Below are 115343 nucleotides of genomic sequence, written 5' to 3' on the forward strand. Positions count from 1 at the left end.
AAACTTTCCCAAAACACCGCATAATTCCCTGAAACGCCGCATAACCGCGCCAAATGCCGCATAACGCCACTCCCTCTAACCAACCCCTTAATTAGTCAAAAGCATTCAGCGCGACCATCAATCCTGCCAACAGAACTCCACCCGCGGACAAAGAAAACCGCATAAAATGCCCAAACGCGGCATAACTTCCTCAAACTCCGCAAACTATCCCAAAACATCGCATAATTCCCTGTAACACCGCATAATCCCGCCAAACGCCGCATAACGCCCGCAAAAACACCACCAAACCCAACCACTAGTAGCATCCTCACAAATGCCACAAAATTCCTCCCACCAACGAACTACCAGCACACTAAAAAAACCAACACCTTCGAACGATTTTTCTGAAATATCGCATAGTGCAACAACAATCGCTATTTTCAATCTACTTTCGCTATGCTATGTTGTGAGAGAACACTACTAAACTCACAAGGGGGAAATGGTACTGTGAAGAAACAAAATTTCACGAAAATGCTAAGCGCACTACTAGCATTCATACTCGTGCTCTCACTCGCCACACCATTTGCAGCATCCGCCAACACGGACCTGCCAAGCGGCACACAAACGAGCGAAACAGCACACAACACCAAAGCTTTCAAAGACAAACTCTCTGACGAAAGCACACTGCAACAAAAAGCCGTCATCGCCGAACAACTCAACCTAATCGGCGGCGAAGCAACACTACACGAGCAACTCCAAAAACTTTCAGGGAACGAACAAATCCCAGTCATCATCCACTTCTCTGAACGCTCGGTAGCACTCGAAAAAGGCATCAAAAAACTCAACGGCAAACCATTTAGCGCCACGGAAGAAAAACAAACCAAACAAAAAGTCAAAAACCAACAAATCCGTGCCAAAAAAGAAATGGTCACCAAAGGCATAAAATTCAACGAAGGCTACACATACGACACAGTACTTAACGGCATGTCAGGCACTATCAAAGCCGACGACCTCGAAAAACTACTCGAAGTCTCAGGCGTCACGCTGATCGAACCCGACACAACCGTCACAGCATTTGAAACAAGCAAACCAGCCAAAACAAACTTGAAAAAACCAACTCCATCAGACAATAAACTTCAAGAGAAAGCACCAAATAAACAAGCAACACCAGCCATGGACACAAGCATCGGCTTCCTAGGCATCGAAGCACTATGGGCAGAAGGCTACGAAGGACAAGGCATCAAAGTCGCCGTCCTCGACACAGGCATCGACCCGGATCACCCTGAATTCCAAGGCATCTACAAAGGCGGCAAAAACTTCGTCCCACACACAGGAACGGACTACGCTCGCCCACGAGCAGCGGACGACGCATCCGAAACATCACCACTCGATCGACCGGATCACCGCCCTGAATTCAACGAACGCGGCAGCTCCTTCTACACATCACACGGCACACACGTAGCAGGAACCATCGCCGCAATCGGCAACAACGAATACGGCATCAAAGGAATCGCACCAAAAATCGACCTCTACGCATACCGCGTACTCGGCGCATACGGCAGCGGCTCCACATCCGGCATCATCAAAGCAATCGACACAGCCGTCATCGAAGGCATTGACGTCATCAACCTATCACTCGGCGGTGGCGCAAACTCCGAAACGGACGGCGCATCATTCGCCATTAACAACGCCATGCTCGCAGGCACAATCTCAGTAATCGCAACAGGAAACTCAGGCCCGAACCGCGGCACAATGGGCACACCCGCCACATCCCGCCTCGGCATCGCAGTCGGTAACACAACAAATCCGGAAGCACGCTATTTCGGTGACGCAGCCATCACAATCGGAGACTACAACCTCTCCAAAACACTGAACCTGATGGGCACAACATTTGGCCAAGACCTTGCCACACAACTGAACGGCGAATATAGCCTCATCGCAGTCCCAGGCGTAGGAAAATCATCCGACTACGCAGGACTCGACGTCAATGGAAAAGTCGCACTCGTCTCCCGCGGCGAAATCCCATTTGTCGACAAAATCGCAGCTGCAAAAGATAACGGAGCAGTCGCAGTCATCGTCCACAACTTTGCAGGCGGCTCAAACGCACCAGGCCCGTCCGGCACATTCCTCGGTGACGCATTCGAATTCATCCCGACATTCGACATGTCCCAAACCGACGGAGACGCAATCCGAGCGGCATTAACACAAGCAGAAGGCACCATCACATTCAGCAACTTTGACAACACACTCACAACCGGCGACGACGTCAACAACTCAAGTTCCCGTGGCCCATCCACACCGAACTTCGACATCAAACCCGACGTCACAGCACCCGGCACCAACATCATGTCAGCAATTCCGATGTACAAAGCAGACTTCCCGGAAGCAACCTACGAACACGCCTACACGCGCAAAACAGGTACTTCCATGGCTACACCTCACATTGCGGGAATCGCGGCATTAGTCAAGCAAGCGAATCCGACATGGAACGCCTTTGACGTCAAAGTTGCCCTGTCCAACACAGCAAAAGTCTTGGACACTAGCAAGTACGACGTATTCGCACAAGGAGCCGGCCGCGTACAAGCCTACCAAGCTGCACACCCGGAAATCCTTGCGTACAGCATGGACACGGCAAACAACGACGGTGAAACAGTCGAAAACCTAAAAGGGACCGTCACATTCGGCCCACAATCACTTAAACAAGCGATCTCTGTCAACAAGCAGATCCTCGTCAAAAACGAGAACGGCAATGGCGGCACATACAACGCAACCGTCGAAGTGACAAAAGGGTTCGCGGATGCAACCGTCACCATCGACAAACCGACGTTCACACTAGCAGGCGAACAACTGCTCAACGTCACGCTCACAGCATCCGCCAACACGAACGCAAAACCTGGCGATGAAATGCTCGGCTACATCCACATCACAGGTGGCAGCACCGTCGCATCGTTACCTTTCGCAGCTGATTTCGGCGGGGAAGCAGCAGCTGAAGTAAAAGACATGTCCATCACGGAAACAGACCTTAGCTTCAACGGTGACGGCGTGAAAGACGAAGCAATGCTTTATTTCACCATCACAGGTGACGTCGGTCTTAACTTCGTCGAAATCTGGGACATCATGAACCCGACAGGCGGTACGTATGAAGACGGCTACATCGGCTACTTGCATGCAGGTTCGAGCTTAGGTGCAGGTTCCTACCAGCTACCAATCCGCGGCCAATACAACCCGTGGGATGGAACAGGCGCAACAACAATTCCTGACGGCCTCTATACAATTGATTTCTCTGGCCAAACCGTATCCGGCAACCCACCAGTCATCGGTGACTACGTCGGGCCAGTCGTCGTCAAATCGACAGCAGGTACTGTCACAGGAACAATCGAAGGCACAACAGCAACAGGCGCAATCGATGACGCCTACATCATCTACCAACAAGAACTCGTCAACTACAACTTGGGCTACGACATTAACACGAAACTACACGCAACATACGAAGTGAAAAACGGAGAAGAAGTCGTTGCATCCGGTCCAGTTACGTTAGCACAAGACGGCACATACACATTCGAACTGCCGAATCTGGACAAAGCCAATCACACCGTCATCGTCATGTACGAAGACGCAGCTGGCAATAAAGCCGAAGCCGTCATCTACAACGCTGGCGACCAAGTGGACGACCAAATCACGTACACACTAAACGAACAAGCACTCGCCCTGCAAACTGGCGACACAGCACAACTGACACTAACAGAAACAACAACAAAACCGGACGGCACAACAACGGACAAAGACGTCACAGCAAACGCAACCTTCACATCAGCTGACGAAACGGTCGCAACCGTCCAAAACGGCACCGTCACTGCAGTCGCAGCCGGAACAACCGAAATCACTGTCACATACAACGATTTCACCGCTGCCGTAACGGTTGAAGTAACAGAACAACCAACCGGCGAAGAAACCGTCACGTATACAGTGAACAAAACGCAAATGGTCCTAGGCGTTGGCCAACAAGAACAACTTTACGTCACTGAAACAACTGTAAAACCGGACGGCACAGTAAGCGAAAAGGACGTCACAGGACACCTTCGCTACAACGTCGTCAACAACACGTACGCAACGGTCCACAAAGGACTCGTCACAGCAAAACAAGCAGGCAAAACCCAAGTGCGTATTTTGATTCCGAATCGCGACCCAATGTACGTCTATTTGGAAGTGAAAGACCTTCCGCAAAACACGGTCACATATTCTGTCAATAAAACACACCTCAACATCGGTGTCGGTCAACAAGAACAACTGTACGTGACAGAAACAACCGTCACACCTGAAGGGGACGTAACAGAAAAAGACATTACCGGCTTTGCGAGCTACAAAGTGATCGATAACACTGTCGCAACTGTCAAAAAAGGTCTCGTCACAGCAGTAGCACCTGGCCAATCACAAGTGCGCATCACAATTCCAGACAAAGAAACACTATACGTCTACTTGACAGTGGAGGACGTCCCACAAGATGTCGTCACATACACACTGAACAAAAAGGAATTGACAATGGAAGTCGGCCAGCAGGAGCAACTTCGCGTCACCGAAACAACGGTCACTCCTGAAGGTGAAACAACCGAAAGAGACGCAACTGCACAAACGCGTTTCAACGTCGTCAATAACACACTTGCAACGGTTCAAAAAGGACTAGTCACAGCACACGCACCAGGCAAAACCCAAGTTCGGGTTACACTCCCAAATGGCGACATAACACTCGTCTACTTGGAAGTGAAGCAACCTGCGCAAGAAACCGTAACCTATGCAATTAATAAAAACGAACTCACACTGGAAGTAGGGCAAGAGGACAACCTTACTGTCGTTGCGACAACAGAGCACATCGACGGCAGCACAACAATTACGGATGTCTCTGAACAAGCATCCTACACAGTAGCTGACCCGACAATCGCCTCCGTAACACGGGGCATCGTCACTGGCCAGCAACAAGGCACAACACAAATCACCGTCAAATACGCGGACTTCACCGCAACAGTCAACGTTACCGTCCAAGCACCAGCAGGGCCGGACACAATCACTGTCACAGAAGAAAGCATCGCGCAATACTTGAACAACAAAAAAGCAAAACAAATCATCATCGACATCACCGAATTTACCGATGAAAAACACATCGTCATCGAACAAGCACTACTGAAAAAAATCGAGAAATCCGAGAAAGACGTTGTCCTCCAAATCGCTGGTGCAACCTTCACATTTGAAGACGACGCAATCGAAGAACTACGCAAACAAACAAAAGGCGACCTCACCATCGTCATCAGCCAAGCAGACGGTAGTGAAATCAAAAACGCCATCTCCGACATCTTCACACTCGCCTTCTATAAAGGCACAGGAGATACGAAACAAGCTCTCAACAAACTTGACGAAGAAATCGAAATTACACTACCAATCGACACAACGAAAGTAAGTTCCAAAAAAGTAGCCGTACTGGATCTTTCAACGAACAAAAAACTAAAAGCCAAATACAAAAAAGGCAATCTCGAATTTGAAACAAAACAACCAGGCAGCTTCGTTGTTATTAACGACTAAACATTATTAAGAGCCGCGTGATGCACTGTACGGATAGTGCCTCACGCGGTTTCATTGATGACAAGCTAAAAAATCCCTTAATTATTTAAAAGGATAGCCATTCTCCTGTTGAACTTTTCACAAAACCTCTTGCATCGCCTAGTTTATAAAAGATAGAATCGTGTAATAGAGAAATAGATGAAAAATCATTGAATCGGAAAAGGATGTGCCTCGAAGATGAGCAAAAAAGCGTCCGAACTATTACAGCATAAGCAGAACATCCAAAACTGGAGCGCACGAAGAGCTACCCAACAAAGAAACTATAAAACAACGACGAAATCCGTTCGTAATTACGTCGTGCTCGATTTTGAAACGACTGGATTCCGAGCTGGTGCAGACCGAATCATTCAAATTGGAGCACTCAAGTACATCGATCACCAACAAACCGAAATCTTTAGCACGTTTATCAACCCGGAACGTCACATACCACACAAAATTACGCGACTTACCGGCATCTCAAATGAAATGGTTCAATGGGCACCAACAATTGAAAATAAAATACACGAACTCATCGAATTCATAGATCATTTACCCATCGTAGCGCATAACGCTCCCTTTGACATGGGTTTTCTATATGCCCTCAATAACCATGAAGGCATCTCAATCCCACAATACACAGTCATCGATACTGTCAAACTAGCACGCAAAACCATCACCGAAACACCCAATCATAAACTAGGCACACTTGCCAACTACCTACAACTCGAACACGACGCACACGACGCAATCGGCGACTGCCTAGCCACCGCCGCCATCTACCAATACTGCACAATAACCGCCTGAACAAAAATCAGGCGGTTATTCCCATCCCAATTCAAGTATCCACAAAAACCCATAAACACCGCATAACCTCAAAACTACAAATCCCCGCCAACCAACCCCTTAATTTGTCAAAAGCATTAAGCGCGACAAAATCCATCCCCCTCAAAAATCCACCCGCGGAAAAAGAAAACCTCATAAAAACAAAGAACGCCGCATAACTCCCTCAAACACGGCAAACTTCCTCCAAACACCGCATAACTCCGCCAAACGCAGCAAAACCGCCTCAAACAAGCATAACCTCAAAACTAAAAATCTCCGTCAATTAACCCCTTAATTTGTAAAAAGCATTCAGCGCGACAAAATCCATCCGCCCTCAAAAATCCACCCGCGGAAAAAGAAAACCTCATAAAAACAAAGACCGCCGCATAACTCCCTCAAACACGGCAAACTTTCTCCAAACACCGCATAACTCCACCAAACGGCGCAAAACCACCTCAAACACGGCAAACTCCTTCAAAACGCCGCAAAACTCCCTCAAACACCGCATAACCTCAAAACTACAAATCCCCGCCAACCAACCCCTGAATTTGTCAAAAGCATTAAGCGCGACAAAATCCATCCCCCAAAAAATCCACCCGCGAAAAAAGAAAACCTCATAAAAACTAAGAACGCCGCATAACTCCGTCAATCGCCGCATAAACGCCTCAAACGCGGCAAACTCCTTCAAAACGCCGCATAACTCCACCAAACACAGCAAAGCCGCCTCAAACGCAGCATACTTCTCAACAACGCCGCATATCACCCTCCACCCAACTCATTTTCCAAAATTGCTCCTCAAAAATCCCGCCAAAACAACGCATAAACACCCCGAAAAACGCATAACATCAACCAATCACATCAAATTGTGTCTTTTTACACCAAAATAAGAACTTGCACCAAACCATTCCCATCCCGAACAAAGCAAGCTACACTAAACAAGAGGTGAAAAAATGCTATACAAAAACCGAACAATGCCAAACGACTTACAAGGGTTAATCGCCTTGGACAAGCGACTTCCCAACCACCACGAAAAAAAGCATGCCGTACAAAAAGAACTATACAACTGCGAAGCAGGATACAAAGGGGAACTCGAATTTGACAAAGCCATGCTCGACTTCGAACCCGACTATCCATACGCACTGTTGCACGATCTCTACTTGCACACCAACGGAAACTATTTTCAAATCGACTCACTGCTAATCACACCGAGCGCCATCACCATCATTGAAGTGAAAAACTTCGCCAACAAAACAGTCATTACCGAAAATCCAACCCAATTCATCAAAGTCTATCGAAACGGTGACCGAAAAGTACTGAAAAACCCAATCGAAGAAGTCCAGCGAAAAACAAAATATTTGAAGAATTGGCTCGCCCAACACAACATCCAGATCCCCATCGAAAGCCTCATCATCTTCACACACACCAACGAACTCGCCTTCGAAAACTCGCAGCTCCCAGTGAAAATTTTATTTACTTACGAAGCCGCCGACTACCTAGCTGCACAACCGATCACCGAACACATCCTTGACAAACCCGCAATACAGCACTTGGCAATGAAATTCAATAACCAACACAAAACCTACAACCCATTCCCGCTACTGAAGATTTACAACATAAATCCTCAAGACATCTCAACGGGCGTCTTTTGTCCAGCATGCAATAAAATCGGAATGCGTTGGGAAAAGAGGAAGTGGAATTGCAAGCAGTGCGGCCACACAAGTAAAAGCGAACATGAGCAAACAATAAAAGAGTGGTTCATGCTCATCAACCCGCAAATCACGAATCGGCAACTTCGCTATTTCCTACAGCTACCAAGCCGCCACGTTGCTCAAACATTGCTCGCCAAATCCAATCTGCAGCTTCGAGGTGAAAAACGGGCGGCCCACTATATTTTACGAAAAGAAGGGAAGTCACCAATTCCCGTCGAATAAACAGCTTGAAGAGGGGGATGCAATTGAACATCACACTAGAAAAAGTCACACAACAAAACATTAGAGACTGCGTTCAGCTAAACGTAGGAGAATCCCAACAAGAATTCGTCGCAAAAAACGTCAACACCATCGCATGGGCATACGTCGATCCAAACTTTACACCGTATGCAATCTGTCACGACAGAACCGTCATCGGCCTACTCGCAATAGAGGACATTCCCGACAATGAACCATACGATCGCTATTGGATTCCACGCTTCATGATTGGCGAGCAATTCCAAGGAAAAGGCTACGGCAAACACGCAATGCAAGCAGCCATCGACATGCTTTCCGAGAAAGCCAACTGCGAACGCATCCGCCTATCCGTCTGGCCCGAAAACCCAGGAGCCATCGAATTCTACAAAAAAGTCGGCTTCATAGTCACGGACGAAATGCTCGAAGACGAAATCGTAATGGACTACTACCCAAAATAAACAACCAACTAGCAAAATCAACCATCCATGAAAAAGACCGCTTGAAAGCAAGTAGCAAACTCGCCCTCAAGCGGTCTTTCACTTCACAACCCCCGAATACCTCTCCAGAACTCAGCATAACTCTGCCAAACGCCGCATAATTTCGGAGAACGCGGCATACTCCAGCCAAACGCCGCATACTTCTCCAAAACACCGCATACTTCTCCAAAACACCGCATAATCCCACCAAACGCGGCATAACCACCCAAACTCCAGCAATCCGCCTCCAGCCAACCCCTTGATGGTTAAGTGCATCCATTCGCGACCACTACGCCAAAGCACAACAAACACCCCGCGAACCCAACAATCCCCGAATACCTCTCCAGAACTCAGCATAACTCTGCCAAACGCGGCAAAACTCCCTCAAACGCCGCATACTTCTCCCAAACTCCGCATAATCCCGCTAAACGCGGCATACTTCTTCCAAAAGCCGCATAACCACCCGAACTCCAGCAATCCACCTCAACCCAACCCCTTGATGATCAAGTGCATCCATTCGCGACCACTATTCCAAAGCACAACAAGCACCCCGCGAACCCAACAATCCCCGCATACCTCTCCAAAACTCAGCATAACTCTGCCAAACGCGGCAAAACTCCCTCAAAAACCGCATACTTCTTCCAAACACGGCATACTCCCGCAAAACGCCGCATAACTCCACGAACTACCGCATAACTCCAGCCAAACACCGCATAATCCCAAAAACCCCCGCATAACCAATAAAAATCCTGTATAATCAACCCAAGAAAACAAAATCACTCAACCAACAAAAAAAGAAAGGAGCATCTACCATGCAAGCCGACCAACAAAAAAACACCTACAAACCCGATCCGCGCTTCAAAATCGCTCACCACGAAGCAAAAATCGGCATTGCACTCGCCATCTTCAACTTCATCTGGTGGTTCGGATTCGCCTACGGACTCGGCAACCGCCCACCCGAAGAATACACATACACATTCGGCCTGCCCAACTGGTTTTTCTACAGCTGCGTCATCGGCTTCATCCTGATGTCCGCACTCGTCATCGTCATCACAAAATACTTTCTAAAAGAAATCCCGCTCGACGCAGAGCCTACCGAAACCCAGCCAAAGGAGGATTCACCGAAACTATGAATAGCCAAGTCATCATCCCGCTCATCATCTTCCTGATCGCGATCTTCGCCATCGGCTTCATCGCGTCCAAACAAATGAGCACAAATGGCGGATTCCTCCAAGAATACTTCCTTGGCGGACGCGAACTCGGCGGCTTCGTCCTCGCCATGACAATGGTCGCCACATACGGCAGCGCATCCAGCTTCCTCGGAGGCCCCGGAACCGCCTACACAGTCGGTTTCGGATGGATCCTGCTTGCTATGAGCCAAGTCGTCACCGGTTACTTCGTCTTGCTCATCCTAGGAAAAAAATTCGCTATCCTAGCACGAAAATACAACGCCGTCACGATGATCGACTTTCTAAAAGCCCGCTATAATAGCTCGGCCGTCGCGATTCTATCAGCCCTAGCCATCATCATCTTCCTATTTTCCGCCATGACCGCACAATGGGTCGGCGGCGCACGGCTCATCGAATCGCTAACCGGCCTCCAATACACATCGGCGCTCTTCATCTTCGCCATCTCCGTCCTCGTCTACGTGACCATCGGCGGATTTCGCGCAGTCGCACTCACAGACGCCGTCCAAGGAGCCATCATGGTCGTCGGAACACTCATTCTCCTCATCGGCGTCATCATTGCCGGCGGGGGAATCCCGGCCATCATGCAAGACTTACTCAACGAAAACCCGAGACTCGTCACACCATACGGAGCAGAAGGCACCCTCACACCCGCCTACATATCCTCATTCTGGATACTCGTCGGCGTCGGCGTCGTCGGACTCCCACAAATGGCCATCCGTGCCATGAGCTACAAAAGCTCACGCGCCATGCACCGGGCACTCGTCATCGGCACAATCGTCACCGGCTTCATCATGCTCAACATGCACCTCATCGGCGTCTTCGCCCGCCCCGTCATGCCGGGCATCGAGGTAGGGGATAAGGTCATTCCGTTAATCGCGTTGGAAGTATTGCCCCCGTGGCTAGCGGGCATAGTGCTCGCGGCACCTATGGCAGCAATCATGTCAACCGTGGACTCGCTTTTATTACTAGTAAGCTCAGCCATCGTCAAAGACGTATACCTGAACTTCATCAAACCTGAAGCACCCGAAAAACAAGTAAAACAACTGAGTATCGGAATCACAGGCCTCCTAGGAATCATCGTCTTCCTCCTAGCCCTGCAGCCACCCGACCTACTCATTTTCTTGAACCTATTCGCATTCGGAGGACTTGAAGCCGCCTTCATCTGGCCAATCGTCCTAGGCCTCTACTGGAAATACGGCAACAAATACGGCGCTATACTCAGCATGCTCACCGGCATCGCCAGCTACATCGCGATCCACTTCTACAACACAACAAACGGCAATTTACTCGGAGTACACACCGTAACCGTACCAATCGTACTCTCCCTAATCGCCTACATCATCGGCTCCCTCGCCATCCAGCGAAAAGCCTTCAAATTCTAAACCAAAAGCGGGGCCAACAGCCCCGCTTTTCTAATCAATATCAATGATCATCCAAACACCGCATTACTCCCAAAAACGCGGCATATTTCCTTCAAACACCGCATAACCTCTGCAAACGCAGCAAACTTCCTCCAAACACCGCATAACGCCAACCAATCCATCCATCTCAAACAAGCCCTTAATTTGTCAAAACCCATCAGGCGCGACACAAAACTTCAACACTCAGAAACCTTTCGCGGAACTTTGCGTACTCGTCCATAACTCAACACGGATGACTAAAAGGTAATAAAAATGAGATAACACTATAAATATGCTACACTTAACATATACTAAAAAAGACCGAGCGTCGGACAACGCTCAGTCAATTACAGCGAACATCCGCAAGAAGTGCGGTTGGCTAGTAGAGCATAAAGTAACCCCATCCCACTTTGGCCAGTGTATTGGATGGGGTTATTTGTTTCTAGTGGTAAACAATACAATAATTGCTACTACAGTTGTGACAGCAGTAGCAATAGCTACAAAAAACTGAATTAATACACTTATAGCCTAGTATGTCCCCATTTTATCACCCCCTTTCACGGGAGTGCCAACCTTCCATCCAACTATGTCGCTGTAAATTTTATTATACCATTCTATGTTAATTGTAGCGAACAAACATTCTTGTTAGTGGAGAATAAAATTTCATACATAATTCCCCCAATCCTATCGTACAACGTATATTTTATGCCGTTATAAGCCATTACCTGTTCTAGTTCAACAGAATATTTTATTCCAAATGACCATTAAACGAAGCCATTAATTTGTCAAAACCCATAAGGCGCGACAAGTAACCTCCATCACTCAGGAACCTCCACGAAACAGAAAAACTCTTTCCCGCACACCGCAAAAATTCCTCAAACGCAGCAACCTTCCTCCAAACTCCGCATAACCTCTCGAAACGCGGCATAAATTCCTCCAAACGCCGCATAACCTCGCGAAACGCGGCATAATTCCCGCAAACGCCGCATACTTTCACAGAACGCGGCATAACTCTGCCAAACGCCGCATAACCTCGCGAATCGCCGCATAACTCCACCAAACACCGCATAACCGCCTCAAATCCCAGCAAAACCCCCAAAAAACCAAAAATCTATGCTAAACTAAATCCCACAAACAACAGAAAGAAGGCGCACAATCCATGTGGAAACTATACGCACTCCTCACAACCACAATGCTCATCTGGGGACTCAACCTCCCCCTACTCAAATACATGCTCACCATCATGGACCCCGTCACAATGACCGCATTCCGCATCCTCACCGCAGGAATCGCCGTCTTCATCATCCTGAGCACATTCAAACTCGTACGCCTGCCAACCAAACAAGAATGGCCATACATCATCGGCGGCGCAGCACTCAACGTCGTCATGCACCACTACTTCCTCAACATGGGACTCTTTAGAACAACCGGCACAAACGCCGGACTCATACTCGGAACAGGCCCCGTCCTAACCGCCATATTCACAGCACTCATCCTGCGCAACTACCCAACCAAAATCCAATGGCTCGGCGCAATCGCAGGCTTCATCGGCATCGGCTCCGTCGTCCTCGCAGGCGGAGAAGGACTCAACGGCCTCAAACTCGGCGACACATTCGTATTCCTATCGATCCTTGCCCAAGTGCTCTCGTTTTTGGTAATCGCGAAGGCAGCAAGAACGCTTGACCCAAGGCTACTCACCGCGTACATGTTAACAACAGGCAGCCTCCTGCTCATCGTCATCAGCTTCATTCAGGAACCCGGTGAAATTGCAAAATTCGCTACTGTTCCGCCAACATTCTGGGCAGCATTCGCAGCAAGCGGCATCATCGGAACAGCCGTCGGACACATGCTCTACAACTACTCACTAGGAAAAGTCGGTCCAGCTAAAGCCGCCATCTTCATGAACCTAAACACGCTCTTTTCACTAACAGGCTCAGCCCTCTTCCTAGGCGAAATCATCACAGGACGCCATCTCATCGGCTTCCTACTCATCATCATCGGTGTCATCCTCGGCTCAGGAGCGGCGGAAGACCTATGGAAAAAACGAAAACTCAAAACAGCCCAAGTAAAATGACAACTATCGCCCTGTAAAAACAACTACAAAACTCTCCGATGTTTAGAAATAAGAGATCCATTTCTAACAAAGGAGAGTTTCTTTATGAATAAAACCATCGCAACAGCCATCCTTACCCTAATGTTATTTCTCACAGCAGTCATCCAACCCGTACAAGCTGCAACATTCAAAGACGTCCCGCAAAGCCACTGGGCATACGATGCAATCAATAAAATGTCCAATAAAGGCATCATCAACGGGTACGCGAACGGCAACTACGAACCGAATGAATTAATTACCCGCGCCCAATCAGCGAAAATCGTCGCGCTCGCCATCCAAGCAAAACCAACAGCCGACTTCACACCGTCCTTCAAAGACGTTGTCAAAACAAATACATTCTACAACCACATACAAGCACTTACACAACGAGAGATTTTCCATAATGGAACAGCCTTCAAACCAAATGACTCATTAACAAGGGGGCAAATGGCCAAAATCATCGCACGCGCATACAACATCACGCTCGATGACAACGACCTCATCCAATTCAAAGACGTCCCGAAATCATACGGCTTCCATCCCTACATCACAGCAATCGCGGAAGTAGGCATCACAAAAACAAAAGAGGGCACTTCATTTCTTCCAAATGAACCCGTCACTCGAGTGCAAATGGCTGCCTTCATCCAACGTGCAAACGAATTCCAAGCAAAGCTGCAAACCGGTGAAATCTACTATGATGCAACACAAAAGCGTTACATCGATAAAACCTACTCAATCCCAGCACCACCGAACACCGAGTCAGCACAAACAGTGAGCGACCAAACAATTAATTTGGTCAATAAAAACCGTCAACAACAAAATCTAGCAACATTACAGCACGACAAAAACCTATCTGCAATCGCCAAAAAGAAAGCCGAAGATATGGCAACCAAAAACTACTTTGCGCACGTTTCACCTACATACGGATCTGTAGGGAACATGCTCGACCACTTCAACTACAACTGGACATCATACGGCGAAAACATCGCAAAAGGCTACAAATCACCTGACACAGTCGTCGACGGATGGATGCAATCACCCGGACACCGCGCAAACATTCTCCAACCCAAATTCAAAAACATCGGATCCGGCTACGCAACCGACCCAACCGGCACCACCTACTGGGTCCACCTCTTCTCAACAAACTAAACAACAACCCGGACTCGCTCAAAGCAGCGAGTCCGACCCCTAAAAATTAAACACAGCATAAATTCCCCAAACACCACAAAAACGCCTCAAACGCGGCATAACCGCTCACACCACACAACCCCCTCTAAACCAACCCTATTATTTGTCAAAACCCATTCAGCGCGACAAAACTCATCGTCCACTCAAAATCCCCCGCGAAACAACCAACCCCCAATCCATTCGCCTCATAAATTCGTCAAACGCCGCATAAATCCCCCGAACACAGCATAATCTCCCCAAACACCGCATAATCGCCTCAAACGCGGCATAACTTCGCCAAACGCGGCATAACCGCCGCCAAATTCCGCATAACCTCCTACAATCCAAATCCCTCAAAATACCCCTATAATTTGTCAAAACCCATTCAGCGCGACACAGATCATCCGCCCCACAAAACTCCCCGCGAAACAACCAACCCCCAATCCATTTGCCGCATAAATTCGTCAAACGCCGCATAAATCCCCCAAACACCGCATAATCTCCCCAAACACCGCATAATCGCCTCAAACGCGGCATAACCTCAGCCAAACGCGGCATAACTCCGCCAAACGCCGCATAACCGCCGCACCCCCCAAAAAACCAAAACAAAACTGTTAAGATTTCGTATATTCCACTAAATCTCTTGGAAGCTCTCTCACTAAGATGGTAGAATAAGAATGACTCACCAAATCGATTCAAAGGGGGAAGAAATTTGTACAAGTTTAATCAAAGCAAAAAATTTCTTGCAACATCAGTAGTCGCTTCAGCTGTAGCGGCAGCAGTCATGGTGCCTGCAGCGTCTGCTGACACGGCAACGACGACAGGATTCAAGGACGTCTCCAAATCCTACGCAACAGCGGTTGATTTTCTTGTCCAACACGACATCACAAAGGGGTATAACAAAGATGTTTTCGGGACAACCGATTCCATTAAACGTGCTGACGCAGCGGTATTAATTGCCAACGCACTTGGATTCGATAAAAATAAAACATACAAAGACGCTGGATTCAAAGACGTGCCGGCACGTGCAAAATGGGCGGTTAACGCTCTCGTTGAAGCAGGCATCATCGACGGCTTGAACGCCACTGAATTCGGTTCAGATGAATTGTTAACACGTAACCAAATGGCGAAGGTGCTTGCAAACGCTGCAAACCTTGCCATCGACGACAAAGTGAAAACGACAAAATTCAAAGACGTCAACTCGAACTTCTCGAAATACGTCGAAGCACTCGTCAAAGCAGGCATTACACAAGGGAAGGATGACACGAAATTCGGTGCGTATGACCACGTAACACGCGGCGAAATCGCGCTATTCCTCTTCCGTTCACAAGAAAATCTTGGCTTCATCGACTTAATGGTCATGCATATGAACGACCATCACGGTTACCTGGAGCCATTCCCGTACATTTCGACAGTCGTTAAAGAACTACGTGCTCAACATAAAAACAACCTCCTTCTTCATGCAGGGGATGCGTTCTCTGGGGATCTGTACTTTAACGCATTCTACGGTAAAGCAGATGTGGCAATGATGAACGAATTGAAATTTGACGCAATGACATTCGGAAACCATGAATTTGACCTAGGCAGCTCTAAAGAAGGGCACCAGAAGCTACAAGAGTTCATTAAAGCGGCGAAATTCCCGATGCTCGGCGCAAACATTGACTTCTCGAAGGACGAGCTGTTCAAAGGCATGCAAACGCGCGGCGTTACTGAAAACCATAAAGACGGACATATTTATGACGGCGTCGTCATGGATGTCAACGGTCAAAAAGTCGGCGTCTTCGGCTTGACGACGGAAGAAACACCATCCATCGCGAGCACTGGAAAAGTTGAATTTGAGAAGTATATTGAGCGTGCGCAAGCGACGGTCAAAGCATTTGAAGACAAAGGCATTAACAAAATCATTGCCGTCACACATATCGGGTTCGACGATTCACTCGTCTGGGACAATGACAAAGAACTCGCGGAAAAAGTGAAAGGCATCGACATCATCGTCGGCGGCCATACACACTCGAAAATTAAAGCACCTGAAGTCATTAACGGCACAACAGCAGCGCCAACAATCATCGTTCAAGCACAAGAATACGGCAAAGTACTCGGCACATTGGACGTCAAGTTCAACTCCAAAGGTCAAATTTATGCACACGCAGGGGAGTTAATCGTCACAGATCCGACTTCAAAAGACTTCACAGTGAAAGCAGATCCTGCCGTAGCGAAAGTACTTGCACCATACACAGAAAAAGTGAACGAAATTAAAAATGCATCCATCGGCGTAAAAGCGACAGTCCTTCTTGACGGAAAACGTGACTCCGAAAACTCTGGTGTGTCCAGCGTGCGTCACAACGAAACAAACCTCGGTAACGTCATGACGGATGCAATGCTATGGAAAGCGAAATCTATTAACGCTAAAACGTCCATCGCAATTCAAAATGGTGGTGGAATCCGTACATCCATCGAAGAAGGAGACATTACGACAGGGGACGTTCTTAAAGTCATGCCTTTCGGAAATGCTTTAGCAATCATGGAATTGACTGGGGAAGAAATTAAGAAAACCCTTGAACACGGTGTAGCGGCTGACGCAATCGAAGGCGGTAAAGGTTTGAAAGAAAACGGCGGATTCTTACACGTTTCCGGCATGAAATTCACGTACGACAGCACGAAAGCAAAAGGTGAGCGTGTCCAATCCGTACAAGTACTTGAAGGCGACAAATACGTCGATCTTGATAACGCTAAAACGTATTTCGTAGCAACAAACACATTCACTGCTAAAGGCGGTGACGGTTTTGAAGCACTCGGCAATGCGTACAAAGCAGGTCGCGTATCAGAACCTGGTTTCGTAGACTATGAAAACTTCATCGAGTACGTAAAAACATTAAAAGCGGACTTGGCTCCAACAGTAGAAGGACGCATCATTGACGTCTCACTAGCAGTCCAACAAAACGGCTACAAAACAAAATAAGACGATTCGACAAAGACCTACACCAATTCGACAGGTGTAGGTCTTTCTTATTAATAAACCACCAATTCCCATTACCAATCACCTAAAAATGACCTAATCCCGCAAAAACCACTACCCACTTCCTACCGCGTTTAGACACGAAATCCCAAAAAAATTGAAATTAGTACGAATGAAACATATTAATATGTAAAGCGGTATGCTAGACTAAAAGAAACATTTTTCCACAAAGGAGTACAGTTATTCAATGAAAAAAAGTGTTTTATTTCTGTTGTCGTTCGTATTGATTTTTTCATTCGAACTTTTCACGGTCAAACCTGCCTCAGCTGCTTCCGGATTTGTGGACATAACATCTACACATAGAGCTTACAAAGAGATTACGTATTTAGAACAGGGTAATATTACAACCGCGGATATTTTCAACCGGTATGAACCAGATGCACCGATGACACGAGCACATGCAGCTGCTATGATTGGACGAGCAATTCAATTAACAGGTACGCCCGTTGAAACGCGCTTCTCTGATGTACACATGGATCACTTTGCATCCGGTTACATCGAAGAATCCGTCAATCGCGGCATCATCTTCGGTTACAAAGAAGCAGACGGCACGTATACATACAAGCCGGACAAGCAATTAAAACGTGGAGAAATGGCCTTACTCATCAGCCGTGCATTCGGATATAAATCCGATACGACACACGCCGCAGCACAAGAATTCCTCGCAAAAGGGATTTCCGCTGGGACAGGCAATGGGAACTTCGGAACAGAAGACCTCATGAAACGTGGAGACTTCGCAGTGTTCCTAGCAAGAGCAGTCAACGCGGAATTCAGAGTGAAAGCAAATGACTTAGCTTCATCCGAAATGTACGTTGAAGTAGGGGACGACGATGTACTCAACATGCGTACAGGCCCTTCAACAAACTACTCGGTCACTAAAAAGTTATTCAGAGGATACCCGATTGACGTTCAATACAAAGTCGGCGAATGGGTATACACAAAAATCGGTAACGACTACGGTTTCATTCACGGCAATTTCTTAACAACTGATCAGCCACACATTAGCAACATTAAAGACCCGATAGATGTCATTGAAGATGTTATCGTCGGCAAGAAGCCACTAAACGAAATCACAATTGTCCTTGACCCAGGCCATGGCGGAAAAGATCCAGGTGCAGCAGGCAATGGCATGCGTGAAAAAGATGTCGTATTAGATATTTCTAAACGCGCAAAAAAATATTTCCAAGGCACACCGATCAATATTAAACTAACAAGAGAAACAGACGTATTCCTTGAATTGCAGGAGCGCGTAAGCTTCGCAAAAAAACAGCAAGCAGACATGTTCATAAGTGTCCATGCCAATGCATTTAACGGAAAAGCATCCGGGCTTGAAACGTACTATTATTCTGCAGCAAGAAATGCGAACGTTACAGAATCGAGAGCACTTGCAACATACATCCAAAACAGAATGCTCGAAGCATGGAACTTACCAAACCGTAAAGTACAAAGCAAATCACTGCATGTTCTACGTGAAAACTCCATGCCAGCAACATTGATTGAAGTCGGCTTTATTGACAATAAAACAGACGCAGCATACATTAAATCTCCTTCACACCGTGAAACAATGGCAAAAGCCGTCTACCTTGGCTCACTTGACTACTTGTATCACTTCGAAGGACGCGATGACGTTATGCCTTACTACACAAAATACAATGCAAAACCTTCTAAAAAGTAATAGCCAAACAGCCCTACTGGAATCTCTTTTCTAGAGGGCTTCTTTTATAGGTAAATTGCAAACAGGACGGTGACCGCAATGAAAAAATTCATCGGAGCATTTGCGTTCGTAATGGCTTTCCTCATTACAATGCAGCTCCCAGCGCATGCAACAGCACAAACAGACAAGTACTTGCTCATCAGCGAAAACCAAACCGAACTCATTAAATTCATGCACGAAAACGGGATCTCCATCCAAAAAACGTACCCGGAATTCCAAATCATTTCGGCACAATTAACAGATGACGAACAACACCTTATCAAACAAACATTCAATAACACGATTATCCAACGAGATAGCGAATACAAAAAAGAAGGCGAAAAAGACATCCCTTCCAGTGCACTCATTAACACCGCACGGAACACGATATCCCCATATTCAGGGAAGGGCGTGAAAGTCGGCGTACTCGACTCAGGAATCGATGTCAAACACCGTGACATCAAAGTGAAAGACGGCTACTGTGCAATCGAAGTTGAATGCGCAATCGGCACACCGTACGACGATGACAACGGCCACGGTACACACGTTGCGGGCATCATCGCTGCACTCGCCAATCAAACCGGACTCATCGGCATCGCACCGTCCGTCGATCTTTACAGCATCAAATCATTGAACGCATTCGGCATCGGGACGACAACGAGCCTCATCGACGGCATTGATTGGGCCATTAAAAACAAAATTGACATCCTGAACTTAAGCATCACGACCGACAAAGACGATCCTGCACTACGCCAAGCATTAAAACGTGCATACGACAGCGGCATCCTCATCGTCGCAGCAGCAGGGAACAATGGTGATGAAGCGAGCGGTGTCGTCATGTATCCAGCAAAATACGATTCCGTCATCGCCGTCTCCGCCGTTAAAGCGGATCTGACAAAGCTCCCAAGAAGCGCGTCAGGAAAAGAAGTCGAAATCGCTGCACCTGGCCATAAAATCTTCAGTACATACCCGATGAAATGGGATTTCGAAGACGGCAAAGCGGACGGTTATACACAACTAACCGGTACATCGATGGCAGCCGCGCATGTCACCGGCGTCCTTGCGCTCTATAAGGAACGTTTCCCGAACATGACGAACGTCGAATTGCGCGCACTCCTCGCGCATTCAGCGAAAGATCTCGGGGCAAAAGGAAGAGACGACGTTTTCGGACACGGACTTGTCGAATACAAACAAGCCTTCCAAAACACCATTTCATTCACACAAAATCGCCAAGCCGGCCAACTGACGTTACAATACACCGGTCCAAAAGCAGTTACAGTAACAGGAAATGGCATCATCCAAACGGACAAAGGCCAGTGGACACTGTATGGTGTTGCAGGAACGGTTGAAGCACGCGTCACAACGAAAACCGAGCAAGGCACGAACTTTACCGAGAAAATCTACTTATCCTTGCAACAACCGGCATTTAAAGACGTCAACAACACCCAGCGGTTTGCGGGTCCGATCGGCTTCCTAACAAACAAGCAACAAATTAAAGGCTTCCCCGATGGCACATTGCGCCCGTACGAACAAATTACGCGAGCGGAAGCCGCAGCGATCATCGGACGTGCATTAGGCTACAACGAAACGACGAATAAAACATCATTCAAAGACGTTTCACCTTCTTCATTCGCAGCGAGCTACATCGCGCAACTAAAAGAAGCGAAAATCATTTCAGGATTCAAAGATGGCACCTTCAAACCGGACCAAAAAGTGACACGTGGTGAAATGGCGATCTTCATTGCCCAAGCGTTCGCCCTACAAGCCGACACGAAAAATCGTTTCGTTGATTGTCACCCGTCCATGGCAGCCTACAACGCCATCAACGCCCTCGTCGCCGCGAACGTGACGACCGGCTACAGCGACAAAACATTCAAACCGAACGACTACATGAACCGCGCGGACTTCGCCGTCTTCCTCGCGCGTGTTCAAGAAGACGCGTTCAAGCAATAACCTACGGAAATGAGGATGCACCCCCATGAAAAAACTTCAAACAGTACTGTTGTTTTTTGTGATCGCGACCTTGTTCAGCACACTACCGGCTAAAGCGTCCGCAATAAGCGTCGCAGACTTCGCAAAAAGCTTCGAAGGAACAAAATACAAATTTGCGGGCAATACACCTGAAGAAGGCTTCGACTGTTCCGGTTTTATCGTCTATGTGTATGACAAATTTGGCAAAAAGCTACCGCGTACATCAGAAGGGCAATTTAACTATGGCACGCCAGTAGACCAACAAAACTTGCAACGAGGCGACTTAGTATTTTTCAAAGACACATACAAACCGGGCATTTCGCATACAGGGATCTACTTAGGCGACAACACGTTCATCTCCGCTGAAAACGAAAAGCGGGGAGTCGCTGTCGCCAAATTAGCCGGACATCCGTACTGGGGGCCAAAATACGTCGGCGCAAAACGGTTACTAGGCAATAGCACGCCGACGGAACCCGTGAAATCATTCGTCGACGTCAACACACAACATCCCGCACACGAAGCAATTACCGCTTTAAGCGGACAAGGCATCATCAACGGCTTCCCGAACGATGAATTCAAACCTGAAGACACGATTACACGTGGGCAAGCAGCGGCAATCTTGAACCGCGTCCTGCAATTGACACCGACAACCGATGTCGTATTTGCGGATGTCGATAAAAATCATCAGTTTGCCGTCCATATCGCGGCGATGAACGAAGCAGGGATTTTAAGAGGCTACGAGAACGGACACTTCGGTTTACAAGATACATTGACACGCACACAACTGGCTGTCATCGTCGACCGAGCATTTAAACTGCAAGCGAAAGCAGGCGGGGAAGTCCAAATCGCATCTGATTACGCAGACATTCCGCCGACGTATTGGGCAAAAAACGCCATTCAAGCACTCAAACATTTCGACAAAACCGGCATCTTCCAAACGCCAACGTACGAATTCACAAAAAGCGTTACACGCGCGGACTTCACAGCAGCGGTTTACAGTGCCATTCACGCAAAGTGAACAGTCGACTGAATTGATATTCTACGAGACCGATAAAACGCTACTGTTGAATAGTTAGCAAAGCATAAAAATCATCAGCCCACTAAACGTAGAAACGAGTGATGCAAATTAATCGCCATCCAAGCAGAATGATCGCGCTTATTAAAATAACGTCTACGAGACCGATAAGTAGAGAGAAGAAAGCAACAGTTGAATTACAAGTAGCGTATAATTAGTATGCTAGTAGACACGTAGAATCAAATTATTCAACGTAGAAGAAAGAGAATGCCTTATTTATAGGGGGAAAACCATGAAACGCAAACTCGCATCACTGCTCGTCATCCTCATGATGCTGATACAGCTGTCTCCAGCAACGACGAAAGCAGCAGATGAACTGACAGGACTGACATTGGAAAAAGAAGTCCGTGAAATGATTTCACTCGGTATTATCAAAGGATTTACAGACGGCAAAATCTATCCGAAAGCGGACGTTAACCGTGGTGACTTTGCCGCATTCCTAGCACGAACACTAAAACTGCAAGCAGAAACACCAAACTTCACAGATGTGAATCCATCATCCGCCATTGCCGGCGAAATTGGTGCCATCCAAAAAAGCGGCATTATGAAAGGGACATTGGATGGTCGATTCATGCCTACGAAATTGATGACAAGGGAAGAGATGGCTGTCACAACAGCGAGAGCAATCACCTTTTTGAACATCGAAGTGGTGGCGGATGAAATCTTGCTGACTGATCAAAACAGCTTCGCTTCTGCAGAAGGAGTTGGCGCTGCGAAGAAAGTTTTCGCTGCTGGCATCATGAATGGAACGTATGTCGATCCGACACGTAAAATCATTACATTTGATCCGGCTGGCATCTCAAAACGTGACCAAGTCGCTGCTGTACTTAGTAGGTTCCTAGCCTTCAAAACAGCGCACGAAAAACCGGTAGAACCGGAAAATCCAGGAGAACCTGAAGAACCGACAAAGCCAGAACCACCCATTGCAGATCCGGAGAAGTTCCAGCTCTCAATCGTTGAAAACGGTTCTATGAAACTGCTCGACAAAAAATACAATACGTATGCTGAAGCGGTGCAAGCATTAAACGCCAATCCGAAAGCGGAAGGCATTTACAAAGGCAAAGAACTATTGCGCATTAAAAGTGGCATGGCATTTGCCCAAGGGCCACTCGGCAATAACACCGTCATTTACTCAAGCCCATCATTCGGCACACAATTGACGTACATCGAAGCAGGACGTGAAATCGGCGTACTGGAATACGCGGAAAACTACGTGAAAGTCCAAGTCGCAGACACAGTCGGCTACGTAAAACATAGTCAAATCGACTTCGTTCCCGTCGCGATTTCATCATCCAAAGATTACTACATCGGAAACAGCAACAACGAATTGCTGCACTACACGTACAACTATTTAACACATCGTTACGGTGCGTACAGCATCGGTCCAGTTCCATCGTTCATGACGATCGGCACAAGGTATTATTCAAAAGACGGCGTCCATTTCTATGACGGATACGGAAAAGTGGCGGGTACGCATTACCCGTACTTCCAATTCCAATCAATCCGTTCTACAACGTCCTACACAACGGAAGAAATTGACGCATTCATCATGCAAATCTTGACGGAAAAACAAAACACCGGCCAAGCAAGATACGCAAACGCAACGGTCAAATCCAAGCTCATCGGACTCGGTGCATACATTAAAGAAATGGAAGCCCAACACCGTGTCAACGGATTGTTCATCCTGTCAACAGCGATGCACGAAAGTGACTTCGGCATGAGCGGAAACGCACAAAAGAAAAACAACTTATTCGGCATCAAAGTATTCGACAGCACTCCGGAAGCCGGTGAAATGTACGCAACACCACAACGAAGCGTTGAAGCCTTCGTCTTGGAATATGCGAACAAAAACTACGGCATTCCAGGCCGACCGTATGCGAAAGGCGCAGTACCTGGCAATAAAACATCAGGCTTCAACGTCCATTACGCATCCGATCCAACATGGGGCGCAAAAATCGCTGGCCACATGTGGCGTACAGACAAAGCGATGGGCAGCAGAGACATTCAGCGTTACCGTCTAGCAATGACAAACGTCAGCACATCGTTAAACGTCCGGACAGCACCACTCGTCTCATACGACACGCTCCTATTCTCGTTCGCAGCAAAAGACCTAGGACGCAGCGGTCAAAGCGGCTACCCAGTCGCCATCGTCGAACAACAAAAAGGTTCAGACGGCTACATCTGGTACAAAGTATACGCAGACGCCGTCCTCAAAGACGCAACCGGCAACCACATCGAATTCGGCTGGATCCGCGGCGACCTCCTAAACGAACTAAACACACACTAAACACCAAAAGGCACTTTCTGTTCAAACCCGAACAGAAAGTGCCTTTTAACAATGCAATCCTACCTATAACCAAACCAGTAAAGTGTCAAAACCCATTAGGCGCGACAGGAGTCTTACAGTAAAAAGCAGATCCCCGCGATACAAGAAATCCAAACACCGCATAACTTCTCCAAACACGGCATTCTTCTCACAAACGCTGCATAACTCGTCAGAACGCGGCATTAACTCCTCAAACGCCGCATAATCCCCCAGAACGCCGCATAATCCAGGCAAATCACAGTCCCCTAAAACAAACCCGTTAAAGTGTCAAAACCCATTAGGCGCGACTGGTGTCGTACAGTAAAAAGAAAATCCCCGCGATACAAGAAATCCAAACACCGCATAACTTCTCCAAACACGGCATTCTTCTCGCAAACGCGGCATAACTCGTCAGAAATCGGCATAAACTCCTCAAATGCGGCATAACTCCGCCAAACGCAGCATAACCCAGGCAAATCACAATTCCCTAAAACCAACCCATTAAATTGTCAAACCCCATTAGGCGCGACAGGAGTCATACAGTAAAAAGCAGATCCCCGCGATACTAGAAATCCAAACGCCGCATAATCTCCGCAAAAACAGCATAAATGCCTCAAACGCGGCAAAACTCTTCAGAACGAGGCATAAATCACGCAAACGAGGCATAAATCCCGCAAACGCGGCATAAATTCGCTAAACGCCGCATACTTAGCAGCAACTCCGCATACTTAGCAGGAACTCCGCATAACAAAGGAAATCTCCACCTATCCCCTCCGCAACAACCCAACAAATCGATTAAACCCTTCCCGATAAAACAACCGAATCATCGGCACATACACAACGACCCCAATCGGCACAAGCACCGCCAACTCAATTAGCGAATACCAATCGCCTGCATGCAACACAACTTTCGCGCCCCACACAACGAGCCCCATCACAATCGCAGGGCCGACAACGCGAGCGCTCATCCGGCCGACCCGCTTCAACTCAGCCATCCCTAAATCCTTATACACGACAATCATCGACACCACAAAATAATACACACTCACAACGGATGCCGAAATCGCCAAGGCAGGATAGCCGTATTTATCCACCAACAACCAGTTCATCAAAAAGTTGATCCCAATCGTCGTCACACTAATCCGGAACACAACCGCCGTCTTGCCGCGCGAATACATTGACTTCGACAAAATGAGCTGCATTCCTTGGAACACAATAATAGGCAAATATAACAACAGCGCAATATATGTCTTCTCTGCATCAACAGCCGTAAACTTGCCGCGCTCATAAATGAACGAAACAACCGCATCACCGACAACTAACAACCCAATTGCAATCGGCAACAACGTCACTAACGAAATCTCCATCCCGCGGAACACCGTATCTTTAAACTTCGCCAACTGCTCCGTCTGCTCACTCATCAACGTGAAAATAATCGCAGCCAACGTCGTCGCGTAAATCGCATTCGGTATGCTCACAATCAACGACGAGTTATTCAAATACGTCACAGCCGCCGCTTCAGTACCCGATGCAAATGCTCGGTTCACGAATAAATTCACCTGCCCGACAACCGAATTCAACAACGAAGGAATAATCAACACAAGAAACGCCTTCGCAAACGTCTTCTCCATATGAAACACCGGTTGCCACTTATAATCCGATCGCGCAAGCGCAACGACCTGAATAATAACACCCATCACAGTCCCTGCAACAAATCCATACACTAACGAATAAATGCCCCACACATCACTGAACAAAATTGCGAACAACGCAGACATAAACGTCGCCAACAACTTCGCTAGCTGAGAAGGCACAAAAATCCGCCGAGACTGCAAATACGAATCAAGCAAACCGCTCAACGCAATCATCGTAATAAAAGCAAAAAACGTCTGCGTAATCTGTACCGCGTATGGCTCCGTTTCCGGCAACATATCCGGATACATCAACGGCACGAACCACTCCGCGAAAAACCACCCGAACAAACTGACAAACACGAACAAAATCATCGTCCAGTTCAACAATGCATTCGCATTTCGGTCATCATGATTGGGATTCGCCGCTCGACTCTTCGTATACATCGGCAAAAACACATTATTAAATCCTGTCGAAATCATTGCCACCACTAACGTAATGAACCCGAATGCCAAAAAATACCCATCCGTCTCCGCTGAAGCGCCAAATTGCTTCGCCACAATCGATTCACGAACAAATCCCGAAACCTTCAATACAAGCGCAAGCAATGCCGTCCACAAAGCCGCCTTTTTCAACTTACTCATCGCCACAACCACCTAACCTCTTCAATGGACAACTGTACCGAACGCACCAACACACTCGGTCACAAGCCCTCAAAAATGCAGAAAGCCCCCGGCCAGGGCAGGGGGCAATCACATCATCCATTATTTTTGCGCTAACGCCTTGTTATAAATCGATTCGTACTTCTCAGCAGCCGCAAAATGAGAATACTCCGCGACAATTTTCGCACGCGCCGTATCCGCCAACTGCTGCCCAAACGCAGGATCTTCCAACAAACGGATCATCGCATCGCTCAACGCCTCAACGTTTTGCTCCTCAACAAGCAATCCATCTGTCCCATCCTCAATAATCTCCTTCAATCCACCAACCGCACAAGCAATCAACGGCACGCCGGATCCCATCGCTTCCAACGCAGAAATCGACGTCGCTTCCTCAACTCCAGCAGAATAGATCGACGGCACAAGCGCTACGTTGCTCAGCGCATAATACTCAATCATATCCGCATGGTCCACCGCGCCGACCATCGTCACGCGATCCGCCACACCAAGCGCAGATGCCTTCTCCTTCATCGTCTCCAACATCTCGCCCGTCCCCGCAAACACGACACGTGCCCTAGGAAACTTCTCAAGCACTGCAGGCAACGACAAAATCGGATAGATAACGCCATTTTTCTTCGTCAAACGACGCGGCACGAAAAAGATCTGATCCTCTTGATCAAAACCATATTTCGCACGGAATTCATTCCGACGCTCAATCTCAGGCTTAAACGACTCTACGTCAATGAAATTCTTAATCATATTCCCGATGACGCCGGTCTCTTTTTCAATATATTCCTTAATGCGTGTATCAACCGTAATCACTTCACGCGTCGCCATATACGACTTACGCTCCGCTTCCATCAATTCATCCGCTTCAGGAGACCCTTCAACAACTGTCCCTTTGGAAATCCCTTCAAATGTCAAATACCCATGCACCGTACTGACGACAGGGACATCCGACTCAAGTGCAGCCAACGCCGTATATGCATCTTGCGCGTTCACAATGTCATACGTGCTGCTCGCAACCTTCTCTTTAATCAACGCTTCCAACTCATCTTTTCGGCGCTTCAACGTCCATACATAACCCGAACCTTTTTTCACTTTATTCAACACAAACGCCGGTCCGCGTACAACCCCATCACGTTTCCACTTCGGCACATCAGAAAACGACACAATATCAACCGAATGGCCACGTGATTCTAAACCCGCCTTCAGCGTCGTCAAGTGAACCGACAAACCTCCTAAATGAGGGTAATCATAAGCAGTCGCTAATAAAATTTTCAAATTCAACGTCCTCCATCTAAAAAGCGTTCTCGTAATAAGTCCACATTGCGCAAAGCTTCCTGACGTAACACATCCACTTTCGGCGCAATCATCTCTTTCGTCTCCGCTTGATTGTCGAGCACATGCAACGCATTTTCAAGCAAACCCTCTTTTGTGAAATCGCCCAATGGGAAGGAACGGTCCCACATCCCTGAACGTTTCAAGAAGCTCTCAACCTTCTGATCGTAACTCAACCCGATATGCGGAACATTGGAAAGGGCGGCGAAAATCAGTGCATGTAACCGCAACGCAATCGTCAATTCCGTTTTCGAGATAAAATTATAAAACTCATTCGGCGTAAACGAATCACCAAGCAAACGCGTCTTGTCCGGATGCTTCATCTTCGCCATCACTTTCTTCGACACATTCGTATCATACGGTGGCTCCATCGGCACGAACACCGGCATTACCCCGCGTTGAACGATCAATTCATCAAGCACCCACGCTAACTTCTCAATATATTCATCCTCATGCTCAAACCACGGACGCGGCGCCACCGCAACAAGCCGTTCATCACCTTTCAAACCAAGTGATGCATAAGCAACATGATCTTCTGTCGGTTTAAACGCAAACACGATATCCGCCGTCACGACCGTCTCCGGCTTCGTCACCTTCAAATTATGTAAATACTCTTTTGAATACGCATCTCGCACTGTAACAAAATCCGCTTTATTGGCAAGCATACGCATAAGGAACTTGCCCCATTTGCTCGTCACCGGCCCAATCCCTTGCGAGAAGAACATCACCTTCGTCCCGCACAACTTGGCAAGCAGCACGATGAGCAAATAATACGGCAGAGGCCCGAACAAAAACTTCGTCGGGTACGTATCTTGTAAAAGACCGCCGCCGCCTGAAATAAGCAAGTCCGCATTCCGCAACGCTTTCACTTTCTCTTTATTCTCATGGCGCCACCCACGATACACCGACTTGACGCCATGCTCCTTCGCCGTCTTCTCTGGCGAAAGGGAAAACACCGTCAACTCCGGCTCATCAAGTTCAGCACGCAAATTATCAACAATCGCCTTTAAAATGGCCTCGTCACCTGTATTACCAAGCCCATAAAAGCCTGAAATCACTATTTTCAATGAATATCCTCCTCAACACAATCGGGTCTGTCCCGTTAGTTACTACCACCAACACACTTCCTCAAAACAGCCCGGCAACCATGCGAAAAAACGCACAACATCCACATCTGTGTGGAATGCTTGTCCTATCAAGATTTTATCTTGTTTCGGATAGCTATGCAACCGCTTTGGGTATCTGCTATACTAATACAATTGAAAGCGAACGAATCGAGGTCTATAATTATGAAAGAAACGTACCTAGGCGTCCACGTGTCGCCACTTACATATGAAGGCATCATCTCAGAAATCAGAACACGGATGGAAGGAAACCTCCAATCCACAATTATCGCCGTCAACCCTGAAAAAGTGATGACCGCGCAAAAGAACCCTGAAGTGAAAAGCCTCATCAACGGTTCAACGTTCCAAATCGCTGACGGCGTCGGCATTTTGCTTGCGTCCAAGCTGAAAAAAGGAGCAATCACTTCACGCGTCACAGGTGTCGACATGATGGCAAGACTCCTTAAATTCGCCGCAGACGAACAACATCCCGTCTATTTATACGGCGCAAAACAAGAAGTCGTTCAACAAGCAGCAAAAAATATTCAACAACAACATCCTGCAATTAGGATTGCCGGCACGACAGACGGGTATGAACAAGATGAAGAAGCACTCATTCAGCGCATCAACGACAGCGGCGCAAAAATCATCTTCGTCGCACTCGGCAGCCCGAAACAAGAATTATGGATCCGACGCAACATGGACAAGCTGAAAAACGTCCTAGTATTCCAAGGCGTCGGCGGCAGCTTCGACGTCTTCTCAGGAACCGTCAAACGCGCACCAGCCGCTTTCCGCAACACAGGAACCGAATGGCTCTACCGTCTCGCAAGCGATCCAAAGCGCATCAAGCGACAGATGAATCTACCGAAGTTCCTGCTGCGCATATTATTTAATAGAAGTAACTGAATAGGAACAATAGTTCTGTTGATAGTCACTTATTTACAAGTATACTTCTTTGAATTCGTTGGCTTGCGTTCCGGCGCACGCTTTCCGCGGGGCACGGGTGAGCCTCCTCGTCCGCTTTGCTCCCTGCGGGGTCTCACCATTCGTGCTATATTCCCGCAGGAAAAGCCGTAACGTAGAACGGCTTTTGCGAGCAAAAGCGTAGCGTTGGGAGCACATCTTTGCACTTCGGCGCCTGCACTCCAGCCAACTATCTTTTGCCGACCACTTATTGCTCTTAACTTAAAAAGCGCTCATCAGGATTGGAGCAGAAGGCGGCGAAAGCTGTCACGCAGAACAGCTTTTGCGAGTAAAAGCGTAGCGTTAGGAGCAGCGGTTCACCGAGGCTGCCTTTATTTCTGAAAAGCACAGAAATACGGCAAAGCTCACCCTTCGCAGTTCGCTCGGCTGAAGCCGTGCCCGCGGAACGCGTCCGCCTGGCGCGGAAATCCGGTGTTCATCGAGGGTATAAGTAAAATTGAATAGTCTTGCATCTAATAGATTGGTTAATCAACACGCTTGCAGAAGCCACTAAAAAATAGTTAGGAGTCATTGTTTATGAAAAAGTCAATTTGCATCGTCGGCTTAGGGTATATTGGCCTACCGACTGCAGTTATGTTTGCCAACCACGGACACCAAGTACACGGCGTTGATGTCAATGAAAGCGTCGTCGACCATATTCGCAACAAAAGACTTCATATCGAAGAGAACGGATTGCAAGAACGACTCGACCAAGCAATCGATTCAAAAGCGTTCACTGTCTCGACAACACCCGTAAAAGCAGACGTCTTCATCATTGCCGTACCGTCACCAATCAAAGAAGACAAAACAGCGAACTTGGAATACATCCGAAGCGCGTCCAAAGCGATCGCGCCATTCGTGGAAAAAGGGAACCTCGTCATTCTTGAATCGACGGTGCCACCACGTACCGTCCAAGATGTCGTCATCCCTGAACTGATTCCGACTGGTCTAGAAATCGGGACAGACATTTTTGTCTCCCATTCACCAGAGCGCGTAATTCCAGGACGTGTTTTCGAAGAATTGGTTTCCAACGACCGCATCATCGGAGGCGTAAACGAGGAATCCGCGCGAATGACATCTGACTTGTACCGTTCATTCGTCAAAGGACAAATGCACGAAACGGATGACACAACAGCCGAACTCGTCAAAGTGATGGAAAACACCTACCGTGACGTCAACATTGCACTCGCAAACGAATTGGCGAAACTTAGTGCAACAATCGGTGTCAACGTGTGGGAAGCAATCCGCCTTGCGAACTTCCACCCTAGAGTAAACATCCATCAGCCGGGACCGGGTGTAGGCGGACACTGTATCGCTGTTGACCCGTGGTTCCTCGTTGAACTGAACCCGGAAATCGCAAAAATCATTAACCTATCACGAAACACAAACGACGGCATGCCAGCATACACAGTTGACATGTTATGCAAAATTCTAGAAGCAAAAGGCATTGACACATATGATGCAAAAGTGGCGGTACTCGGTCTCGCATTCAAAGGCAACATCGACGACATGCGCGAAAGCCCGTCCCTGAACATCATCGAAGAAGCCCAAAAGAAAAGCCTAAACGTCATCGCCTACGATCCACACATCAAAACAAACAATATCGAAGTCCAAACACAAAGCTTAGAAGAAGCCCTAACCGGCGCCGTCGCAGCCGTCATCCTGACAAACCACGACGACTTCAAGCAACTGGACCCAGAAAAACTTGCTGGCATCATGCAACACAAAATCATCATCGATACGAAACAAGCAATCGATCGTGAAAAATGGCAAGCTGCAGGATTTGAAGTATATGTACTAGGCGATTCAAAAAATAGCCCTTTGTAATAGAAGGAAGTTAATCAGTGAATTGAAAAACCGTACGGACCCATAACGGATCGTACGGTTTTTTATTTTGGAATAGAGTGTGAGTTCTTTTTAAAATATAAAATTTACAAGCAAAATGCACTTTCCGCGCAAAATCTACCACCCACTAAAGCTATTTAAACGCCCATTCTATCTGAAGTTAGGAATTGTTCAGAACATATCACTCATTTTTCTTGTATTATATTTGAAGTTTGCTATAATTGTAAAAGAGCGAAAGGACCGGCTGTGCATATTGCCCTACTTCTATTAAAATTAGTCTTTTAAATCTAGTAATCATAGGATTTATGACTTAATTGAAATAAAAAGTAGATTATTGTGCACATAGTTGGTATAATTCATAGTGAATCTAGGAACATCACTAGATTCATATGATAGCTTTAATAAATTGTTATCACATAATAGGGAGGAATTCTACACATGGCTCATCAACCAAAAGCCTACAAAAAGTTTGTAGCTACGGCTGCAACTGCAACACTAGTTGCATCAGCAATCGCACCAGTTGCTTCAGCAGCAACACCTAACTTCACAGACGTAAGCAAAGCTTACCAAGACGCTGTTAACTACCTAGTAGAAAACGGTATCGCTAACGGAACTACTGAAACGACTTTCGGTACTTCTAACAACATTTCACGTGGTGACGCTGCGGTCATGATCGCTAACGCGCTTAAACTTGACACTGCAAAAGCTCCAGATGCAGGTTTCCAAGACGTTAACGCACGCGTTGCAGGTTCTGTAAACGCAATCGTTGAAGCTGGAATCGCTAGCGGTAAAACGGCTACAGCATTCGACCCAGCTGCATACATCACTCGTCAAGAAATGGCGAAAATGCTTGCTAACGCTTACAAGCTAACTGCTAAAGAAAATGCTAACTTCACAGACGTAAACAATAACTGGATCGGTTATGTTTCTGCTCTTAAAGAAGCTGGTATCACTCTTGGTAAAACAGAAACAACTTTCGCTCCAACTGAAAACCTAACACGTGGTGAATTCGCTCTATTCATGTTCCGTGCTGAAGGTGGAGTAGTTGGCGAAGTAGCTTTATCTTCTGCTAAAGCAATCAACGCTAAAACTATTGAAGTAACATTCAATAAAGCTGTAGATACAGAAAAAGCTAAAATCGAATTGCTTCGTGGAACTTTCAAGCAAAATGTTACACTTAAATGGGCAGAAGATAAAAAATCAGTTCAGTTAGTTGGCGCAGGAAACTTCCAAGCTGCTGATTACACAGTAACTGTATCTGGTTTAGCTGAAAAAGATTTAACTGCATCTGTTAAGATTGAAGCACAAAAAATTGCTTCTATCCAAGTTCTAAGTGATGTAGCAGTTTTATCTAAAAATCCTGTTGGCGGTTTGATTCCAGTAGAAGATACTGATACAACTGCAACTGTTGGTTATGTTGTAAAAGACCAATACGGTACAGATATTACCGAAACAACTCCAGTAACTACTAATGCAAACACTGTTAGTGCAAACAAAGGTAAAATCACAATTTCTGGCTTAGCTGGTAAAAGAGTTGGCGATTTAGTACCAGTTGTATTAGTTCATGCTAATTCTGGAACTACAACAACAGCAACAGTTAAATTATCAGCAGCTTCAGCAGTTGCAGATATCACTGTAGACGGTCTTTACAATGCTAAAGGCGAAAAAGTTGAATTGACAGACGCTACTAAAGCAGATTCTGCTTACTTAGTAGTTAACTTGAAAGACCAATACGGTAATGCACTAACTCCTGGAGATGCTACAACAGAAGCTGCTGGAGTAATCGTTACTAACACAAACCCATTGGTTCTTAAGTTGAACAGCGGAGATAAAATCAAAACTGCAACAATCAATGGTAAAAAGAAATATGTTTTAGATTTCGCTAAAGTTGACGCAGCTAACGATGTTCAATTCAGAGCAGGTTCTGCTGAACTATTATTCATCACTACAATGGATGGTAAAACTTTCAAACACACAGTGAGTGTTTCTGAAACAAAAACTACAGACTCAGTATCTGTAAGCACACCTGAACATGCAATCATTAATGAAGATGTTCTTTTACCAATCACTGTTCTTGATAAAGAAGGCAATGTAATTACAGATAAAGATCTGTTAACACATGGAACAAAAGGTATTAAAGTAAACGGTAATGCACTTGTCTCTGCTGACAAAACTAAATTGACAGTGAAAGATGGTCAAGTTTACTATAACCTTGGAAAAGCAACTGGAACAGCAGATAACTATGTGACTGCAACTGTTTCTACAGCAACTCACAAAATTGCAACAGTAACTTATAAACTAACAGCACAAGCAAAACCTGTTGCTGTACGTGGACTTAAAGATCCATTAATCGTTAAAGCTGAACAAAGTTCAGAAGCAATTGATTTCTCTAAAGTAAACGTTGAAGACCAATACGGCCGTACAATGACTAACACTACTTGGACTGCTGCTGGTGCAAAATACTCTATTGGAATTAAACCAGTTTCTGAGAACAATGAATACATTTCAGTTAACACTTCAACTAATGTTGTAACTGCAAAAACTAAAAACGGTACTTCTAATATTGTTCTTTACTTGAAAGACAGTTCAATTACTGATGCAAACAACGAACTTAAAGAAGTTGCAAACTCTGCAGTTCAACAACAAGTTCGTGTAACAGATGGAACTGAGTATAGCGATTATGAAATCGCACCACTTGGTAAAGTTCAAGCTGCAGATACAGCAGAAGCAGCTGGTGCTAAAGAATTTACTGTAAATGGTTTATTGAATGGTGGAAGAGTTGCACTTGATCCAAGTGAATACACTGTTAAACTTACAGGTGGAAAAGGAACTGCAACTGTTAATGAGGACAAAATCACTGTAAAAGTTGCTGACCTAAATACAAATACTAATGGTGCTATTGACACAGAATTCACTCTACGTGTAACAATTGAAACAACAGGTAAAGTACTTGAACAAAAATTTGTTGTATCAAAAGATGACAAACTAGTTGAAGACTTCTTCTTCACAGTAGCAGATGCTGGTTCAAACTATAACGCTGCTAAAGGAATTACTGAAGCAATCGTTGAAGGTGGAACTTACACAGTTGCATCTGATATTCTTGAAGAGGATGGATCTCAAACACCTCTAAACGTTGCAACAGTTGACCAATACGGTAATAAATCCGTTGCATCTGTTAATACAGCAAGCATCTTGACAATCGTTCCTGAAAAAGCAGGCAGTGTAAAAATTACTGGAAACGGTACTTATAACGCTAAAGCTGTACTTGCTGAGGGAGTAAACGAAGCTGTAATCACTGTGAAAGTTAAAGTTGGAACAGCTACTAAAGAATTGAAAGTTACTTTGAAAAAATAACGATCAATTTCTAATTCGACTGATAATAGTCAATTATACTACAACCTAATTTTTGATTGTGTTGAAGTATAAATTATATAAGCCCTTAGATCGAAAATTTGGTCTAAGGGCTTTTTCTTATATTTCTTATAGACACTTCCTCGAAATGGGTACCTGAGTGGAAGTGTAGAGTGCCTGCGTAACAATGATTTCAGTTAACTCACAACAATTGTATAAAAATGAATCTACTAAATTATACACTTTAAATATAGTACCAATCATTGCATAACCATACAAATTGGTTGAATTAACGTGAATGTTTCCAGCACAGACACCGACACAATTTATTTTCGTGCAAAATCTACATAAGTCTTATGAATTAGATGAGTAAGAAAAATAAGACCTGTTCGACAACATCAAACAAAAGTTTTACATGTAGTTTACAAATAATTTAAATTGTTGTGTAGATAATCCTACTAAAGTTTGATACAATCAATGGGAATCATCGGAAACATTGGTGTTCAATACTAATGATGGGGGCTCAAGGAATTATGTCGAAGACAAAGAAGTATCGTAGTTTGATTGCGATGTCAGCTACTGCGGCATTAGTAGCGTCGGCAGTCGCGCCTGCAGCAGCGGATTATAAGGACTCAACAATTCTTTATTCGGATGCTCTGTCCTACTTAGCAGCAAAGGGGATTACGAAAGGTACAGGGAATGGGTATTTTGGTATTTCTGATACATTAACCCGTGGTGATGCTGCCGTAATGATTGCAAAAGCACTTGGTCTAAATACGAGCAATGCACAAAGCTCATTTTTTACGGATGTGAATGATCGGCAGCTAGGTGCTGTGAACGCACTCTACCATGCTGGAGTACTTTCGGGGAAAAGTAAAACGACATTTGCACCGGATGATGAGATTACAAGGACAGAACTGGCAAAGATTTTATCTAAAGCTCTTAAACTAGAGACAGAAGTTGGAACGACGACAAAATTTAAAGATGTCAATGCAAATTGGGCACCCTATGTCAATGCACTAGTAAAACACGGCCTGACGAAAGGGAAAAGTGCAACAATGTTTGGTGCAACGCAGTCGGTGACACGAGGAGAGTTTGCATTATTTATTTATCGTGGAAAAGACTATCTATCTAACGAGTTAGCAGATACGGTTGCACCTGTTTTGCATTACGATGGAGCAACGAATTTTAGCTTAATTTTCGGTGCGCATTTCACACTTCCAATTGTAACAGCAACAGACGATAAAGACGGTGATGTAAAAGTTGAGGTTATCATTCGTGACAGCGCTAACAAAGTTGTTGACCGAGTGAACACGTTAAAACCTGATACGTATACTGTTACCTACAGTGCGAAAGATAAAGCAGGCAACATGGCAAAAGAACTTGTCATTACAGTTGTGGTCAATCAATATGTAGCAAATCCACTGCCGCCAGAGAAAGATGAAAATTTTGTACTATCGCTCATGCACTTTAATGACACACATGCACATTTGGACAATGTAGCGAAAAGAGTAACTGCAGTAAAAGAAGTCCGTACACAAAAACCGGATGCGTTACTACTCGACGCAGGTGATGTATTTTCCGGAACATTATATTTCAATGAGTTTTTAGGACAAGCTGATCTGCGATTTATGAATCTAATGAAAGTAGATGCTATGACATTCGGAAATCACGAATTTGACCTAGGTGGTTCTCCTGAAGGACATAAAGCATTAGTAGACTTTATTAAAGGAGCTAATTTCCCATTTGTATCATCAAACGTTGACTTTTCAAAAGATGCTTCATTTAATGGATTGTTTAATACGAAAATTGTAAACGCATCAAAAGAAGCAAAGGGAAATATTTATACTGGCATTATTAAAGAAGTCAAAGGTGAAAAAGTGGGAATTTTTGGATTAACGACTGCTGATACTGCGGACATTTCAAATCCAGGAGCAATTACTTTTTCCGACTATATAGCAGAAGCTGAAAAAATGGTAGCAGAATTTGAAAAAATGGGTGTTAACAAAATCGTTGCAATTACACACATCGGCTATGATGATAATCCTGCCGTAGACAACGACCTTGAATTAGCTAAGCAAGTTGAAGGCATTGATATCATTGTCGGTGGACATAGTCATACAACGCTAAAAGAACCAGTTCTTATTGGTAATAAAAAACAACCGACAATCATTGTCCAAGCAGGTCAGTATGGAGACTATCTTGGAACACTAGATGTTGCTTTTAATAATAACGGTGTTGTTGTTGAACATAATGGTGAGTTAGTAAAAGTTGGTGATAAAGAAGCAGATTCAGAAGCAGCAAAAATCTTGAAAGAAGATTACGCTGATAAGATTGCTGCTATAAAAAATGAAGAAATAGGCGCAATCGCTGTAAAAGAATTGTTGAATCCACGTGGTGAGTTTGACAATGTCCGTAAAAATGAAACACCTCTAGGTAACGTTATCACGGACGGTATGCTAGCGAAAGCAAAGCTATACGATACACGTGTCATTATGGCAATGCAAAACGGTGGGGGAATTCGTGCAGGTATTAACCAAGGTCCTATTACAGTAGGTGAAGTGATTACCGTTTTACCGTTTGGAAACACGCTAGCGACTATGAGGCTATCAGGTAGCGAAATTAAACAAGCTTTTGAAACGAGCTTACGAAGTTATCCAGGTGAAAATGGAGGATTCCTGCATGTATCAGGTGCACGAGTGAAGTTTGACTCCTCCAAGCCAGTTGGTGAGCGAGTTGTTTCTGTTGAATACGATGCTGGTAATGATTTATTCATAGAAATTGCGGATAATGAAATGTACACAATCGCTACAAATGCTTTCACAGCTAAAGGTGGAGACGGTTTTGATGTCTTTAAAGCGGCTTATGCAGATGGAAGAGTAACAGATCTTGGCCTTTCAGATTGGGAGAACTTCCGAGATCATCTTATTTCATTAGGAACTGTAGATCCTCAAATTGAAGGAAGAATTGTAGACATTGCAGGGGAAGATCCAGGCGAGTATCCTGGCGGGGATTATAATGGGGATGACTTCTCAGGCACAGTGGATGAACCAAAAATATATAACGGAAATGTCACGGTTGATATTACGGAAATGTTGACGTTAGGCAATGCTGTCGTCCGAGGTAATTTGACATTCAACGGAACAGCCGCAGAAACACTCTCTTTTTCAAATATCAAAGTAACAGGCAACCTAATCTTAACGAATCTTGAAGGATCAATTTTCAATTTTAACGGAATTGAAGTTGATGGCGAAATAATAATTGAATAATACTAATCGAGTGGATTGCATTTTAGAATAAAAATACAAGTATCGATTGGAGTAGAAGAAATGAAGACTAAGAAGCCCAAAAGAATACTAAACATTGGTTTAGTATTTATACTCATACTGAGTTTATTCTTACCGAATGTCCCTATTGTTAAAGCAAATGATTTTATAAGTGTTGCTGAGGCGATAGCAAACAACACAGGTAAAGCTACTGTCCGAGGGTATATAGTTGGTTACACTAAAAGTAATACTAGTGTAATTAGAACAGGATTTCCTGATGACAACAACTTTGCCCTAGCAGATACACCTGGTGAAACCGACACTACTAAAATGTTGTTTGTCCAACTAACTACTGCCTATCGTGGAGATTGGGGCTTGAAATCTAATCCCGGATTACTTGATAAAAAAGTAGATGTGTCTGGAAGCTTGGAAAAGTATTTTAGTGGTCCGGGCCTAAAAAGTCCTACAGCAATTAAGTTTGCGGCAGATGACAATCCTAATCCCGAGCCTGAAAATCCTGCAGCCATACCTATTGCTGAAGCTCGTACAAAAAGTATTGATTCGACTGTGACGATCAAGGGGATAGTAGCAGCAAAATTAAACAATACAATCTCCGTTCAAGATGCTACAGGCGGTATTGCAGTTCGCCCAACGAGTTTAAACATCAGTATCGGCGAAGAAGTTACACTTACTGGTAAAATAGCTGATTACCGAGGGCTTCTACAATTAGATGGTGCTACAATCGTTGGCGAACCAACAGTAGTCGGAGAGCCAGCACCAAAAGTCATTACGGGTGCTGAAGTAAATGAAGACAATGAATCCCTTCTTGTCAAAACAGAAAATATTGAAATTCTGTCTGTCCAAGATGGAAATGGATGGGCAAATTATACAGCTACCGATGGAACTTCTGAATTCATTGTACGGGATGAGTCCAAATCGCTTGGCTTAGAAGTTGGAAGCTTATATGACTCAGTAACAGGTATTGTTCAACAGTTCGATAATACGTATCAAGTCATTCCACGTTCTGTCCAAGATATTATTCTAGACAGTACAGCAGTCCACCCGGTTATCGCTACGCCAGGTAGTGGAACATTTGTTGGCGGCACAACAGTAACATTGACAACAAGTACGTTGGATGCCGAAATCCTCTATACGTTGGATACAACAAATCCAATCGAAAATGGTGCAACGTATGCAGAGCCGATTGACATTACCGAAAGTACAACCTTAAAAGCGGTCGTCAAAACAACAGATGGTCGTTATAGTGATGTCGTCACATACGATTACAACATTACCGATGCCATTCGCATTCACGATATTCAAGGCGAAAGCCATACGTCTCCATTTGACGGTCAAAACGTTGAAGGGATCGAAGGTATCGTCACTTACCACTTTACGCTAAGTGGTTCACATTACTACCATATCCAAACGCCAGATGCTCAAGCTGATGATAATCCGAACACTTCGGAAGCGATAATACTGTACAGTGGAAAAAATTCTTGGCCAATTACTGTCGGGGATCTAGTATCCGTTAAGGGTAAAGTGAGTGAATATGCGATTGATGGATTTTCAGATCGTCAACAAACGGATATGAAAGTTACGCAAATCAATGTTCGTGATGACCAAGGTGGAAATGTAACGGTACTTCAAAAGAACGTAGAATTACCTGCACCAATCATTATCGATGAAACAAACTTACCAACGGAGCATATCGATAGCGATAATCTAGCAATCTTTAATCCGGAAGTAGACGCACTTGATTTCTGGGAAAGTATTGAAGGCATGCGCGTTGAAGTCGGGAATGTGAAAGCAGTCGCTCCACAAGAACATGGAGATATCGTTACTGTACTGGAAAGTGCGCCAACGAACTCATTGCATGGGGGTGTTCTATTAGAAAAAGACAATGCCAATGCAAACCGCATCCAGTTCCGTTTAGAGCCAAATGGAGAGGCAAGAAATTTTGAAGTAGCTACGGGTGATAAATTCGAAGGGCCTCTAACAGGTGTCGTCGGCTATTCATTCCAGAACTACAAAATTTACACGTCGTTAACGGATATGCAGGCTGCACACGTAAAAGGAGAAGCAACTCCTGAGCAGACGACAATTGTTAAAGCGGACGATAAATTGACAATTGCATCTTATAACCTAGAAAACTTCTCCAATAATACGAAGACAACTTCAACGGAAAAAGCACAAAAACTGGCGAGAGCATTTGCAGTAGACATGCAAAGTCCTGATATTGTCGGTGTTACAGAAGTTCAAGACAATAACGGCCCTGACGCAGGAGGACCTCAAGCGAATGAAAGCTATGAGCGATTAATCCAGGCAATTGTAGACGCTGGTGGTGTCCGATACAAATACGTCAACATTGACCCTGTTAACAACGAAGACGGTGGTCAACCTAATGCAAACATCCGTGTTGGCTTCTTATACAACCCTGCACGTGTTTCATTGACAGAAGGCAGCCCTCAAGGTGATGCAACAACTGCTGTCGGTTACGAAAATGGCAAACTGACGCATAACCCAGGACGAATCGATCCGACGAACGCAGCATTCGATCGTAGCCGTAAACCATTGGCAGCTCAATTCGACTTCCAAGGTGAAAACGTCATCGTCATCGCCAACCACTGGAACTCCAAATCAGGGGATACGCCGCTATTCGGTTCAAAGCAACCTCCTGTTTACGGTAGTGAAGTACAACGTAAGAAAATCGCTCAAATCGTCTACGATTTCGTTGCAGATGTGAAAATGAAAAATCCAGAAGCAAACATTGTATCACTAGGAGACTTCAATGATTTCCAATTTGCGGAAGCGTTGAAAATTCACGAAGGTAACTACATGACGAATATGATTAACAAAGTCGAGACGTCCGACCGTTATACGTATGTCTACCAAGGAAACTCACAAGTACTCGATCATATTCTCGTTTCCAATGAACTCGCAGCAAAAACTGAAGTTGATATTTTACACATTAACGCAGACTTTACTGACATGGCAGGACGAGCGAGTGACCACGATCCAGTGTTAGTTCAAGTGGACTTTAACAAAGTAGAGACGCCAGCACCAATTGAGGCTGACGTAACGTACAACTTCACGAACCTCAAAACGAAACTTTTGAAGATTGGAAAGCCGAGTGTAGCGGTGTCACTAGATGAGACATCCGTTATTACGGAAGGCGTCCTCTTCACAGGTGCATACGCGGAATTCCACGGTGCAGGATTTGCGACAACACCAGTGACAGTGAAACCTACTGAAGCTGGAGGGATTGTGGACTTTAAAGGGAATAATGCGTTGAAATTAATCATTGACGGCACGAATGTATCCGAAGTGCGCGGCGCTGAGTACATTCAAGAAGTAGAATTCATGAACGGTGCAAATCCAGAAAACATTAAGTTCTACAACTCGAAAGGGGAGCCCATTGGGGTTCCTCCTTTCACTCCTGAAAACAATGCGCCGATTGCAAAACCAATGCCAAATAGAACAGTAACGGTCGGTGAAACGATTTCAGTAGTGCTTAACGAATACTTCACCGATCCTGACGGAGATGAACTTTCTTTTACAGCAACAAAAGGTACAGTTAATGGATCTACATTGACCCTGACGTTGGAAGAAGGCTCCCACATTGTCGGTGTAACAGCAACGGATGGGGAGAAGACAGCGACAGCAAGCTTCACTGTAACGGTAAATGCTGAAGCTGTGCCTGGCGACGACTACTACAAAAACGCTCGCGGGAAAGAAGGGCAAGCATTGAAAGATGCACTTCATGAAATTATTAGCGGACATACACAACTATCATATAGCCAAGTGTGGGAAGCGCTACGTGAAACAGACGAAGACCCGAATAACGCAAATAATGTCATTCTCTTTTATTCCGGTCATTCAAGATCTAAAAACAAAAATGGCGGTAATGTAGGTGACTGGAACCGAGAACACGTCTGGGCGAAGTCGCATGGAGATTTTGGCACGTCGCAGGGTCCAGGAACAGACATTCATCACCTACGACCGACAGATGTCCAAGTGAATAGCGCAAGAGGGAATTTGGATTTCGATAACGGCGGAAGCCCTGTGAACAATTGCGACGGTTGCAAACGCACGTCGAATTCATGGGAAGCACCAGATCACGTGAAAGGCGATGTCGCTAGAATGCTATTTTACATGGCAACTCGGTATGAAAAAGGCGACAAAGTAGATTTGGAGTTAAATGAAAAACTGAACAACGGTAGCGCTCCGTATCACGGAAAACTATCTGTCCTTCTTCAATGGCACCTACAAGATCCAGTCGATGAGTTTGAAATGAAACGCAACAATACAATTTACAGATGGCAAGGCAACCGCAATCCTTTTATTGACCATCCGGAATGGGTCACAAAAATTTGGGGACAACAACAAACTTCATTTGAGCAACTTGCTTCATAAACCAAGAAAAGTCGACGAAGTCGGCTTTTTCTTTACCTACTTTTCGACAAGATGAATATACGCAACATAGTAAACATACACTTGTCTGGTAGTTTGTTTGTGAATTGGTAATACGATTTAAGTGATAAGGAGGAGAGAGAGTTGAAGAATTGTAAAATGATTGTAAAGTCACGATAGGTTTAAATTATTCTGATTATTAATCATAGGCATTTTGAATTAAAGTGTTGGTTTTATAAGCGTTTGAAGGCATTGAACAGTCAATTATTCTAAAATAACAACTACCATAATAGTAGTATTTTAACAGTATTATAAGAAACATTTAAAAATGGATATGAAGATTTTTACTTTAATGTGCTATATTAATATTGACACGCTAGTTGGACAAGCGTGTAAAAAGGGAAAGGGGAAATGGGAATTGAAGAACAATAATCTTTTAAGGGTCTTCAGAAGCATGATAGCTTTCATTCTCGTTCTCTCATTAGTATTGCCGTTCACGGTTAATGCTAATGCAGAACAGGCGAACCCGTTCAAATCGGGGAGTCAAAGCGAAAGTACAATGCAATTGAAGGCTGCTATTGCTGAGCAGTTAAACTTGGCAAATGGGGGACCAATTCTCCATAAGGACTTGCAAGGGCTATCAGGTGATGAAAGAGTAAATGTAATCGTACATTTATCTGAAAATCCTGTAGCGCTTAAAAAGGGGATTACTGAGCTTGCAGGAAAGAGTTTCTCTGCAAAAGACGCAAGAGAAGTGAAACAAAAAGTCGTCAAACAACAAAATTTGGTTCAAAAAGAAATGGCTAGTTTAAACATCTCGCATGAAATAGATTTTTCTTACAATACGGTATTAAACGGATTTTCAACGTCAGTTAAAGCAGATGATCTCGAGAAGATTCTGTTAGTAAAAGGTGTTACATTAGTAGAACCTGATGCAACAGTTTATGCTTTTGAAGAAAGTAATGCTGTTGCGGATAGTGGCCAAGTAGATGCTGCAATGGCAACAAGCATTGATTTTTTAGGCATTGAACCACTGTGGGCGGAAGGTTATGAAGGACAGGGAATTAAAGTAGCGGTTCTTGATACAGGTATTGACGCTGATCACCCTGACTTTGAAGGGATTTATAAAGGCGGTAAAAACTTCGTTCTGCATACTGGAAACGATTATGCACGTCCACGTGCAGAAGACGATGCTTCAGAAACATCACCATTAGATCGTCCGAATCATCGCCCGGAATTCAATGATCGGGGCAGTTCTTTCTACACTTCTCACGGAACACACGTAGCAGGAACAATCGCAGCTATTGGTGCGAATGAGTATGGTATTAAAGGGATTGCGCCAAAAGTAGATCTATATGCATACCGCGTTCTTGGAGCTTATGGAAGTGGATCCACTAGTGGAATTATTGCGGCAATTGATTATGCTGTAGAGCAAGAAATAGATGTTATCAACTTATCATTAGGTGGTGGAGCAAACTCTGAAACAGATGGGGCTTCATTCGCTATTAACAATGCAATGATTGCTGGCACAATTTCCGTCATAGCAACTGGGAACTCTGGACCTAACCGCGGAACGATGGGGACACCTGCGACATCTCGTTTAGGGATTGCAGTTGGAAATACGACAAATCCTGAAGCGCATTTTGCTGGTGCAGTAACAGTAAATGCAGGGGATTTTAATTTCTCGAAAACAATCGATTTAATGGGAACTACTTTCGGTCAATCACTCGCAGCTCAACTCGAGGGTGAGTTTGAACTAGTTGCAGTTCCTGGAATTGGAGCAATGTCGGACTACGAAGGGCTGGATGTTGACGGGAAAGTTGCGTTAGTATCACGTGGTCAAATTGCTTTTGTTGACAAAATTGAGTATGCAAAAGAGAACGGTGCAGTTGCAATTATCGTTCACAACTTTGCTGGAGGTACAAATGCACCAGATAAATCAAATGTTTTCCTTGGTGATGCATTTGAATTCATCCCTGCATTTGACATGTCTCAAACAGATGGTGATGCAATTCGTGCAGCGCTAGCGGAATCTACAGGCACAGTAACTTTTGGTGATTTTAATCATACAATGACTACTGGTGATGATGTCAACGACTCAAGTTCACGTGGTCCATCCTCACCGAACTTTGACATTAAACCTGATGTAAGTGCACCAGGAACAAATATCATGTCAACAATTCCAATGTATAAAGCGGACTTCCCAGAAGCTACTTATGAACAAGCTTATACACGCAAAACAGGTACATCGATGGCGACCCCACACATCGCGGGAATCGCGGCACTTGTTAAACAAGCGAATCCGACGTGGAACGCATTTGATGTGAAGGTTGCGTTATCAAACACTGCTAAACTTCTTGATACTACTAAATATGACGTGTTCGCTCAAGGAGCAGGTCGCGTGCAAGCATACGCAGCTGCGCATCCAGAAATCCTTGCATATGCAATCGATACAGCGAACAATGATGGGGAATCAGTTGAGAACTTAAAAGGCACAGTAACGTTTGGTCCTCAATCTCTTGAAGAAGACTTATCGGTCACTAAGCAAATCTTAGTCAAAGATATCGCTGGAAATGGCGGAAATTACAATGTAACTGTCGATGTTACAAAGTCATTCGGCGATGCAAAAGTGACAGTTAACCAACCTTCATTCACTTTAGACGGCGAGCTTTTATTGGATGTCACATTAACCGGATCTTCAACAGAGTCAAGTCCTGGAGATGAAATCCTTGGTTATATCCATATTTCTAACGGGGCAGAAGCTAGTGTATCCTTGCCATTTGCTGCTGACTTTGGCGGTGAGGCACCAGTCGAAGTGAAAGATATGGATATTACAGAAACAGATCTAAGTTTTGATGGGGACGGCTTTAATGATGAAGCGATGCTGTATTTCACAATCACAGGAGACGTAGGATTTAACGTTATTGAATTATGGGATATTATGAATCCTGAAGGTGGAGAATTTAGTGATGGCTATATCGGATATTTACATGCCGGTCAATCTCTAGGAGCAGGATCTTATCAACTTCCGATCAAAGGACAATATCGTCCTTGGGATGGATCAGGTCTCACAACGATTCCTGACGGATTATATACAGTCGATTTCACTGCTGAAACCGTTTCAGGTAATCCAGCAGAAATTGGAGATTACGCTGGTCCGATTTTTGTAAAAACAACAAAGCCGGTAATAGAAGGTTCTATAAGTGAAGCTAATATTATTGGAAAAGTAACGGATAAATATATTGAATATATCGAAGAACTAGCTTTATATGGTTTAGATTACGATCTAAATGAGAAACTATCTGCTTCATATGTTATTACGAAAAATGATGTAGCAGGAGAGGCAGTACCATTCCTACTAAATCAAGACGGGTCATTTGATATTGAATTACCTTCAGGTACACTAGGTTTGGAATCTGATAATGTAGAAGTCTCTATTATTGTTGAAGATGCGGCAGGCAACAAAGGAGAAGCATTATTAACAGAAGATGGTAAGGGTACTGAAGTCACTTTATCAGTTGACAAATCTGATTATACTTTAGCTATTGGTAACAAACGTCAAATTAAAGTAACAGAAACTACAACAGAAGCTGGTAAAGAGAGTATCGTAAAAGATGTAACGAATGAAGCAACGTATGAAGTTGCTAATGAAGAAGTTGTATCAGTTGTAGGTGGTGAAATTACAGCACTTGCTTCAGGAAGTACGACAGTTACAGTTAAATACCTTAACTTTGAACCAATTGAAGTGAAAATAACTGTTACAGCTCCGGTTGTTGTACCAGATCCAATTACTCCACCGGTAGATCCAAAACCTGAAGAAAAACCAGATCCTGAAGTTCCAGGAGTTACACCACCTGTTTTCACGGACATTACAAACACATTTGCAGCTAAAGAAATCAACAAACTTGCTGCAATGGGCATCATTCAAGGAAAAACAGAAACAGAATTCGCTCCAAACGCGCAAATCTCTCGTGCAGAATTTGCAGTATTGCTTGCTAGAGCACTAGACCTTGAATTGAAAGATTATGAAGGTACGTTCAGCGACGTCAATACAAGCAAGAAATGGGCGTTTGCTGGCGTTGAAGCAGCTGCTCGTGCAGGAATTATCAATGGTACAGCTGATGGGAAATTCAATCCTGACGCACCAATCAAGCGTGAAGAAATCGCTGCAATGGTGATTCGCGCAATCGAATTCAAGGACAAAGAAAAATTAAATGGCCTTGACACGCCTGCGAACTTTAAAGACCACGGATCCATCGGTGCATTCGCAATCGATTCCGTGTACAAAGCAAACGCACTTGGCGTTGTAAAAGGAACTGAAAACGGAAGCTTCAATCCGAAAAACAACGCAACACGTGCGGAAGCAGCAGTCATGTTGTATCGTGCACTGGATACATTGACGTTAATTAAAGAGTAATAAAACGGGTGCTAAAACCTCTCAAGTTAGAAATAACTTGAGAGGTTTTTATTGATTTTTCTAAGACTGATATTCTTTCACCTGCTAGCCAATTGACAGAACTATTGTTGGAATACTAGCCAAATCGACCTGTTTCTTACTGTAATTTCGATGTTTGTGAAAATGTTTAAATGATTGTAATATTTAACAACTAACTTCTAAGTATTTATGCTATATTAATAATGTAACGCTATTTTGATTAGCGTGAAAAAAACATTTAAGGGGAGGAATGTTAGCGGTGAGAGTAAAAAGGGTACTTTTGCTGACGCTCGTATTCATGCTGTCATTGAGTTCAATGGCTTTTGGCATGGCGGGTACAACAATTGGTGGAAAGGGTGTAAATCAGACAATTCAATTGGACAGGCCAGATCATAAACTTCCAGATCGGTTAATCAGTCCAACGAATCCGAACGAACGCGTTCGAATTATCGTGGAGCTTGAAAAAGCGCCTACTATTGAAAGAGCAACAAAAAGGGGTCTCCTTTATAAGGAGTTGTCAACGACAGAAAGAAATCAATTAGAAGCTACAGTAGAAGCTGACCAAGCGACAGTGCAAGCAAAAGCTGCAAAAGTCGCCCCTACAATTAAGTATCTTGAAAACTTTACAACTGTCTTCAATGGTTTTTCAGCAGAAGTAGACGCTAAATCTGTAGAGATGATTGCCAATCTTGCAGGCGTTAAAGCAGTATACGAGTCTACGGAATACCGAAGACCTGAGGAAAAGCCAGAAATGGTTCACTCCAAAGAGTTGGTCCAAGCTCAACGGGTTTGGAATGACTATGGATATCGAGGGGAAGGATTAGTCGTTGGGGTTATCGATTCCGGTATTGATCCTACTCATCGTGATATGGTTTTAACAGATGAGTCAACAGGGGCTATTACGGAGGAGAAAGTTGCTACTCTATTAGAAAATGGTTCTATTAAAAATGGAATGTACTATACTGCTAAAGTTCCGTTTGGTTATAACTACATGGATGAAGATGATGTAATTTCAGATCTGCCAGATGGATCCATGCATGGTATGCACGTTGCTGGAACTGTTGGAGCAAATGGTGATGAAGAAGCAGGCGGTATTAAAGGGGTAGCACCAGAAGCGCAACTATTAGCACTAAAAGTATTTGGTAACGATCCTGAAAATCCATACACGTATGGTGATATTTACATTAAAGCAATTGACGACTCCATTAAGCTTGAAGCAGACGTCATTAATATGTCTCTAGGCTCAACAGCAGGATTCGTAAATAGCGAAAGTCCTGAGCAGCAAGCAGTAAAGAGAGCAACCGAAAATGGTGTGCTCGTATCTATTTCTGCTGGGAATTCCAATTTGTATGGTTCAGGTACATTCTATCCATACGCTGAAAACCAAGACTACGGTTTAACGGGTTCACCGAGTGTTACACATGAATCATTAGGGGTGGCTTCACTTGAAAACAGTAAGGTGACAGCATACAGCTTCGCTTATCATGTAGATGGAGAAGCAGGTGGACGCGCAATCTATTTATTAGCAAATGATGTAGATCCATCGTTGTTGGAGACAACTACATTTGAAGTCGTTGAAGCGGGATTAGGACAACCCGAAGACTTCGAAGGTAAAGATTTTACAGATAAATTTGCATTGATCTCTCGAGGTGCAATTGCATTTACCGAAAAGGGATTGAATGCACAGGCGGCTGGCGCGGCAGGTGTAATTATTTATAACAATACAGCTGGTACGATTAACATGGTATCCGATCCAGCAATCGTTATTCCGTATATGTCTGCACTTCAAACAGATGGACTAGCGATGAAAGCAGAAATTGACGCAGGTAAAGTAGTTACGGTTGAATTTGACGGTCAATTTCTCGATGCAGCAAATCCAAAAGAAGGTATGATGAGTGACTTTACATCATGGGGACCAACGCCTAATCTTGATTTCAAACCTGAAATTACAGCTCCAGGTGGAAACATTTTCTCTACACTCAATGATAATAAATACGGGTTAATGAGCGGAACTTCAATGGCTGCACCACACGTTGCAGGCGGAACTGCATTGATTTTTGAACGTGTGGACAGTGAATTTGATGTAACTCCGATTGAGCGCGTTCAATTAGCTAAAAACCTATTGATGAACACTGCAAAGCCTGTAGAACTCAACCCGGGTGAATTTGTCTCACCACGTCGTCAAGGGGCAGGGTTAATGCAACTTGCAAATGCATTGAGTACAGATGTAGTCGTGACGAATAGTGTAACTGGAGAAGCGAAAGTTGCGTTAAAAGAAATTGTCGATAACCAATTCACATTTACGCTAACGGCGAAAAACTTCTCTGACGAAGAAAAAACGTATATTGTGAACACGCAAGTTCAAATGGACGTGCCAGAAGATGCAGGTGGCGGACTATTTGTGAACCTGCCAAACAATCCGGACTACGGACAATTTGTATTAGGTGAAGAGGATATTGAGGTTGTAGCTCCTGGATCCGTTACAATTCCAGCGAACGGCACTGCGGACATCACGATATCAGTAGATGTTTCGTTTATCGCCGATCTCTTCAGTTTCATTTATACGAATGGCTTCTTCGTTGATGGCTTTGTTACGTTAACAGATGCTGAAGAAGAAATAACAGGTAATGTTCCGCTAACGGTACCATTCTTCGGATTTAACGGTAGCTGGGATGACGCACCAATATTCGACTACTTCGCGTGGGATAGTATGACTTATTGGGGCTACACAGCGCTTGCAGACGAGCAAGGTTATTTCATTGACGGTGCACAAGACTTTGAGACTGAAGAGGTTGATACGAGTCGTTTTGGTTTCTCACCGAATGACGATGGAATACGAGACAAAGTCATTCCAGTGTTCTCTCTCTTCCGAAACGCAAAAGAATTTAAAGTTGCGATTCTAGATAGTGAAGGAAATGAGATTCGTTTAATCGAAACAGATTCTTATTTGAGAAAACATTACATTTCTAGTGCAACTACACCACCGTTCACATACGATCCGGAATATGGTTGGGATGGAACAATTGAAGGCGAGATTGCAGAAGATGGAGAGTATTTTATCGAAATAAGTGGTGTCATCGATTTTGAAGGTGCAGAATGGCAATCAATTAAGTTCCCAGTGAAAATCGATACAGTTGCGCCAACAGCAAAAGTTTCTTTTGAAAAAGCAAAGAATACTATTTCTATTTCAGAATTCGTGGATAATGAAAACGGAACTGGAGCTGCTTATTGGGAAGTCATCCTAAACGAAGAAGTGATTTCGGATGATGTCCTATTAACTTCAGACGAGCAATTCATCATTGATGGAAAAGTAACAGACAAAGATTCACTTTCAGTTAGAGCGTGGGATGGGGCTATGAACTTTACAGACTACCAAATCGAAATTCCAATTGATTTCGTACCAGGTCCAATTCTTCCACCAGTGAACCCAAGTCCGGAACCAACACCAGAACCAATTAAACCACCTGTTTTTACGGATATTACTAACACATTCGCAGCTAAAGAAATCAACAAACTTGCTGCAATGGGCATTATCCAAGGAAAAACAGAAACTGAATTCGCACCAAATGCACAAATTTCCCGTGCAGAATTTGCAGTATTGCTTGCACGTGCACTCGACCTTCCGATGAAGGACTATGAGGGTACGTTCAGCGATGTCAATACGAGCAAAAAATGGGCGTTCGCAGGCGTGGAAGCGGCTGCACGTGCTGGTATCGTCAATGGTACAGCTGACGGCAAGTTCAATCCTGACGCACCAATTAAGCGTGAAGAAATTGCTGCAATGGTCATTCGTGCAATCGAATTCAAGGACAAAGAGAAGTTAAATGGCCTTGAAACACCTGCGAACTTCAAAGACCACGGATTCATCGGTGCATTTGCAATCGACTCCGTGTACAAAGCAAATGCACTTGGCGTCGTAAAAGGAACTGAAAGCGGCAACTTCAATCCGAAAAACAACGCTACGCGTGCTGAAGCAGCAGTGATGTTGTATCGTGCATTGGATACTCTTAAAATGATTACTGAGTAAATTAGCTCTTTCGAAATGAACTCAGAAAGCTAGAAATGAAAACACCTACCGTTAATAACCATTGACGTGAAGGTGTTTTTACTCTCGTAGTAAGCTATCATGAAAAACAAAATAAGCTAGTGGTCATAGAAGATTATCTACGTTAATGGAGTTTTTCTTGTCTATTTCATGATTATTTCTTCCGGTTATCTTCAATTCTAGTTGACGAACACTAAGTTCACTAAAGTAATTATTACAACTCTACAAAAGAATTTAAAAAAACTAAAAACTTGTTGACAAGTATTAGATTTAATGATAAATTTTATGTAAGATCTCTTTTGAACTTCTCATTCAAAAGAGTACCGAGCAATGTGCGGAAACACGTTGCTCGGGTCCCATTATTTATTGCTAACACTTTCAAATGGCATTGTGTATAAGCCATATTGAAGAGTGTTTTTTATTTTCAATAATAAATTTTAGTAATGATATTTCTCAAACTAGTCAAATTCGCTAAGAACTAAGTGATAAAAGTAGTAGTTAATCTATTACTGTTTTAAGAGTTTAGTTGTATTTAGGTACTAGTTATATTAAACTAGGTAGAAGTTGAAATAATTATAGAGGTGAGAAAATGACGAATAATAGCAAAAAAAGCAAAGTGTTGAAATCAGTCATGATCGGAACAGTAGCATTGACACCTGTTCTTGCTGTAGGACTAAATGCAGAGGACGCGAAAGCTGCAAGTAATACAGATGTAACAAAACTAATTGATAATCTAAATTTAGCTTTTGACAAACTTGATGCAAATACACATCAAAAAGCTTTACGCGATGCTCACAGTGCAATTAAAGGCTATCTAACGCCTTCGCGAGTTGAAATTGAGACAGATAAGCTATTATCTGCTGAAGTAAAAAGTAACCCATCAAGAGAAGAGGCAGCAAGAGAAGTTGTGGGAGGATTAGTCGAGCTATTAGCAGCTTCTACAACAGGTTTTAAACTTAAAGAGGAATTCGAAAACTTCAACTCAGTGGCAACTGATGCCAATATTAAAAAAGCATTTGATAATGACACATTATCAAATGAACTATTTGTAAGTTATCTTGTTGATGTTCAAGCAAACCTCCTTTCTAACATGGAAGGAACAGGCTCTTATAAAGATAAATTCATTAAAGCTTTGAAAGATACGGCTAAATCAAAAGAGAAATATGCGGCTTTAACAATTGCAATTTGGGACTCAGTTGATGTAGATAATGTTGGTACAACTCTTGACTCTATCGTTACTGGAGCAAATGTTCAACCAGAAGCGAAAACAGCATTCGTTGCACTTGCAAAAGAATATAATTTAATCGTCAATCCTCCAGGTTACAATGGCGGCGGCACTGGCGGCGGTGGCGGAGCAGTTCCACCAACAACACCACCAACAGGTGACACAGCAGTGGAAGTTGACGGTTCAACCATCGCTACCAATCCACAAGCAGTAATCGATGCTATCAACAATGCTACTAAAGTTGAAGAGCTAATTATTAAAGTACCAGCTGGTGCAACGGACGTGAATGTTCCGGGAACGATCCTAAATGCACTCGATAACAAAAACAGCAAAGCCGTCGTAACACTTCAATTCGGTACGGTTTCTTACGAATTGCCAGTGAATGCATTTGACCTTTCTGCAGCGGCAACAGATCTTGACGTTGCTTCAGCTGAATTAAGTCTTGTCGTTTCTGTTACTAAAGTGGACAACCCACTAAAAGACAAAGCAGCATACAAAGTACTTGCAGATGCAATTGACTTTGAAGTGAAACTTGTAGCGCCTAATGATAAATCTGTTACATTAAGCGTATTCCCAACACCAATTAAACGTTCATTGCCAGCGGCTTCTACATTGAACCCACTGACAACAGTTGGTGTGACAGTGGATGCAAACGGTAAAGTGACAGCTGTCCCTACATATGTATCGGGTGACAAATCAGCAAACCTATACCGTTCTACTAACTCCGTGTACACGTTGATCGAGTACTCTAAGTCTTTCGCTGATCTAACAGGTGGAACAAGCTGGGCTGGCGAGTATGTTGACAAATTAGCTTCCCGCATGGTTGTTAACGGAAAAACTGACACAACATTTGCACCGACGCTAAAAATTACACGCGGTGAATTTGCGGCAATTCTTTCTCGTGGACTAGGAATTGTTGCGGTGGATCCTGCAGGAACATCTTTCAAAGATGTTTCAACAAAGCAAGCATTTAACCAAAATGGTGAGATTTCTGCTGTTGTTGAAGCGGGAATCGTTACAGGGTACAAAGACGGTACTTTCCGTCCGTACGAAGAAATTACACGTGACCAAGCGGCAATCATGATCAGCCGTGCAATCGACTATGTCGGTGCAGATAAAGTCACTTTTGATAAGAAAAAAGCGTTGACTGCTTTCAAAGACAACAAGCAAATCGGTGCTGCTTCACGTAATCACGTTGAGCGCGTTTACCAAGCAGGTTTACTAGATGGTTACCAAGATGACACATTCCGTCCAAACGCAGATGCGAACCGTGCGCAAATGGCAAAAATCATTTATAACTTCTTGGCAGAAATTGAGTTTATTAACTAATTCATGAAACGATTCAGCCTTCCCGAGCGTCTAACCTTGGGGAGGCTTTTTTTGTGGGAATTTTAAAAACTAGATTACGAGTTTCCGTGAATCTATACCAGTTGATTTCCAAATACATCTTTTCAAACATATCCAACTATAGTAGTCTAATAGTAAGGAGGAATTTTAGATGAAAAAATACCTATCTTTCTTTGTAATTGCCACGGTTTTCATGACAAGCTTCATAGGTTCTGCAAAAGCGGAGTCTTTTACAGATGTCAGCACCTCGTATCCGTTTTACGAACATATTCACTACTTGACCGAACAAGGCGTTATCAAAGGCTACGAAGGTAATCGTTTTGGCCCGACGGAAGAAGTGACGCGCGCAGCAGCTGCAGTTATGATTGCGCGAGCTCTTGGCTTGCCAACGGAAAAGAAACAAACGATTTTTAAAGATGTGAGCAGTCAAAGTTTTGCCTCGGGAGCGATCCAGTCTGCAAACGATGCCGGCATTATCCAAGGATACACGGATGGTACATTCGGACCGGATAAGATCGTGACGCGTGGTGAAATGGCGATTTTCCTTTCACGCGCTTTTAAAATGAAAGACGAAGAACCGATGACGTTCAAAGACGTTCCTGTCAGCTCTGCAGGATACGCGTACATCTCGAAAGTCATCGCGGCAGGTGTGACACAAGGGTATTCAGAAACGGAATTCCGTCCGAATGAACCCGTTACACGCGCGCAATTCTCTGCATTTCTTGCGAGAGCAACGAACGAAGCACTTCGTTTAACCGTATATGCATGTGGCTACAATCCGGCGTCTAACGTGAACCCGGACAAGCAAACACTCAACTGTCTCGTCACAAAAGCGGCACGTAATTCGGACATCCCACCTGAAATTGCAAAGGCAATCGTTACAGTAGAAAGTGATTGGACGCATTTCCTAAACAACGGCGAGCCGCTAATTAGTGAAGATGGCGGTATCGGACTTATGCAAATTACAAATCGACCAGGATTTGACGTGGAAAAGCTTAAGTACGACATTACGTACAATATCGAAGCAGGTATCCAACTTCTTGCTGAAAACTTCAAACGGCTGGACCTACCGAGCATCGGAACGAAAGACCGTTCCACACTCGAGCATTGGTACTTTGCGGTGATGGCTTACAACGGAACAAAACCGGTCAATAGTCCATTTTATAGCGCGACGGGGGAAAGAAATCCGAACGCTTACCAAGAAAAAGTCTATCGCAACATAAGCAATGGTATGTTGACGACAAACATTACAGCGATTGACATGACAAGTGATGATTTCACATATGACGGATCCACAACAGCGAATATCCAATTCAATAAAAAGACCTTTGCAATGAAAGGTGAAGGAACAAAGTCGGCTGAACTTCTTGCAAATGGAGATACCGTGAACTACACCGGAAAAGGTCTTCGCTCCAAGCCGAGCACAGCAAAAGATTCGATTGTGACAGTTACATCAGGAAACACTTACACCATTCTTGGAGGACCCGTCTATGACGAAAATCCAGTATCAAACAACCATTTTGTATGGTATCCAGTGAAAACACTACACAATGGGAAAACGATCACAGGATACATTGCGACACCGTACATTCATAAGTAAAGATGCAAGTATTAGTAGAGGGAAAATGATTTGCCTCTTTGTCTTCAACAGACAGAAGGAGAAGTGGAATGAAAAAGTATTTGAAACAACTCAGTGTCCTCATCGCCATGGTGTGCCTCTTTATTGTGACGGCAACGACAGCACAAGCTTCTACATTTAAGGATGTAACTTATAAGTATTGGGCATATAAAGATATTCAATTCGTAGCACAAAATAATGTCATCCGCGGGTTCGCGGATGGCAATTTCCGACCTGGTTATGCGATTTCAAGAAAAGACGCGGCAGTCATGATGACGAGAGCACTTGATCTGTATTCGCTAGAAGACAGGCCGACACCTGTTGAAGATTTGCTGCCAACATCACCTGGATACAATGAAATAATGATCGCGCTTGAAAACTATTGGTTGTCACTCGATAAAGGGCAGTTCAACCCTGATGCCCCTTTAACGAGAGACGAAATGTCCAAAATGCTCGCAACAGCCTATGCATATGAAGGAAAAGGGTACAGCGAATTCTCGGATGTGCCAATTGAAGATCCGTATTATCGGTTCATTGACGCCATTGCTTTTCATGACGTGACGACAGGTTATAACGATGGTTCGTTCCGACCAAAGGAAACTGTGACTCGTGCACAATTCAGTGCATTTCTTTCAAGAGTGTACCAACAGCCTGTTGCGTATGAAGTACGAAATGCTGGAGAAGTCATTGACGTTGTTTCATCTGTAGATGATGCAGTTGAAAAGGTTGCATATTACCCTGAAGGAACAATCCACCCACAAAGTAATGAATTCGTCGAGTATTCGCAAACAATCGCATCTGCGGATAAAACGAACTTGAAAAGTGGAGCGCTCATTTATAATGGCTTTAAAGAAATTGAGAATTTCACCCCACAATTTTTCAGCCATTACTTAAAAACAAAGCCTGTCAATGGTATTCAACAAGATATGTTCGAGACGTTTGTCATTCTTGGATTACGTTACAATGAAAATAGCGATCAATTCGTAGACGGACCATCGAATCATGCAAATTATGAAGACTGGAAAACATACATCGACCGTACATTTAACGCAGACGGAGCGATCCAAAACTTGAACACTGCCGCAAAATGGGCAAATCGCAAAGTCGATGTGTACGTAGCCATCCCTTATCCAAAACGGAACGAAGCCATCATCAATCTGAACGGGGATGAAGTTGGTAGTGATGTCTACGCACGATATGATCTGGCCAACTGGTATGTTAAAGAAGTGCTGAAGGAATTTGAAAATGGACAATACGACAACATCAACTTCAAAGGCTTTTATTGGCTGAGTGAAACGGTCCGTACCGTCGATGACGAAGTAATCATCTCGTCTATCTCAAGCTTGTTGAAAAAGCATGACAAATTCTTTATTTATTCGCCTCATGCCACTTCAACAAACTTTTACAAATGGAAAGACTATGGATTCGATGCTGCATTCCTTCAACCGAATGCATTCAGAGCCACTACGCCGAATAAAGAAGAACGTCTTCATCGGGCATTTTTGAACGCGCAAATTTACGGTACAGGCATCACAATTGAAATCGACTCCTACCATATGGACAAAGCCGAACAAGGCGTAGAAGCATTTGACCTCTACATGGATATATCCAAACGGTACGGCCTCGACGAAAAAGGCATGATGTTCTACCAAGGCACCAACATGGTCGAACGAATGGCTACCTTCGATCACCCCGTATACAAACGCTGGTATGAGCAACTGACAGAAACATTCTTCAATAAAGACTCTATAGAATAAGAGGAGCGGACACCCGCTCCTCTTTCTCATGAATCCTTTCACAAGTTAAAACGTCTATACATAGGAAGTACTGTAGTTTTATAGTTATTCCCGTTTCGGGCAGATTTTCTTTCAATAATGCCGCTCATATTCCTGCACCCGCGGAAAGCGTGCGCCGAAACGCAAGTCAACGGAATTTCTGTAATCTATTGGGTAATCAACACATCCAAAAATAAACTCCCGACAAGTCCAACCACTGTGTTATAATCGTAACGTGAAAGAACTATAGAAAGGGTTATTCCATGAATTTCAACTTACGCCTAAAAGAAATGGCCGTGCCCCTACTCGGAATCCTGCTACTCGCAGTGGCACTCGTCATCCCAAATACACTGATCGCCTATGCGATTACACTTTTACTTGCACTTGCAGCACTCCTTAAACCAAAACAAGGCATCTTGTTCTTATTAATCTATTTCCCGTTACGTTCATTCTTAATCGAAGTGAATCCAGCACTCAAACTGATCGGTGACTTGATCATCGTCTTCGCATTCCTACGCGTTGTCTGGGATGCTCGCAAAGATTGGAAATCCATCTTCCGTTTTGAAGTATTCGAATGGGCATTTATCGCATTTATCCTACTAGGCGTCATCTCGGCATTTTTGTCCGACGTCATGACAACAGCAATCATTTTCCAAATCCGTGCGTTCGTCATTATGTTCCTCCTATTATATATCGTCAAAAGACTCGATATTACCAAACAGGACATTTTGAACTTCTTGTACGTCACGTTGTTCGTCACCGTCGTGCTCATCGTCCAAGGGTTAGTTGAAAAAATGAGCTTACGAACAGCACTCATGCCTGAAAGCTGGGTCAATCGCCAACTCTCAGCAAACAATCGAAGCCGAATTTACGGGCTCGTCAACAATCCTAACGTGCTTGCCGTCTATTTCACGTTTACAGGTTTGCTCATTTACTACCTAAAAACAATGCTGCCGAAGTCAAAATGGCAATGGGTGCTTAACATCATCCTTGTCGTTCTAGCGGGAACATGGATCCTAACATACAGCCGTGGCACATGGATTGCCTTTGCAATCGCACTCGCAATTTACTTCCTCTTCACAAGAAATTGGAAGTTTGTTCTGAAAACCGCTGTTGCACTCGGACTCGGATTCATTTTAATCACAGTTCCAGTAACGAAAACAGCGCATTGGGTTAGCTCTAACACAACTGTTGGTGACGTGGAACGGACAGGCCCGGCTGAACCAGGCGAAAGCTTTGCCGTCGAGTCGACGCGTATTAAAGAAACATTCAACACAGACACGTTCGAAAAGAGTAAAACGACCGGCCGTCTATTCATCGTCTATAAGGGCTTTGAGATTTTTAAGGATTACCCGGTCATCGGTACTGGTTTTGGGACATTCGGTGATTCAGCATCGAAAGTCTACTCATCACCGTACTACAGCCATTATGATGTGCAGTTCAATATTTATTCCGACAATCAATACATTCAAGTGATCACGCAAACCGGCGTCGTCGGCGTCATCTTGTTTGCGGTCTTCCTACTAGGAATGCTCGTCCTCTTCTGGAAAGGACGCAAGCAATCCGAGAAAGCAATCCCACTACTCGCAATGCTCATTGCTGTGTATTGGTGCGGCTTCATCTACAACATTTGGGAAGACAAGACATTCACACTTTATTTCTTCATCCTGACAGGCGCATTCCTGGCAGTGACAAGTAAGAAAACAGCAGCTGTGAAGTAAGTGAAAACCGCCCTGTTCTGTAAAGCAGAATGGGGCGTTTTTTTCATGGGTATATCTTTGTAAATTTGATCTGCGCTTCAGTCGGACGCTTTCCTGGGGGCGTTTTGTATTACCGTTGCTCCTAACGCTACGCTTTTACTCGCAAAAGCCGTTCTGTGTGAGAGTATGGATTGCAGGCTGAATTCAGCTTTGTGTTACGAAGTTTGAATATCTTTCTAAGTGGTAGAGTTGAATAGAGTGATAGGTCGAAATTCTACTACATAGGAGGAGAGGCGTATGCGGAACAAATTATTTGTGGCGGCAGTAGCAGCAACGACAATCGTGCCAGCCGTCGTTGCACCTATGCAAACAGAGGCTGCACAGCAAACTTTTAAAGACGTACCCGACAACTACTATGCACACACGGAAATTACGAACTTGGTCGATCGCGGCATAATCAAAGGATTTTCCAACAACACATTCAAGCCGGAGCAACAAGTGACACGGGCAGAATTTGCTACCATCTTAGCAAGAGCTCTGGACTGGCCAGCAGCCGACAGCAACTTTAAAGATGTTAGCAAAAGCTCCGCACTCTATGATGGCGTATCTCGTGCCCACAACGCGACAATCGCTAGAGGGTTCGCAGACGGTACATTCAAACCGAACAAGCTTGTCACAAGGGAAGACATGGCCGTCATGATCGACCGCGCCATGCAACTGAAAGCACCTTACACATACACGAAAGAACTAGACTTCACAGACAGTCATAAAATCGGAGCCTACTCCAAAACAGCCATTGAACGTCTCTATTACTACAACGTCATGGGTGCCTATACCGGCACAAACTTTGAAGGCGACACACCAGGAACCCGAGCAGAAACCGTCCGTACCATCTACAACATGCTCAAAGTCTTCGACAACTCATCATTTGAATAAACAATAAAAGGATCGCAATCTGGTTTGTATCCTAACCTGATTGCGACGCCTTTTTAATAGAGAAGTATAGGTGATTTTACTATTAAAACCTATCTATCTGCCCGTCATCTGCAAATTCTACGACTCGCGGTAAATTAGAACCCATCTAATTGCCCGTCACTCCTAATTTTCCTGACTTACGGTCAAATAGGACCCATCTAATTGCCCGTCACTCCTAATTTTCCTGACTTACGGTCAAATAGGACCCATCTAATTGCCCGTCACTCCCAATTTTCTCGACTCACGGTCAAATAGAACTCATCTAATTGCCCGCGCCCTCCACTTTGCATCACTTTCGGGAAATTAGACCAAATCTATAAACCTGTGTACAGCATTTTCCTCTCTCCAGTGGTAACGAATGAATAAAACACCGCATCAATCCAGCAAATACCGCATACTCCATAAGAACACGGCATTAATCCCTCCAATCTCAGCATACCTTCGCCGAACACGGCAAAAATCATAAAAACGCCGCATAACTCCTCCGAACACCGCATATCTCCAAAAGCGATACCCGCTCCGTCAATTAAAACATAAGAGATCTAGATTGGTAAATTGCATTCGGCGCGAAAAGAACTTCCTATGATTCTCAAACACCCGCGGTATTAAAACATGCACCTAGAGTAACTCGAGTGGTTCGGTGAAGCTTCTTAAAATTAATAGCCACATGTAAGAGAGAAGATCATAATTTGCTTTACTTCTGTCTAAAGAAGAGAAATCTTATGATTATTTCTTCCTGTTTTTTACAATGACAACTAGAATTGAAGCGCAAGGCGGCGACTCCAGCGGGAACAGCGCGAGCTGAAGACCCTGGACTGAGCGAAGCGAGGGAAGCGGCTGAAGCCGTGCCCGCGGAACGCGTCCGCCTGGAGCGAAAATCCATTTAAGAAGCCACTTCATAACAAACTCTTATTCCCTGACGTCCCTTTCGGGACCCCTAGTCAAATAGAACGAAAATCCCCAACAACTCTAGCAATCATAGAGTTTCAGATTATAATGGACTTACAACAAATAACAACAAAGGGGAATGAAGCATTGCAAAAACGTACATACCTATCGAAACTCAGCATCCTACTTCTCGTGATCTTCCTATCCATTCCAACCGTCACACAAGCAGCCACGGACGAAAAAACAAAAATATCCGAAGGCGTACACTATGAATATACGAACAAAACCATATCCGGGTACCCCCAAGCACTACGCAATCTCGTCGTAGACTTGAACAATCCTTACACAACAGTGGATGTCGGCTATCCAACGCCGCTAAACAAACTATCACGCACAACCGTCCAGGCGAACGCCTACACAGGACCCGGCAAACAAGTCGCAGGTGCTATTAACGGCTCCTTCTTCTGGTCTAGCGATCAAAACTACCTACCTATGTACCTGATTGCCTATCGTGACCGACTCATGAACGCGGGTATTATCGCAACAGGTGCTGACCAATACGTCAATAAACCGATCGCATTCGGAATCGACAAAAACGGCAAAGGGAAAATTGAGCCGTACAATTTGCATCTATCATTCAACCATAACGGCATAGACTATCCGATTACATCGACGGACAAGCACCGTTCGAATGACAATTTGATTCTGTACACGCCATTGTTCCCGAAAACGACAACGGAAACAAACGCACTCGGTATGGAACTTGTCATTGAAAACGTCACAGGCGGCACAGCCCTCAACTTCGGTGAAACCGTCACAGGGACTATCACGAAAATTCGTCAACGCAATGATGCTCAAGCTTCAACGATCCCGAAAGATGGATTCGTCCTATCCGCTCACGGTGAAGCGATGCAACTCATTAAAGACATTGGTATCGGTGAAACGATCTCCATCAAAACGGATATCGACGAGCAATGGAAAGGCGCATCGTTCATGCTTACGTCAGGACCTGAACTCGTCAAAAATGGTCGTGTCGATCTTGGCATTGATCCGAATAGCAGCCGTGCAAAAGAACGTGCACCGCGTACAGCAATTGCCATTGATCAAACAGGCACAAAAGTATTCATGGTCACAGTCGATGGCCGACAAGCAGGCTACAGCAAAGGGATGAACTTGCAAGAGTTCGCGGAATATCTTGTCTCTCTCGGTGCTTACCAAGCGCTGAACCTAGACGGTGGCGGTTCTACAACAATGGCCGTCCGTAAACCGGGTGACTACAACGTCTCCTTGTACAACAAACCGTCTGACGGCATCGAAAGAATTGTCTCTACATCCCTATTTGCAGTTTCGACAGCACCAGCAGGCACACCGACAACAGTCGGTGCAACACTTGCGAAACCTGGTGTCTATTTAAAAGGGACAAAAGGATCGATTGTAGTAGATTACGTGATGGACAACTACTACAACCCCGTCACATTCGACAAAAAAGACATTACAGTCAGCTCTCCACAAGGGCTAATCACACCGAACGGACTCAGCTTCACAGCACAAAAAGCAGGAACGGGTGCCATCAACGTTAAATACAACACAGCAACGTCAACCATCCCGTTTGAAGTCGTTGAATCGATTCATACGGTAAAACCATCGAGCACATCCGTTGAAGTGCGCGCAGGTGAAAAGAAGACGATGACTGTGAAAGCATTTGATAGCAAGAATCGCGAAGTCATTTTCGACCCATCGTTAGTGACGTGGAGTGCGTCCGCAAACATTGGAACAATCTCCGCAGCTGGTGTCTTCACTGCAGCAACCAAAGACGGCACCGGAACGATCACTGCGACTCTCGGTGGTAAAAAGGTGACCATCCCTGTGACGATTACAGGAGAATATGTCCGCGCTGATAATATGGACTCACTCGACAATTGGTCAGTCGACTATACGAACGCATCGGCATCCCTTTCAATGAACGATAAGAAAGAGCCAGCTTTTGAAGGAAGCGGTGCAGTGAAGCTTTCTTATGACTTTACAGGGACAACGGGTACATCTGCAGCATACATCGTAGCGAAAAAACCTATCAAACTAGCAGGATCACCGGCTAAATTGTCCGCACGTGTCTATGGAGATGCAGGTAACACATGGCTCCGTGGCCGTATTCAGGACGCTGCTGGCAAAGAATTCACGATCGACTTCACACCGGAAAACGGTTTGAAATGGCGTGGATGGAACTATGTGACCGCGACAATACCAGCGGGCACAACAGGTGACCTTTCATTAAAACAAATCTATATTGCACAACCGACTGACAGCTTAAAAACAGCAGGTAGCATTATGATTGACGATGTGAAAGCAATATTCAATGCTAACTACAAAGAAGCATTGTTCAAAGATACAGGTTTGACGTTCCGTGCAGAAAAAGAAATTACTGCACTCGTTAATGATGGTGTCATCGCCGGATATGCAGACGGTTCATTCGGTCCGTATCAAGAGTTGACGAGACAGCAAGCAGCAATCTTACTTGCGCGAGCACTCGATTTGCCGCTTGATAACGTCAAAGATCCTGGCTTCCAAGACATGGCACCGACAATGACGTTCTACAAAGAAGTGGCGGCTGTCGCAAATGCAGGCATTATCCAAGGGAAAGACAAAGGAAAACGATTCGACCCGAATGGCAAACTGACGCGCGCTGAAATGGCAGCGATCTTACAACGCGGCTTCAAACTACCGTTAAGTGATAAAAATCATTTTACGGATAGTGGCGGTAGCTTTGCGAAAGATGCCATCAATTCACTTGCATATAACAACATTACACAAGGTATCGGTAATGGGAAATTCGGACCGGCACAAAATATTAGTAGAGCTGATTTCTCTGTCTTCTTACATCGAACACTATTAATAAAAAAGTAGAATTTAAAGCTTTGAGATTGCAGAAAATTGTGGTACAATGGTCGTGTAGAGTTTTTCCTTTTACCTTATAGAAAATATTTTTAAGTGGCCTTGGTTGATGGAGCGGGAAATCTGCGGAGAATTTTTTCTCCGCAGATTTTTTTTGCCTTTTACTGATTTACACATAGGTGAAAAACTTGATGAAATCGGTAAGAGACTTTAGATTTATACAGGTTATCTATTAAAATATGTGACTGTCGTTATAAGTTATTATGAATAATAAGTAAAAGGAATTATAAATGAGGTTCACTTACGTGTATGTTCATGGTAAACTATCAAAAGATTTGAATGACTAAAAGGAGAAAACGATGAAGAAAAAGTTTAAAATTGCATCCATTATATTGGGCATTACTGTACTATGTGCGGCAGGCTACATCCTTTACATAATGAAATTTAAAGAATACGACGTAGCTGACGAGTCAGTGGACGAAATCATCGGGGAAACATTTGAAATTGAATTGCCAGATGGATCGAAAATTACATTGAACGAAGACGGAGAAGTACTTGAAGATGCAAGTACAGTAACCGACAGTACATCGGAAGACAACGAAACGACGAGTTCAACAGATAGTACGATATCAACTACGAAAAACGATGGCAACGTAGTGACGTCGACGCAGCCGGCTGGCACAACTACGAAGCCAACACCTAAACCTACTCAACCATCTACACCGGGCAACGAGGAAGCAAAGCCGACGGTTTCATCCATTAAAGAAAAGTACACACCTGCGTTCCATGCGTTGGAAGGGCAAGCCGATACTAAATTAAATGCACTCGTCGGTCGCGCGAAAAACGAATACCTTTCAAAAAAAGATAATGGCGAGAAAATCGATTATGGCTATTTCTATAATAAATATACGAGTGCAGCCGCTGAACTAGAAGGGCGGACAGACACCGTATTCACAGGTGTCTTAAAAGCTGTCGAGAAGGATCTCGAAAAAAACGGCTATGACAAATCGGACGCCAACAGTTTTGTAGAGCAATACAATGCACATAAGAAAAGTCGAAAAGATTCACTTATGAAAAAAGTGACAGGGTTATAAATAATACAAACCCGCAAAGTTTTACAACTTTCGGGTTTATTTATTACTATTTTTATGAATTTGCGAAAAATGTCGTATTAAATATGCTATACTTTTTTGTAGAGTTGCTATTGTCATAGTTTTTGAAAAGGAGAACAGCTTACATGGAAGAAACAATTAGTCTTCAAGACTTGTTCAGTACATTAAAAAAGAGAATCGTGCTCATTATTACTACAGTTATGATCGCTATAGGGTTAGCCGCTATCGTTAGCTATTTTTTCTTAACGCCGATTTACCAGGCTTCCACTCAAATTCTCGTCAATCAGCAAAAGTATGAACAAAACCAATTCAACACACAAGAAATACAAGCCAATTTACAGCTCATCAATACATATAACGTCATTATTACGAGCCCAGCTATTTTGACAAAGGTCATCGAAATTTTAGACCTGGAAACAACACCAGTTGAGCTGAAAAGTAAAATCACTGTAAACAGTGCGCAAAACTCCCAAGTTGTAAACGTTACTGTGCAAGATACCGAATCATTTAGGGCTGTAGATATTGCGAATACAACAGCAGAAGTATTCCAAAATGAAATTAAACAATTGATGAATGTCGATAACGTCAACATTTTGTCATCCGCTGTGAACAGTGAAAATCCAACACCTGTCAAACCACAAAAATTATTAAATATAGCGATCGCTGCTGTAGTTGGACTAATGATTGGTGTCGGACTCGCTTTCCTTTTAGAGTATTTGGATACGACGGTTAAGACTGAACAGGATGTTGAAGAAATAGTCGGATTGCCGTTACTAGGCATCGTAAGTAGATTACCAGATGAAGAACTGATGGCGACCGCGACTAGAAGAAAGACGCAGCGAAGTAAGGGAGAAGCATATGTTCAATAAACGCAAACTGAGAAATTTACAGAAATCTGCCCGTAGTCTAATTGCTCATGACAATCCGAAGTCGATTGTTTCCGAGCAATTCAGAACGATTCGCACAGGTATCGACTTTTCACTTCCGGATAAAGAACTTGAGACACTTCTCATCACTTCCTCAGCTCCAGGTGAAGGGAAATCGACTGTTTCTGCAAACACGGCAATTGTCTTTGCTCAAAATGGTAAAAAAGTATTGCTAGTGGACACCGACATGCGTAAGCCTTCCGTCCACTATACATTTGCGCTTCAAAACACGATGGGCCTTACAGATGTGTTAGCCAAAAAAATGACGCTTCAAGAAGCAGTTCGAGCAATAGACATAGAGAATCTTGATATCCTCACATGTGGACCGTTACCGCCTAATCCTGCGGAGTTGTTAGGTTCAAAGGCGATGGAAGCGCTCATTGAAGCGATGAAAGAACAATATGATCTCATTGTTTTTGATACGCCTCCAATTCTTTCTGTTACAGATGGCCTTGTACTAGCAAACAAATGTGATGGGGTTATCGTGGTTGTGCGTTCAGGCAAAACTGAAAAAACGAATATCGTTAAGACGAAAGAAGCGCTTTTACAAGCTAAAGCGAATATTTTTGGTGTGGTCTTAAATGATTTTGAACTGACGAAAGATCATTATTACTATAATTACTATGGGGTAGACGAGTAAAAGGGGGAAATCTCTTTTGCTCGTTTTCCATTTAAAAGGAGGACTACCAATGATCGATATACATTCTCATATTTTATGGGGAGTAGATGACGGACCAGATTCAGTAGAGGGTTCATGGCGAATTGTAATGGATGCTTTACAAGAGGGGATTACCAAGATCATTGCTACCCCCCATGCATACAATCCCCACTATGATGTCTCGGCAGAGGTAACGAAGGCGAAAGTAGCGGAACTGTCCAATCTGCTTACAAAAGAGGGAGTACCACTTACCGTTCATACGGGACATGAAGTACGCCTACATGAGAACCTATTAGACAATTTGAAGTCTGGCAAGCTATTAACCCTTGCAGATACGAAGTATGTACTGCTGGAGTTGCCTTCCCAAACGGTACCGTTGTATACGGCGAATGTGGTAGAACAGCTTGTAGCGGAAGGGTACGTACCGATTATCGCACATCCTGAAAGGAACAAAGCAATCGCCGAAAAGCCGGAGCGATTACAAAGGCTCATACGGCGTGGAGCACTTGCGCAAATTACAGCAGGAAGTGTATCCGGTCACTTTGGAAAAGGGGTACAAAACTTGTCACTTCGTCTCATTGAAGCGAACTGTATCCATACATACGGATCAGATGTGCACAATTCTGAGACAAGACCGCTCCTATTCGACAAAGGTTTACAAGTGTTGGAAAAGAAAAGGCATACTGAAATAATAGAGGTTCTACTAGAGAACAATGAACGCCTAATTCAGGATCGCCAATTAATCCATTTGGAAATGGATGAGGTACGCAGGAGACAATGGTGGCAAGTAGGCATGAAGATTTAACAGCAAGATGCTTTTAGTGTAATGAAAACAGTAAGGTTCTAGTGTTGGTGAATAATTCGAACAAAGTGAATATATGAAAAAGGTTGTAGTTTTACGCGTAATCTACTGCTATACTAGTATTTAGTTGCAGAAAAAGTAGAAAAAAACCGGGAATATTTTCATATAAAGGACGTGAGTACTATAACAGTCAAAAAAAGATTGACCATGTTGGTTTTTGTTGATTCTTTTATCGTCTTATTTTCCATTTATGTTGGTTATTTCATGTTGTCACCGACACCGACACTTATTTACAGCAAAATGTTGTTAGTAAGTGCCGTCACGATTCAACTGGCACATCATTTCTTCGCTTGGCGTTATGGCTTGTACCGTAAAGCGTGGACCTATGCGTCGATTGGTGAATTAAAATCGATTTTTAAAGCGGTGTCGTTCACGATTGTTATCGTAGCACTCGTCCAGCTTGTCATTAAGCAAGATATTTATGTACGAGCTTTAGCCATTACATGGATGCTTCATATTTTGCTTATTGGAGGATCGAGGTTGTCGTGGCGCTTATTCCGAGATACGTTCATGCAAAATGAAACGACGAGTGGGGCAAAACGAACGATGATTGTCGGGGCTGGACAAGCAGGCAGTGTGATCGTTCGACAAATTTCCCAAAACCCTGATTGTGGAATGAACCCGATTCTGTTCGTCGATGATGATGCGCGCAAGCACGGACTTGAATTATTTGGTGTCAAAATTGCCGGGGGAACAAAATACATACGCGAGTTTGTTCAAGATAACGCGATTGAGAAAATCATTATTGCGATTCCATCGATGGGGAAACAAGAGATGGCAGACCTCGTGAAAGTATGTGTCGGAACGGGCGTTAGAACGCAAACCATCCCGAAAATTGAAGACCTCATGACGGGGAAAGTGTCCGTCTCGGATATCCAAGACGTCAAAATCGAAGACTTGCTAGGAAGAGAAGAAGTGAAATTGGACATGGAGGCCATTGCAAGCAAACTGACCGACAAAACGATTTTGATCACCGGTGCAGGGGGATCAATCGGTTCAGAAATTTGTCGGCAAGTGAATCGGTTTACACCAAAGAAGATCATTTTGCTTGGTCATGGTGAAAACTCCATTTACTTAATAGAACGGGAACTGCGTGAAAAAGTTTCGTCTACGACTGAACTCGTTCCAATTATTGCAGACGTCCAAGACCGCCAACGGATTTTTGACATAGTTTCCGAACACGGACCAGACGTCATTTATCACGCCGCAGCCCATAAGCACGTCCCGCTCATGGAAGCGAACCCGATGGAAGCAGTGAAGAACAATATATTCGGTACAAAGAACGTCGCAGAAGCTGCGCACATGTTCGGCGTTCCGTATTTCGTCCTCGTGTCCACCGACAAAGCGGTGAATCCACCGAACGTCATGGGTGCGACAAAGCGGTTTGCTGAGATGATTGTTCAAAATCTTGCGAAGAAAAGCGAGACGAAGTTTGCAGCAGTCCGATTTGGGAACGTGCTCGGATCACGAGGAAGTGTCGTTCCATTGTTCAAGAAACAAATTGCAGTGGGCGGACCCGTAACGGTAACCGATCCAGAGATGACCCGTTACTTCATGACGATTCCGGAAGCATCACGGCTTGTTATTCAAGCGGGTACATTGGCAAATGGCGGCGAAGTATTCGTCCTCGACATGGGCGAACCGGTGAAAATTGTCGATTTGGCTAAGAACCTTATTAGACTCTCAGGTTATAGTGAGAATGATATAAAGATTGAATACAGTGGTATCCGTCCGGGTGAAAAGTTGTTTGAAGAGCTGTTGAATGAGAGTGAGCGGCAAAGTGAGTATGTATTCCCGAAGATTTACGTTGGGAAAGCGACGCCAATTACAGAGACAGAGCAGCAGTATGTGTTGGACAAGTTATTGGATATGGGGACGCATGAGTTAAGGGATACGTTGGTAGGGTTGGCGAATCGGAAGGTTGCTGAGACGAAGATAAAAGTACCTGTGTAAGTTCTAGTGGTGCCAGGTATAGTGAAATCCCGAGTAGTACTTGGTATGGACACAATTCATACACTTCGAAATGTGGATGTACCTGGCACCACGGTTTAATCTAGATTGCCCATCACTTATTTGCTTGGATTTTCGGCTTGTATCGAAAGGCTTGGACATATGCATCAATCGGTGAGTTGAAATCGATTATCAAGGAGGTTACATGGGCCGTTGTGGTTGCTGCGGTTCAATTACTTTTTACATAAGACATTTACTTCGGAGCATTGGGAATCACTTGGATGCTCCATATCTTCTTAATTGGGGGATCGAGACTCTTGTAGCGGTAGTATTGGAACACGGTTAACAGGAAAAAGGGTGTAGAAGCAAAGCGGACAATGATTGTAGGGGCTTGACAAGCAGGGAGAATGATTGTACGACAAATTTTCCGAAATCCAGAATGCGGAATGTCACCCGCTCTTTTCGTTGATGACGATCGTAAGAAACAAGATCTTGAAATATTCGGCGTCAAAGTTTTAGGTGGGACGAAACATATACCGGCAATTGCAGAAGACAATGATATCGAAAAAATTATTATAACCATACCATCTATGGACAGGCAGGAACAGGAAGAGTTTAGTGAAGCGTTGTGTGGATAGTTGAATAAAAACGCAAAAATCCCGCTCATCAAAGACATTATAACAGGAAAGGTCTCTGTAACTGATATGCAATTTCTATCAGCCGCCGATTTAGAATGATAGTGTAAATACAATTATCAAATTTGTTATTGTTGAAACACTACTTAATTCATACTTTTCATATGAATGGAATATATAAGAGCGGATTTAACTAAAGGATATTATCCCTTCAAGATGAAATATCATATTGAAATAAAAAGTGGATAAGTTAAATGAACTGAGTTGGTTTTAGAGCTTATGAAAATAAAGACGGTTACTAAGGAGTAGATAAATGATGACAAAACAGCCATTGAAAGTATGTACTAATTGTATAATGGATAGTTCGGATCCAGATATATCGTTTGATGAAAATGGTGTTTGTGATTTTTGTAATAGTTACAAGAGGAATATATCGCCAAATTCAGATAAGAAAAATTATGATGATTTAATAAACATGGCTACAGTGATAAAAGAAAAATCTAAAAACAAGAAATATGATTGTATTATTGGAATGAGTGGAGGTGTGGATAGTTCATATTTAACTTATATTGTTAAAGAAAAAATGGGTTTACGTCCTTTGATACTTATGGTTGATACCGGCTGGAATTTAAATGTAACGAATGAAAATGTAAAGAAAATAGTTGAAACTCTAAAATTAGATTTAAAAGTAATAAAAGTTGATTGGGAAGAGATGAAAGATTTACAACTTTCTTTTCTGAAGTCACAGGTGCCTTATCAGGATTTACCACAAGATCATGCGATATTTGCTGGATTGTATAATTACGCCATAGAAAACGGAATAAAATATGTGTTTACAGGAGCAAACTTTTCAACGGAGGGCGTAAAACCTCCCCATGAATGGACTTATGTAAATGATATTAAATTAATTAAAGATATTCATAAAAAATATGGAAAAGAAACCTTGAAAACCTTCCCGTTATGTGGAATGTTAAGAAATAGAATATATTATAGAATGATTAAGGGAATGAAAGTGATACATCCATTGAATTTTATTGGTTTTGATAAGGAGAAAGCAATTGAAGAATTAAGTGAAAAATTCGGTTGGGTTAGATATGAAAACAAACATTATGAAAATATATTTACTAGGTTTTACGAAGGTTATTATTTACCAGAAAAGTTCGGATACGATAAAAGAAAATGCTACTTTTCTAGTGAAATTTTGTCTAATCAAATAACTAGAGAAGAAGCTATAGATTTAATCTCAACACAGCCTTATGACAGAGAGATAGCAATGAATGATTTAGAGTATATCGCTAAAAGGTTGGGGATTAGTAGCGACGAACTTTTAAATATAATAAAACAAGAAAATAAAACTTTTAGGGACTATAAAAACAGTAATAGTATATTAAAGTTGGCAATAAAATTTGCAATGTTTGTTGGAGTTGAAAAAAGAAACTTTAGGTGAATGATTTAGGAGGGGAAATATGAATATTTCATACTTATGGGCAAAGATATTCAAAAAAGCCCGTGGCAGAGCATTGATTAATAGCTATATACATAAAAGTTCTAAAGTTGAATCGGGAAGTAGTGTTGTGAACAGTAGTTTTGGTAAGCACTCCTTTTGTGGTTATGATTGCCAAATAATTAATTGTTCTATTGGGTCTTATTGTTCAATTTCTAATAATGTTGTAATTGGTGGTGGAATGCATCCAATGAATTGGGTGTCTATGTCACCAGTATTTTATAAAGGTAAAGATAGCGTGAAAGCGAAATTTTCAGAACACGAGAGAGAAGAAATTAAAACCACAACTATAGGTAATGATGTTTGGATTGGAGAGGGTGTTCTAATAAAGCAAGGGATAACAATCGGAGATGGAGCGGTAATTGGAATGGGTAGTATAGTTACTAAGGACGTAGCACCTTATACTGTAGTTGCCGGTTCACCAGCGAAATTCATAAAAAAAAGATTTGATGATAAGATTATTGAGGAATTGTTAGAATTGAAGTTCTGGAACATTGAAGAAAAAAGACTTAAAAGTCTTGCGAAGTATATTACCGATCCAGAAACATTTATTGAAAAGGTGAAAAAATGAGGATCTTGCACTGTTGTTTATCATGTTTCTATATAGATGAGTATAATTATCAAGAAAATGTTCTGCCAAAGATTCATCACCAAAATGGTCATGAGGTTAAAATTATAGCATCCACCGAAGTTATAAATAACAATAAAAGTTTGTCATATGTCCTCCCTTCGTCCTACAAGACCCCTGAAGGGATAAATATTACGAGGGTGCCTTATCGAAGATATCTTCCACATGTAATAATGAAAAAAATTAGACATTACAAATATGTAAAAAAACTAATAGAGGATTTTAAACCGGATGTAATACTTTTTCATGGGGTGCCGGCATTTGAATTATTTACTGTAAGTAGGTATAAAAAAAATAATCCCAACATAAGGTTGTATGTTGATAGTCATGAGGATGAAAATAATAGTGCAAGAAATCTTGTGTCCAAGTACATACTTCATTCGTTTTTTTATAAATTTATTGTACAAAAAAACATACAAAGTATTGATAGTGTTCTTTATATAACTCCAGAATCAAAAGACTTCTTAAAGAAATACTATAATATTCCGGAAGACAAATTAGAATTTTTCCCATTGGGAGGAGTTATTATAGAAGAAAAACAAAAAAAAGAAATGCGTTTGAAAGTTAGAAATGAACTAAATTTAAAAAATGAAGATATTTTATTATGTCATTCAGGGAAAATGAATAAAAATAAAAAAACAAAAGAGCTGGTTGAAAATTTCATAAAGATCAAAAATGAAAATCTGAAATTGATAATTATAGGTACTTTTACTCAGGATGTCGAAAAAGTAGTAATGCCATTAATTCAATCTGATTCAAGAATCAACTATTTGGGGTGGAAAAGTGCGGAAGAGTTAATGGAATACTTAGCGGCAAGTGATTTATATGTTCAACCTGGTAGTCAAAGCGCCACTATGCAAAACGCATTGTGTGTAGGTACACCTGTTTTGTTCAAAAATGTGAAAAGTCATGAAATATATATGAAAGGTAATGCCTTTTCCATAGATAATTACAATGAAATGGAGATTATTTTCAACAATATTTCTAATGACAATGATTTATTGAAGACTATGTCAAAAAAGGCTTACTGTCTTGCTAGAGATATACTTGATTATAATAAACTTGCAAAAAAAATTACCGAATGAGGGATTATATTGTTTACTGTTTTAAGATATACTCCATTTCTTTATTTTGCATATAGAGTATTTTTAGATTTAATTTATATTGCATTTCAAAATCCTATTTTTAGTTATATGGGTTATGATTTGGATATTGATATAATAAAGTTGATTATTTCCTATACGTTGCTTATTATACTAATATTTTTCATTCCGAAACATGAGAAAAGAGTATCTAGTCTAATATTACAACTTCATTTTATTATTATCATAATACCTATGACATGTTTGTATTCAATGGCGAATTTCTCCAGTATTTTTATGTTTATGATATTTTTTGGTTTTCTAATGCAAATTTTATTACTTGAACTCTTACCGAATATAAAACTACCAAAAATAAAGCATATAAAACCAATTTTTATATGCTTTATATTTATAACTACAATAGCAACGTATACATATTTATTTCTAACCCAAAGTATAAATATATCTGCATTTGATTTCAAAGGTATTTATGAAATACGGGAAGACCAGTTAGTACATTTTCCTTTTGGTTATTTAATTACATGGCAGTATAGAATTATTAATCCATTGCTGATCATTTATTTTTTTATTAATAAAAAATATAAAATTATGATTTTAATAGTAATAGCACAGATAATAATGTATACGATGTATCCTCACAAAGAAGTATTCTTAGCGATAGGATATCTTTTCTTGCTATTGTTTCTTTATAAGAAAAAAATTAAGTTTTCTTTGGTTTTTTTATGGTTAATGCCTATTATCAGTATATTAACTTCTTTAATTTACAAGTTTTCATCAGAATTAATATACTACGCTATTATTCCATCTAGGTTATTATTCGGACCTGCGAAGATCAAGTTTCAACACTATGACTTCTTTTCCATGTTTGAAAAGTTATATTTTTCGGAGGGGTTGATTGGGAAGCTTTTAGGAATAGAATATCCATACTCGGTTCAAAGCGGATACGTTGTTAGTTTACATAATGGATTTGACTCTAACTCAAATACTGGTTATATTGCTTACGCATATGACAATTTAGGTTTTCTCGGAATAATCATAATGTCGTTTTTGTTTGTTTTGATTCTAAAGTTAATTGATTCACAGACACAAAAAATTGATTCTAAATTAATCTTTGCAATTTTGGGTTATCCAATGTTGATACTTAATGATGGTGACTTATTTACACTACTATTAACAGGCGGCTTGTTCATTATTATTTTAGTAGGCTTCTTTATTGATGAATTAGTAGGAGAAAAAACATGACTAAAAATAAAATAATAAAAGATTTCATCTTAAGTATTATTGCATCGTTATTACCTATAGTAGTATTGCAATTTGTTATATTTCCAAGCATATCTTTAAAAATTGCTCCCAATAAATATGGTGAATTTCTTACTATGATTGGGTTAGTCACTTTAATTTCTGGAAGTATGGGAACTGTTTTAAATAATATTAGATTAATAAACATTAAAAAATATAAAGAATTAAAAGGAGATTTCTCCTCGATATTGCTAATTTTTTTAACTTTAAATGGATTATTAGTAGCCGTAGCTATCTTCTATTATCGTGAAATTTCAAGCGGATTTGATATATTATTGTTAGTTTTTTCATCGTTTTTAATAATAATAACTGGATATTCCATAGTTGCATTTAGAATTGAGTTAAACTATAAAAATATATTATACAGCAGTGTTTATCTATCTTGCGGATATATAGTAGGGTATTTTGTATTTTTAATAACTAATTATTGGGGGTGGATTTATTTTATTGGTAATTTATTCTATCTAGGTATAATAATCCGGAAATCAACAATCTTAAAAGAACCGTTCAAAAAAACCAGATATTACAAGGCAACTTTGAAAGATAGTATGTTACTGTTATTTTCAACACTTTTACTAAGTGGGACATTATATATTGATAGACTATTAATATATCCCCTATTAGGTGGTTTGGCAGTCTCAGTTTATTATACAGCTACTCTATTACCGAAAACTTTAGCATTAATATTACAACCTCTCTCTAGTGTGTTGTTAAGCTATCTTGCACATTTAAAAGACTTCAAGTTAATAAAATACATCAAATATCTTGTAGTATTGTGTGTTTCTATCATACTAAGTTACTACATTATCGTTTGGATAAGTGAACCGATTTTAACTATTTTGTATCCACAATTTGTCAAGGAGTCTATTTTATACGTTAAGATGGCTGCGATAATCGGCATTTTATCAATTGTAACAAATTTATTAAATCCAATTGTTTTGAAATTTTATCATTTGAAATGGCAACTTATATTAAACTCAATATTTATCACAGTGTATTCGATAACATCAATTTCACTTGGAATGAGACATGGTGTAATAGGTTTTTTTTACGGAGGACTCATAGCCAATAGCATTAAATTAATACTATTGGTATTAATTGTTTTGCTGAGTGGGAAAAATATTGACCAAGGAGGAAAGAATAATGGAAAAAATAATAAAGAAATTATTAGATAAAACAGCTGTATTAGGGGTAATAGGACTTGGGTATGTTGGTCTTCCATTAGCTGTAGAAAAAGCTAAAGCCGGCTATAGGACGATTGGTTTTGATATACAGGATGAAAAGGTCAATATGGTGAACGCAGGAAAGAACTACATAGGAGATGTTGTGAATGCCGATCTCGAGATTATAGTGAATTCCGGGCTATTCACTGCAACAATAAATTTTTCCGAAGTTGCAAAGGCAGATTGCGTTTGTATTTGTGTACCAACACCGTTGGATCAGTATCAACAACCAGATATTAGTTATGTAAAAAGTTCGGCAGAGAGTATTGTTCCTTATATGCATAAAGGAATGTTAATTGTGTTGGAATCCACAACATACCCTGGCACAACAGAGGAGTTATTATTACCGATTCTAGAATCATCAGGATTAAAGTGTGGGGAAGACTTTTTTCTAGCGTTCTCTCCTGAGCGTGTAGACCCGGGAAATCTATTATATAAAACAAAGAATACCCCGAAAGTTGTTGGAGGAGTAACTAAAAATTGTACGGAAGTGGCAGCGGCTTTGTATGAAAGTATTCTAGAGGCACCAATTCATCAGGTATCTTCACCAGCAGTTGCTGAGATGGAGAAAATACTGGAAAATACCTATAGAAATATTAATATTGGATTAGTAAATGAGCTCGCAATCTTGTGCAATAAGATGGGAATTAATATTTGGGAGGTTATAGATGCAGCTAAATCTAAGCCATATGGATTTCAAGCATTTTATCCTGGGCCAGGTTTGGGTGGTCACTGTATCCCATTAGATCCTTATTATTTATCTTGGAAGGCAAGGGAGTATGGTTTTCATACATCCATGATTGAATCATCAATGATGGTGAATGATAGAATGGCAGAATATTGTGCTGAAAGAAGCAGTAAAATTTTAAATCGCTATAAGAAGTCTATTAACGGATCTAAAATTTTATTATTGGGGATCGCCTACAAGCAAGATATAGCTGACTATCGTGAGAGTCCAGCAATTAGAGTTTTCGAAGAGTTAGAAAAGCTGGGTGCCGAAATAAATTATTATGATCCATACATTGAAGAATATACATTCCATGGAAAAAAGAAAACGGGAATCAGAAGTTTAACAAGGGAAGTATTAAATGAATCAGATTTAGTTATCATTACGACTGCGCATACTAATTTTGACTATAATTATATTCAAAAGCATTCAAATTTTGTATTTGACACTAAGAATGCTATGAAAAATGTATTTGATAGACATAATATAGAATTACTTTAACTTTGACCAAACGTGAAGGAGTTGAGCCTCGAATGCAATTATCTAAAGTACCTATTGTTGAAGGGGTATTAAAAATTGATGGGCTATTCGATATTATGGCCCAATGTAAGGTCTTAAGTAATCAAAGAATTTTAACATTTTTTGACGATATAAAGTACTTAGATTGTATTAATATGAATGAAAGTATTAGCTGCGTAATTTGTAGACCTCAAGATCAGCAGTTATTTGGGGATAAATCGTTCGGTATAATAACAACTGATTACCCAAGGATTGAGTTTTTTAGAATTCATAATCTGATTGGTATGCCTAATACAAGTAAAAAAAGTACAGTAATTGGAAGTGATTCTGCTATCTCCCCTTCCGCACTTATTGCCAAGTATAATGTACAAATAGGAGATAATGTAATAATCGAAGAAAATGTAGTGATTAGGGAAAATGTATTCATTGGAAATAATTGTATTATTCGAGCCGGGTCAGTTATTGGAGGACAGGGTTATGAATTTAAAAGGGATAAAAATCAACGGATATTTAGGGTTGAACATTACGGCTCGGTTGAAATTGAAGATTTTGTCGAAATAAAAGAGTTTTGCACTGTCCATCAAGCAGTTTTTGCTTGGGACAAAACTTGTATTGGCCAGCATTCTAAAATTGATGCTCATTCCCATATTGCTCATGGAGTAAAAATGGGCAATAGAGTAATGGTTGGCTCACATGGAAATATAGCTGGAAATGTATGTATCAAAGATGATGTGTATATAGGACCAGGAGTAACGATTTCAAATCGAATAAATATAGAAAAAGGTAGTAGGGTAAGTATTGGTTCGACTGTAACTAAAAGTGTAGACGAATATCAAGTGGTAACAGGAAATTTTGCAATTGACCATAGTAAATTTATTTTTAATCTAAAGAGAATAAACAATAGTTACAGAAAGAATTTGTATTAGTAATTTGACAGGAGAAACTGCAATGAAGATAATTCAACAAAATCTTAGGGATGGAAATACTGAAATTGTTACATTACCAATAGCAAGTATTAAATCGAACGAAGTTTTAATAAAAGTAGAATATTCAATAGTTTCTGCTGGCACTGAACGCATGTTAGTTAATTTTAGTAAATCAAATTATTTACAGAAAGCGCGTCAGCAACCCGAAAAGGTTAAGGAAGTTATTAACAAAATTAAAACAGATGGATTACAGCCGACAATAAATGCTGTAAAAGTAAAACTAGATCAACCTATCCAATTGGGATATAGTAATGCGGGTAGAATTATAGCTGTTGGTAAAGACGTAAAAGATTTTCGTGTGGGCGATCGAGTAGTATCAAACGGAGCGCATGCAGAGGTGGTAAGTGTTTCAAAAAATCTTTGCGCAAAGGTTCCAGATAATGTTAATTTAGATCAAGCAGCTTTTACTGTCATATCATCCATTGGTCTTCAAGGGATTCGGTTAATAAAACCGACATTAGGAGAAACCGTGGTTGTTACTGGTCTTGGATTGATAGGACTTTTAACTGTTCAATTGTTAAAAGCGCATGGATGTAAAGTCATTGCCTCAGACTTTGACCAACAAAAGGTGGATTTAGCCAAATCATATGGAATTGATGCTATAAATGTTAGTAATGGAATCGATATTGTTGACTATGTGTTTATGAGAACCAATGGTAGAGGGGCAGATGCGGTGTTAATTACTGCATCTACTCAGAGTAGCGATCCCATATCCCAAGCCGCTAAAATGTCACGCAAGCGTGGGAGAATAGTTCTTGTTGGTGTAACGGGACTTGAATTGAACCGTTCCGAATTTTATGAAAAAGAATTGTCGTTCCAAGTATCATGCTCATATGGACCTGGACGTTATGATTCGAATTATGAGGAAAAAGGGCAAGATTATCCAATTGGTTTTGTAAGATGGACCGAACAGCGGAATTTTGAAGCTATATTAGACATGATGAGTGAGAAAAAAATAGACGTTGCTCCACTTATAACGCATAGATACAAGTTTGAAAACGCTGTTGATGCTTATTCCACATTATCGGAAGACAAAAAAGCAATAGGAATATTATTAGAGTATGAAAGTGAAGGGGTGGATCTTGATACTTCAAGATCTGTACCTTTAATTACGAAACTGATGGATGTCAAAGGAGTCCCGAGTATTGGAATAATTGGTGCTGGCAATTACACAAATCAGACTTTGTTGCCTGCTATGAATGGTGTTGAAGTAAGAAAACACACAATCGTAAGTAGTGGTGGAATGACAAGTGTCCATGTTGGTAAAAAACATGGCTTTGAAAGAGCTTCAACAGATACAAATCATGTTATTAAAGAATCTGATATAAATGCAATGTTCATCACTACCCGTCATGATAGCCATGCGAATATCACGATGAAGGGCTTGGAAAATGGCAAGCATGTTTTTGTGGAAAAACCACTTTGTCTCTCAAGGGAAGAGTTAGAGAAAATAAAGACTATTGAACACAAACAAATTTTGATGGTTGGCTTTAACAGAAGGTTTTCTCCACATATTGTAAAAATGAAAGGATTGTTAGCTACAGTTGCACAACCGAAGTCAATTATTATAACAGTGAATGCTGGAGAAATTCCAGCAGATCATTGGACCCAAGATCTTAAAGTCGGTGGAGGTAGAATCATAGGTGAAGGGTGTCACTTTATAGACTTGGCAAGGTTTTTGGCAGATTCCAAAATTCTTGGGGTCCAAGCTATCAAGATGGGCACTCCTGGGGAAGAGGTGTTGGAAGATAAAGTTTCAATGCAGCTATCTTTTGAAGACGGTTCTATTGCAACTATCATGTACTTGGCAAATGGAAATAAATCATTCCCAAAAGAGAGAATTGAAGTATTTGCAGGCAATAAAGTATTGGCACTAGATAACTTTAAAGTCTTAGAGGGTTATGGTTGGAAGAACTTTTCTAAGTTTAAGACTCGTACCCAAGATAAAGGACATACCAATGGTATTAAAGCTTTTCTAAACGGTGTAAAATCTGGACAATCTCCTATTCCTTTAGAAGAAATTTATGAGGTCACAGAAGCAACGTTTGATATAGTCGACCAACTTAGAGGATGAGCGATATGAAAGCAAAAATAGAAGTTGTCAAAAACATGGGGATATCATGGACGATGTATAGGGCAAAGTACGAAATTGAAAAAAAACTGGGTTTGCTTAAAAAGCAATACCCGGCTTTCTCATATTCAAACCTGGATCTGTATTCAAAATTAACGATAGATAAACCAATTAAAGAGTTACTTAAGGGTAGTTTTAATAAAAGATTCTTTCAACTAGACTATGAAATGCTATTAGCCTCCAAAGAGGTCTTGAATTTAGATAAAGCAATCCAAGAAGCAGATGATATTCTGGAGAAAAAATTTAATTATTTTTCGAAACACCCAATTAGCTTTGAAAATATTGACTGGCATTACAGTCCATTTACAAAAAAGAAATCACCCGAAAATCAACATTGGACAGAAATTGGGGATCTATCAAGTGACTTTGGAGATATTAAATGGATTTGGGAGTTATCCAGATTCACATTTGTGTACCCACTCTGCAGAGCATATGTCGTAACGAGAGATGAGAAATATGCTATGGCTTTCTGGAAAATGGTTGAGGACTTCATTGACCATAATCCGCCTGAACTTGGTGCTAACTATAAGTGTGGACAAGAAATGTCGTTGCGTGTTATGGCATGGACATTTGGATTAAATGTTTTTCTTGAATCTCCTTCAACAACCGACAATCGCTTGGAGTTAATGATGAAAGCAATTTATCATCATGCAAATCATGTGGAAAAACACTTTGACTTTGCTTTAAAATCAGTAAAAAACAATCATTCACTATCTGAAGCGGCGGGTATGTATACTGTTGGAATGGTTTTTCCTTTCTTTGATTTGTCTAAGAAATGGGCTGAAAAGGGTAAGAAATACATTCAATCCGAAGCGATGTGGCAGATTTATGAGGACGGCTCTTATATACAACATTCATTCAATTATCAACGTTTAGCGATACAGGATTTAACATGGGTTGTCCGTTTAGGCCAGCTTAACGGAGACCGGTTTGAAGAAACATTTATTCAAAAGTTCAAGAAAGCTATAGAGTTTATGTACCAAATGCAAGAGTCGTGTACTGGTAAACTACCTAACTACGGGATGAATGATGGTGCTTATATTCATCCGTTCACTTCACAAGAGTATTTAGATCACCGACCGGTATTACAGGCTGCATGGAAAACCTTAACAGGAAATCGATTATATCAAGAGCAAGAAGTTGATGAACTTGCAATTTGGCTTGGGGTAAACAATGACAATTCATACAAGGCACCAGCGAAAGAGTCGAAACTATACCAAGATGGTGGGTATGCAATATTAAGAGATTCTGAGCAATTCGCAATGATTCGTTGTGCTACATACAAACATCGTCCAGCCCAGGCTGATATGCTACACGTTGACTTTTGGGATGGACATCATAACATTTTGGCAGATGCGGGCACGTTTTCTTACAATACAAGCCAGGAAGGCCTCCTTTATTTTAATGGAACGGCGTCACATAACACAGTGATGTTAAACAATCGTGACCAAATGACAAAAGCTTCACGATTTATTTGGTTAAATTGGACTAAATCAAAGATAAACCAATTCTGCAATACAAAAAAAGGTTCTTACTTTGAAGGTGAACATTATGGATATGGATCATTAACCCATAGACGTGCGGTATATCAATCCGAAGATATTTTAGTTGTTGTCGATGATATATTAGGTGACATACAAAAAGAGCGTGTTTCTTTAAGTTGGTTGTTTGGGATACATAACGTAAATAAAACCTCAGAATCAGCGTGGGATATTACGCTTCCGAATGGTGATGTATGGGAAATGTCTGTAATTAGTTCTAATGATATCAGCAATAATATGTATGTTGGATCAGATAATCCTGTGGCAGGTTGGCGCTCATTGTATTACGGTGACAAAGAGCCTTCTCCACAGTTAATCATTGAATCAGAAATTACTTCGAAGTCTCGTTTTATCACAGTATTGCATAAAAAGACTCAATATAATGATGTCATTCTAAAAGATAGTAAACTATCAATTGGTAGTTTGAAATTAGAACTATTACCACTTGGTTCAAACACAGTTTTTAAATATTTGGAGATGTAGCGATGAAGATTTTAGTTTTACACCAATACTTTTTAGGTAAGGACGACCCCGGTGGGTCACGATTCAACCAGTTCGTTAAATATTGGGAAAAACTCGGCCATGAGATTACAGTTGTTGCTGGAACTGTTCATTATGCAACAGGAAAAAAAGAAGAAAAATACAAAGGTAAATGGGTCGTTAAAGAAAGTTATTCTCCAAAAGTAAATGTAATTCGGACCTTCGTTTCGGAATCATATAATACATCATTTATCGGTCGATTATGGGGTTATTTCTCATTCACCGTCTCATCTTTGTGGGGTATTTTGTTTCATGTGAAGAAACATGATGTAATCATCGTTACTTCTCCACCTTTATTTGTAGGGCTTACAGGAGTGTTAGCAAAGTGGGTTAAACGGATTCCCATGGTGTTCGAAATTCGAGATTTATGGCCTGAATCAGCAATTGATACAGGAGTATTAACTAGCCGACCGCTCATTAAGATGGCTTATTTAGTAGAGAAGCTATCCTATAAGTTTGCTAATAAAATTAATGTGTTAACGCCTGCCTTTAAGACAAAGTTAGTTGAAAATAAGGGTATTAAAGAGGACAAAATTGTCTTTATTCCTAATGGTGCAGATCTCGATATATTTCAGCCAGGTGCCAAGGAAAATTGGGTCAGAGAAAAGTATGGTTTAAGTAATAAATTTGTTGTCACCTATATGGGGGCCCATGGTGTTGCAAATCACCTGGAATCGCTTCTTGCAGTCGCCAAGCAATTTAATGAAGATGAAGATATAGTTATTATGCTAATTGGAGACGGAATGCGAAAGAAAGATTTAATGCAACAAGTGAAGGATGAAGGAATTAAGAATATACTCTTTGTGGAATCCCAGCCTAAACATACAATCCCTGATTTTTGCAATGCCTCTGATATTTGTACTGCAGTATTGAAAAAGGTTGATACATTTAAAACGGTTTATCCCAATAAAGTTTTTGACTATATGTCTTGTGGCAAACCAATTCTTTTAGGTATTGACGGCGTTGCGAGAGAATTAGTTAAAGAAAGTGGTTCAGGATTCTATGTAGATCCAGAAGACTCTAATGCATTTGCGGATAAAATACGTGAACTAAAGGCTAATCCAAACTTAATGAAAGACTTAGGTAATAATGGTTTAGTTTTTGTCAGGAAAAACTTTAGTAGGGAAGCACTTGCTAAGAAATATATCAACGAGCTTGAGAAAGTAGTGAAAAAATGAAAAAGTTGTGTGTAGTCGGTTTAGGTTATATTGGTCTTCCTACCGCAGCGATGTTTGCAAGTCATGGTTGGCAAGTGCAAGGTGTTGACGTTAATAAAAATGCAGTTGACATGATTAATCAGGGGAAAATTCATATTGAAGAATTAGGTTTAGGAGAAGTTGTCGAGAGTTCAGTTAAGAACGGAAGTTTGCGAGCCTCTACTGAAGTGGATGAAGCAGATTGTTTCATTGTCGCGGTTCCTACTCCTCATAAAGAAGACAACACAGCAAATCTTGATTATTTGGTACAAGCCACAAAATCAATTCTTGGAAAGGTCAAGAAAGGTAATCTTGTAATTGTTGAATCGACAATTCCTCCGAGAACGATTAACGATGTCGTAGCACCGTTATTCATTAAGGCGGGCTGGAAAGTAGGCGAGGAGATTTACCTGGCACACTGCCCAGAGCGAGTTTTACCAGGAAGAATACTAATAGAACTTGTCGAAAACAATCGAATTGTCGGAGGTATTAATGAAGCTTCAACTGAAAAAGCAGTAGAAGTGTATAATACCTTTGTAAAAGGAAGGTTACTACGAACTTCAGCATTGAGTGCTGAAATGTCGAAGTTAATGGAAAATACTTATCGTGATGTGAATATTGCATTAGCCAATGAGTTAGTCAAGATTTCCGAAAAACTAGGAATTGACGCATTGGAAGTCATCGGACTTGCGAACCAGCATCCACGTGTTAACTTGCATCTTCCAGGACCAGGGGTAGGTGGACACTGTTTAGCGGTAGATCCGTATTTCATAATTGAAAAAGCGCCAGAAGAGTCGCAGTTAATTGCTAATGCACGGGAAATTAATAATTCAATGCCGGATTTTGTTGTTAATCAAGTTGGAAAACGTGTGAGTAATAATAATTCGAAAATAGCCGTATTGGGTCTTACCTATAAAGGGAATATCGATGATGTACGGGAAAGCCCAGCAATGGAAATTGTAGATAAGTTGTTAGAGGAAGGTTACAGCCTTGGAGTTCATGATCCACATGTGAGTCAAGAAAAGGTTGAATTTAAGTTATCATCATTTGAAGAGGCTGTTGTAGATTCGGTATGTATTCTTGTATTGACCGATCATAATGAATTTAAGTTGTTGGATGAAACTACTATTTTATCTAAAACAAAACGTCCTTTGGTACTAGATACGAGAAATTGTGTTGATATTAGAAGTTCAGAAATTGAGTATGTGAACTTTGGAAAATTGGGTACTGCTTTAGATAGAGTTCATGAAAAGATATAAGGTAATTTTAAGGACTTCGCTTTTTAACTCAATTAAAATTATGTTTAGAAATGCGGGTTATTAATGAAAAGAATATTTGACATTGTTGTAAGTTTAATAGCATTGATTATTTTATCTCCAATCATCGGAGTGACGGCGCTACTTATACGTTCGAAAATTGGGTCTCCGGTTTTATTCAAACAGCAACGTCCGGGCTTAAATGAGAAATCGTTTCATGTTTATAAATTCCGTTCAATGACAGATGAGCGAGATTCGGAAGGTGAGTTGTTACCGGACGATGTGAGGTTGACTTCATTTGGTAAGCTTCTTCGAAAGTTGAGCTTGGATGAGCTACCCCAGCTATTAAACGTATTAAAAGGTGACATGAGTTTTGTTGGGCCACGACCATTGTTAATGGAATACTTGCCTTTATACAATGAACGCCAAGCAAGACGCCATAAAGTGCGTCCGGGTATTACGGGGTGGGCACAAGTGAATGGGCGTAACGCGATTTCCTGGGAAGAGAAGTTTGAATTGGATGTTTGGTATGTGGAAAACCGATCATTTTGGCTGGATATAAAAATTTTGTTTATGACGGTTTTGAAAGTATTTAAGTCTGAAGGAATTAGTCAGGACGGCCAAGCGACTATGAGTAAGTTTGAGGGAACGAAATAGCTGAATAAAGGTGATGGGCTATGAAGAAAGTTGTAATCATTGGTGATAGTGGCCATGCAAAAGTTGTGGCTGATGTCATACACTCTCACAACAGTGGATTCGTTATTGCGAAGCTCGATGATAAATATGATGATGTATTTATTGAAAATGGAATAGTAAAAGGTCCGATTAAACATATTCATGAATTGATTGCAAATGATCCAGCACTAAGAGTGATTATAGGTATTGGTTCAAATTTGATTAGAAAGAAACTTGTCTCGTTATTAGCCATATCTGATGAATATTATATGACTGCTGTTCATAAAACTGCTGTAATCAGCCCGAGTGCAACTATAAGCGCTGGGACGGTTATCATGCCAGGGGTTATCGTAAATGCCGACGCTACTATTGGAAAGCATGTAATTCTAAATAGTGGAAGTGTAATTGAACACGATACTAAAATTGATGATTTCGCACATATATCTCCATGTGCTGTGTTGACCGGTGGAGTCCAAATCGGTGAGGGAACGCATATAGGGGCAGGAGCTTCTATTGTTCCTCAGAAAACTGTAGGCGCTTGGACAACCGTTGGGGCAGGCGCTGTTGTTGTATCTGACATTAATGATAGTTTAACAGTTGTCGGTGTACCAGCAAAAGTCGTTAAGAGAGAAGGATTATAAATGACAAATCGAATTTTATTATCCCCCCCACATATGAGTGGGAATGAACAGAAGTATATAAGCGAGGCATTCGAAACGAATTGGATTGCTCCACTTGGACCGAATGTAAATGCATTCGAAAGTGAACTATCAAACTATGTTGGTAGTGGCGGAGCTGCAGCGACTTCTTCTGGTACTGCGGCAATTCACTTGGCGCTCGAATTACTTGGTGTAGGTAAGGGTGATACTGTTTTTTGCTCAAGCTTGACGTTTGTCGCAAGTGCCAATCCAATTCTATACTCGGGGGCTACTCCTGTCTTTATTGATTCCGAAGACGAAACATGGAATATGTCACCGGTTGCATTAGCACGTGCCATGGAAGAGGCACAAACTAAGCGTCAATTGCCTAAAGCTGTCATTGTTGTGAATTTGTACGGACAAAGTGCCAAGATGGATGAATTGATGGCTATTTGTAACCGTTACGAAGTTCCGGTGATTGAGGATGCTGCGGAGTCATTGGGGTCGTTATATAAGGGGAAACAGAGTGGAACGTTTGGCCGATATGGTGTTTATTCCTTTAACGGGAATAAGATCATAACAACTTCGGGCGGAGGAATGTTAGTGTCCGATGACCTGGATGGTTTGGCACGTTCACGTTTTTTAGCAACACAAGCACGTGATGCAGCGAAACATTATCAGCATAGCTCGGTTGGCTATAACTATCGAATGAGTAATATACTTGCAGGAGTGGGCAGAGCGCAGCTTGAGGTATTGGATAATCGCATTGAGGCAAGACGTGCGGTGTATGAAAGATATGCGGAAGCTCTTGCGAGCATTGATGGTGTTGAGTTTATGCCGGAGTTGGAAGGTACTTATTCTAATCGATGGTTGACGGCTATGTTGTTGGATCCTGAGAAGATTAGCGTGTCTCCATATGAACTGATTGATGCGTTGGAGGCGGAGAACATAGAGGCAAGACCTGTTTGGAAGCCGTTGCATTTGCAGCCTTTGTTTGAAGGCTGTGCATTTTATGCGCATGCTGAGGATGATGTGGTTAGTGAGAGGTTGTTTGCGAGGGGGATTTGCCTTCCTTCGGGGTCGAGTATGACGTGGGAGGAGCAGGAGAGGGTTATTGGGGTTGTTCAAAAAACGTTTGGTGTTACGAATGAGAAACATGTTTTAAGTAATTGAGATCGTGAAGATGTGGCCTTAGTTGCATAAAATCAAGTGCCTGTGCAAGGTTTAATTCAGTCAATTCACTACAATTGCATATACATAAACCTGATTTATTGTTGTTGATGTGTTTGTATTTGTTGATTGCCTATCCCATACAAATTGGTTGAATTAACATGAATGTTTCTAGCACAAGCACCGTCGAGTTATTCTCAATATATTCTAATAAATACTCATAATTCCTTGGTGAATCGGAGAGAATAATATGTTTTTTTTAATAATTGGACTTTGTTTAATCACTACTGTGTTCATATTAATATTTGTACTTCAAAAAGTGGGTGAAAAGTGGCCTAAACTTCAAAAAAAAGTACTCTGGTTATTACCAAAGGGAATTATTCTTGTAGCCATAATTTATATGATAATAAGTTATTATGAGCTGTATATTTTTCTTAACCAAGGGGCTGTAACAATTGAAACGTTTAAAACGCTTTTTATTCATGATAAAACATATGTTTCAATGGTTAATTTTTTTGCCTTATTAACATTTTATCAATTCTTAGAAGATAGATATAAAAAAATCTATGCAAAGCCATTCAATAAACTTAGCGTAATTGAAGTAATCACAAAAGACGTACACAATCAAATTTTAAAACAGGAATGTGAAAAAGTTGCAAAAGAATATAGAATGAAGATTAGAGAAATTAAGAAACAAAAAAGCAATAACTCATAAGCAAGGAAATGCTCAATGGTGGTAGTGGTGCACCTTAAATTCATGGTTCTCATTGAATTCGGAATTGTCCTGGAACCTAAAATCAAAATCGGGTGCCCATTAGCGTTGCACGCCAAGGAATACCTGGAAAAAAAGTCCACTGTAAGCCCCCAATTAAACAACGCATATTTTTAAAAAGCATCTCCTAGTATGATTGATTTATCAACTTGAAGGAGGTGCTTTTCTAATGTCACAAAAACCATTGATGATTGTCCCCGTACGCTTAGATCCAGCATCCGAAACCAATCTGCCTACTGCTTCTCTTACTTTCACCAGCTCTTGTTCCATCAAGTGTATTTTGTTACTGACATAAGATTTCGACCAGAAACTGACACGTACTTTTGTCCAGACTCTGATGAATTTACTGTCCTTCTATTTTTAAAAGAAGAGAGAACTTATGCAAGTTCTCCCTCAAAGATCTTCTTCACCATCCGGTCATCGATAATGGTTTCGGGTGCCTGTGCATGGTTGAATTCAGTTAATTCACTAAAATTGTATATACATAAATTTAGAATGCTGTTGGCGGTGTGTTTCACATTATTTTTTGTATATCCATTCAAATTAGCTGAATTAACATGAATGTTTCTTGCACAGGCACCGTCAAAAAGTGTTCCAGCGCACCGCACCCAATAAAATAGGGTGCCTGTGCAAGGTTGAATTCAGTCAATTGAGTATTGCGGACAGTTTGAGCCATCAGTGCGGAGTTTTGAGCCTCTGTTTGAGAACATTTAAGCCAGTAATTGCGGGAGAAAAGCCACTAGAACGTCGTGCTCTAATGGCTTTCTGTAATCATAGTAATTCTCTATCATCAAAGTGCTCATCAATTATCTCTACTGCCCAACGAACGAGTTCATCATGGTCTAAGTCTTCTTCATCTTCCCATATGCAGACAGGTAATAGCTTGTCTATAATCTCTTCCTTCACTTTAACAGGTAGATACCTATTGTATACATACCAGGCTAATCTACGATCAACTTCACTTGGAATCATTCAGGGGTTCCCACCAATCCATGACGCTCTCTCATAGAAACCTGCCCATCCACTAATATTTTATATGAATCATGTACGATTCTATCGAGAATCGCATCTGCTATTTGTGCTTGTCCTAATTTAGAATGCCATCCTTCTGGCGCAAACTGAGAACAGAAGATTGTTGAGGCTCTCTTTAACCGTGATTCAATTATTTCCAGTACATGAAGTACATTTTCCTCTGATAGTTCCGTTAATAACCATTCATCTAAGATTAGTAAATCAATCTTTTAAAACCGAGTGCCTGTGCATGGTTGAATTCAGTTAATTCACTACAATTGCATATAAATAAATTCATAATGCTGTATGCGTTGTGTTTGATATTATTTTTTGCATAACCATTCAAATTGGTTGAATTAACGTGAATGTTTCTGGCACAGGCACCTACAAATGAGGCTCTGCAAGGTCTATAGACATTTTGAATCGGTATTAACAAATAAAGAATACTAATTAATATCAAAAATCGTTAGATTTTCGATTTTTTTTTGTAAAATTTCAACGTCATTTAAAGATGGCATTTCTGTAATGCAAAAAGAAATACAACCTATCTTATTTCCAAATAACTTCAAATTAGAAATTTTAGGGGGTAATAATTCTTTTGATTTCAGGTAGTTTGGCATTTCATCTCTAAGTTCCATTAAAAGTCTACCAAGTGCATTTACACCTACTAATGTATCGTCTTCAAAAGGTATGGCACCCCAAAATTTATCCTTTTTAGACTCTTCTACTATATCCCTTCCAAGAGTTTCGAAAAGTATCCCACCAAAGCTTTCCCAATTCTGAATAAGCTTTACTCTTAAACACCATCTCATTATTAAAACTCTGATATCATTCCAATCATTCCTACTATATTCACTATACTTTTTACTTTTCATTTTTGCGGTCATGGGACTATTTTGAGCAATAATTTCACTTTGAATTTCTGGATACTCAGTAAATCTTAGCGCTTGGTACAAAGCTTCCGAACTTTTAATTCTTACATTGTTAATTTTTATTGGAAACCCTGCAGCCATATTTGATAATCCGCCAAAGTCTTCTTTAGTTTTTCTGAAAAAAACAACATTTTCACGCCTATACGTTCTTTCATTAGTTGAGATATTATCACCTTCCTAATAAACTATTCTGGGAAACAAAGGATACCAATTATTTAATGTTGAATTTCCCCACCATAAAACTAACGGGCTATTATTTGGTGCATTTCGATAAGTAATAACGATGCTTCCAAAACCTAAACTCAAACTATAATCATACCCCATTGCTTTAAAACTTTTGTTTGTAACATGCTCACTTATTTTTACTCCGTATTCAAAAAATAAGTGTTCCAATAATTTTCTATCCTCCTGACTCTGAAAATACTTGCTATTATTCACCAAACCATCAGGTCTAATTAATTTAATATACTGCTTCTGTTTTTCCGTTCTTTCATTATCTATTTCTGAAATATATTTATTTGCCTCACCAGTGAATTTGTATTTATCGGAAGGCAAATAAGCATCATAAGTCTGTAGTTTTTTAATATTATTGCTTAATGCTTTCTTAAACCAAATGCTAATCTCAGTATAAGGCAATATTTTTTTCAATTCTTCCTTTACATAAGTATAATTTTCTGTATGAACAATGTAATAAATAACATCTAATTTTTTCACTTTAGTTACATCATCTACTTGTTTAACCCATCTTTCAATATCTCTTTTTAATCTGTTCCCCGTATAAAACACGTCATCTATATATACATATGATCCTTCTTTTACTTCATCTGATTCAAAAATATTAAAATCAGAGTCAACTCCAATTATATCTTTCATAATATAAAGTAAGTCAATTTGACTCGTCCCGGTATCTTGGATGTTCAAAAAGTAATGATTATTTGAATTACCGCCAAATATTTTGTCGCTATTTATTACAGAATCAACGTAATTTATCATTTGATTTTTGCTTACATAGATTTTTCCTAAAATATAAACTAATTCTCGCATTATAACTTCATGATATCTTTCCGGGAATTGACTTAACCACTTATTCACATGATCTTCATCAAAAGTACAATTTTCATAGTCGTGAGCAATATTAACTAATTCATTAACTAAAGACGCAACTTTTGGCATTAAATACACTCCTAAGAATATAATCACAAAAAAGCACTTACACCCCTTATTAAACATTAAATTGGAATTCTTAAATCTCGGTGTTGTTCCGAAATCTGTTACACTAAAACATAATCCCTTCCCTGTGTGAATCAGGCGTATTGTATTTGAATTTCTTTGTTTTAGCCAAACAGATGCTTGGTCAGATTGTCGACTTAACTAACGAGTGGAAAAATCACGATTTTGCTCTCATTTACTAAAAGCAATTGTTCCTTCATAATTTTTTCCGTTGAAGGATGTCTTATCGTTGTCCATCGCTCATTATTCCGTCTATTTATTCTATTATACCTATTCTGAAGAAGAGAAGAAAGAGTTTTTATATGAAATTTAAAGTATTTTCCAGTTGAAACCCTTAATTTCTGCTGCCAGGTTCTCGATTAATTCGGAATAATTTCAGTTCTCGTTGAATTCAGGATAGCTCCATAACGGGTTGGTCGGGTCTTTTTTCATATGGAATTGGACACCTTCCCCTCACACAACCTATCCCGACTTTTTTATAAGCCATCAAAAACACGGAAATAGTGTATGTTTTTGATGGCCTCCTTGGAATAACGCTGTCGCTATTAGTATTGCGAATGGATGACCCCACAGTACGGAGTTTTGAGCCGTCGTTTTGCGGACATATACGCCAGTAAGTGCGGGAAAAGAGCCACTAAAACGGAGTTCGCTCTAATGGTGAAACTGTTAGACTAAAATCAACAGTTCCTGCCAGATAGAATTGAACACTTTTTTAAAAACAAGATATTAAATCACATAAAATACCTTCCCACCTTTGGGTAATCCGTTCTTAATTCCAAAAAACGATTTCCGCTTGTCCCATTCGCGCTCAGAAACTCCCTAAAACGAATTTTCGTGAATTCTTGGCCCGGCGGATGAAAATCGGGTGCCTGTGCAAGGTTGAATTCAGTCAATTCACTACAATTGTATATACATAAAATCAGAATGCTGTAGGCGATGTGTTTCACATTATTTTTTGTATATCCATTCAAATTGGTTGAATTATCATGAATGTTTGTGGCACAGGCACCGTCACAATGACGGTCAAAAATGGTGAAATTAGCAAACCGCAAAACTTTCATCAGATATTTAGATTTGGTGAGTGCGGCGGATCGGTAAGTCATCGTATGCATTACGATCGTCAAAATCCCAAGAAAAAAGCAAGGCATTATTGGCGATGTATCGTGGCTGCAGGAAAAAACAATTCTTCCACTTGTACAGCTCCAAGCTTTCGGGAAGACTATGTAGAGCATAACTTTATGAGTGCTTTGTTGGCCATGAAGGCCGAAGGCAGCAGTCTGGAGCAAAAGGTAAAGATCGTTATTGAGGAAATTGAAGCGGCAATGGAGCATCTCAATCAAGAACTATATGAGGCTGTCGATGAAGAGCTTAATCAGGCGGGACAAGATACCAAGCGGGTCGAAGCGTTGACAAATGAGATTGTTCAAATGAAAAAACAGCTTGATGCTTATGAGGAACGGCAAGAACAGGCTGCAAAATATCGTGAGGAATTCGGTGGTTAGTGAACTAATTAAATGAACTAGATGACTTCAATCCTTTGAAACAACGTATTCCATTCAGGGCTGACTTGTTTGACCGGATTGTAGAAAGTAGAGTGATTGATCCGGACGAGAGAATTTTCTGTCAATAGAAGCTGGGTGTTGTATGAGCGGAATATCTGGAAAAAAAACGCTCCTACAAACTGAAAGTGAAAAGGAAGCGAAAGAAAAGAAAATAGCGGTATACAAGTACCCACCGAGTTGGCGTCTAGGTTTTAGATGGCTACTTGGTGGGGTGCTTTGTAAATTATCTCTTATTGTTAAAAACTTCATTGAAGTGTTGCTTTTGATCATTATCTTTTTTTACTTGTAATTCATGCTGTTTCTTCCTTTCAAGCTCAGATTGTATTTTAACAGCTTCTCTGTGCTTATCCAATTTGGTCTTTAATTCATGAATGGTCGACGTAATATATTCACACCAAGCTCCTTTATGATTCCATTCCACTTCGATATCCCGAGAAGAATGTTTATAAGGGAAGGCAACAGTTCCTTTATCCCAATCTATCTCAAACTCTTCCTTGTAAACGGTAAAAGACTTATCGTTATCGTAAATATCGATAGTTACAGTCCATTCAGCCCACTCTGAAAACTCTACACTTACACCTTCCAATTCAAGAATTCTTCTCTTAGCTAAGAGAGCATCTTGTTCATACGCATCTTCATTTTTGATATTCAGATTGATTTTATCCCCGTGTTTTATAAGGTCAAGTAAAGTAATTAGCTTAATTGACTTTACAGATTCCTCATCCTTATTTTTATGTGTCTCCTTATTGTTATCAAACATTTTTACCACTGTTGTTTTATTGCGGAACAAATCAAACATGCAAAAGCCTCCCCAATTTTATTCATTGTTAATTAAGTATATTGTTGAAGGATAGCTAGTATTCTTTAGAACAACAAAACATGTGCTTTTCCTGTGGTTTTTTCTATGAATGGTTTAGTATTTTATGTCTATTCAATTCATAAGTATCATTTGAGGGGGTGGTTATTTGTTCCATATAATAAGAAAAAGGCGGGAAAAAAGCGCAAAGGAACGTTTGGATGAAATGCACAGAAGAATTAACAAAAAAAGGAATAAGGAAGACTTTGATAGTATCATGAATTTTGCTAAATCAGTTTTGGACCTGACAAACAAATTAGAAGAGGGTAACGGCCCTTTAAATAAAGAGGCAGAGCATCCTTTAGTTGATGTTATACGACTAATTGGTAGAAAAATCCAAACGCAATATTTAACCAATTTACTTTATGTAAATAATGAGTCAGATTTACCTAGCCTGTTTCCAGAAGAGGTTCTATTTGATTTGCGAGAAATACTGTCGAAGGATGGTAAGGGTTTTTATGATGTAGTAAGGGAGTTGCGAGAGGAAAAAACTGTATTGTTAAATCGAGATTTAGTATTACCGTGGTCCTGGAAAAAGTCCAGAATTGTTAATTGTATTGCTCGAATTGGTGAAGGAAGAGAAGATGGGCGTTGGCGCCAAGATTACAATCATCGTGTGGACTTGTGGTTACCAATGGGAATCGCATGGGTGCATGGAGGGAACCACTCAATATCAGTCGGTATTATTCAGGGAAAAGGAAGCATTAAACCAGAAGCTATTTATGATATAAGTGACGTATATGATTATGTGCATTGTGATGGTGTCAATTATTCCCGTAAAGAAGATGGGGTTATAATTTCGCAGGTTAAAAATGCTGAAATAGCGGCTATTTTTGAAATTGGACGTTTAATGAAGGAGAACTCGATAAGCTATTAATTTAACCACCTGTTATGGTATTAACCGTATACCATAACAGGTGGTTTTTTTGTTTTGCCCATTTTAACTTATCTAATCGCCATGCTCTTCAAAAGTGCTGAATAGTTACTATAGTTAGATTTAAAATCTGTGCATGGTTGAATTCAGTTATTTCACTACAATTGTATATAAATAAATTTAGAATGCTGTAGGCGATGAGTTACAAATTATTTTTTGTATATCCATTCAAATTGGTTGAATTAACATGAATGTTTCTTGCACCTTCACACCAGAAGTACTGTTTCTGATGTAAATGAACGAAAACGTATAGAACAGGTAAGAGAAGATATGTAGCAGCTTTACCAACAGCTTTATGATGAAGTGGATGGAGGTGAGCTGCATGGGGGCAATCCCAACAAGATAAAAGAAATAACAGATCAAATGGTGGAACTTCAAAATCAAGTCTATGACTTTGAAAATAGAAAACGCCAGTGCCTTGTAGCGGAAAAGGACCTTGATTGATTTTTTTTGAAGGAATTAATGGATCTTCAAGAATTTAAACCTGAAAAGGAACGGATTGAATTCCGGGCAGATATTTTTAGCAGGATTGTTGAGAAGGGAACTGTCTATCCCGATGGTCGAATCGTTTATGATTTAAAGTTTGTGATGCAAGTCACTACTGACCAAAATAATATGATGGCTTGGCGATTGAGGAAGAAAGGTAAGCCTCGCAAACGTAAGAAAAATAAAAAGTGGTAATCATGACACCCCGCTGAGTAACGGTGTACTATACAGCTACTTAGTGGGGTTTCTTTATTGATTCTAGGATCTTAACCTCAAACCTACACCATTTGAATAAATTTCCTCTTTGGTGAATCCGGAATTCTCAAACATCTTTATTACAGATTCTTTTATGGGATTATCATTTAATATCATTGCCGATAAGGTTTGGTCATAATTCCTTTTGTGAATATTTACAAGTTTGTTTAATGCAGCGGAACCATACCCTTTATTAGGAATAAAAATAATGATATCTAGTTCGAATTCATTTTCCGATATAGGAGTAAGTATAATATCACCAACATGCTTACCATCCTCTAAAATGATTTCGTAACAAATAACATCCTCTTCACATCTTTTACTTGGCGAACCTGAAATTATGTTCTCTCTCTCAGCTTGAAGAGAAGTAGGGTTAAAATATTCTTCACCAAAAGCTGAAGCATTTTTTTCAAGTGCATTAAGAATTTCGAGATTAAATACTAGTTTGTTATTTATTTTTAGTTGCATATAGTTCTCCCTTATCATCAACGTAGATAGTATTAGCTTAATGTTGAATTATCAAAAGCGTTAATAATCCCCACATAGAATTAGATGGGGGTGTATAGTATCATAAATAATCGATAAAACAGTGAAGGATTTAAACAACTTATGTCGAATAGATTCAAATAAGCAGAAAAAAGAAAGATGGTTGTTAGTGATTTAGGAGAGCTGATTTTAATCACTCTGAATCTTCCAGATTACTCCACAGAAATAGCTTATTGATAAGTACAAGACGTAAGGATTAAAAATGCAAGTATGTGTTGTGGATCTTCAAGCTATTATTCACTCCAAAATCAACACGGAATATATGGTGTGTGTGAAATATTTATTGTTTTAAATTTTGAATTGGAATTATTGATAATCAATAAAGTTGTCTAGGGGTGAAAGTATGTCGAAGAGAACAAAAACCTTTAATTGTGGACACGAGATTCCTGAGAATTTTAATCCAGAGGAAATGGAGTTATGCGGTAGTATAACAGATATTAGTAAAATAGATTTGCAAAGTCATGAAGCAGAAGTAACTGAACTATACTCCGGAATAGAAATTTATTATTATTACGAGGAAAAGACTTATCAGTATATAAGCAATGGAGAACCTCCAAAAGCTAGGTACCAGCACTTGTGTCTAAATTGCTTGATGGATACCATTAATACCAGAGAGCCGCACTATGGCGATGGTATTTATTTTACACAACATAGTCAGCTATTTAACAATAAAACGCATCAAGAAGTGCTACATAGCCATGGTATACCATATAGATCATATAAAGCAACGTATGTCTGCTTGGATGAAACTTCTTTTCGGAAAATTTATAGATCTGGAGGAGTACTGCGATCAACAACGCATCAAGTAGAAAGTGTTGGAGGAATAAAAATGGTTAGTCTTTATGACAATACTGTGTTTCCACTTTGTTTAGGCTGGTAGAAAGGGGAGGTGGAAATGGATAATAATATAAGAGAAAAACATGTGAAGGATTTTTTTGAAGGCAAAGGAAAATTAGAGAGTATATGCATCATTACAAATACCAACTATGGAATTATTCCAGTTGCAAGTTGGTTTGCTAAAAATAACAAAGCTAGTCTGTATCAGTCATCTTTGTGGAATTTCTTTGACTCAAAAGGAAACGAAGAAGTTTCAATAGGTGCGTTTATATTACTTGCAGAAATCAGTGAAGAAAATCAAACTGTATCTATTGAATTTGCAAGACGTGCATTAAATATATGGTGTCGTAGAAATTTTGAAGATTATAAAGTGTTGAATTATGTTTTTAATCGCTATCCTAATAGCCGCGATGAATGGAAATCTACATTAAAAAAGTATAATCTGTATGATGAACACATAAAAGCCTTATGGGGCAATGAAACATTGGAATTAGCTGTGCATTTTTGCTTAAAAATGATTGAAGGGGAAATTAAATGTAAAATTGAACAATTAGATAATTTTTTTGCTCCCGACTTAGATCAAAATCTACATAAAATAACAAAGCAAGTTATTGGAATAGTTAATCAAGAGGATAATATTAGTCCCCATTTTATAAATGAACTTACTGATGCAATCTCAAATGAAAGTTTTAAATTATCTACAAGGATTTTTTCATTCCAAATATTAACTATGAAGAAACTAGAAAAGTATATTAATGGGAAGAGTTTCGTATCAATTTTACGAAATGCATCTATAAATGCTCCATTTCCTTTAGGAACATTACTGTATAGTTATTCAAATAAGATAATAGGAACAAACGATATTAGTACGGAACCAATTAAATTCAAACTTGTGGCTAGATCTGATAAATACATGAATGAGGTCTACGGCGAAATAGAAGATGAGATATGGGAAGAAATACTGAATGCATATCACACAGAAATTAAAAAAACTCACAGTTTATCGGATCTTGCATTCCCACAAGGGTTTAGTGACGATGCAATTATTAACGATCTGTTGCATAAAACAGAACTGGATTCACCCATCGATCCGTTTGAACTCTGTGAAAAACTGAATATCCTAGTGAAAAAAGTTGCGTTGCCAGATAAAATAGAAGCATTTACTTTTAAAAGTTCATCTGCAAATAAAGGAATGATTGTCCTTAACAATAATAATCGGTCAGCAAAGAGAACAAATTTTACTTTAGCACATGAAATCTGTCATTTGTTAAAGCATTCTTTTCCAAAGGAAGGAAATATTCTAGTTGATGAATATATTGAGGAAATAATAAACAATGATAAGTATAATAGTCAGTATGTTAATCTGAGTTGGGAAAAGGAAGCAAATGAATTTGCTCACCGATTATTAATACCGACAAATTCGAAAGAGGTTAAACATTTAAAAGGACTTCATGCAAGTTTTGTTGAGAACATTATTAACTTATCTGGCAAGTGGAAAGTTTCTATGAGTATGTTAGCTTTAAAATTGATTTCAATAACGGATTTAGAAATGGTACTAATTATTTCAGAGAATGGTGATATTATTTACTCGGAATACTCACATGCCTGGGAGGAAGAAAAATTTTTAACCTGGAATTCTCAAGTTCCTGACAAGTCAAGAACACATGACTTTATCCACATTGAGAAATTTGCTTCCACAGTTAAACCAGAGATAACATATTTGAATGTATGGAATGCAGATACAGGTGATAGAGATTTATCATTGAAAGAAGAGATTTTTTCTACAGGTTACGGGAAAGTCTTTACATTATTGTATAAATAATTGCCAGGCGTCTGTATGATGGAAAATCGGATGCCTGTGTATAGTTGAATTCAGTTAATTCACTACAATTGTATTTTCATAAATTTAGAATGCTGTAGGCGATGTGTTTCACATTATTTTTTGTATATCCATTCAAATTGGTTGAATTAACATGAATGTTTCTTGCACAGGCACCGTCAAAAAGTGTTCCAGCGCACCACACCCAATCATCCCTCTTCTACGACGTGTTTGTACATGAGACAGTATTGGCAATAGGCTTGTTTGGTTTTTGCGAACGGGTTGGGTAGTAATGTTGGGAGTAGTTCTGTGTTTAGAAAGGGTGGGGGTGGTTTTGTTTCGTTTGCGTAAAAGGGAAATGAGCTGTATGGGTAGTCTGCTAGATTTTGAACCATTGGAATGGCTGTGTCGATTGGGTTGCGATGGATGTAGCCGCTGACGATGAGCAAGGCTTCTGGGCCGTCGACGTGGGATGCGTAATACCGCTTTTCGTAAATCCTGCCTACATGCCCGTAGCGTTTAGCGTAGTAGTCGCTATACTTTCGATTGATGGACGCCATCACTTTGCTCAGGTCGGTTTCTGAGCGGATGAGCAAATGGTAATGATTTGTCATGATGCAGTAGGCGAGTAAGGTGAAGGGGTATTTGGTGTATGTGTGTTCAATTGCTCGCCTTAGATTCAGTTAGTCCTCGTCGGTTGCGAAGATTTTTTCACGGTTGTTGCCCCGCATGACGACGTGATAGTAGGCGTTTGGCCGCCAGTTGCGTTTTCTTCGCGCCACTTACCGTCCCTCCATTCGGATAGAGGTATGTAAATTGGCAGCGACTGTTTTCCATTGAATCGCTTCTTGCAACGCTTCGTCTGAAATGTGTTCGATTCCCGCTAGGTCTGCAATTGTCCGAGCGATTCGTAACAGTTTCATTTGGGTGCGGTTGCTCCACTTTTGCTCAAAACAGATGTGTTGAATCATTTGTTTCTGGTCCGTAGTTAGTCCGCATGTTTCGTCAAACAGTTGGAACGGAACAAAGCCATTCAGCCACTCGTTGCCATAACGTGCACGTTGCAGTCTACGGGCTTCTGTTGTACGCTTTCGGATACTTGATGAAGTCTCCGCTTTGCCTGTCGCTTGCAGTCCGACACTTTGGAGCGAAAGCACGAAGTCAAGGCGGTCCAGCAAAGGGCCGGATGCTTTTAGCTGATAGTTCATGATTTGTTTCGGTGAACATGTACAGTACCGTTCATTCGAGCCGGCATAGCCGCATGGACAAGGGTTTGTTGCAGCGATTAAGATGAAATTCGACGGATACGTTACGGATTGTTTGACGCGATTGATCGTCACTTGGCCCGTTTCCATTGGTTGTCGAAGCATGTCCAATGTTTTCTTTGAGAATTCACCGAGTTCATCTAAAAACAATACGCCACGATGAGCGAGCGAGATTTCACCCGGTCTCGGAAATGTTCCGCCACCAATTAACGAAATCGACGAAGCGGAGTGATGGGGATGGCGGTAAGGCGGACGAACTGACATGCCCCGGTTTTCCTGGGCTAAATGATAGATGCTATAAAGTTCGATAATTTCATCGTGTACTAAATCCGGTAAAATCGTATGAAATGCATCTGACAGCATACTTTTGCCGCAACCAGGCGGTCCGGTGAGTAACAAATGATGTCCGCCAGCAGCGGAAATTTCAAGTGCGCGTTTCGCTTGTTCATGCCCGCGAATGGAAGCGAAGCTACACCGATCTAGGTTGGGAAAGCGGCGCGTCTCTAGGCGTGACTGCGGCCACTCTTGGGATTGTTTTGGGAATTGTAAGTGGTATTATTATGATCAACCATGGCGTACGAAAAGGTTATACGTCGATTATCAAAGATTCAAAGACACTTGCAAGCAACAATGAGGATGACATCATTCCTGCTGAAAAGCGGACTGTCAGCTCGGTAAATACGTTGAACCCGGATTTAGTAGAAGGATTTGCATTCCATATGGGTCTGATTGCAATTGCTACGCTCATCGGTTGGTTCATGCAGAAAGCGGTTACAATTTACGTCCCTGGTATCCCGTTATTCCCACTGGTCATGATCGGTGGTTTGCTGGTCAATATGGTCATCTCCAGAACGAAACACATGGATATGATCAACTTGGATACATTTAAAAGAATTCAAGGGTTCGCACTCGACTTCCTCATCATTGGTGCGGTGGCATCTATTAAAGTTCCGATCGTCATCGAGTACTTTGTCCCGTTACTCATCTTAACGGCTCTAGCACTCGGAATGATGATTTGGTATTTCTACTATTTAGGAAAGCGGTTCTTCCCTGAGAACTGGTTCGAGAATGCCATAGTCCACTACGGTTCTTACACGGGAGTAGCGGCAGTGGGCCTATTGCTTCTCCGCACAGTAGATCCGGAAATGGAAACCGATTCCGGAAAGGCCTACGCGCTGAGAGCACCGTTCTATAGTCCATTCCTAGGCGGCGGTCTAATCACTTCCATCATTCCGGTGCTCATGCTCCAAAGCAGCTCGCTAATCGTCGGACTCGTCTGATTAGCGATTCTGATTTTTTTGCTGATTGTAGCTAGACTGACCAGAATCTTCTCAAAGCCATTGCCGAACGACGAGAAAGGCAAACAGCGAATGCAAGGAAAACCGATTAGCGCGGAGTAATGAGGTGTGGGAGCGTTAGCTTGTGAGAGGTAAAATTGTAGTGGTGATGATTGGGAAAAGGAAATTTGAAGTCAACCAGAGAATGCCTGGTTGACTTCTTTTTATTATTCGCCCGGCAATGATGGAACAATCGTATGGCTGTAGTCAGTGGCAGCTTCAAGTTCTTTATTCGTTGTAAAAAATATTCTAAATCAAGTAATAATGTAAACTATTTAACATCTTAAAAATTTTCGTTGGTCTATAATAAGTTTATTGTTAATCAGAATGAGGTGTGTAACAGCAATGGAATCAGCGCCAACTCTATTATCAAACTATGTTCAAATCAATACATCAACGTCAGAAGGAAATGAGAAAAGCGGCCTCCTCTACATGCAAAGGTTAGCGGATTCATTTGGGTTATATACGTATTTTCACGAGACAGCTCCTTCAAAAGGAAATTTGATTATCGCGCTGAGGGAGGAGGATTTACAACCTTTTTACGATGAAGTGTTTTTTTATGACAATCAAAGAAAGGGAACGCCTTTCCCTCAAAAGCCTATGGTTCTTCTTTCACACGTCGATGTCGTCGATGCGAATCCAGATGGTTGGATCTACCCGCCGTTCTCTGGAAAGATCGTTGATGATTTCATTTGGGGAAGAGGGACGATCGATGCGAAGCAAATAGGCATTGTTCATTTAATGACAATGAAAAAATTGAGGGGAACAAAAACTTCGCTATCTATCGTGCAAGTAATTACTTCAGAGGAAGAGTATGGGAGTGAGAACGGGCTGAAAAGGCTTCTCCGCGATTATCCATTCTTATGGAAGGATGCAATCGTTTGGAATGAGGGGGGTGGATTTCCGATCGAAGTGGGCGGCACGTTTTTTTATTTGGTGGAGACTGGACAAAAGGGAAACATGTCTTTCACTCTCACGATTCCAAGAAAACCTTCTGGAAACCCGTATCTCCCTTCAAATGAGGCGGAGCTTTCAGCATTTCGAATTGCACAATCCGTTGCAGCTCTGCAAGTACCGCAGGAACAAATGCAACCCTCGGTCTCCACAATGTTTGAACTGATGGAAAGGAAATTGGGGATTTCCTCAAAGACAGAGGGATTTGAGGAATTGTTCGATCTAATTCCAGAAAAGTATAACCGGATGTTCTCGGCCATGGTGAAAACGACATTCACAGTGACATCAATCTGCGGAGGGAAGCAAGTAAAGGAGTCGAATGGAGCCTATACGATTTCTGTGGATGTACGACCGCTTCCAGACACGGATTTGGCCACAGTGAAAAATCTAGTGGAGCAGAAAGTCAAATCCATCCAACCATCTGCATTGATTAACTGGCATGCAATGAATGCAGGTTACGATCAGACATTAGATGAAAAGCTTCGGCTGCTCCTTCAGGAGAAGCTGGAAAAGTCAGGAGTGGAAGCTGTCGTTGTCCCATTTATGACGATTGGGAGCAATGACGGAAAGTATTTCAAAGAAAAGCATGCCGAAGTGCTTGGTTATTGTCCAATGACATCTGAAATGACATTCGATAAGGTTCTTCCCTTAGTACATGGAATGGATGAGCGAATCTCCATTAAAGATCTGGAATTCGGCATTTCGCAAATGGTAGAGATAATGGAAAGTCTGATTGAGAGATATACGGAAGGGGAGATTGCGTATGAAAGGCAGTAATACAGAAGTTGTACGGGAGAAATTAGAACAGGCGACACACCTGATGAAAAAGCATCATGTGGATACTTGGTTGATCATGACCCGGGAAGGCTCGGATCCTGCATTGCCTCTTCTAGTAGGCGTTCGCTCTGTTCATCAGGCAGCCATCTTTTTAAGGAACTCTGGAAAGCATCTTGTATTGACGTCAAAAAGTGATGCGGGCAGTTATGAAGCAACGGGTTTGTTTGAACATGTGCACATATATGAAGCAGCAATTGAAGAGAAGTTCCTCAGTATATGGAAGGGGCTAACCATTCAAAAGCTTGCATTGAATATCTCAGAGCACGATCATCTTTGTGACGGCTTTACATTCGGTCTGTATACTTGGCTTCTTAACACGGTTGGAAAGGATGCGCTTCAGCAAGTTGAAACATCGAGTGAGCAAATGCTTTCCGAGTTGAGAAGTGTTAAAACGAGCACAGAAATAGAGACCATAAAAAATGCTGTTCATGCAACAACGGACATATTTGAAACTGTTCATAAAAAGATGAAGCCGTATATGACCGAGCTCGAAATTGGAAACTTATTCGTTGCTGAGATGAAGGAGCGGGGTGTTTCATCTGGGTTAGGCGGAGCTTATGATCCGCCATTGGTATGCGCAGTACGACACGGCTTGGCCCACCGAAAACCAAGTGATCGTAAAGTTGAACCTGGTGATCTAGTTATTGTGGATTTCAGCCTCAAATATGATGATTACGTTTCGGACATTGCAAGAACCATCTATTTCGTAAGAGCTGGAGAGACAGAAGCGCCTCAAGAAATTGAACACGCATTTAGAACGGCGCACCGCGCCATCACCGCGTCAATCGAGGCATTGAAAGTTGGTAAGAAAGGTTATGAAGTCGATGAAGTTGGCAGGAAAGTAATCGAGGAAGCGGGTTATCCGACAATTCGCCATTCTGTCGGTCATCAGATTGGCCGCGCAACACATGATGGCGGAACGATATTAGGACCGAAGCGTGTACCTGCGAGACCAGCTGTGGAAGGTACGATCAGAGCAGGAGAAGTGTACGCCATCGAACCGACAGTCATTCAAGATGATGGCCTGCCGTGCATGCTTGTTGAGGAAAATGTGCTTGTCACGCCTGATGGTCCAGTCATACTTAGCAAACGTCAAGAAGAATTATGGCTTGTGAAAGAGTAGAGGTGAGTGGTGAATGGAAAAGGAATTCATGGCTAGAACTGTAAAACTTCTTCAACAGCTGATTCAAACGGATACGACAAATGAATATGGAAACGAAATTGAAGCAGCAAATGTATTAACAGATTTCTTTACTGAACACGGAATTGATTCGACAATCATATGGAGTCCGGGCGGTCGCGCAAATTTGGTGGCAACATTGGAAGGGACAACAGAGGAAGAGCCAATCATTTTGTTGTCCCATTTGGATGTTGTCGGACCAGGAGACACTGAATGGACATTTCCTCCTTTTAGCGGCGCTATTGAACAAGGTGTTTTATGGGGCAGAGGAACGTTGGACACAAAACAGCTGACAGCGATGCATGCAGCCGTTTTCGTGGTCCTGAAAAAGATGCAAGAGGAAGGTCTATTGCATCGGAAGGTCACTTTTTTAGCGACGGCAGATGAAGAGAATGGCAGTCAAGAAGGAATGGCATTCCTAGCTGAGCGACACAGCGAGCAATTCAAGGAGGCTACTGTATTCAGTGAAGGCGGCGGCTTCCTAGTAGAAGATAATTCTACACGCTATATGTATGTCGCCTCGGGTGAAAAAGGGACAGCAAAGGTTCGGTTGAAAACAAAAGGGGAAGGTGGACATGCTGGAGCGCCCCCTGCCGATCAAGCACTTCTTTTCCTAGTCTCAGGATTGACAAGTCTTCTACAGGAAAATTTCAACCCGCCTACTTATCCAATACTTGATCGCTATACTAAGGCGTTTACTCGTACGTTGAGCAAAGAAGAAAAAATAACCGAAGATGAGATTTTCATCGCACAAATGTATGAATATATGAAATACCCAACTGTAACGATAGAAAAGGTCGACGTCGGCCAACAAATCAATGTTGTTCCTTTTTATGCCGAAGCCTCGATTGAAATTCGAACGTTGCCGATGCAAAAGAAAGAGGATATTGAACATATACTTGATCATTTATTCCACCAGTCGAATGTAGAGTGGGAAATCACTTCGTTCCATGAAGGCTATGAATGTGACATAGCTGCAGAAGCAATAAGGTATACAGAAAAAATGAGCGAGGATGCAAATTATCCATTGGTCATTATGCCGTTTACAGCTTTAGGGAAAACAGATGGCCGTTTCATTGGTCATCTCTCAAAAAATATTTACGGGCTATCTCCGGTTAAAATCCCTTTTACCGAAGTGTTAAAAAGGGTTCATAATACCGACGAGCGCATTGAGCTGGATTCGTTCGAATTTGGAACCCGCTTGTTAGTGGAAACCATCACTTTTCTAGCAGGAAGAGAGGTAAAGAGTTATGCAAATACAGAAAGAAAAAGTTGAACAAGCGATCTCCTATTTGAATGAGGGATATGCAGACGCATGGCTTATCTATGCAAGTGAAAGTAGTGACCCTTGCTTGGAGCTTGTGCCGGGAGTGGCAACAGTCGGACCGGGCATATTCTTATTTACGAAAGACGGTGGACGATACGCGATTTGCAGTTCAATAGACGCTCAAGATATCGAAGAATCCGGTGTGTTTCATGAGGTTATTAAGCATAGCCCAAGTATTGAAGAAGGCTTACGTGAACTTATGCTTAAGGTGGCCCCAAAGCGTATCGCCTTAAACTATTCAATTGAGGAGCCGCTAGCTGATGGGTTGACTACCGGCCGATACCGGTGGCTGATGAAGGCTTTATCGGAATTTCCGGAAGTGGAGTTTGTTTCGTCAGAACCTTTTTTAACAAAATTAAGAAGCATTAAGACGAAAGCGGAATTGCAAGCAATCCATCATGCAGTGAATCTAACAACGACAATCTATTCTGAATGTTTTCGGCAGTTGAAAGCTGGAATGACGGAAAAAGAAGCAGGAGACCTTTTTGTCAATGCTTTGAATGACCGTGGACTTGTCAATGGTGTGGACCGGACTGCATCTCGACCTATCGTCATGAAAGAAAATATTGCCCACAGGCCACCTAGTGATGCTGTCATTGATGCGGGCGATTTAGTCATCTTTGACTTTAGTGTGGAGTATGCGGGATATGTCTCGGATATCGCGCGGACTGTCTACTTTCTTAAAGAGGGAGAAACGGAGCCGCCAAAGGAAATTCAGCAAACGTTCAATGTCATCTATGAAGCAATCACGATGGCAAAAGAGGCATTGCGACCGGGAGCTAAAGGGTTTGAAATTGACAACATCGCTCGACAACATTACTTGTCTAACGGCTACCCGGATATCACACATGCAACGGGCCATCAAATAGGGCGTGATGTACATGACGGCGGTGCGCTGCTTGGTCCTGCATGGGAACGGTATGGTGAGGCACCGTTTATGGAAATTGAAGCCGGTATGGTCTTCACAATTGAACCAACAATTTTCATGGAGAATGGCGTTCACTTCATAGTCGAGGAAAATGTTGTTGTTACAGAAGATGGGGCAGAGTGGCTTTCAGAAAGACAGCATGAGGTCGTTTGCATTCCATGGGAGGGAGAGGTTTGAAAAGGTATGTCATTAAACGGATTCTCCAGTCGATACCGATTCTTTTCGGTATAACAATCATGACATTTTTCATTATGCAGCTTGCTCCGGGGAATCCGATGGAAACAATGATCAATCCGAAAATTTCACCAGCCGAGATGCAAAAAATGAGGGAGAGCCTCGGGTTGGATGACCCTGTCTATGTCCAATATCTGAATTGGATGAAGGAGATCTTACAAGGCAATCTTGGCTACACCGTTAAGACGGGACAGCCTGTTGGGCAACTAATCTTGGAAAGGTTGCCAGCGACACTATTATTGACGGGCAGTGCATTTGTTATGGCATTTGTCATAGGGATTCCATTAGGGGTCTATTCTGCGACTCATCGATACAAAATACAAGATTATGTACTAACTGTATTTTCTTTCATTGGTATATCGGTTCCTTCGTTCTTTCTGGGCCTTGGCATGATTTTCTTGTTTGCGTTGAAGCTTGGATGGCTGCCGACATCCGGCATGTTAACGATTGGGGCAGGCTACACAGGGTTTGGGTTAGTAATGGATTATGCAAAACATGTCATAATGCCTGCTACTGTTTTAGCGATGCCCACGATTGCTGTTGTCATGAGGTTTACAAGGTCCAGCATGCTTGAAGTTTTGGGGCAGGACTATATCCGTACAGCAGAAGCCAAAGGTTTGAAAAAGAATGTTGTCTATTTAAAACATGCTCTACGGAATGCCCTTATCCCGGTCATTACGATCTTTGGCCTATCCATTCCATTCCTATTTGGCGGGGCATATATAACAGAGTACATTTTCAACTGGCCAGGTATGGGAAGCCTAGGGATTCAAAGCATCGTTGCACGAGAATATCCAGTGATCATGGCGCTTAACCTATTCACGTCGATACTTGTCATGTCAGGAAATTTACTCGCTGATATTATGTATGCGTGGACGGATCCAAGAATCCGCTATTAGGCAACAGCTGGAAAGGAGGGGGATTATATGACGCGACAGGCGTTAACAGAAGTGTCAGTGGAGCCGGAAAAGAGATTTTCCAACTCAGGAGCGTGGAAAAGGTTTAAAAAGAACAAATTAGCTTTGTTTGGCGCAATCGTTTTAAGCATTCTTGTAATAGCTGCCATTTTGGCTCCGGTTATATCGCCTTATGACCCTTATATTTCGCAAACAAAACCAGATGGCGGATACAACGTTCATGCGAGTCCATCTGCAGAGCATCTGTTAGGAACAGATAGTTTGGGACGCGATTTGTTGAGCAGAATTATTTACGGGGGACGTGTTTCCCTGAGTGTCGCATTTGTAGCGGTCATGATCGCTACGATAACCGGAGTCGTGTTAGGAATGATTGCCGGTTACTATGGCAGATGGGTCGACACACTTATTATGAGAATAACAGATATTGTCATCTGTTTCCCTGTACTATTTCTGGCCATTTCAATCGCCACGATTTTGAAGCCTAGCATATTCAATGTGATGATTATTATTGGGCTTGTTAGCTGGACGACAATGACTCGGCTTGTCAGAGGGGAAGTACTCAGAGTAAGAGAAACCGAATATATTGAAGCCGCCAAAGCAATGGGACAAAACAATTTTATTATCATTGCCAAACATATTTTGCCGAACATCATGGCTCCGATTGTTGTGCAGGCGACCCTGCAAACGGCAGAAGCCATTTTAACTGAATCCTCCTTGAGTTTTCTTGGCGTAGGCGTTCAGCAGCCTGTGCCAAGCTGGGGGAATATGCTGTATGAGGCTACATCCATTATGGTGCTGCAATTTAAACCATGGGTATGGGCGCCAGCAGGTTTTGCTATTTTGATCACCATTCTTTGCATCAACTTTGTCGGAGATGGACTTAGGGATGCGCTTGATCCAAAAACTAAAAAAGACTAGGGGGATAGAAATGAAAAAAATTAATACGTTTTTCCTACTGATGATGGTATTAATGCTGACTGCTGCTTGTTCTTCACAGGATGGGAGTCCTGGCACTACCCAAAATGGTGAAGGTGGTTCAAAAGAGGGTGGAACTCTTACAATCGCTTTTAACAGTGAGCCTGGTAACTTGAACCCAATGATTTACGCAACGACTTCTGATACGAATATTACCCATATGGTATATGATTCTCTCGTCATTCCAGATGAAGAATTGAAGATGGTTGGTAGCCTTGCAGAGACATGGGAAATATCAGATGACAATAAAGAATACACATTTAAGCTGAAAGATGGCATTAAGTGGCATGATGGCGAACCGTTCACTGCAGAAGATGTGGCGTTCACCTTTACAGCCCTTGCACATCCGTATTATGACGGAGGCGCTTATTGGCGAGTCGATCCAATCGTCGGAGCTGAAGAATATAAAAATGGTGAAGCGGACAGCGTGTCTGGAATCGAAGTGATTGACAAAACAACGATTAAGTTTACAACAGATGATCCGTTTGCTCCTTTCCTTTCAGGTTTGTTCATCGGTGTATTGCCGAAGCATATTTTAGGCGATATCAATCCAGGTGAATGGGCGAAACATGAGTCGAATCGCAATCCGATCGGTACAGGTCCATTCAAATTTGTTAAGTGGGAAACTGGTCAATATATTGAACTAGAAAAGAATGAAGAATACTTCCAAGGCGCGCCTAGCCTTGACAAGGTATTCGCCCGTTTTGGAGATGCAAATACAATGCTCGCTTCGTTCATTAGTAAAGATGTCGACATTACATCCGTACCGGTTGCTGAAACACCTTCCGTTTCAAGTTTAAATTATGCTGACCTTGTTACACAAAACCAGCTAAGTGTCTATTATGTAGGTTTCAACTCAAAGGCTGATCATTTTGGAGATCGTCGTGTCCGACAAGCATTAGCTCATGCTGTCGATAAACAGAACATTGTAAACTCAGTTCTTGGAGAATATGGAAATGTGGCAGAGGATATTTTCCCTTCGACGCATTGGTCGCATAATCCGAATTTACCTACGTACGAATACGACAAAGCGAAGGCTGAAGCACTACTCAAAGAAGCTGGTTATGAAAAAAATGCAAAAGGAATTTATGAAAAAGACGGAAAACCGTTGACCTTCACATTTGAAGTGCCAACAGGAGCAAAGGAACGTGAACAGTCAGCCGTCCTATTGAAGCAGATGTGGGAACAAATCGGTGTTATGGCAGAAATCCGTTCATTGGACTTTCCTACTCTCGTTACAAAGTTACTCCCTAAAGACGATAATGGTGCGCAGCGGGAGGTAAAATCTGATGATTACTCCGCCTATATACTCGGTTTTGGAGTTGAAGCGGATCCAGATGAATACAGAAGCTATTTCGGCTCAGCATACCAGCCGCCGAACGGCTATAACTTTGTTGGTTATTCAAACGCTAAAGTAGATGACTTGCTAGAAAAACAAGCACGTGAAATCGATTTCGATAAACGTCAGCAATATATATGGGAAGTCGGCCAACAGCTGGCTGAAGATGAAATTTGGATTCCAATTTATGAGCAAAGTTCTCCATTTGTCGTAAACAAACGAATCAAAGGGTTTGAACCGGATTTCCGAGGTGTCACATTCAATGCGAAAGATTGGTCATTGCAATAAATTGTCGGGAGGGAGTCTATGACTCCCTATTCCTATAAGGTGGAATAGCCCATCAGCAAAAAAGGGGGGCGGTAGCTATGAAAAAAGAAAAACGCAGCAAGCTGTTGAAGTTGATGGAACAACACCAACTCGATGGTGTTTTCATCCATTCGCATGAAAATCTACGTTATCTGACCGGATTTACAGGCAGCAATGGTGTGTATTATTTTGATGGCCAAGATGATTATTTATGGACTGATCAGCGCTATACACTTCAAGCGAACGAACAATCTCCGTTTTGCAAGATAGAAGTGGCAGACAAAGCGATGAATCATTTTTTTTCATTAAAATTGCCAGAACGGTTAAGAGGACGTATTGGATTTGAGTCGGATTTAATGACGGTGTCTCACTATAAATTATTCAGTTCATTCGTTCCAGACATTGAATGGATTCCGCTTGGAGCTAAACTCCTTGAGATTCGTGCAGTAAAGTCTTCAGAAGAACTGGCAATCATCAAACAGGCAGTCCAAATTGCAGATGATGCATTTGACGAATTGTTGCCGATGATTCAAATCGGGATGACCGAGATGGATGTGCGCAATGAATTGGAATATTTGATGTTGAAAGGGGGACACGAGGGACCCGCTTTTGGCACCATTGTAGCATTTGGTGAAAGGGCAGCGCTTCCCCATGCTGTTCCAACGAACCGGAAACTGCAGAGGGATGAGTTCCTCTTGATTGATTTCGGTGTGAATTTTAACGGTTATATGTCTGATATGACTAGAACAATTGCGATTGGTGAAGTTGATAGCTATTCCGCTAACGTGTTCAATCTGACATTACAAGCGCTGGAAAAGTCAATCGCTGCGATTAAGCCAGGTATCGAGAGCCATCAACTGGATCAGGTTGCCCGCAATGTCTTTGAGGAAAGCGACATGGAAGAATACAGTTTACGTGGTTTAGGGCATGGAGTTGGACTTCAAATTCATGAGTTGCCACGCATTGTCCAATTTGGCAGTGATATCGTTGCACCGGGGATGGTATTTACGGTAGAACCCGGTCTATATATCCCTAACCGGGTCGGCGTGCGAATTGAGGATTTGATCCATGTCACTGAAGAAGGATGTGACGTGTTAACAGACACACCGCGTAAAATCAGTCTGTCGCTATAGAGGAGTGGTATTTGTATGGAAACTATTTTAGAAGTGAAAAACTTAAAAACCTATTTCTACACGGATGGAAAAGAAATTCCCGCTGTAGATGATGTCACTTTCGAAATAAGGCAAGGTGAGACACTGGGGATTGTCGGAGAATCGGGAAGTGGAAAAAGTATTACCTCTTTATCAATTTTATCACTCATTCCAAAACCACCAGGCAAAATTGTAAGCGGAGAGATTTTGTTTAAAGGCGAGAACATTCTTGATTACGATGAGCGGCAAATGAGGATGTTGCGAGGAAACCAAATTTCCATGATTTTTCAAGAGCCGATGACATCGCTAAACCCGGTGTATACGATAGGAAATCAGATCGCCGAGGTTCTTGTATTGCATCAAAAATTAACAAAAAAACAAGCACGTCTTAAAGCGATTGAAATGCTCGAATTGGTTGGAATCCCATCTGCCTCAAAACGGCTCGATGAATATCCACATCAATTGTCGGGCGGAATGAGGCAACGTGTAATGATTGCAATGGCGTTGGCCTGCAATCCGAAATTGCTTATTGCAGATGAACCGACAACTGCACTAGATGTTACCACCCAAGCACAAATCCTGAACTTGATGAAGGATTTAAAAGAACGGCTCGATATGGCAACGCTCTTGATCACACATGATTTAGGCGTAGTTTCCGAATCAGCTGATCGAATAGCCGTCATGTATCTTGGCCGGATTGTCGAATATGCAGACGTTGAATCATTTTTTGATAAGCCCCTCCATCCCTATTCAACGGGATTATTGAGTTCGATTCCGAGCATGTATGATGAAACAGAACGTCTACTACCGATTCCTGGCCAAGTCCCGCATCCTACTGAATTGCGCAAAGGATGCCGTTTTCATACGAGGTGTCAATACGCGACAGATTTGTGCATTCAAGAGGAGCCGGATCTGCTTTCGGTCGAGGGGAGAAAGGTAAGGTGTTGGATGTATAGCGAGCGATATGAAGGGCAGGAGGTGCCGTCAAGTGGAACAGCCGTTACTTCGGGTTGAAGGTTTGAAAAAGTGGTTTTCCATAGAGGGAGAGAAACTGGTTGGAGGAAAAAAACAATTTGTAAAAGCAGTAGATGCAATTGATTTGTCCATTAATAGAGGAGAAACGCTGGGCCTTGTAGGCGAGTCGGGTTGCGGGAAATCTACTGCAGGGCGTACACTGCTTAGACTGATTGAAGCGACTGAAGGTAAAGTGGTTTTAGACGGCATCGATCTCTATAATTTGAGCGCAAGACAATTGAAAAAAATGCGTAAGGATATGCAAATCGTCTTTCAGGATCCGTATGCATCGCTGAATCCGCGATTAAAGGTCCGTCAAATCATTGAAGAACCGATGACGATCCATACGAACTTAACGAAGAAAGAACGACTGGAAAAAGTGAAGCAGATTATGTCAGATGTCGGTTTGAATGTGATGTACCTCGATCGGTATCCGCATGAATTTTCCGGTGGTCAACGACAACGGATCGGAATTGCTAGAGCATTAGCGGTAGAGCCGAAGCTCATTATTATGGATGAACCTGTTTCGGCATTGGATGTTTCTGTCCAAGCACAAGTTTTGAATCTAATTCAAGACTTACAGAAAAAATACAATCTGACGTATTTATTTATCACACATAATCTTAGTGTGGTTAAACATATTTCTGATCAAATAGCTGTCATGTACCTAGGCAAAATTGTTGAGTACGGCGACAAAAAAAGCTTTTTTGATAAACCGCTCCATCCTTACTCACAGGCATTAATCAGTGCTATACCAGAAACGAACCGAGCGCTTAGAAGGGAACGGATCTTGTTAAAAGGCGATATACCTAGCCCGATAAATCCGCCGGAAGGATGCCGATTCCATACGAGATGTCCGTTTGCCATGGATATATGTAAAAGCCAAGAACCGCAATTGGAACAAATAGAAGATGGTCATTATGCAGCTTGCCATCTTTATACGGGAGGAATGAATAGTAATGAATAAGTATGATGTGATTATCATCGGTGCTGGAGTTATCGGATGTTCAATTGCTTACTTCTTAGCAGAAAAAGGATGTACGAACGTGTTAGTAATTGATAAGGGAGGAATCGCCTCGGATATAACAGGCATTTGTCCGGGGGGAGTCCGCCAACAGTGGGGAACTGAGATCAACTGTCTCATGTCCCGGGAGTCTACAAAGTTTTTCAAATCGATTAATGATCATTTGAAGCCTGAACATGAAATCCAATTTCGAGAAGTTGGGTATTTATATACATTCCATTCAACGCAAGCGTTGGAGAATTACAAGGAAAGCGTTAAACTGCAAAATGCGTTAGGCATTCCGACCAAGATTTTGGATCCTCAGCAAGCCGCCTCCATTATCCCTGGAATTGATACAACTAGTTTTATCGCAGCTTCATTTTGTGAGACGGATGGCTTTGCGGATGATGCTTACCATGTTACAAACAGCTTCGCGGATGCTGCCAAGCGAAAAGGTGTATCGTTTGTAAGTGATGATGTTGAGGAAATCGTATTGGAAGACGGAAAAGTTGTCGGCGTAACGTGTACACGTCGTGGGTTATTGCATGCAAATAAAGTGATCAATGCGGCTGGACTCGGTTCTAAGAAACTAGCCGAAACTGCTGGCGTGGAATTACCGATTGAATTTGAAACAAGGAGAATCTTGTATACAAACCGGATAGAGGAACGATTGATCGAGCCGTTGTTAGTTAGCTTTGAAAGAGGATTTGCTGCAAAGCAACTGTCCGATGGCACTCTTTATTGCAGTTATATTGGAAAAGACCTCACTCCACCTTATTCAATGTTCGATTTTCAATTAAAAGCGGCAGAAGTAGGGATGGAATTGTTTCCTCCGCTAGAGAAAGTTGAATTTAGAACGCATGTCGATGGCACTTATGATAGCACACCTGATCATCAGGCGATTCTTGGTGAGGTTGACCAAGTGCCAGGTTATTATCAAGCTGTCGGGATGAGCGGTCATGGCTTCATGATGTCTCCCGCAATCGGGGAAGCAGTTGCTTCTGTTACATTAGGTTTAGAACCCGCAGTGGATATTTCATCATTGAACTATAGAAGGTTTGAAAAAAATGAATTGGTAAGAGAGCCAAGCGTTGTATAAAAGGAGATTAGAAAATGACAAGAATAGAGATTGAGTTTCCTGAACACCAAATTTCAGTTCGTGCTGAGTTGTTGGAAAAACAGGCGCCGATAACAACCACATCCATTTTACAAATCTTATCGAACGAATCGATCGAAACGACTGGAAAACATGCTATGTATACCGGCAAAGAAATAAGCGTACAGTTTTCAGAAGAGGTATGTTCAGATAGTGGGCTTTCTGGCGACGTAAAGGAAAACCTCACCTGTTTTCCACAACCGGGTGATCTACTATTTACATACATGCCGGCTTATGCATGGGGAGGAGTACCTTCGCAAATATTTGATATCGGCATTTTTTATGGCCGCGATGCTAGAACATTCTTTCCGATGGGGTGGCTGCCAGGGAATCATTTTGCTAAAGTGATTTCTGAAGATCTTGAAAAACTGGCAGACATCGGTTCAAAAACATTGCTACATGGACAGCAAAAAGTGATTATTAGAAAAGTGAATGATTGAATAAACAAAAAGCCTTTCCCGTAAATTCGGGGAAGGCCCATTTTTATAATTGCAAGTGTCATGAATTGTCGATTTACTTTTAAATCAAACTTGATATAATAGTAGAAATCTAACTAGTAGCTGACATTGTTAGGTACCATTACTTATTAGTTGTCGGCAAATGATAAACGATCGCATCGAGTGCTTGTAGAATATCATTTTCGTTGTTATAAATATGCGGCGCTAGTCGTATGCAATCCTTTCTAGCTGACAAAATCAAGTTATCTTTCC

Annotated in this window: 77 protein-coding genes and 1 pseudogene (1 of these 78 running past the window's edge); 65 read left to right on the top strand and 13 right to left on the bottom strand. The window is 41.8% G+C overall.

Annotated elements, in window-relative coordinates; translation table 11 throughout:
* Nucleotides 1-486: 486 nt before the first annotated feature.
* On the top strand, nt 487-5550 hold the full coding sequence (locus tag NRI27_RS13435; RefSeq protein WP_371391169.1) for a S8 family serine peptidase: 5064 nt from the start codon (nt 487-489) through the stop codon (nt 5548-5550).
* A gap of 216 nt (nt 5551-5766) precedes the next feature.
* Nucleotides 5767-6372 carry a 3'-5' exonuclease gene (locus NRI27_RS13440; RefSeq protein WP_371391170.1) on the top strand — a complete coding sequence of 202 codons (606 nt, stop codon included), beginning with the start codon at nt 5767-5769 and terminating at the stop codon, nt 6370-6372.
* A gap of 382 nt (nt 6373-6754) precedes the next feature.
* Here the strand turns inward: NRI27_RS13440 and NRI27_RS13445 are convergent, their stop codons facing one another.
* Nucleotides 6755-7153 (bottom strand): hypothetical protein, encoded by a 399-nt coding sequence (locus tag NRI27_RS13445; RefSeq protein ID WP_371391171.1) that lies wholly within the window; start codon nt 7151-7153, stop codon nt 6755-6757.
* A 187-nt stretch (nt 7154-7340) separates the two neighbouring features.
* On the opposite strand from NRI27_RS13445, the gene NRI27_RS13450 reads away from it, so the two are divergent.
* The 11 genes from NRI27_RS13450 (at nt 7341) to NRI27_RS13500 (ending at nt 24703) form a co-directional block, all read left to right on the top strand.
* The gene (locus NRI27_RS13450; RefSeq protein WP_371391172.1) at nt 7341-8321 is read left to right on the top strand and encodes a nuclease-related domain-containing protein; all 981 of its coding nucleotides are present in this window, start codon (nt 7341-7343) and stop codon (nt 8319-8321) included.
* Between the two features lie 23 nt (nt 8322-8344).
* The gene (locus NRI27_RS13455) at nt 8345-8794 is read left to right on the top strand and encodes a GNAT family N-acetyltransferase (protein ID WP_371391173.1); all 450 of its coding nucleotides are present in this window, start codon (nt 8345-8347) and stop codon (nt 8792-8794) included.
* Between the two features lie 830 nt (nt 8795-9624).
* The gene (locus NRI27_RS13460; protein WP_371391174.1) at nt 9625-9945 is read left to right on the top strand and encodes a YhdT family protein; all 321 of its coding nucleotides are present in this window, start codon (nt 9625-9627) and stop codon (nt 9943-9945) included.
* Nucleotides 9942-11384, top strand: coding sequence for a sodium/pantothenate symporter (gene panF, locus NRI27_RS13465; RefSeq protein ID WP_371391175.1), 1443 nt, complete (start codon nt 9942-9944; stop codon nt 11382-11384). Before NRI27_RS13460 ends, panF begins: the two co-directional genes overlap by 4 nt.
* A gap of 1177 nt (nt 11385-12561) precedes the next feature.
* Nucleotides 12562-13476, top strand: coding sequence for a DMT family transporter (locus tag NRI27_RS13470; protein WP_371391176.1), 915 nt, complete (start codon nt 12562-12564; stop codon nt 13474-13476).
* Between the two features lie 84 nt (nt 13477-13560).
* Nucleotides 13561-14643, top strand: coding sequence for a CAP and S-layer homology domain-containing protein (locus tag NRI27_RS13475; protein WP_371391177.1), 1083 nt, complete (start codon nt 13561-13563; stop codon nt 14641-14643).
* Between the two features lie 730 nt (nt 14644-15373).
* Nucleotides 15374-17620: a 5'-nucleotidase C-terminal domain-containing protein gene (locus NRI27_RS13480; protein WP_371391178.1), complete on the top strand. Its 2247-nt coding sequence runs from the start codon at nt 15374-15376 to the stop codon at nt 17618-17620.
* A gap of 244 nt (nt 17621-17864) precedes the next feature.
* The gene (locus tag NRI27_RS13485) at nt 17865-19352 is read left to right on the top strand and encodes an N-acetylmuramoyl-L-alanine amidase (protein ID WP_371391180.1); all 1488 of its coding nucleotides are present in this window, start codon (nt 17865-17867) and stop codon (nt 19350-19352) included.
* A 78-nt stretch (nt 19353-19430) separates the two neighbouring features.
* Entirely contained in the window at nt 19431-21323 is a 1893-nt protein-coding gene (locus tag NRI27_RS13490; protein WP_371391181.1) for a S8 family peptidase, read from the top strand.
* A gap of 25 nt (nt 21324-21348) precedes the next feature.
* Complete coding sequence (locus NRI27_RS13495; protein WP_371391182.1) at nt 21349-22359, top strand: C40 family peptidase; 1011 nt, start codon at nt 21349-21351, stop codon at nt 22357-22359.
* 289 nt (nt 22360-22648) lie between these two features.
* On the top strand, nt 22649-24703 hold the full coding sequence (locus NRI27_RS13500; protein WP_371391183.1) for an S-layer homology domain-containing protein: 2055 nt from the start codon (nt 22649-22651) through the stop codon (nt 24701-24703).
* Between the two features lie 782 nt (nt 24704-25485).
* On the opposite strand, the gene murJ is transcribed toward NRI27_RS13500, so the two are convergent.
* From murJ to csaB, 3 genes are all read right to left on the bottom strand, one after another.
* Nucleotides 25486-26997, bottom strand: a complete 1512-nt coding sequence (gene murJ / locus NRI27_RS13505) for a murein biosynthesis integral membrane protein MurJ (protein ID WP_371391184.1) — start codon at nt 26995-26997, stop codon at nt 25486-25488.
* Between the two features lie 120 nt (nt 26998-27117).
* Complete coding sequence (locus tag NRI27_RS13510; RefSeq protein WP_371391185.1) at nt 27118-28296, bottom strand: glycosyltransferase family 4 protein; 1179 nt, start codon at nt 28294-28296, stop codon at nt 27118-27120.
* A gap of 2 nt (nt 28297-28298) precedes the next feature.
* The gene (gene csaB, locus NRI27_RS13515; RefSeq protein WP_371391186.1) at nt 28299-29420 is read right to left on the bottom strand and encodes a polysaccharide pyruvyl transferase CsaB; all 1122 of its coding nucleotides are present in this window, start codon (nt 29418-29420) and stop codon (nt 28299-28301) included.
* 219 nt (nt 29421-29639) lie between these two features.
* Here csaB and NRI27_RS13520 point away from each other — a divergent pair, with 219 nt between their 5' ends.
* The 34 genes from NRI27_RS13520 (at nt 29640) to NRI27_RS13685 (ending at nt 88185) form a co-directional block, all read left to right on the top strand.
* Complete coding sequence (locus NRI27_RS13520; RefSeq protein WP_371391250.1) at nt 29640-30362, top strand: WecB/TagA/CpsF family glycosyltransferase; 723 nt, start codon at nt 29640-29642, stop codon at nt 30360-30362.
* A 594-nt stretch (nt 30363-30956) separates the two neighbouring features.
* A complete protein-coding gene (locus NRI27_RS13525; RefSeq protein ID WP_371391187.1) occupies nt 30957-32246 on the top strand; it encodes a nucleotide sugar dehydrogenase in 1290 nt (429 codons plus the stop codon).
* 456 nt (nt 32247-32702) lie between these two features.
* Nucleotides 32703-35618, top strand: a complete 2916-nt coding sequence (locus NRI27_RS13530) for an S-layer homology domain-containing protein (protein WP_371391188.1) — start codon at nt 32703-32705, stop codon at nt 35616-35618.
* Between the two features lie 530 nt (nt 35619-36148).
* Nucleotides 36149-38884 carry a 5'-nucleotidase C-terminal domain-containing protein gene (locus NRI27_RS13535; RefSeq protein WP_371391189.1) on the top strand — a complete coding sequence of 912 codons (2736 nt, stop codon included), beginning with the start codon at nt 36149-36151 and terminating at the stop codon, nt 38882-38884.
* A 60-nt stretch (nt 38885-38944) separates the two neighbouring features.
* Nucleotides 38945-43297, top strand: a complete 4353-nt coding sequence (locus tag NRI27_RS13540; RefSeq protein WP_371391190.1) for an endonuclease — start codon at nt 38945-38947, stop codon at nt 43295-43297.
* Nucleotides 43298-43712: 415 nt separating this feature from the next.
* On the top strand, nt 43713-47711 hold the full coding sequence (locus NRI27_RS13545) for a S8 family serine peptidase (RefSeq protein ID WP_371391191.1): 3999 nt from the start codon (nt 43713-43715) through the stop codon (nt 47709-47711).
* 316 nt (nt 47712-48027) lie between these two features.
* The gene (locus tag NRI27_RS13550) at nt 48028-51756 is read left to right on the top strand and encodes a S8 family serine peptidase (RefSeq protein ID WP_483316080.1); all 3729 of its coding nucleotides are present in this window, start codon (nt 48028-48030) and stop codon (nt 51754-51756) included.
* Nucleotides 51757-52363: 607 nt separating this feature from the next.
* Nucleotides 52364-54328 carry an S-layer homology domain-containing protein gene (locus NRI27_RS13555; protein ID WP_371391194.1) on the top strand — a complete coding sequence of 655 codons (1965 nt, stop codon included), beginning with the start codon at nt 52364-52366 and terminating at the stop codon, nt 54326-54328.
* A gap of 169 nt (nt 54329-54497) precedes the next feature.
* Nucleotides 54498-55946 carry an S-layer homology domain-containing protein gene (locus NRI27_RS13560; protein ID WP_371391195.1) on the top strand — a complete coding sequence of 483 codons (1449 nt, stop codon included), beginning with the start codon at nt 54498-54500 and terminating at the stop codon, nt 55944-55946.
* Between the two features lie 68 nt (nt 55947-56014).
* A complete protein-coding gene (locus tag NRI27_RS13565) occupies nt 56015-57721 on the top strand; it encodes a DUF4855 domain-containing protein (protein WP_371391196.1) in 1707 nt (568 codons plus the stop codon).
* Nucleotides 57722-58002: 281 nt separating this feature from the next.
* The gene (locus tag NRI27_RS13570; protein ID WP_371391198.1) at nt 58003-59460 is read left to right on the top strand and encodes an O-antigen ligase family protein; all 1458 of its coding nucleotides are present in this window, start codon (nt 58003-58005) and stop codon (nt 59458-59460) included.
* A gap of 276 nt (nt 59461-59736) precedes the next feature.
* On the top strand, nt 59737-60375 hold the full coding sequence (locus NRI27_RS13575) for an S-layer homology domain-containing protein (protein ID WP_371391199.1): 639 nt from the start codon (nt 59737-59739) through the stop codon (nt 60373-60375).
* Between the two features lie 1074 nt (nt 60376-61449).
* Nucleotides 61450-64203 carry a phosphodiester glycosidase family protein gene (locus NRI27_RS13580; protein WP_371391200.1) on the top strand — a complete coding sequence of 918 codons (2754 nt, stop codon included), beginning with the start codon at nt 61450-61452 and terminating at the stop codon, nt 64201-64203.
* Nucleotides 64204-64550: 347 nt separating this feature from the next.
* Entirely contained in the window at nt 64551-65285 is a 735-nt protein-coding gene (locus tag NRI27_RS13585) for a hypothetical protein (protein ID WP_371391201.1), read from the top strand.
* Nucleotides 65286-65428: 143 nt separating this feature from the next.
* A complete protein-coding gene (locus tag NRI27_RS13590) occupies nt 65429-66172 on the top strand; it encodes a YveK family protein (protein WP_371391202.1) in 744 nt (247 codons plus the stop codon).
* Entirely contained in the window at nt 66162-66869 is a 708-nt protein-coding gene (locus NRI27_RS13595) for a CpsD/CapB family tyrosine-protein kinase (protein WP_371391203.1), read from the top strand. The genes NRI27_RS13590 and NRI27_RS13595 overlap by 11 nt, the downstream gene beginning before the upstream one ends.
* A gap of 49 nt (nt 66870-66918) precedes the next feature.
* Nucleotides 66919-67692, top strand: a complete 774-nt coding sequence (locus tag NRI27_RS13600) for a tyrosine-protein phosphatase (protein ID WP_371391204.1) — start codon at nt 66919-66921, stop codon at nt 67690-67692.
* 180 nt (nt 67693-67872) lie between these two features.
* Nucleotides 67873-69702, top strand: a complete 1830-nt coding sequence (locus NRI27_RS13605; RefSeq protein ID WP_371391251.1) for a polysaccharide biosynthesis protein — start codon at nt 67873-67875, stop codon at nt 69700-69702.
* Between the two features lie 404 nt (nt 69703-70106).
* Nucleotides 70107-70337 (top strand): nucleoside-diphosphate sugar epimerase/dehydratase, encoded by a 231-nt coding sequence (locus tag NRI27_RS13610; RefSeq protein ID WP_371391205.1) that lies wholly within the window; start codon nt 70107-70109, stop codon nt 70335-70337.
* Between the two features lie 313 nt (nt 70338-70650).
* Nucleotides 70651-71781: an N-acetyl sugar amidotransferase gene (locus NRI27_RS13615; RefSeq protein ID WP_371391206.1), complete on the top strand. Its 1131-nt coding sequence runs from the start codon at nt 70651-70653 to the stop codon at nt 71779-71781.
* Nucleotides 71782-71800: 19 nt separating this feature from the next.
* Nucleotides 71801-72409 carry a CatB-related O-acetyltransferase gene (locus tag NRI27_RS13620; RefSeq protein ID WP_371391207.1) on the top strand — a complete coding sequence of 203 codons (609 nt, stop codon included), beginning with the start codon at nt 71801-71803 and terminating at the stop codon, nt 72407-72409.
* Entirely contained in the window at nt 72406-73551 is a 1146-nt protein-coding gene (locus tag NRI27_RS13625) for a glycosyltransferase family 4 protein (RefSeq protein ID WP_371391208.1), read from the top strand. Before NRI27_RS13620 ends, NRI27_RS13625 begins: the two co-directional genes overlap by 4 nt.
* A 9-nt stretch (nt 73552-73560) precedes the next feature.
* Nucleotides 73561-74811 (top strand): hypothetical protein, encoded by a 1251-nt coding sequence (locus NRI27_RS13630; protein WP_371391209.1) that lies wholly within the window; start codon nt 73561-73563, stop codon nt 74809-74811.
* On the top strand, nt 74808-76043 hold the full coding sequence (locus NRI27_RS13635) for a lipopolysaccharide biosynthesis protein (RefSeq protein WP_371391210.1): 1236 nt from the start codon (nt 74808-74810) through the stop codon (nt 76041-76043). The genes NRI27_RS13630 and NRI27_RS13635 overlap by 4 nt, the downstream gene beginning before the upstream one ends.
* On the top strand, nt 76012-77319 hold the full coding sequence (locus NRI27_RS13640; protein WP_371391211.1) for a nucleotide sugar dehydrogenase: 1308 nt from the start codon (nt 76012-76014) through the stop codon (nt 77317-77319). Before NRI27_RS13635 ends, NRI27_RS13640 begins: the two co-directional genes overlap by 32 nt.
* Before the next feature lie 32 nt (nt 77320-77351).
* Complete coding sequence (locus NRI27_RS13645; RefSeq protein ID WP_371391212.1) at nt 77352-78263, top strand: LbetaH domain-containing protein; 912 nt, start codon at nt 77352-77354, stop codon at nt 78261-78263.
* A gap of 22 nt (nt 78264-78285) precedes the next feature.
* Nucleotides 78286-80397: a bi-domain-containing oxidoreductase gene (locus NRI27_RS13650; protein WP_371391213.1), complete on the top strand. Its 2112-nt coding sequence runs from the start codon at nt 78286-78288 to the stop codon at nt 80395-80397.
* 5 nt (nt 80398-80402) lie between these two features.
* Nucleotides 80403-82478, top strand: coding sequence for an alginate lyase family protein (locus NRI27_RS13655; RefSeq protein WP_371391214.1), 2076 nt, complete (start codon nt 80403-80405; stop codon nt 82476-82478).
* A 2-nt stretch (nt 82479-82480) separates the two neighbouring features.
* Nucleotides 82481-83713: a glycosyltransferase family 4 protein gene (locus tag NRI27_RS13660; RefSeq protein ID WP_371391215.1), complete on the top strand. Its 1233-nt coding sequence runs from the start codon at nt 82481-82483 to the stop codon at nt 83711-83713.
* Nucleotides 83710-84990, top strand: coding sequence for a nucleotide sugar dehydrogenase (locus tag NRI27_RS13665; protein WP_371391216.1), 1281 nt, complete (start codon nt 83710-83712; stop codon nt 84988-84990). The genes NRI27_RS13660 and NRI27_RS13665 overlap by 4 nt, the downstream gene beginning before the upstream one ends.
* A 63-nt stretch (nt 84991-85053) precedes the next feature.
* The gene (locus NRI27_RS13670; RefSeq protein ID WP_371391217.1) at nt 85054-85644 is read left to right on the top strand and encodes a sugar transferase; all 591 of its coding nucleotides are present in this window, start codon (nt 85054-85056) and stop codon (nt 85642-85644) included.
* 20 nt (nt 85645-85664) lie between these two features.
* Entirely contained in the window at nt 85665-86303 is a 639-nt protein-coding gene (locus tag NRI27_RS13675) for an acetyltransferase (RefSeq protein WP_371391218.1), read from the top strand.
* Entirely contained in the window at nt 86304-87473 is a 1170-nt protein-coding gene (locus NRI27_RS13680) for an aminotransferase class I/II-fold pyridoxal phosphate-dependent enzyme (protein ID WP_371391219.1), read from the top strand.
* A 247-nt stretch (nt 87474-87720) separates the two neighbouring features.
* Nucleotides 87721-88185: a hypothetical protein gene (locus tag NRI27_RS13685; RefSeq protein WP_371391220.1), complete on the top strand. Its 465-nt coding sequence runs from the start codon at nt 87721-87723 to the stop codon at nt 88183-88185.
* 828 nt (nt 88186-89013) lie between these two features.
* On the opposite strand, the gene NRI27_RS13690 is transcribed toward NRI27_RS13685, so the two are convergent.
* The 4 genes and pseudogenes from NRI27_RS13690 to NRI27_RS13705 form a co-directional block, all read right to left on the bottom strand.
* Complete coding sequence (locus NRI27_RS13690) at nt 89014-89214, bottom strand: hypothetical protein (RefSeq protein ID WP_371391221.1); 201 nt, start codon at nt 89212-89214, stop codon at nt 89014-89016.
* Nucleotides 89211-89483 (bottom strand): annotated as a pseudogene (locus tag NRI27_RS13695) (ATP-binding protein); the annotation flags it as partial. The pseudogene NRI27_RS13695 and the gene NRI27_RS13690, both read right to left, overlap by 4 nt.
* Nucleotides 89484-89699: 216 nt before the next feature.
* A complete protein-coding gene (locus NRI27_RS13700) occupies nt 89700-90350 on the bottom strand; it encodes an NADAR family anti-phage protein (RefSeq protein ID WP_371391252.1) in 651 nt (216 codons plus the stop codon).
* Nucleotides 90351-90362: 12 nt separating this feature from the next.
* A complete protein-coding gene (locus tag NRI27_RS13705; RefSeq protein ID WP_371391223.1) occupies nt 90363-91358 on the bottom strand; it encodes a phosphoribosyltransferase-like anti-phage protein in 996 nt (331 codons plus the stop codon).
* A gap of 1043 nt (nt 91359-92401) precedes the next feature.
* On the opposite strand from NRI27_RS13705, the gene NRI27_RS13710 reads away from it, so the two are divergent.
* Nucleotides 92402-92917 (top strand): recombinase zinc beta ribbon domain-containing protein, encoded by a 516-nt coding sequence (locus tag NRI27_RS13710; RefSeq protein WP_371391225.1) that lies wholly within the window; start codon nt 92402-92404, stop codon nt 92915-92917.
* Nucleotides 92918-93200: 283 nt separating this feature from the next.
* Here the strand turns inward: NRI27_RS13710 and NRI27_RS13715 are convergent, their stop codons facing one another.
* A complete protein-coding gene (locus NRI27_RS13715; RefSeq protein WP_371391227.1) occupies nt 93201-93776 on the bottom strand; it encodes a hypothetical protein in 576 nt (191 codons plus the stop codon).
* 166 nt (nt 93777-93942) lie between these two features.
* Between NRI27_RS13715 and NRI27_RS13720 the strand changes: the two genes are divergently transcribed.
* Nucleotides 93943-94710: a DUF6710 family protein gene (locus tag NRI27_RS13720; protein WP_371391228.1), complete on the top strand. Its 768-nt coding sequence runs from the start codon at nt 93943-93945 to the stop codon at nt 94708-94710.
* 519 nt (nt 94711-95229) lie between these two features.
* Nucleotides 95230-95448 (top strand): hypothetical protein, encoded by a 219-nt coding sequence (locus NRI27_RS13725; RefSeq protein ID WP_371391229.1) that lies wholly within the window; start codon nt 95230-95232, stop codon nt 95446-95448.
* Between the two features lie 63 nt (nt 95449-95511).
* Here NRI27_RS13725 and NRI27_RS13730 read toward each other — a convergent pair whose 3' ends face one another.
* Nucleotides 95512-95976, bottom strand: coding sequence for a GNAT family N-acetyltransferase (locus NRI27_RS13730; protein ID WP_371391230.1), 465 nt, complete (start codon nt 95974-95976; stop codon nt 95512-95514).
* 421 nt (nt 95977-96397) lie between these two features.
* Here NRI27_RS13730 and NRI27_RS13735 point away from each other — a divergent pair, with 421 nt between their 5' ends.
* Both NRI27_RS13735 and NRI27_RS13740 read left to right on the top strand, forming a co-directional pair.
* Nucleotides 96398-96934 (top strand): hypothetical protein, encoded by a 537-nt coding sequence (locus NRI27_RS13735; RefSeq protein ID WP_371391231.1) that lies wholly within the window; start codon nt 96398-96400, stop codon nt 96932-96934.
* 15 nt (nt 96935-96949) lie between these two features.
* Entirely contained in the window at nt 96950-98713 is a 1764-nt protein-coding gene (locus NRI27_RS13740) for an ImmA/IrrE family metallo-endopeptidase (RefSeq protein ID WP_371391232.1), read from the top strand.
* A 206-nt stretch (nt 98714-98919) separates the two neighbouring features.
* Here the strand turns inward: NRI27_RS13740 and NRI27_RS13745 are convergent, their stop codons facing one another.
* Both NRI27_RS13745 and NRI27_RS13750 read right to left on the bottom strand, forming a co-directional pair.
* Entirely contained in the window at nt 98920-99393 is a 474-nt protein-coding gene (locus NRI27_RS13745; protein WP_371391253.1) for a transposase, read from the bottom strand.
* A 99-nt stretch (nt 99394-99492) separates the two neighbouring features.
* Nucleotides 99493-100434: a YifB family Mg chelatase-like AAA ATPase gene (locus NRI27_RS13750; RefSeq protein ID WP_371391254.1), complete on the bottom strand. Its 942-nt coding sequence runs from the start codon at nt 100432-100434 to the stop codon at nt 99493-99495.
* A 101-nt stretch (nt 100435-100535) separates the two neighbouring features.
* Here NRI27_RS13750 and NRI27_RS13755 point away from each other — a divergent pair, with 101 nt between their 5' ends.
* The 13 genes from NRI27_RS13755 to NRI27_RS13815 all read left to right on the top strand — a co-directional run bounded on the left by NRI27_RS13755 (nt 100536) and on the right by NRI27_RS13815 (nt 115073).
* Entirely contained in the window at nt 100536-101255 is a 720-nt protein-coding gene (locus NRI27_RS13755; RefSeq protein ID WP_371391233.1) for a sodium/glutamate symporter family protein, read from the top strand.
* 402 nt (nt 101256-101657) lie between these two features.
* Nucleotides 101658-103043: a M20/M25/M40 family metallo-hydrolase gene (locus NRI27_RS13760; RefSeq protein WP_371391234.1), complete on the top strand. Its 1386-nt coding sequence runs from the start codon at nt 101658-101660 to the stop codon at nt 103041-103043.
* Nucleotides 103030-104226 carry a M24 family metallopeptidase gene (locus tag NRI27_RS13765; protein ID WP_371391235.1) on the top strand — a complete coding sequence of 399 codons (1197 nt, stop codon included), beginning with the start codon at nt 103030-103032 and terminating at the stop codon, nt 104224-104226. The genes NRI27_RS13760 and NRI27_RS13765 overlap by 14 nt, the downstream gene beginning before the upstream one ends.
* A 13-nt stretch (nt 104227-104239) precedes the next feature.
* On the top strand, nt 104240-105559 hold the full coding sequence (locus NRI27_RS13770; protein ID WP_371391236.1) for a M20/M25/M40 family metallo-hydrolase: 1320 nt from the start codon (nt 104240-104242) through the stop codon (nt 105557-105559).
* Nucleotides 105534-106715, top strand: a complete 1182-nt coding sequence (locus tag NRI27_RS13775) for a M24 family metallopeptidase (RefSeq protein ID WP_371391237.1) — start codon at nt 105534-105536, stop codon at nt 106713-106715. The genes NRI27_RS13770 and NRI27_RS13775 overlap by 26 nt, the downstream gene beginning before the upstream one ends.
* Complete coding sequence (locus NRI27_RS13780; RefSeq protein ID WP_371391238.1) at nt 106712-107671, top strand: ABC transporter permease; 960 nt, start codon at nt 106712-106714, stop codon at nt 107669-107671. The genes NRI27_RS13775 and NRI27_RS13780 overlap by 4 nt, the downstream gene beginning before the upstream one ends.
* Nucleotides 107672-107698: 27 nt before the next feature.
* A complete protein-coding gene (gene opp4C / locus NRI27_RS13785; protein WP_371391239.1) occupies nt 107699-108607 on the top strand; it encodes an oligopeptide ABC transporter permease in 909 nt (302 codons plus the stop codon).
* Between the two features lie 10 nt (nt 108608-108617).
* Nucleotides 108618-110291, top strand: coding sequence for a peptide-binding protein (locus tag NRI27_RS13790; RefSeq protein ID WP_371391240.1), 1674 nt, complete (start codon nt 108618-108620; stop codon nt 110289-110291).
* Nucleotides 110292-110368: 77 nt separating this feature from the next.
* Nucleotides 110369-111442, top strand: a complete 1074-nt coding sequence (locus tag NRI27_RS13795; protein WP_371391241.1) for a M24 family metallopeptidase — start codon at nt 110369-110371, stop codon at nt 111440-111442.
* Nucleotides 111443-111457: 15 nt separating this feature from the next.
* Complete coding sequence (locus NRI27_RS13800) at nt 111458-112474, top strand: ABC transporter ATP-binding protein (protein WP_371391242.1); 1017 nt, start codon at nt 111458-111460, stop codon at nt 112472-112474.
* A complete protein-coding gene (locus NRI27_RS13805) occupies nt 112449-113441 on the top strand; it encodes an ABC transporter ATP-binding protein (protein ID WP_371391243.1) in 993 nt (330 codons plus the stop codon). Before NRI27_RS13800 ends, NRI27_RS13805 begins: the two co-directional genes overlap by 26 nt.
* Complete coding sequence (locus NRI27_RS13810) at nt 113434-114576, top strand: NAD(P)/FAD-dependent oxidoreductase (protein ID WP_371391244.1); 1143 nt, start codon at nt 113434-113436, stop codon at nt 114574-114576. The genes NRI27_RS13805 and NRI27_RS13810 overlap by 8 nt, the downstream gene beginning before the upstream one ends.
* Nucleotides 114577-114590: 14 nt before the next feature.
* Complete coding sequence (locus NRI27_RS13815; RefSeq protein ID WP_371391245.1) at nt 114591-115073, top strand: DUF3830 family protein; 483 nt, start codon at nt 114591-114593, stop codon at nt 115071-115073.
* Between the two features lie 139 nt (nt 115074-115212).
* Here the strand turns inward: NRI27_RS13815 and NRI27_RS13820 are convergent, their stop codons facing one another.
* Nucleotides 115213-115343 carry the 3' end of an aminotransferase class V-fold PLP-dependent enzyme gene (locus NRI27_RS13820; protein WP_371391246.1) on the bottom strand. It continues 994 nt past the right edge of the window, so the window shows 131 of its 1125 coding nt (coding positions 995-1125); its start codon lies beyond the right edge, outside the window; its stop codon occupies nt 115213-115215.

Source organism: Sporosarcina sp. OR05 (assembly GCF_041414805.1).
GTDB classification, from domain to species: Bacteria; Bacillota; Bacilli; order Bacillales_A; family Planococcaceae; genus Sporosarcina; species Sporosarcina saromensis.

What these genes read in the sequence shown, in the direction of transcription:
- NRI27_RS13440 (WP_371391170.1), top strand. Translation starts at nt 5,767, where the DNA reads ATGAGCAAAAAAGCGTCCGAACTATTACAGCATAAGCAGAACATCCAA.
- NRI27_RS13450 (WP_371391172.1), top strand. Translation starts at nt 7,341, where the DNA reads ATGCTATACAAAAACCGAACAATGCCAAACGACTTACAAGGGTTAATC.
- NRI27_RS13460 (WP_371391174.1), top strand. Translation starts at nt 9,625, where the DNA reads ATGCAAGCCGACCAACAAAAAAACACCTACAAACCCGATCCGCGCTTC.
- panF (WP_371391175.1), top strand. Translation starts at nt 9,942, where the DNA reads ATGAATAGCCAAGTCATCATCCCGCTCATCATCTTCCTGATCGCGATC.
- NRI27_RS13470 (WP_371391176.1), top strand. Translation starts at nt 12,562, where the DNA reads ATGTGGAAACTATACGCACTCCTCACAACCACAATGCTCATCTGGGGA.
- NRI27_RS13475 (WP_371391177.1), top strand. Translation starts at nt 13,561, where the DNA reads ATGAATAAAACCATCGCAACAGCCATCCTTACCCTAATGTTATTTCTC.
- NRI27_RS13485 (WP_371391180.1), top strand. Translation starts at nt 17,865, where the DNA reads ATGAAAAAAAGTGTTTTATTTCTGTTGTCGTTCGTATTGATTTTTTCA.
- NRI27_RS13490 (WP_371391181.1), top strand. Translation starts at nt 19,431, where the DNA reads ATGAAAAAATTCATCGGAGCATTTGCGTTCGTAATGGCTTTCCTCATT.
- NRI27_RS13495 (WP_371391182.1), top strand. Translation starts at nt 21,349, where the DNA reads ATGAAAAAACTTCAAACAGTACTGTTGTTTTTTGTGATCGCGACCTTG.
- NRI27_RS13500 (WP_371391183.1), top strand. Translation starts at nt 22,649, where the DNA reads ATGAAACGCAAACTCGCATCACTGCTCGTCATCCTCATGATGCTGATA.
- murJ (WP_371391184.1), bottom strand. Translation starts at nt 26,997, where the DNA reads ATGAGTAAGTTGAAAAAGGCGGCTTTGTGGACGGCATTGCTTGCGCTT.
- NRI27_RS13525 (WP_371391187.1), top strand. Translation starts at nt 30,957, where the DNA reads ATGAAAAAGTCAATTTGCATCGTCGGCTTAGGGTATATTGGCCTACCG.
- NRI27_RS13530 (WP_371391188.1), top strand. Translation starts at nt 32,703, where the DNA reads ATGGCTCATCAACCAAAAGCCTACAAAAAGTTTGTAGCTACGGCTGCA.
- NRI27_RS13535 (WP_371391189.1), top strand. Translation starts at nt 36,149, where the DNA reads ATGTCGAAGACAAAGAAGTATCGTAGTTTGATTGCGATGTCAGCTACT.
- NRI27_RS13540 (WP_371391190.1), top strand. Translation starts at nt 38,945, where the DNA reads ATGAAGACTAAGAAGCCCAAAAGAATACTAAACATTGGTTTAGTATTT.
- NRI27_RS13550 (WP_483316080.1), top strand. Translation starts at nt 48,028, where the DNA reads ATGCTGTCATTGAGTTCAATGGCTTTTGGCATGGCGGGTACAACAATT.
- NRI27_RS13555 (WP_371391194.1), top strand. Translation starts at nt 52,364, where the DNA reads ATGACGAATAATAGCAAAAAAAGCAAAGTGTTGAAATCAGTCATGATC.
- NRI27_RS13560 (WP_371391195.1), top strand. Translation starts at nt 54,498, where the DNA reads ATGAAAAAATACCTATCTTTCTTTGTAATTGCCACGGTTTTCATGACA.
- NRI27_RS13565 (WP_371391196.1), top strand. Translation starts at nt 56,015, where the DNA reads ATGAAAAAGTATTTGAAACAACTCAGTGTCCTCATCGCCATGGTGTGC.
- NRI27_RS13570 (WP_371391198.1), top strand. Translation starts at nt 58,003, where the DNA reads ATGAATTTCAACTTACGCCTAAAAGAAATGGCCGTGCCCCTACTCGGA.
- NRI27_RS13575 (WP_371391199.1), top strand. Translation starts at nt 59,737, where the DNA reads ATGCGGAACAAATTATTTGTGGCGGCAGTAGCAGCAACGACAATCGTG.
- NRI27_RS13585 (WP_371391201.1), top strand. Translation starts at nt 64,551, where the DNA reads ATGAAGAAAAAGTTTAAAATTGCATCCATTATATTGGGCATTACTGTA.
- NRI27_RS13590 (WP_371391202.1), top strand. Translation starts at nt 65,429, where the DNA reads ATGGAAGAAACAATTAGTCTTCAAGACTTGTTCAGTACATTAAAAAAG.
- NRI27_RS13595 (WP_371391203.1), top strand. Translation starts at nt 66,162, where the DNA reads ATGTTCAATAAACGCAAACTGAGAAATTTACAGAAATCTGCCCGTAGT.
- NRI27_RS13600 (WP_371391204.1), top strand. Translation starts at nt 66,919, where the DNA reads ATGATCGATATACATTCTCATATTTTATGGGGAGTAGATGACGGACCA.
- NRI27_RS13610 (WP_371391205.1), top strand. Translation starts at nt 70,107, where the DNA reads ATGATTGTACGACAAATTTTCCGAAATCCAGAATGCGGAATGTCACCC.
- NRI27_RS13615 (WP_371391206.1), top strand. Translation starts at nt 70,651, where the DNA reads ATGACAAAACAGCCATTGAAAGTATGTACTAATTGTATAATGGATAGT.
- NRI27_RS13620 (WP_371391207.1), top strand. Translation starts at nt 71,801, where the DNA reads ATGAATATTTCATACTTATGGGCAAAGATATTCAAAAAAGCCCGTGGC.
- NRI27_RS13625 (WP_371391208.1), top strand. Translation starts at nt 72,406, where the DNA reads ATGAGGATCTTGCACTGTTGTTTATCATGTTTCTATATAGATGAGTAT.
- NRI27_RS13635 (WP_371391210.1), top strand. Translation starts at nt 74,808, where the DNA reads ATGACTAAAAATAAAATAATAAAAGATTTCATCTTAAGTATTATTGCA.
- NRI27_RS13640 (WP_371391211.1), top strand. Translation starts at nt 76,012, where the DNA reads ATGGAAAAAATAATAAAGAAATTATTAGATAAAACAGCTGTATTAGGG.
- NRI27_RS13645 (WP_371391212.1), top strand. Translation starts at nt 77,352, where the DNA reads ATGCAATTATCTAAAGTACCTATTGTTGAAGGGGTATTAAAAATTGAT.
- NRI27_RS13650 (WP_371391213.1), top strand. Translation starts at nt 78,286, where the DNA reads ATGAAGATAATTCAACAAAATCTTAGGGATGGAAATACTGAAATTGTT.
- NRI27_RS13655 (WP_371391214.1), top strand. Translation starts at nt 80,403, where the DNA reads ATGAAAGCAAAAATAGAAGTTGTCAAAAACATGGGGATATCATGGACG.
- NRI27_RS13660 (WP_371391215.1), top strand. Translation starts at nt 82,481, where the DNA reads ATGAAGATTTTAGTTTTACACCAATACTTTTTAGGTAAGGACGACCCC.
- NRI27_RS13665 (WP_371391216.1), top strand. Translation starts at nt 83,710, where the DNA reads ATGAAAAAGTTGTGTGTAGTCGGTTTAGGTTATATTGGTCTTCCTACC.
- NRI27_RS13670 (WP_371391217.1), top strand. Translation starts at nt 85,054, where the DNA reads ATGAAAAGAATATTTGACATTGTTGTAAGTTTAATAGCATTGATTATT.
- NRI27_RS13675 (WP_371391218.1), top strand. Translation starts at nt 85,665, where the DNA reads ATGAAGAAAGTTGTAATCATTGGTGATAGTGGCCATGCAAAAGTTGTG.
- NRI27_RS13680 (WP_371391219.1), top strand. Translation starts at nt 86,304, where the DNA reads ATGACAAATCGAATTTTATTATCCCCCCCACATATGAGTGGGAATGAA.
- NRI27_RS13685 (WP_371391220.1), top strand. Translation starts at nt 87,721, where the DNA reads ATGTTTTTTTTAATAATTGGACTTTGTTTAATCACTACTGTGTTCATA.
- NRI27_RS13690 (WP_371391221.1), bottom strand. Translation starts at nt 89,214, where the DNA reads ATGATTCCAAGTGAAGTTGATCGTAGATTAGCCTGGTATGTATACAAT.
- NRI27_RS13705 (WP_371391223.1), bottom strand. Translation starts at nt 91,358, where the DNA reads ATGCCAAAAGTTGCGTCTTTAGTTAATGAATTAGTTAATATTGCTCAC.
- NRI27_RS13710 (WP_371391225.1), top strand. Translation starts at nt 92,402, where the DNA reads ATGAATGTTTGTGGCACAGGCACCGTCACAATGACGGTCAAAAATGGT.
- NRI27_RS13715 (WP_371391227.1), bottom strand. Translation starts at nt 93,776, where the DNA reads ATGTTTGATTTGTTCCGCAATAAAACAACAGTGGTAAAAATGTTTGAT.
- NRI27_RS13725 (WP_371391229.1), top strand. Translation starts at nt 95,230, where the DNA reads ATGGATCTTCAAGAATTTAAACCTGAAAAGGAACGGATTGAATTCCGG.
- NRI27_RS13730 (WP_371391230.1), bottom strand. Translation starts at nt 95,976, where the DNA reads ATGCAACTAAAAATAAATAACAAACTAGTATTTAATCTCGAAATTCTT.
- NRI27_RS13735 (WP_371391231.1), top strand. Translation starts at nt 96,398, where the DNA reads ATGTCGAAGAGAACAAAAACCTTTAATTGTGGACACGAGATTCCTGAG.
- NRI27_RS13740 (WP_371391232.1), top strand. Translation starts at nt 96,950, where the DNA reads ATGGATAATAATATAAGAGAAAAACATGTGAAGGATTTTTTTGAAGGC.
- NRI27_RS13755 (WP_371391233.1), top strand. Translation starts at nt 100,536, where the DNA reads ATGATCAACCATGGCGTACGAAAAGGTTATACGTCGATTATCAAAGAT.
- NRI27_RS13760 (WP_371391234.1), top strand. Translation starts at nt 101,658, where the DNA reads ATGGAATCAGCGCCAACTCTATTATCAAACTATGTTCAAATCAATACA.
- NRI27_RS13765 (WP_371391235.1), top strand. Translation starts at nt 103,030, where the DNA reads ATGAAAGGCAGTAATACAGAAGTTGTACGGGAGAAATTAGAACAGGCG.
- NRI27_RS13770 (WP_371391236.1), top strand. Translation starts at nt 104,240, where the DNA reads ATGGAAAAGGAATTCATGGCTAGAACTGTAAAACTTCTTCAACAGCTG.
- NRI27_RS13775 (WP_371391237.1), top strand. Translation starts at nt 105,534, where the DNA reads ATGCAAATACAGAAAGAAAAAGTTGAACAAGCGATCTCCTATTTGAAT.
- opp4C (WP_371391239.1), top strand. Translation starts at nt 107,699, where the DNA reads ATGACGCGACAGGCGTTAACAGAAGTGTCAGTGGAGCCGGAAAAGAGA.
- NRI27_RS13790 (WP_371391240.1), top strand. Translation starts at nt 108,618, where the DNA reads ATGAAAAAAATTAATACGTTTTTCCTACTGATGATGGTATTAATGCTG.
- NRI27_RS13795 (WP_371391241.1), top strand. Translation starts at nt 110,369, where the DNA reads ATGAAAAAAGAAAAACGCAGCAAGCTGTTGAAGTTGATGGAACAACAC.
- NRI27_RS13800 (WP_371391242.1), top strand. Translation starts at nt 111,458, where the DNA reads ATGGAAACTATTTTAGAAGTGAAAAACTTAAAAACCTATTTCTACACG.
- NRI27_RS13810 (WP_371391244.1), top strand. Translation starts at nt 113,434, where the DNA reads ATGAATAAGTATGATGTGATTATCATCGGTGCTGGAGTTATCGGATGT.
- NRI27_RS13815 (WP_371391245.1), top strand. Translation starts at nt 114,591, where the DNA reads ATGACAAGAATAGAGATTGAGTTTCCTGAACACCAAATTTCAGTTCGT.